The 115343-nt window shown below is 68.5% G+C and carries 90 protein-coding genes, 1 tRNA gene, 3 rRNA genes and 7 pseudogenes (1 of these 101 running past the window's edge); 28 read left to right on the forward strand and 73 right to left on the reverse strand.

Features of this window, described 5'->3' with window-relative positions; all coding sequences use genetic code 11:
* Positions 1-67: 67 nt before the first annotated feature.
* Positions 68-1200: pseudogene (locus JD77_RS30160) on the forward strand (IS701 family transposase).
* Between the two features lie 312 nt (positions 1201-1512).
* Positions 1513-2961 (forward strand): IS4 family transposase, encoded by a 1449-nt coding sequence (locus tag JD77_RS30165; RefSeq protein WP_170286341.1) that lies wholly within the window; start codon positions 1513-1515, stop codon positions 2959-2961.
* A gap of 16 nt (positions 2962-2977) precedes the next feature.
* On the opposite strand, the gene JD77_RS30170 is transcribed toward JD77_RS30165, so the two are convergent.
* The 3 genes from JD77_RS30170 to JD77_RS30180 are packed head-to-tail and all read right to left on the reverse strand — an operon-like array spanning position 2978 to position 4979.
* Positions 2978-3460 (reverse strand): IS5 family transposase, encoded by a 483-nt coding sequence (locus tag JD77_RS30170; protein ID WP_145777190.1) that lies wholly within the window; start codon positions 3458-3460, stop codon positions 2978-2980.
* Entirely contained in the window at positions 3457-3729 is a 273-nt protein-coding gene (locus JD77_RS30175) for a hypothetical protein (protein ID WP_145777191.1), read from the reverse strand. Before JD77_RS30175 ends, JD77_RS30170 begins: the two co-directional genes overlap by 4 nt.
* Positions 3726-4979, reverse strand: a complete 1254-nt coding sequence (locus JD77_RS30180; RefSeq protein ID WP_145776137.1) for an ISL3 family transposase — start codon at positions 4977-4979, stop codon at positions 3726-3728. Before JD77_RS30180 ends, JD77_RS30175 begins: the two co-directional genes overlap by 4 nt.
* Positions 4980-5189: 210 nt before the next feature.
* Between JD77_RS30180 and JD77_RS30185 the strand changes: the two genes are divergently transcribed.
* From JD77_RS30185 to JD77_RS34935, 3 genes are read left to right on the forward strand one after another with little or no spacing between them, the layout of a single operon-like run.
* Positions 5190-5903: a tyrosine-type recombinase/integrase gene (locus JD77_RS30185; RefSeq protein ID WP_211372748.1), complete on the forward strand. Its 714-nt coding sequence runs from the start codon at positions 5190-5192 to the stop codon at positions 5901-5903.
* Positions 5893-6618, forward strand: coding sequence for a tyrosine-type recombinase/integrase (locus JD77_RS30190; protein WP_211372749.1), 726 nt, complete (start codon positions 5893-5895; stop codon positions 6616-6618). The genes JD77_RS30185 and JD77_RS30190 overlap by 11 nt, the downstream gene beginning before the upstream one ends.
* 40 nt (positions 6619-6658) lie before the next feature.
* On the forward strand, positions 6659-6898 hold the full coding sequence (locus tag JD77_RS34935; RefSeq protein ID WP_281292198.1) for a tyrosine-type recombinase/integrase: 240 nt from the start codon (positions 6659-6661) through the stop codon (positions 6896-6898).
* Between the two features lie 14 nt (positions 6899-6912).
* Here JD77_RS34935 and JD77_RS30195 read toward each other — a convergent pair whose 3' ends face one another.
* Positions 6913-7728, reverse strand: coding sequence for a reverse transcriptase domain-containing protein (locus tag JD77_RS30195; RefSeq protein ID WP_145777193.1), 816 nt, complete (start codon positions 7726-7728; stop codon positions 6913-6915).
* Positions 7729-8376: 648 nt separating this feature from the next.
* Positions 8377-8664 (reverse strand): annotated as a pseudogene (locus tag JD77_RS30200) (transposase); the annotation flags it as partial.
* Between the two features lie 24 nt (positions 8665-8688).
* Between JD77_RS30200 and JD77_RS34940 the strand changes: the two are divergent.
* Positions 8689-8799, forward strand: a pseudogene (locus JD77_RS34940) (recombinase family protein); the annotation flags it as partial.
* A gap of 95 nt (positions 8800-8894) precedes the next feature.
* On the opposite strand, the gene JD77_RS30210 reads toward JD77_RS34940, so the two are convergent.
* From JD77_RS30210 to JD77_RS30230, 5 genes are all read right to left on the reverse strand, one after another.
* Positions 8895-9680, reverse strand: coding sequence for an IclR family transcriptional regulator domain-containing protein (locus JD77_RS30210; protein ID WP_145777195.1), 786 nt, complete (start codon positions 9678-9680; stop codon positions 8895-8897).
* 115 nt (positions 9681-9795) lie between these two features.
* Positions 9796-10578: a 3-oxoadipate enol-lactonase gene (pcaD, locus tag JD77_RS30215; protein WP_145777196.1), complete on the reverse strand. Its 783-nt coding sequence runs from the start codon at positions 10576-10578 to the stop codon at positions 9796-9798.
* A 105-nt stretch (positions 10579-10683) separates the two neighbouring features.
* Positions 10684-11844 (reverse strand): thiolase family protein, encoded by a 1161-nt coding sequence (locus JD77_RS30220; RefSeq protein ID WP_145777854.1) that lies wholly within the window; start codon positions 11842-11844, stop codon positions 10684-10686.
* 17 nt (positions 11845-11861) lie between these two features.
* Positions 11862-12632, reverse strand: coding sequence for a CoA-transferase subunit beta (locus JD77_RS30225; protein ID WP_145777197.1), 771 nt, complete (start codon positions 12630-12632; stop codon positions 11862-11864).
* On the reverse strand, positions 12629-13504 hold the full coding sequence (locus JD77_RS30230; RefSeq protein ID WP_246141135.1) for a CoA transferase subunit A: 876 nt from the start codon (positions 13502-13504) through the stop codon (positions 12629-12631). Before JD77_RS30230 ends, JD77_RS30225 begins: the two co-directional genes overlap by 4 nt.
* A 530-nt stretch (positions 13505-14034) precedes the next feature.
* On the opposite strand from JD77_RS30230, the gene JD77_RS30235 reads away from it, so the two are divergent.
* The 13 genes from JD77_RS30235 (at position 14035) to catC (ending at position 27452) form a co-directional block, all read left to right on the forward strand.
* Positions 14035-14811, forward strand: a complete 777-nt coding sequence (locus tag JD77_RS30235; protein WP_145777198.1) for an IclR family transcriptional regulator — start codon at positions 14035-14037, stop codon at positions 14809-14811.
* Positions 14808-15782, forward strand: a complete 975-nt coding sequence (locus JD77_RS30240; protein WP_145777199.1) for an acetamidase/formamidase family protein — start codon at positions 14808-14810, stop codon at positions 15780-15782. Before JD77_RS30235 ends, JD77_RS30240 begins: the two co-directional genes overlap by 4 nt.
* Positions 15769-17025 carry a Rieske 2Fe-2S domain-containing protein gene (locus JD77_RS30245; RefSeq protein ID WP_145777200.1) on the forward strand — a complete coding sequence of 419 codons (1257 nt, stop codon included), beginning with the start codon at positions 15769-15771 and terminating at the stop codon, positions 17023-17025. The genes JD77_RS30240 and JD77_RS30245 overlap by 14 nt, the downstream gene beginning before the upstream one ends.
* The gene (locus tag JD77_RS30250; protein WP_145777201.1) at positions 17022-17645 is read left to right on the forward strand and encodes a nuclear transport factor 2 family protein; all 624 of its coding nucleotides are present in this window, start codon (positions 17022-17024) and stop codon (positions 17643-17645) included. Before JD77_RS30245 ends, JD77_RS30250 begins: the two co-directional genes overlap by 4 nt.
* The gene (locus JD77_RS30255; RefSeq protein ID WP_145777202.1) at positions 17642-18670 is read left to right on the forward strand and encodes an ABC transporter permease; all 1029 of its coding nucleotides are present in this window, start codon (positions 17642-17644) and stop codon (positions 18668-18670) included. Before JD77_RS30250 ends, JD77_RS30255 begins: the two co-directional genes overlap by 4 nt.
* Positions 18671-18804: 134 nt before the next feature.
* Positions 18805-19527 carry an ABC transporter permease gene (locus JD77_RS30260; RefSeq protein WP_145777203.1) on the forward strand — a complete coding sequence of 241 codons (723 nt, stop codon included), beginning with the start codon at positions 18805-18807 and terminating at the stop codon, positions 19525-19527.
* Positions 19524-21440, forward strand: a complete 1917-nt coding sequence (locus tag JD77_RS30265) for a dipeptide ABC transporter ATP-binding protein (protein WP_145777204.1) — start codon at positions 19524-19526, stop codon at positions 21438-21440. Before JD77_RS30260 ends, JD77_RS30265 begins: the two co-directional genes overlap by 4 nt.
* The gene (locus JD77_RS30270) at positions 21433-23052 is read left to right on the forward strand and encodes an ABC transporter substrate-binding protein (RefSeq protein WP_145777205.1); all 1620 of its coding nucleotides are present in this window, start codon (positions 21433-21435) and stop codon (positions 23050-23052) included. The genes JD77_RS30265 and JD77_RS30270 overlap by 8 nt, the downstream gene beginning before the upstream one ends.
* A 62-nt stretch (positions 23053-23114) precedes the next feature.
* Positions 23115-24080, forward strand: coding sequence for a zinc-binding dehydrogenase (locus JD77_RS30275; protein WP_170286607.1), 966 nt, complete (start codon positions 23115-23117; stop codon positions 24078-24080).
* A 31-nt stretch (positions 24081-24111) separates the two neighbouring features.
* Positions 24112-25089: a PDR/VanB family oxidoreductase gene (locus JD77_RS30280; protein WP_211372750.1), complete on the forward strand. Its 978-nt coding sequence runs from the start codon at positions 24112-24114 to the stop codon at positions 25087-25089.
* A gap of 73 nt (positions 25090-25162) precedes the next feature.
* A complete protein-coding gene (locus tag JD77_RS30285) occupies positions 25163-26266 on the forward strand; it encodes a mandelate racemase/muconate lactonizing enzyme family protein (protein WP_145777208.1) in 1104 nt (367 codons plus the stop codon).
* Positions 26267-26289: 23 nt separating this feature from the next.
* On the forward strand, positions 26290-27156 hold the full coding sequence (catA, locus tag JD77_RS30290; protein WP_145777209.1) for a catechol 1,2-dioxygenase: 867 nt from the start codon (positions 26290-26292) through the stop codon (positions 27154-27156).
* The gene (catC, locus tag JD77_RS30295; RefSeq protein WP_246141137.1) at positions 27153-27452 is read left to right on the forward strand and encodes a muconolactone Delta-isomerase; all 300 of its coding nucleotides are present in this window, start codon (positions 27153-27155) and stop codon (positions 27450-27452) included. The genes catA and catC overlap by 4 nt, the downstream gene beginning before the upstream one ends.
* A 620-nt stretch (positions 27453-28072) precedes the next feature.
* Here catC and JD77_RS30300 read toward each other — a convergent pair.
* A pseudogene (locus JD77_RS30300) lies at positions 28073-28348 on the reverse strand (transposase); the annotation flags it as partial.
* Positions 28349-28893: 545 nt separating this feature from the next.
* Between JD77_RS30300 and JD77_RS30305 the strand changes: the two are divergent.
* Positions 28894-29250, forward strand: a complete 357-nt coding sequence (locus tag JD77_RS30305; protein WP_145777211.1) for a hypothetical protein — start codon at positions 28894-28896, stop codon at positions 29248-29250.
* A gap of 319 nt (positions 29251-29569) precedes the next feature.
* Here the strand turns inward: JD77_RS30305 and JD77_RS30310 are convergent, their stop codons facing one another.
* Together JD77_RS30310 and JD77_RS30315 are read right to left on the reverse strand one after the other, a co-directional pair.
* Positions 29570-30913 (reverse strand): IS701 family transposase, encoded by a 1344-nt coding sequence (locus JD77_RS30310; protein ID WP_246141139.1) that lies wholly within the window; start codon positions 30911-30913, stop codon positions 29570-29572.
* Between the two features lie 405 nt (positions 30914-31318).
* A pseudogene (locus JD77_RS30315) lies at positions 31319-31699 on the reverse strand (HAD family hydrolase); the annotation flags it as partial.
* A gap of 205 nt (positions 31700-31904) precedes the next feature.
* Here JD77_RS30315 and JD77_RS30320 point away from each other — a divergent pair.
* Positions 31905-32120: an LPXTG cell wall anchor domain-containing protein gene (locus JD77_RS30320; protein ID WP_145777212.1), complete on the forward strand. Its 216-nt coding sequence runs from the start codon at positions 31905-31907 to the stop codon at positions 32118-32120.
* Positions 32121-32234: 114 nt separating this feature from the next.
* Here the strand turns inward: JD77_RS30320 and JD77_RS30325 are convergent, their stop codons facing one another.
* A complete protein-coding gene (locus JD77_RS30325; RefSeq protein WP_425463603.1) occupies positions 32235-33773 on the reverse strand; it encodes an IS1634 family transposase in 1539 nt (512 codons plus the stop codon).
* Between the two features lie 354 nt (positions 33774-34127).
* Between JD77_RS30325 and JD77_RS30330 the strand changes: the two are divergent.
* Positions 34128-34459 (forward strand): annotated as a pseudogene (locus tag JD77_RS30330) (transposase family protein); the annotation flags it as partial.
* Between the two features lie 737 nt (positions 34460-35196).
* On the opposite strand, the gene JD77_RS30335 reads toward JD77_RS30330, so the two are convergent.
* The 12 genes from JD77_RS30335 to JD77_RS30390 all read right to left on the reverse strand — a co-directional run bounded on the left by JD77_RS30335 (position 35197) and on the right by JD77_RS30390 (position 57844).
* Positions 35197-41598, reverse strand: coding sequence for an RHS repeat-associated core domain-containing protein (locus tag JD77_RS30335; protein ID WP_145777214.1), 6402 nt, complete (start codon positions 41596-41598; stop codon positions 35197-35199).
* A 200-nt stretch (positions 41599-41798) separates the two neighbouring features.
* Positions 41799-44570, reverse strand: a complete 2772-nt coding sequence (locus JD77_RS30340; protein WP_145777215.1) for a LamG domain-containing protein — start codon at positions 44568-44570, stop codon at positions 41799-41801.
* A gap of 182 nt (positions 44571-44752) precedes the next feature.
* The gene (locus JD77_RS30345) at positions 44753-46180 is read right to left on the reverse strand and encodes an IS1380 family transposase (RefSeq protein ID WP_211372751.1); all 1428 of its coding nucleotides are present in this window, start codon (positions 46178-46180) and stop codon (positions 44753-44755) included.
* 88 nt (positions 46181-46268) lie between these two features.
* Entirely contained in the window at positions 46269-46916 is a 648-nt protein-coding gene (locus JD77_RS30350) for a hypothetical protein (RefSeq protein ID WP_246141141.1), read from the reverse strand.
* Between the two features lie 649 nt (positions 46917-47565).
* Positions 47566-47982: a hypothetical protein gene (locus JD77_RS30355; RefSeq protein ID WP_145777217.1), complete on the reverse strand. Its 417-nt coding sequence runs from the start codon at positions 47980-47982 to the stop codon at positions 47566-47568.
* Between the two features lie 228 nt (positions 47983-48210).
* Positions 48211-51261 (reverse strand): AAA family ATPase, encoded by a 3051-nt coding sequence (locus JD77_RS30360; RefSeq protein ID WP_145777218.1) that lies wholly within the window; start codon positions 51259-51261, stop codon positions 48211-48213.
* Positions 51261-52406: an exonuclease SbcCD subunit D gene (locus JD77_RS30365; protein WP_145777219.1), complete on the reverse strand. Its 1146-nt coding sequence runs from the start codon at positions 52404-52406 to the stop codon at positions 51261-51263. Before JD77_RS30365 ends, JD77_RS30360 begins: the two co-directional genes overlap by 1 nt.
* A gap of 188 nt (positions 52407-52594) precedes the next feature.
* Positions 52595-52846 (reverse strand): hypothetical protein, encoded by a 252-nt coding sequence (locus tag JD77_RS30370; RefSeq protein WP_145777220.1) that lies wholly within the window; start codon positions 52844-52846, stop codon positions 52595-52597.
* A gap of 46 nt (positions 52847-52892) precedes the next feature.
* Positions 52893-53846, reverse strand: a complete 954-nt coding sequence (locus JD77_RS30375; protein ID WP_145777221.1) for a tyrosine-type recombinase/integrase — start codon at positions 53844-53846, stop codon at positions 52893-52895.
* Positions 53847-54707: 861 nt separating this feature from the next.
* Positions 54708-55088 carry a hypothetical protein gene (locus JD77_RS34535; RefSeq protein ID WP_246141145.1) on the reverse strand — a complete coding sequence of 127 codons (381 nt, stop codon included), beginning with the start codon at positions 55086-55088 and terminating at the stop codon, positions 54708-54710.
* A 536-nt stretch (positions 55089-55624) separates the two neighbouring features.
* Entirely contained in the window at positions 55625-56374 is a 750-nt protein-coding gene (locus JD77_RS30385) for a hypothetical protein (protein WP_211372752.1), read from the reverse strand.
* A 126-nt stretch (positions 56375-56500) separates the two neighbouring features.
* Positions 56501-57844 (reverse strand): IS701 family transposase, encoded by a 1344-nt coding sequence (locus JD77_RS30390; RefSeq protein ID WP_246140610.1) that lies wholly within the window; start codon positions 57842-57844, stop codon positions 56501-56503.
* A gap of 328 nt (positions 57845-58172) precedes the next feature.
* On the opposite strand from JD77_RS30390, the gene JD77_RS32615 reads away from it, so the two are divergent.
* Both JD77_RS32615 and JD77_RS30395 read left to right on the forward strand, forming a co-directional pair.
* A complete protein-coding gene (locus tag JD77_RS32615) occupies positions 58173-58343 on the forward strand; it encodes a hypothetical protein (RefSeq protein WP_170286610.1) in 171 nt (56 codons plus the stop codon).
* Between the two features lie 632 nt (positions 58344-58975).
* The gene (locus tag JD77_RS30395; protein WP_145777222.1) at positions 58976-59590 is read left to right on the forward strand and encodes a restriction endonuclease; all 615 of its coding nucleotides are present in this window, start codon (positions 58976-58978) and stop codon (positions 59588-59590) included.
* 378 nt (positions 59591-59968) lie between these two features.
* Here the strand turns inward: JD77_RS30395 and JD77_RS30400 are convergent, their stop codons facing one another.
* The 12 genes from JD77_RS30400 to JD77_RS34945 form a co-directional block, all read right to left on the reverse strand.
* Complete coding sequence (locus JD77_RS30400; RefSeq protein ID WP_145777223.1) at positions 59969-60988, reverse strand: tyrosine-type recombinase/integrase; 1020 nt, start codon at positions 60986-60988, stop codon at positions 59969-59971.
* Complete coding sequence (locus JD77_RS30405) at positions 60985-61329, reverse strand: AbrB/MazE/SpoVT family DNA-binding domain-containing protein (protein ID WP_246141147.1); 345 nt, start codon at positions 61327-61329, stop codon at positions 60985-60987. The genes JD77_RS30400 and JD77_RS30405 overlap by 4 nt, the downstream gene beginning before the upstream one ends.
* A gap of 471 nt (positions 61330-61800) precedes the next feature.
* Positions 61801-63144, reverse strand: a complete 1344-nt coding sequence (locus JD77_RS30410; protein WP_246140610.1) for an IS701 family transposase — start codon at positions 63142-63144, stop codon at positions 61801-61803.
* Between the two features lie 201 nt (positions 63145-63345).
* Positions 63346-63672, reverse strand: coding sequence for a hypothetical protein (locus tag JD77_RS30415; protein WP_145777224.1), 327 nt, complete (start codon positions 63670-63672; stop codon positions 63346-63348).
* Positions 63669-65900: an EAL domain-containing protein gene (locus JD77_RS30420; protein WP_246141148.1), complete on the reverse strand. Its 2232-nt coding sequence runs from the start codon at positions 65898-65900 to the stop codon at positions 63669-63671. The genes JD77_RS30415 and JD77_RS30420 overlap by 4 nt, the downstream gene beginning before the upstream one ends.
* A 925-nt stretch (positions 65901-66825) precedes the next feature.
* Positions 66826-67284 (reverse strand): Pycsar system effector family protein, encoded by a 459-nt coding sequence (locus JD77_RS30430; RefSeq protein ID WP_145777225.1) that lies wholly within the window; start codon positions 67282-67284, stop codon positions 66826-66828.
* Entirely contained in the window at positions 67281-67955 is a 675-nt protein-coding gene (locus JD77_RS30435; RefSeq protein ID WP_145777226.1) for a hypothetical protein, read from the reverse strand. The genes JD77_RS30430 and JD77_RS30435 overlap by 4 nt, the downstream gene beginning before the upstream one ends.
* On the reverse strand, positions 67952-69985 hold the full coding sequence (locus JD77_RS30440; RefSeq protein WP_145777227.1) for a hypothetical protein: 2034 nt from the start codon (positions 69983-69985) through the stop codon (positions 67952-67954). Before JD77_RS30440 ends, JD77_RS30435 begins: the two co-directional genes overlap by 4 nt.
* Entirely contained in the window at positions 69982-70761 is a 780-nt protein-coding gene (locus tag JD77_RS30445) for a hypothetical protein (RefSeq protein WP_145777228.1), read from the reverse strand. Before JD77_RS30445 ends, JD77_RS30440 begins: the two co-directional genes overlap by 4 nt.
* A gap of 35 nt (positions 70762-70796) precedes the next feature.
* Entirely contained in the window at positions 70797-71498 is a 702-nt protein-coding gene (locus tag JD77_RS30450) for a Crp/Fnr family transcriptional regulator (RefSeq protein ID WP_145777229.1), read from the reverse strand.
* 572 nt (positions 71499-72070) lie between these two features.
* A complete protein-coding gene (locus JD77_RS30460; protein ID WP_145777230.1) occupies positions 72071-72400 on the reverse strand; it encodes a hypothetical protein in 330 nt (109 codons plus the stop codon).
* A gap of 238 nt (positions 72401-72638) precedes the next feature.
* Positions 72639-72767 carry a hypothetical protein gene (locus JD77_RS34945; RefSeq protein WP_281292154.1) on the reverse strand — a complete coding sequence of 43 codons (129 nt, stop codon included), beginning with the start codon at positions 72765-72767 and terminating at the stop codon, positions 72639-72641.
* On the opposite strand from JD77_RS34945, the gene JD77_RS35830 reads away from it, so the two are divergent.
* On the forward strand, positions 72717-72899 hold the full coding sequence (locus JD77_RS35830) for a hypothetical protein (RefSeq protein ID WP_387228567.1): 183 nt from the start codon (positions 72717-72719) through the stop codon (positions 72897-72899). The genes JD77_RS34945 and JD77_RS35830 overlap by 51 nt on opposite strands.
* Positions 72900-73016: 117 nt before the next feature.
* Here the strand turns inward: JD77_RS35830 and JD77_RS30470 are convergent, their stop codons facing one another.
* The 16 genes and pseudogenes from JD77_RS30470 to ald all read right to left on the reverse strand — a co-directional run bounded on the left by JD77_RS30470 (position 73017) and on the right by ald (position 88166).
* Positions 73017-73631, reverse strand: coding sequence for a PIN domain-containing protein (locus JD77_RS30470; protein ID WP_145777231.1), 615 nt, complete (start codon positions 73629-73631; stop codon positions 73017-73019).
* Positions 73628-74491, reverse strand: a complete 864-nt coding sequence (locus JD77_RS30475) for an ImmA/IrrE family metallo-endopeptidase (protein WP_145777232.1) — start codon at positions 74489-74491, stop codon at positions 73628-73630. The genes JD77_RS30470 and JD77_RS30475 overlap by 4 nt, the downstream gene beginning before the upstream one ends.
* A gap of 15 nt (positions 74492-74506) precedes the next feature.
* Entirely contained in the window at positions 74507-74845 is a 339-nt protein-coding gene (locus JD77_RS30480) for a helix-turn-helix domain-containing protein (RefSeq protein ID WP_145777233.1), read from the reverse strand.
* A 361-nt stretch (positions 74846-75206) separates the two neighbouring features.
* Positions 75207-76247 carry a tyrosine-type recombinase/integrase gene (locus JD77_RS30485; RefSeq protein WP_145777234.1) on the reverse strand — a complete coding sequence of 347 codons (1041 nt, stop codon included), beginning with the start codon at positions 76245-76247 and terminating at the stop codon, positions 75207-75209.
* Positions 76240-76566, reverse strand: a complete 327-nt coding sequence (locus JD77_RS30490) for an AbrB/MazE/SpoVT family DNA-binding domain-containing protein (RefSeq protein WP_145777235.1) — start codon at positions 76564-76566, stop codon at positions 76240-76242. The genes JD77_RS30485 and JD77_RS30490 overlap by 8 nt, the downstream gene beginning before the upstream one ends.
* 473 nt (positions 76567-77039) lie before the next feature.
* The gene (locus tag JD77_RS30495) at positions 77040-78188 is read right to left on the reverse strand and encodes a hypothetical protein (RefSeq protein ID WP_211372754.1); all 1149 of its coding nucleotides are present in this window, start codon (positions 78186-78188) and stop codon (positions 77040-77042) included.
* A gap of 92 nt (positions 78189-78280) precedes the next feature.
* On the reverse strand, positions 78281-79240 hold the full coding sequence (locus tag JD77_RS30500) for a tyrosine-type recombinase/integrase (RefSeq protein ID WP_145777236.1): 960 nt from the start codon (positions 79238-79240) through the stop codon (positions 78281-78283).
* A 113-nt stretch (positions 79241-79353) separates the two neighbouring features.
* A tRNA-Pro gene (locus tag JD77_RS30505) sits at positions 79354-79427 on the reverse strand.
* Between the two features lie 182 nt (positions 79428-79609).
* Positions 79610-81013: a ribosome biogenesis GTPase Der gene (gene der / locus JD77_RS30510; protein ID WP_145777237.1), complete on the reverse strand. Its 1404-nt coding sequence runs from the start codon at positions 81011-81013 to the stop codon at positions 79610-79612.
* 70 nt (positions 81014-81083) lie between these two features.
* Positions 81084-81764, reverse strand: a complete 681-nt coding sequence (cmk, locus tag JD77_RS30515) for a (d)CMP kinase (RefSeq protein WP_145777238.1) — start codon at positions 81762-81764, stop codon at positions 81084-81086.
* Between the two features lie 167 nt (positions 81765-81931).
* Entirely contained in the window at positions 81932-82702 is a 771-nt protein-coding gene (locus tag JD77_RS30520; RefSeq protein ID WP_145777239.1) for a pseudouridine synthase, read from the reverse strand.
* Positions 82689-83749, reverse strand: a pseudogene (scpB, locus tag JD77_RS35835) (SMC-Scp complex subunit ScpB). The gene JD77_RS30520 and the pseudogene scpB overlap by 14 nt, the downstream one beginning before the upstream one ends.
* Positions 83746-84807: a segregation/condensation protein A gene (locus JD77_RS30530; RefSeq protein ID WP_387228556.1), complete on the reverse strand. Its 1062-nt coding sequence runs from the start codon at positions 84805-84807 to the stop codon at positions 83746-83748. Before JD77_RS30530 ends, scpB begins: the two are co-directional and overlap by 4 nt.
* An 86-nt stretch (positions 84808-84893) precedes the next feature.
* Positions 84894-85817, reverse strand: a complete 924-nt coding sequence (locus JD77_RS30535) for a ParA family protein (protein WP_145777240.1) — start codon at positions 85815-85817, stop codon at positions 84894-84896.
* 229 nt (positions 85818-86046) lie between these two features.
* On the reverse strand, positions 86047-87054 hold the full coding sequence (locus tag JD77_RS30540; protein WP_387228570.1) for a site-specific tyrosine recombinase XerD: 1008 nt from the start codon (positions 87052-87054) through the stop codon (positions 86047-86049).
* Positions 87051-88166, reverse strand: a complete 1116-nt coding sequence (gene ald, locus JD77_RS30545) for an alanine dehydrogenase (protein WP_145777242.1) — start codon at positions 88164-88166, stop codon at positions 87051-87053. Before ald ends, JD77_RS30540 begins: the two co-directional genes overlap by 4 nt.
* A 286-nt stretch (positions 88167-88452) precedes the next feature.
* Here ald and JD77_RS30550 point away from each other — a divergent pair, with 286 nt between their 5' ends.
* Positions 88453-88704, forward strand: a complete 252-nt coding sequence (locus JD77_RS30550; RefSeq protein WP_145777243.1) for a TM2 domain-containing protein — start codon at positions 88453-88455, stop codon at positions 88702-88704.
* Between the two features lie 57 nt (positions 88705-88761).
* Here the strand turns inward: JD77_RS30550 and JD77_RS30555 are convergent, their stop codons facing one another.
* The 13 genes from JD77_RS30555 to JD77_RS30615 form a co-directional block, all read right to left on the reverse strand.
* Complete coding sequence (locus JD77_RS30555; RefSeq protein WP_145777244.1) at positions 88762-89367, reverse strand: NUDIX domain-containing protein; 606 nt, start codon at positions 89365-89367, stop codon at positions 88762-88764.
* Positions 89364-91103 (reverse strand): CTP synthase, encoded by a 1740-nt coding sequence (locus JD77_RS30560; RefSeq protein ID WP_145777245.1) that lies wholly within the window; start codon positions 91101-91103, stop codon positions 89364-89366. Before JD77_RS30560 ends, JD77_RS30555 begins: the two co-directional genes overlap by 4 nt.
* A gap of 148 nt (positions 91104-91251) precedes the next feature.
* Positions 91252-93519, reverse strand: a complete 2268-nt coding sequence (locus JD77_RS30565) for a hypothetical protein (RefSeq protein WP_246141154.1) — start codon at positions 93517-93519, stop codon at positions 91252-91254.
* The gene (locus JD77_RS30570; protein ID WP_145777246.1) at positions 93519-94712 is read right to left on the reverse strand and encodes a glycosyltransferase family 4 protein; all 1194 of its coding nucleotides are present in this window, start codon (positions 94710-94712) and stop codon (positions 93519-93521) included. Before JD77_RS30570 ends, JD77_RS30565 begins: the two co-directional genes overlap by 1 nt.
* A 49-nt stretch (positions 94713-94761) precedes the next feature.
* Positions 94762-96453 (reverse strand): murein biosynthesis integral membrane protein MurJ, encoded by a 1692-nt coding sequence (gene murJ, locus JD77_RS30575; protein WP_145777247.1) that lies wholly within the window; start codon positions 96451-96453, stop codon positions 94762-94764.
* A gap of 1 nt (position 96454) precedes the next feature.
* Positions 96455-97321 (reverse strand): hypothetical protein, encoded by an 867-nt coding sequence (locus tag JD77_RS30580; protein WP_145777248.1) that lies wholly within the window; start codon positions 97319-97321, stop codon positions 96455-96457.
* Positions 97322-97388: 67 nt separating this feature from the next.
* On the reverse strand, positions 97389-98327 hold the full coding sequence (locus JD77_RS30585) for a copper transporter (RefSeq protein ID WP_145777249.1): 939 nt from the start codon (positions 98325-98327) through the stop codon (positions 97389-97391).
* Positions 98328-98354: 27 nt separating this feature from the next.
* Entirely contained in the window at positions 98355-99533 is a 1179-nt protein-coding gene (gene steA, locus JD77_RS30590) for a putative cytokinetic ring protein SteA (protein WP_145777250.1), read from the reverse strand.
* A 120-nt stretch (positions 99534-99653) separates the two neighbouring features.
* Positions 99654-101411 (reverse strand): DNA repair protein RecN, encoded by a 1758-nt coding sequence (gene recN, locus JD77_RS30595; RefSeq protein ID WP_145777251.1) that lies wholly within the window; start codon positions 101409-101411, stop codon positions 99654-99656.
* A gap of 172 nt (positions 101412-101583) precedes the next feature.
* Positions 101584-102468 carry an NAD kinase gene (locus JD77_RS30600; protein ID WP_145777252.1) on the reverse strand — a complete coding sequence of 295 codons (885 nt, stop codon included), beginning with the start codon at positions 102466-102468 and terminating at the stop codon, positions 101584-101586.
* Positions 102469-102697: 229 nt separating this feature from the next.
* Positions 102698-103558: a TlyA family RNA methyltransferase gene (locus JD77_RS30605; RefSeq protein ID WP_145777253.1), complete on the reverse strand. Its 861-nt coding sequence runs from the start codon at positions 103556-103558 to the stop codon at positions 102698-102700.
* A 19-nt stretch (positions 103559-103577) separates the two neighbouring features.
* Positions 103578-103823, reverse strand: coding sequence for a hypothetical protein (locus JD77_RS30610; RefSeq protein WP_145777254.1), 246 nt, complete (start codon positions 103821-103823; stop codon positions 103578-103580).
* Positions 103824-103851: 28 nt separating this feature from the next.
* Positions 103852-104496 (reverse strand): histone H1-like repetitive region-containing protein, encoded by a 645-nt coding sequence (locus JD77_RS30615; RefSeq protein WP_145777255.1) that lies wholly within the window; start codon positions 104494-104496, stop codon positions 103852-103854.
* A gap of 110 nt (positions 104497-104606) precedes the next feature.
* Between JD77_RS30615 and JD77_RS30620 the strand changes: the two genes are divergently transcribed.
* Positions 104607-104945, forward strand: coding sequence for an SCP2 sterol-binding domain-containing protein (locus JD77_RS30620; RefSeq protein WP_145777256.1), 339 nt, complete (start codon positions 104607-104609; stop codon positions 104943-104945).
* 81 nt (positions 104946-105026) lie between these two features.
* Here JD77_RS30620 and JD77_RS30625 read toward each other — a convergent pair whose 3' ends face one another.
* Both JD77_RS30625 and JD77_RS30630 read right to left on the reverse strand, forming a co-directional pair.
* Positions 105027-106052, reverse strand: a complete 1026-nt coding sequence (locus tag JD77_RS30625; RefSeq protein ID WP_145777257.1) for an HAD-IIA family hydrolase — start codon at positions 106050-106052, stop codon at positions 105027-105029.
* Positions 106049-107005, reverse strand: coding sequence for a Replicase polyprotein 1ab (locus JD77_RS30630; RefSeq protein WP_246141367.1), 957 nt, complete (start codon positions 107003-107005; stop codon positions 106049-106051). The genes JD77_RS30625 and JD77_RS30630 overlap by 4 nt, the downstream gene beginning before the upstream one ends.
* Between JD77_RS30630 and JD77_RS30635 the strand changes: the two genes are divergently transcribed.
* Positions 106964-108700 (forward strand): hypothetical protein, encoded by a 1737-nt coding sequence (locus tag JD77_RS30635; protein ID WP_145777258.1) that lies wholly within the window; start codon positions 106964-106966, stop codon positions 108698-108700. The two genes, JD77_RS30630 and JD77_RS30635, sit on opposite strands and share 42 nt — an antisense overlap.
* 91 nt (positions 108701-108791) lie before the next feature.
* Here the strand turns inward: JD77_RS30635 and rrf are convergent.
* The 4 genes from rrf to tyrS form a co-directional block, all read right to left on the reverse strand.
* Positions 108792-108908: ribosomal RNA gene (gene rrf / locus JD77_RS30640) — 5S ribosomal RNA — on the reverse strand.
* 85 nt (positions 108909-108993) lie between these two features.
* Positions 108994-112105 (reverse strand): 23S ribosomal RNA (locus JD77_RS30645).
* A gap of 368 nt (positions 112106-112473) precedes the next feature.
* Positions 112474-113989: ribosomal RNA gene (locus tag JD77_RS30650) — 16S ribosomal RNA — on the reverse strand.
* Together the 16S, 23S and 5S rRNA genes form the textbook arrangement of a ribosomal RNA operon.
* A gap of 638 nt (positions 113990-114627) precedes the next feature.
* On the reverse strand, positions 114628-115343 hold the 3' portion of the coding sequence (tyrS, locus tag JD77_RS30655; protein ID WP_145777863.1) for a tyrosine--tRNA ligase. Its footprint extends 571 nt past the window's final position; the window shows 716 of its 1287 coding nt (coding positions 572-1287); its start codon lies beyond the right edge, outside the window; its stop codon occupies positions 114628-114630.

Genomic DNA, 115343 nt, shown 5'->3' on the forward strand with positions numbered 1-115343 from the left:
GTACTGCAACGGCGGGTCGTGGCTTCGGCTGCTGATCGTTCGTTGACTGGTTGTGGTGGATGCGCAGTTGGTCGGGTCGTGGGATGCCGGGTTGGAGGAGTTGTTCTTCCGGTTCTCGCATCGGTTTACTCGAGTGGAGCCGCGGCGGCGGGCGTGGGCGTATGTGCGGGGGTTGCTGGCGCCGTTGGAGCGGCGCAACGGCTGGACCCTCGCGGAGCAGGCTGGGCATGTCTCGCCGGACGGGTTGCAGGGCATGTTGTGCAGCGCGGCGTGGGACCGGGACGCGGTCCGCGATGACGTACGCGACTACGTCGTGGAGCAGATCGGCGATGCGGCCGGGGTGCTCGTCGCCGACGAGACCGGGTTCGTCAAGAAGGGCCGCGCCTCGGCGGGGGTCCAACGGCAGTATTCAGGCACGGCGGGCAAGACGGAGAACTGCCAGATCGGCACGTTCCTGTGCTACGCCACGAGTCGGGGCCGGGCGTTGATCGACCGGGAGTTGTACCTGCCCAAGTCGTGGACCGGCGACCGGGACCGGTGCCGAGCGGCGGCGATCCCGGACGAGGTCGAGTTCGCCACGAAGCCGCAGCAGGCTCGGGCCATGCTGGAGCGGGCGATCACCGCCGGGGTGCCGTTTTCGTGGTTCACCGCCGACGAGGCCTACGGGCAGAACCCCGGCCTGCGGGGCTGGCTGGAGGAGCAGGACATCGCGTATGTGATGGCCACCCGATGCGACGACGAGGTGCCCTCCGGGTTGCATACCACCACCCGCGTCGATGAGCTGATCGCCAGAGTACGTGCGGGCGCGTGGCAGCGGCTGTCGTGCGGCGATGGCGCGCACGGACCACGCCGCTACGACTGGGCCCGGGTGCCGATCCGCCGCACCTTCGCCCACGGCCGCCGCGGCTGGGTCCTGGCCCGACGCTCGATCAGCGACCCTAGCGACATCGCCTACTACGTCTGCTTCGGCCCCGCGGCACCCGACTGCGGGAACTCGTGCGGGTCGCCGGTAGCCGTTGGTCGGTGGAGGAATCGTTCCAGACCGCGAAGAACGAGGTCGGCCTGGACCAGTACCAGGTCCGCCGCTACGACGCCTGGTACGGCCACATCACCCTGGCCATGGCCGCTGCCGCGTTCCTCGTCGTCACCCGCGCCCGCGAAGCCGCAAAGGGGGCACCACCGGCAGCGAGGGCAGCCTGATCCCGCTGAGCAGCAACGAGATCCGCCACCTGTTCGCCCACCTCGTCCTGACCATCCGCCACCACGCCAGCCACATCCTGCACTGGTCCAACTTCCGCCGCCTACGCCAGGAACAAGCCCGAGCCGCCCACTACCGCAAACGACTCGAACCGCCATAAGTCACGACCCGCCGTTGCAGTACTAGGCCCAAGGCCGGGTAGTTAGGCGGCGGGCGTGGCTGTCAAGCCGATGGGCCCGGGGGCGGTAAAAGCAACGGAACTCCGGTAGAACTGGCGGTCGACCAAGATCCACCGTTTCTGCCCGGGAGTTCCGTTGCCGGATCATTCTGCCCTGTCCCGCACTGTGGCCGCCATCACCCGCACTGTCCGGGTCGCGGCGGGAGTGTTCGCCCCGGGCCATCTCGGGGAACTCACCTCGATCGTGCCCTTTGAACTCGTCGATGCGGTGCTGGCCGAGACCGGTACGGTGCAGGCAAGACTACGGAACCTGCCGTCCCGGGTCGGGGTGTACTTCGTGCTGGCGATGTGCCTGTTCCCGGAGGTCGGCTACCGGCGGGTCTGGGCCAAGATGATCGCCGGGCTGGTGGGGCTGGTCGTGGTCGTCCCATCGGGTAAAGGGCTACGTGACCTGCGCCGCCGCGTCGGTCCCGCTCCGGTGAAGGCCCTCTTCGAGGTCCTCGCCGGGCCTCTCGCGCAGCCACACACTCCCGGGGTGCGGTTCGGCCGCTATCGCACGGTGTCCTTCGACGGTTGTACCTCCCAACGCACCGCCGACACCGCCCGCAACCGTGCCTGGCTCGGCAAACGCACCGGAAACGGCTACCCGGCGGTGGAGTTGATGACGCTGGTCGAGACCGGCACCCGCGGCATGCTCGGTGCGGTGTTCGGACCGACCGCCGAGGGCGAGACCAGCTACGCCAGCAAACTGCTGCATCTGCTGGATGCCGGCATGCTCGTGCTGTGGGACAAGGGCTTCGACTCCAACATGTTCCTGACCGCGGTCGCCGGCACCGGCGCCCAATTCCTGGGCCGGCTGCGCGGCAACCGCCGCCTGCCGGTCCTGGCCCGCCTCGACGACGGCTCATACCTGAGCGTCCTCAACCACGTCCCCGTCCGGGTCATCGACGCCACCGTCACCGTCACCTGCGCCGACGCCACCACCTACACCGGCGTCTACCGCCTCGTCACCTCCCTGCGCGACCCCCGCCGGCACCCGGCACACCGCCTGGTCGAGCTCTATCACCAGCGCTGGGAACACGAATCGGCGTACTACGCCCTGCGCCACACCATCCTGCACGGACGAATCCTGCGCTCCGGCGACCCGACCGGCATCCAGCAGGAACTGTGGGCACTGCTGACCGTCTACCAGGCGCTGCGCACCGCGATGGTCCACGCCACCGAAACCCGGCCCGGGACCGACCCCGACCGGGCCAGCTTCACCATCGCCCTGCACACCGCCCGGGAACAACTCACCAACGCCGCCGACGTCCTGCCCGAGAACACCGACCTCACCGGCGCTATCGGCCGCGCCGTCCTCGCTGAACTCCTCCCACCACGCCGAGCACGCACCAGCACCCGCCGCGTCAAATCACCACTGTCCCGCTACGCCAAACACCCACCCGGCAGACCCACCACCAACCAGAAGATCACCAACCTCGCCATCACCATCCACGACGACACCACCGAACCACTCCCACCACCCACACCATCCCCACCCCGCAAACCCCGCAAACCCCGCTTGACAGCAGCCGCAACGCCCTAACTACCCGGCCTTGCGCCTAGGCCGTGTCTCGTCGATCTTGGGCGAGGTCACGTAGCCAGATCTTCATCGTGGCGATGTCGACGGTGGCCCGGTACATGTAGTCGCGCTTGTCGTACCTGGTCGCGACCGCCCGGAACTGCTTGAGCTTGTTGAACGCCCGCTCAGCGGTGTTGCGCTGCTTGTAGCGCTCCCGGTCGAAGTTCGGTGGCCGGCCGCCGCGGGATCCCTTCTTGCGGCGGTTGGCCGCCTGATCGGCCTTGATCGGGATCGTGGCCTTGATGCCGCGGCGGCGTAGGTGAGAACGGATGGCCTTCGAGCTGTACGCCTTGTCAGCCAGGACATGCCCGGGGCGGGTACGCGGCCGGCCGACCCGGCGCGGGATCCGGGTAGCGGCCATGACCTGCGTGAAGCCGGTACAGTCGGCCCGCTGCCCGCACGTGGTGTGCCGGGCGATCGGACGGCAACGCCGGTCAGCGGCCAGGTGCAGCTTGGTGGTCAACCCGCCACGGGACCGGCCGAGGGCTTCCCTTCCGCCCTTTTCGTCCCTTGCGGCTTCCCCCTTTTCGGGTGATCAGCCGCTGAGGCGTGCCGCGCACCCGCCGCGTGCTGGTGCGCCCGGATCGAGGAGGTGTCCACCCCGACCGTCCACTCGTCGCCTTCCTCGGCGTCGCAGTCGATCCGCAACGCCGCGCAGATCCGCGACCAGGTGCCGTCCATCGCCCACCTGCGTTTCCGGGGTCTACTGCCGTTCTCGTGGGTCGGGTTCATGATCGTCCGGGTAGTGGTGGGCAGAGGCCGCCGCGGCGGAGGTTGGCCATGGTGATCAACGCTTTGGCGCTGTGGTAGCCGTAGGCCTGGCGGGTCAGCACGCGCAGGTGGACGTTGTTGGCCTCGATGCGGGCGTTGGACAGTCCGCTGTCGAGCATGTTGTGGATCGCGGGCAGGTGACGGCGGATCGTCTTGGCCAGCTTGACGAACGGGGCCAGCTTCGACCGGCTCGCCCAGCGTAGCCACGCCTGTAGCAGGAGCCTGCCGTCGGCGCCCTTGACCGCGATGATCTCCCGGAACTGTTCCTTGAGTAGGTACGCCCGGTACAGCGGCCGGTTGGTGGCCTGGATCGTGGCCAGGGTCGCCTTCTGCTTGTCGGTCAGGTTCGGCGGGTTCTTCCACAGCGCCCACCGGGCGTCTTTGAGGGTCTTGGACGCCTCGGTGCGGCCGCCTTTGCCGCCACGGGCGGTGTTCCACACCGCCCGGCGTACCTCGTCGAGGGCGTCGGTGACCCAGGCGACCAGGTGATAGGGGTCAAGGCAGCGGACCGCCTGCGGCGCCCGCTCGGCCACCACGTCACCGATCCAGGCGGCGGCGTCGGCCGACACGTGGGTCAGCGCCGCGGCCCGCTGCGCGCCCAGCTCGTCGAAGAACGCGGCGACGGTGGCCTTGTCCCGCCCGTCGGCGGCCCACACCAGGCGGCCGGTGTCGTGATCGACGACCAGGGTCAGGTAGCGCTGGCCCTTGCGGTAGGCGACCTCGTCGATACCGATCCGTTTGAGTCCGGCCAGTCGATCGGTGCCGGCGGCGGCAGCGTCGACGACCCGGCCGACGATGGCGACCACGCTGCGCCAGGCGATGCGTAGCAGCCCGGTCACCGCCGACGCGGACGTGCGCGCGGCCAGCCACGCCGCGGTGTCCTCGAACGCCGTGGTGAACCGGGCACCGTGACGCGCCCACGGCACCGCGATCACCGTCGGCCCGTGCTCGGCACAGTCGACCCGAGGCACGGCGGCCTCGATGACCACCCGCAGCGTGCCGAAGTCCAGGTGCCGCCACCGCCGCCTGCCCCAGCCGCGGTCGTACCACGGCGCGCGAGCCCGGCAGCGCCCGCAGCGACGCGCCGCGCCCTTGCGCGGCCGGGCAGAGATCACCAAGACCTCACCGTCGGTGTCGTCATCGAGGCGCACGCCCTCGACGACGGCCCGTTCCAGCCCTGCCTGTCGATGCAATACCCTGGTCAAACGCACGCCGTTTCCCAATCTTCAGTTTCTGACCTTCGACAAGCCAGAAACCTAGACGGGACACGGCGTGCCCTGTCGATCAGGGCGTCAACCCACCCACGAGAACATCACAAGAGCCGGATTACGGCCGCCCAGCAGCGCGGCGTCACCCCGTCGACCCTGCGGACCCTGGTCGCGCCGGTACGCCAGCTGGCCCGGTGGCTTGGCCGCCGGGGCGTGAACGCCTACGTCCTGCCCGCCGGGGTGCTGCCCAGACCCGCCCGTTACATCCCGCACATCTTCACCGACACCGAACTGGCGGCCCTGTTCACCCAGACCGACCGCTGCCACTACAGCTCGCAGGTCCCGCTGCGGCACCTGGCCATGCCGGTGCTGTTCCGCACGATCTACGCCTGCGGGCTACGCGCCTCCGAAGCCCGACTACTACGGGTCGACGACGTCGACCTCGACTCCGGCGTCCTACGGATCCGCAACGCCAAGGGCGGCAAGGACCGGCAGGTGCCCGTGTCCGCGCCGCTGCATGCCCGGCTCGTCGGCTACCACGCCCACGTCACCGCCCGCTCGGGCGGGGACTGGTTCTTCCCCGGCACGGCCGGAAATCCGCTGACGCTCGGCAACATCGACAAGAACTTCCGCCGGTTCCTATGGCAGGCCCGCATCTCCCACGGCGGTCGAGGCCACGGCCCCCGCGTGCATGACCTCCGCCATACTTTCGTCGTCAACAACCTGCGCTCGTGGTTCGCCCACGGCCACGACGTCAACGCCCTACTACCGGTCCTGCAAACCTACCTGGGGCATTCCTCGCTCGCCGACACCGCCTACTACCTGCGGCTGACGGCCGAGTCCTACCCCCACATCACCGCCCGGATCCAGCACGCCCTCGGCGACGTCGTCCCACCAGCCGCAGCCGGGCCAGGCCATGGCCACTGACTTCGCGGCCTTGCTGCACCGCTTCCTCACCACCCACCTGGCCGGGCTACGCGGCTGCTCACCCCACACCATCGCGTCCTACCGGGACACATTCAAACTCCTGATCGTCTTCTTCCGCGACGACCGATCCATCCCACCGGAGAAGCTCACCCTCAACCACCTCGACGCCACCGCGATCACCGAGTTCCTCAACTGGCTGCAGACCAGCCGGCACAACAGCGCGTCAACCCGCAACCAGCGCCTCGCCGCGATCAGCTCGTTCCACCGCTGGATGCAGACTCAGGACCCCACCCGGATGGCCCGCTGCCAGGACATCCTCGCCATCCCCGCCAAACGGCAGCCACAACCGGCCGTCAACCACCTGACCGTCGAGCAAACCCGCCGCCTGCTCGCCCAACCCGACCGGACCACCCGACCCGGCCGCCGCGACGCGACCCTGCTCGCCACCCTCTACGACACCGCAGCCCGGGTCCAGGAACTCGCCGACCTCACCGTCCGCGACATCCGCCTGCAACCACCCGCCCTGGCCGCCGTGACCGGCAAAGGCGACAAGACCCGCCACGTCCCCCTCACCGACAACACCACCACGCTCCTGCGCGCCTACCTCGCCGAGCACCACCTCGACCAGCCCGGCCGCGACGACCACCCGGTGTTCTTCAACCAGCACCGCAACAAACTCAGCCGCGGCGGGATCACCTGGATCATCCGCAAATAGCCAGACCCAGACCGCCGACCCGGCCCTCACCGACGCCGAGATCAGCCCCCACACCCTGCGCCACAGCAAAGCCATGCACCTCTACGAAGCCGGCGTCCCGCTGCCCTACATCCGCGACATCCTCGGCCACGTCGACCTATCCACCACCGAGATCTACGCCAGAGCCTCCACCGAAGCCAAACGCAAAGCCCTCGAAGCCGCCTACACCGACATCGTCACCGACGACCTACCCGAATGGAACCACGACCCCGGACTGCTCAACTGGCTCACCAACCTTTGACCCGGGCCACCCGGTTATGCGCAGCGCTCGACCCCCGCAACAGCCCTCACCAGGCCAGACGAGTCGACGCTGCGCATAACCCAGCACTGTTCATAGGGGTCGTTATGTTCAGCTGAACATAAGCCACCTTGCGGGGTCCCGGCGTTGGTTTCCCAAAGCTGCCGGTCCTCACCGAGTATCCCGGCCTTCAGGAACGCCTTCACCAGTTCCAGGACGCGCTTATCGGTGATCCGGCCACGCACCCGCCCCATCAGGGCGGCGTGGTCGATCTCGTCGAAGCAGGCCTTGATGTCACCTTCCACGATCCACTCGTAGCGTCGTGGGTTCGTGGCCAGGTAACGGATCTCGGCCACCGCGTCGTGAGCCCGGCGTCCCGGACGGAACCCATAACTACATGGGAGGAAGTCCGCCTCGAAGATCGGCTCCAGCACCAGCTTCACGGCTGCCTGGACCACCCGGTCGGTGATCGTGGCGATCCCCAGCCGGCGCAGCTTGCCGCCCGGCTTCGGGATCATCCGTTCCCGCACCGGCAGCGGCCGGAAACTGCGGTCCTTCAACGAGACCCGCAGCCCGTCGAGAAACTCCTCGACGCCGACTCGCAGCACGATGGACAGCGCCGTTCTGCCGTCCACCCCAGCGGTCTTGGCACCCTTGTTACTCCGCACCCGGTCCCACGCCACCAGCAGGAACGCGGGATCGGTGACAAGATTGAACAGGTCGCTGAACTGGCGATGGGGATCATCACGAGCCCAACGGTGCAGCTTGGTCTGGATCTCCAGTACCCGATCCTCAGCCCGCAAGAGGGCCAACTCCGGATCGTCGGTATTCACCGGCGACAACCCTCCTGGCATTCCAGCATCCGACACTGCGTGACTTACTGGCCACCTTCGCCCTGTGTCCGGCTCTCCCGGACCCCGACGGCGGGTCGTCACACCCGCGACTACTACGAGGCCTCCGCCCCGACCGGTCACCCATCAGCGGCAACACACCTGCCCGGCCCCGCCCTGGACGGACGGGCACCCGGCGGACGCCAGTCGGTTCCCACGTTCACCAACCATCGATCAGCCAGGGAGGCGCCCAGCTATACCCCGACAGCATCGCCACGGCTACGCCGCAGACCTTCACCATGGCCTCCCCACCGCCGGAGCTAAACGGCTTCGGAGTCGACCAACACCAAGATCGTGTTCGGTCGTGCGCTGTTCACCGGCCCATATCCACCAGGTTGGAGCCGGCTTCGCTGTTACGGGGCGTCGAACACTGGTTCACTTCCGTTACACCTTCTGGCCTCGCCTCGACGAGCCCGCACCGTCTGGCAGTCCCGGCACGACGTCGCCTTCGTCAGGGCCGCTTGCCACCCTCCCCACCATTGCGCAGGTCAGGCTGCCCTCAGGCTTCAATCGGGCCGCTGCGACAGCCCGGCGGGAAGGTCTTTCACCCTCCTCGATCAATCAGCGCTACGTGGCGCACAACTCCGCCGCGAAGAAAGACGCCGCGGACTTCAGGATCTGGTTCGCCCGCCGCAGCTCACGCACCTCCCGTTCCAACGCGGCGAGGCGTTCCGCATCGCTGCTGGTGGTGCCCGGCCGCTCACCGGCGTCGGTCTCGGCCTTCTTCACCCACGTGCGCAACGCCTCCGGATGAACCCCGAGCTGACCAGCGATCCGCCGGATCGCCCCGACCGCGGACGCCGGATCCCGGCGGGCCTCGACCGCCAACCGGGTCGCACGCTCACGCAGCTCATCGTTGTACTTCTTCGGTGCGGGCATCGCTGGTGTTCCTCCCAGGTTTCGATGTCTCCATCAAACCCGGTGCGGAACAGCAGCGGCCAACGCTGGATGCTGGCCACCGTCGCGGCGATCCTGGCCAACCCCCGATACACCGGACGCCAGGTCTGGAACCGGCACCGCACCCACCAGGACGACATCGAGCCCGACGGCACCATAACGCCGCACTACGCAGCCCCGACCCGGAGAAGATCGCCACCTACCTGCGCACCCTATGGGTTGGACGCGAGCCGCAGGTCCTCCTCTATGCGCTTGGCCGTCGCCAGCAACGGCGGCAACAGCTCCCGGCGGATCGTATCGGACGACCCACGGCTGGCATGCGCCGAGATGTTCAGTGCCGCGACCACAGTTTGGTTTTCGGCGCGGATCGGAGCGGCCAGCGAGCGGAGCCCCTCCTCCAGTTCCTGGTCGACGAGCGCATACCCCTGACTGGCGGTCTTTGCCAGCAGGACGCGGAGTTTGGCCGGGTCGACGACGGTGCGGCGAGTCATGGGCAGCAGTTCAACCCTAGCCAGGTAGTCGTCCAGCCATTCGGCGGGCTGCGTGGCCAGTAGCACCCGCCCCATGGAGGTGGCGTAGGCGGGGAATCGGCTGCCGACGCTGATTCCAATCGTCATGATCCGTTTGGTGGGCACCCGGGCGACGTAGACCACCTCGTCGTCGTCCAGGACAGACATCGAGCAGGACTCGTGCACCTGCGCGGCCAGCGCTTCCATGTGTGGTTGGGCGACCTCCGGCAGGCTGAGGCTCGACAGGTACGCATAGCCCAGCTCGAGGATGCGCGGTCGCAGCGAGAAGAGCCGTCCGTCGGTGCGCATGTAGCCGATCTCGACCAGTGTGATCAGGAAACGGCGCGCTGCTGCCCGGGTCAGTCCGGTAGCCCGCGCGACCTCGCTGAGGGTAAGCTGTGGGTGTTCGGCGTCGAAGGCTCGGATGACCATGAGTCCGCGTTCCAGCGACTGGACGAATTCAGGCGTCCGCGCTGTCTCTTCGCTCATCCCGCCTCCTGCCGCAGGCTCCGCTAGGCGACCTTGAACGCCTGCTCGACGCCACGATGCCAGCGTAGACGCCCACCGAGGACCGGGACGCGGCGGCCTCCCGCACCGTGAACGCTCACCGACTCGCCGTCGTGTCGTCGAAGTGCTCCTGGAGCAGCCGTGAGACCACCTCGGGCTGTTCGACGTTCGCCAGATGCGCCGCCTGGTCGACCAGGGCAAGCCGCGCCCCGGTGATCCGCTCGACGATTTCCACAGCGTGTTCGACCGGTGTGGCCAGGTCGTCCGCGCCGGCGATGACGAGCGTCGGTGCTGTCACTCTGCCCAGGTCGGCCCGCTGGTCCATGGCGGCGATCGCTGCGCAGCTCGCTGCATAGCCGGCTGCGGGTGTATTCGTGAGCATCGCACGATAGGTCGCGACGAGGTGCGGTTGGGCCGCGGCGAACGATGGGGTGAACCAGCGTCCTACCACCGCATCGGCGATTGCCTCGATGCCTGCCTCGCGCACCGTGGCCGCCCGTTGTCGCCAGCCTTCCGCCGGGCCAAGCGACGCCGAGGTGCACAAGAGCGCCAGCCGGTCGATCCGCTCGGGTGCGCACGTGGCGAGCCACATACCGACCATGCCGCCGAGAGATAGCCCGGCGTAGGACGCGCGCGGCACGCGCATCTGGTCGAGCATGGCCAGCACCTGCCGGCCGAGCAACTCGATGGTGTACGGGCCGGGCGGCACCGCGGAACGGCCATGGCCCAGATGGTCGTACCGGATCACCCGGTAGCGGTTGGTGAGGGCGGTCAGCTGGGGCTCCCACATGGCACCGGTGGTGCCGAGGGAGCTGCCGAGCACCAGCACGGGCGCGCCGGGTGGGCCGTCAATGGTGACGTGCAGGCAAGAGTTCACCATCGCTGCCCCATCCGGTACGTGGTTAGCGCCCGGTCGCCCGATCGTCCCGCGGTGCCGAGCCCGTTGCCGTTGCGGCCGACCGCGTCGTGGGTCACGGTGTTCTCCTCAGGCTTCCAGCACAACGGCGAGTCCCTGGCCGACCCCGACGCAGATCGCGGCGAGTCCCCAACCACCGCCGCGGCGGTGTAGCTGCCAGGCGAGGGAACCGAGAATCCGCGACCCGGACGAGCCCAGCGGGTGTCCGAGGGCAATCGCTCCGCCCTGCGGGTTGACGATCTCGGGGTCGAGTTCCGGCCACTCCGCGAGGCAGGCCAGCGACTGGCTCGCAAAGGCCTCGTTGAGCTCGACGACACTGAGGGCGTCCCAACCGATGCCGGCTCGCCGCAGCGCCTCCCGGGCGGCGGCCACGGGGCCGATGCCGAACAGCTGCGGCTCGATGGCGGTGACTGCACGGGAGACAATCCGGGCCAGTGGGGTCTTGCCGATCTTGTCTGCGCCGGCGGGGTCGGCAATCAACAGCGCGCTTGCCCCGTCATTGAGCGGTGACGAGTTGCCCGCGGTCACGGTGCCGTCTGGTCGGAAAACCGGCTTCAGGCGGGTAAGCGCTTCAAGCGTGGTGGTGGGTCGGATGCTCTCGTCCCGCTCGACATCTGTGCCGGGCACGGGGCTGACCTCGTCGGTGTAGCGGCCGGCTTCCCACGCGCGGGCGGCCAGCTGATGGCTACGGAGCGCGAAGGTGTCCTGCGCCTCGCGGCTGATCCGGTAGCGGTCGACAAGGATCTCCGCGCCCTCGCCCAGCGGCACGGTCCAGTCCTGAGGCATACGGGGGTTGGACATTCGCCAGCCGAGCGTCGTCGAGTGCATGACTTCGTGTCCGCGCGGGAACGGCTGCTCCGGCTTGGCAAGGACCCATGGTGCCCGGCTCATCGACTCCACACCGCCGGCGATGCAAATGGAGGCGTCGCCGAGTGCGATCGCCCGCGCGGCACCGATCACCGCTTCCAGCCCGGAGCCGCAGAGCCGGTTGACCGTGGCGCCGGGCACCGACGGGGGCAGACCGGCCAGCAGGACCGCCATCCGTGCCACGTCGCGGTTGTCCTCGCCGGCCCCGTTTGCGTCGCCGAGCAACACGTCGTCGATCCGAGCCGGGTCGAGCCCGGGACTGCGGCGGACGATCTCCCCCACCACGTGTGCGGCAAGGTCGTCCGGTCGTACGCCGGCCAGTCCGCCGCCATATCGGCCGATCGGGGTGCGTACGGCGTCCATGATGTAGACCTCGCCGCTCAATGAAGCACTCCCTCTTTTGTGGACTCGAGGGCGCGCAGCACTGTGAGTTCCTGCTCGGTCGGCTGAGGGCTCCTCGTCAAACGTTCGGCGACCGCGAGCTCCCAGCCGGTGGCGGCGCGGACCCTGTCGACCGTCACGCCGGGATGCAGGCAGGTCAGCGTCAGTTCGCAGGTGTCCGGGTCAGGCTCCAGCACGCCGAGGTCGGTGATGACCACTCGGGGTCCCCTGCCGTGAAGCCCGAGCCGCTCGCGATGGCCTGGACCACTGCCGTACCCGGCCGAGGTGACGAAGTCGACCCGGTCGGTGAAGGTCCGCAGGTTCTGTCGCACGACCACTATGACCTCGCCACAGGACGCGGCGATCTCGGGTGCGCCGCCGGCGCCGGGCAGCCGCACCGTGGGGTCGCGGTAGTTCTTCCCGATTACTGTGGTGTTGATGTTTCCGTATCGGTCGAGTTGGGCGGCGCCGAGGAATCCGATGCCGATCCGACCCGGCTGCAGCCAGTAGTTGAAGACCTCGGGAACGGAGACGACCGCGTCGGCGGTGTCGGCGAGTACTCCGTCACCGATGGAGAGGGGGAGCCTGTCGGGCTTCGCCCCGAGGCAACCTGACTCGTAGACGAGCACGAGATTTGGCGCGTGGGTGGCCCGGGCAAGGTTCGCCGCCGTGCTGGGCAGACCGATTCCGACGAAGCAGGCGGTGCCGTCTCGGAGTTGGCGGGCCGCTGCGACTGTCATCATCTCGTCAGCTGTCCATCCCTCGCTCATGCCGGTGTCTCCACCTTCAATACGTGCTGCTCCAGCCAGCCTTGGAAGGTGTCGCGATCCCGGCTGATCGTGTCCCAGGCGAGGTAGAAGTCGTTGTCCCGAACTGAGTACCCGTGGGCGTATGACGGGTGTGCGCCGCCGGGCACCTCGGCCACCGCGGTCACGGCCCAGGACGGCAGCACGACCTGGCCTGGCACCGGTTCAAGGTGATCGACGATCTCCTCGACGGTCACCAGCGATTGGCGCGCGGCGAGCACCGCCTCCTTCTGCACTCCCGTGATGCCCCACATCTGTACGTTGCCGGCCCGGTCGGCGCGCTGGGCGTGCACCACCGTCACGTCGGGGCGCAGCGCGGGGACTGCGGTAAGCACCTCCCCGGTGAAGGGGCAGGCGATGGTTCGGATGTTGGTGGTGTGTCGGGGCAGGTCGGTGCCGGTGTAGCCGCGCAGTACCGCGAACGGCAGGCCAGAGGCACCCGCGACGTATCGGTTGGCCATTCCCGCGTGGCTGTGCTCCTCGAGCTCAAGTGGAACCGGCCAGGAGTTCTGCACGGCGTCGCGGAACCGGTGCAGCGACCCGACGCCCGGGTTGCCGCCCCAGGAGAAAATCAGGCGGCGGGCGCAGCCGGCCCCGATGAGTTGGTCGTAGATGACGTCGGGCGTCATCCGTACCAGGGTCAGGTCCTTTCGTCGCTGACGGATGATTTCCTGGCCGGCAGCAAAGGGTATGAGGTGGGTAAAGCCCTCCAGGGCCACCACGTCGCCGTCGCGGAGCAGGTCCGCCACGCCCTGGGCCAGCGAGACGAGCTTTGCCATGAGCCTTCCCGTCTTTTCGGATTGGGTGATGTTCGGTATACGTACGGCCGTACTCATCTCGAACGTAGCTCCCGGCGCGCCGCCCCGTCAACCGCGTCCGGCCTGCGCGGCTCGTCGACCACCTGGGCGCGTCTGCATCATCGCGGCGACCCGTTGACGAGCCACGAGTTACGTGCAAAGTTCTAGATGGGAACGATCGTTCGGCCTGCGAACGCACTCGAAGCGCACAGGCATGCAGGGGCGGCACGCACCCGCAGAGCCGCCGCACGCCGAGGCAAGCCGTCGACCGCGTCCGCCGCCAGCCCCGCAACGCCGGGCCACCCGCGACGCTCCCAGACGCTCACCACCATCCATCGTCACCAAGCGGCCGAAGCTGCCCGAATCGCCAGCCGGCCCTCCCCTGGCGACCGGCTACCCAACCCCAGGCCGGCCCGCCCACCGCACACGACCTCCGACCAGGCATTTCATCGCGGTCTCGATTCGATTCCCCGCACCAAAATCCCAGACCGAAGCCCTTGACAGCTCCTCGTCGACACCGTCAGGATCTGGTATCCGCAAGTCAACTTTCATTATCCGAAAGTCAGGCAATGTCGCGAACACCTCCGATCGTTCAGTCAGCCATCAAGGTTCTCGCTGCCCTCGAGTACCTGTGCCGGGCTCAGCATCCGGTCTCGCTGGAGGAGCTCGCCATGCATCTCGACGCCACGACCGCCACCACGTACCGGGTGGTCAACACGCTCATCGAAACGGGATACGCCCAGCTGAACGGTTACCGTCAGGGCTATACCGCCACACTCAAAGTGATGGGCCTGGGCGCGCAGATGCCCGGAGCATTCGACCTACGCGAGGCCGCGCGCAAGGCATTCCGCCCGGTCGGAATGCGATTCGGTGAGACCATCACGGTTGCCAGACTGGACGGGCTGAGCGCCGTGTTCATCGACAAGATCAGAGCCGGTGACAGCCTGGTCTTCTACTGCGATGTCGGACGTTCGCTCCCCCTGCACATCGGGGCCGCCGCACGGTGCATGATGGCTCACCTCACCGACGAGGAATTCGAGGCCCTCCTCGCCAACGACCTCCCTCGACGCACCAACGCCACGATCAACTCGCCCGAGGCGCTCCGGGCGGCTCGTGCTCAGATCCGTCAGGACGGGTACGCGCTCAGTGTCGACGAAGTCGACGTGGGTGTCAGCGCGATCGCCGTGCCGCTGCTCGGACCGACCAGGAACCTCCTCGGAGCGGTGGCGATCGCGAACACGTCGAGCGCCTGGTCACCCTCGGACCACGCCGACCGGATCGAAGCGATGATCGCCGCATCGAGACGGGTCTTCGGCGCCACGACGCCCGGAGCGGCCGCCGTATGACCCACCCACTCGACGACCTGGTCGCCCTCACCCGCTTCGAGCAGACAACGTTCGCCTACCAGCTGTCTCCCGTGACGCCGACCATCGGCACTGTACGCCCCGGTCATCCGTTCACGCTGATGGCGCAGGATGCCTCAGGCAATCAGCTACGCCGCCACACCACACCGGAGGACATCGACCCACACCGCTTGTTCCCGCTAAGTGGACCGGTACGGGTCGAGGGTGTCCCGGCCGGATCGACCGTGGGAATCGGCATCCTGGACATCCGTTGCGAGCCGACCGGGCACGTCTGGACTCGCCCCGGACTCGGATTCGAAGGTCCGGACCGGCTGGCGGTCCGATCGCTGCGAATCGAGCCACCCAGAATCGTTGACCCGAGCGGACTGGAACTCACCTATCAGCCACACACCGGGGCGCTCGGCGTCCTCCCAGCCAGGGAGGTTGCTGGCCGAACCCTCGGTGAGTACGGCGGCAATCTCGACGTCCCGAACCTCGGTCCAGGCTCGGCGCTATGGGTGACATCGGCAGTGGAAGGCGCCGGCATCTTCGCGGGAGATGTGCATGCAGCCATCGGTGACGCGGAAGTCTGTGGCACCGGTGTGGAAACCCCCAGCGAGATCGACCTCGTCGCGCTCACAGCCAACTGGACCGTCGATCATCCCACCGTCATGACACCGGTGCAGACCTGGCTCATCGGCATCGGCGAGTCGCTCGAAGCCGCGATCGCAGACGTGCTGCCGACCGTCATCGACAGGCTTGCCGCCGACCGGGGCCTTCTCCGGGACCAGGCTTATCTGCTCGCCTCTCTCCTGCTCGACATCAAGATCTGCCAAGTCGTCAATCCGCTCACCAGCGTCGCCGTCTCCCTCCGTCAGGGCCTTGATCGCTGCTTGGTACCTGCCCAGGCGCACACGGACTTCACCACCTTTCGTCACCGCTACATCGAAGGGGCACACAATGCTCACCGCTGAACAGAACGAGTTGCTCACCCGAACCAACGCGGGTACCCCGATGGGCGAGCTGATGCGCCGGTACTGGATTCCGATCACCGTAGGGAACCGTCTGAAGGCCGGTGGCGCGCCGTTGCAGGTCAAGATCCTCGGGGAGTCGCTCGTCGCGTACCGCAGCCCCAACGGCGCAGTAGGTCTCATGGGCGAGTTCTGTCCGCACCGCAACGCCTCGCTCGCACTGGCCCGCAACGAGGATTGCGGCCTGCGTTGCCTCTACCACGCGTGGCTCATCGCCCCGGACGGCCGCGTCCTTGAGACCCCGCCTGAGCCGCCGGAGGTCAACCTCTCCGACAAGTTCCGGCACACCGCCTACCCCAGCCGGGAGGCCGGCGGGATCGTGTGGGCGTACATGGGCCCCGAAGAGGCGATGCCGGAGTTCCCTGAATGGATCTTCAAGCCGTACGACGAGGCCAACATCTACGTCACCAACGCGTTCCAGGAGTGCAACTGGCTGCAGGGGGTGGAGGGCGACCTCGACGCGCAACACGGCCCGTACCTGCACTACACCGACGACGAGGCGCACACCCAGGACGGCCTCCAGAACCGGGCCAACGAGTACATCTACGACCAGCGTCCGAAGGTGGCCGCGGCCAAGAAGCCGTGGGGACTGCAGACCGTGTTCCGTTACCTGCACAAGGACGGGAAGGCGGCGACCTACTGGATCCACCCCTTCGTCATGCCCTTCTTCACCTTTTTCGAAAGCAACCTTCTCGACACCGAGGGTGCTCTCATGCACGCGTGGGTTCCCGCCACCGACGAGTCGCACTGGGTCTGGTCCGTGCTCTTCTGCGAGGAGGCCATGACCGACGACTACATCGAGTTCGTCGACCGGACGCGCGGCTACGGCATGACCGACCCGGAGAACAACTGGCGGGTCACTGCCTTCACCGGCAAGGGCGTCGGCTTCGAGCAGGACCGGGAGGCGATGGCGAGCGGCCGGACCTTCTCCGGGATCGAGGGCATCCTGCAGCAGGACCTGGCCATCCAGTACAGCATGGGACCGATCTCGGACCGGACCCGCGAGCACCTCACCTCTGGCGACATCGCCATCGTGCAGCTTCGCAAGTACCTGCTCGACGCCCTGGCCGCCTTCGACAAGGGCGGCCCGGCCCCGGGCACGGAGCCTGGTTCTCAGGACAGCGTCTACTTCGAGGCGCTGACCTCCACACCCGACCACTCCATGCGTGAACTGGCAAACCGATGAAGGACCCGGCCGCGTCTCTCCGGCAACCCGAGCTCGACCAGATCCTCGCGCGGGTCGACCGGCTCGAGAGTGAGTCAGAGATCCGGAGACTCATGGCGAGCTACCAGCGTGTCAACGACGCCGGATCAGCGAGTGGGGTCATGCCGGCCTGGGGCGATCTGGACGTCCCGGCCGGTGACGGCACAGCCAGGGAGCAGCTGGACACGTTGCGGTCCGAACATGGCTGCACCTGGACGGGCGTCGGTCTCTCGCCGGAGGGCTGGCCCCACCACGACGGTGTCGCCGTCGATCAGGGCGTCCCACGTCCTGACTATATGCCGCGAATGATGCACTTTCTCACCAACGAACGCATCGAGGTACACGACGACCACACCGCGACGGGCAGTTGGTACTGCTGGGAGCCGGCTGTCGTTCAGATCGACGGTGCACCGACGCCGATCCTCATCGTTGGACGTGCGGACCAGCGGTTCGTCCGAGAGCACGGCCGGTGGTTGCTCGCCCACGTCGATTTCGAAGAGGTCTTCTCGACCACCTTCAACGGGCCTGGCTGGGTGGCACAACCGCACGTCGCCTACGGTCCGGCCCAGGCAGACGTCGACCGGCCCCGGGAGACGCGATGAAGACCGCCATCGGTGCTTCACCTCCCGGCCAGGTCGCCAGGGCTCACACTCCACGGCGAGTCCGCTCCCACGGGCTACTTCGGTTCGTTTTCCGCCGCGCCGTCGCTGCGGTCCTCACGCTCTGGGGTCTGTCAATCGCGATCTTCGCGCTCGTCCAACTCCTGCCCGGCGACCTGGGCCGCAGCATCCTCGGTCCGTACGCCAGTGACGCGGAGGTGGCGCGTCTCAATCAGGACCTCGGCGTCGATCGGCCGTTCTGGGCACGCTACGCGGACTGGCTGAGCGGCTTCGTCACGGGCGACTGGGGGCTTTCCCTGCGGCTCGGGGCACCCGCCCGTGACGTCATCCTCGATCGTCTCGCCAACTCACTGATCCTCGCCTTCGCCGCCCTGCTCGTCGTGGTCCCACTTGCGGTTGCCGCCGGCGCCTGGGCGGCTCTCCGCCAGGGCCGTCTGGTCGACCGCGCTGTGTCGATCTGCGGCGTGGCGCTGATGGCGATACCAGAGTTCGTCAGCGGCGTCTTCCTACTCGTCATCTTCGGCGTCTACCTGGACTGGTTTCCGGTCCAATCGACCGTACCCACGCTGAGCCCGGTCGACATCATCCGACAACTGACGCTGCCAGTCATTCCGCTCTGCTTCATCCTCTTCGGCTACATAGCCCGAATGATGCGCGCCTCGACCATCGATGTCCTCGACCGTCCCTATACCCGAACCGCGCGGCTCAAGGGATTGAACATGCGCGAAGTCTTCGTCCGCCACGTCTTCCGTAACGCGGTGCTGCCCACCATTACCGTGATCGCTGGTCAAGCCGGCTATCTCATCGGCGGACTGGTCATCGTCGAGACGCTGTTCACATATCCCGGCATCGGCAACTTCGCCTACGAGTCGGCGCGCTTCAACGACGTCGAGCCGCTGACCACGAGTGTCGTGATCATCGGTGCCGCGGTGCTGGTGCTCAACCTCCTTGGGGACATCGTGGCCGCGCTGCTCAACCCCCGCGCCATCGTCGGAGGGACGAGGTGACCACTGTCGGCAGACCCCCGAGCCTCGCTCGCGTCTCGGGGCGAGGAACGTTCGCCACTCTGATCAGGACTCCCACAGTTGTGATCGGGGGTTGTGTCGTCCTGCTATGGGTCGTCGTCGCGATCGCCTGGCCGATGCTCGTCCTCGTCAGCCCCGATCGCACCGATCCGCTCAGCGTGCTCGCCCCGCCGTCCGGCCAGCACTGGCTGGGTACCGACCACCTCGGCAGGGACGTGTTCTCACGCGTCCTCGCCGGATCGACCAGCGTCCTGGTCATGGCTCCGTTGGCCACGCTCGTCGGACTCGTCCTCGGCACCATCATCGGTGTCACCGCCGGCTACTTTCGGGGCTGGTGGGACATGGTCGTCATGCGGGTGTTGGAGTCGGTGCTCATCGTGCCGGTGATCCTCATCGCGATGACGGTCCTCGCGCTGTTCGGCAGCTCTCGACTGAATGTCATTCTGACGGTGGGCATCCTGTTCACCCCGCACATCGCCCGCACGGTCCGCTCCGCGGTTCTGGTGGAACGGCACCACGAGTACGTCGCGGCCTCCTGGCTGCAGGGGTCGAGCTCGGTATACACGATGTGCGGAGAGATCCTCCGAAACGTCACCGGCCCCATCATCGTCGAGGCCACCGTTCGGCTCGGCTACGCGATCTTCGTCGCCGCCGGCCTCGCGTTCCTGTCGCTGGGCGTGCAGGAACCGTCGCCTGATTGGGGACTCACGATCTCGCTCGGCCGCCCGTACGTGCAAAGCGCCCCCTGGATGGTCCTGGCCCCGGCGGCCGCCCTCACCACGCTCGTCATCGCCGTGAACCTGCTCGCCGACGGAGTGAAGGAAGTGCTTGAACAGTGAACGCATCCAGTCCCGTACTCGCGGTCAGCAACCTGAGCGTGGGTTATCGTCGCCGCAACCAGATCATCCCAGCGGTTCACGATGTCAGTTTCGCCATCGCACCGGGCGGGCGGATGGGTCTGGTCGGGGAGTCAGGTAGTGGCAAGACCACCGTAACCATGGCCGTGCTGCGCTACCTACCCCGCAATGCGGTGGTCACCGGCGGGTCGATCGAACTCGACGGCGAGGACCTTCTGTCGATGGGCGAAGCGCGGCTCGGCCGGCTGCGCGGCAGGAAGATCGCCGCGGTCTACCAGGACCCCGGCTCGAGCCTCAACCCGACGATGACCATCGGCCGCCAGGTCGGTGAGGTGTTCCGTAAGCACTTCGACATGGACCGGCACGAGGCCGATCGCGCCACTGCGGAGGCGCTCGGCCGGGTCCAGCTCCCGTCGCCCGAGCGGATCGCCACCCGGTACCCGCACCAGCTCTCCGGCGGCCAGCAGCAGCGGGTGATGATCGCCATGGCACTCAGCACGAATCCGGCATTGCTGCTGCTGGACGAGCCCACCACAGGGCTCGATGCCACGGTTGAGGCGGCGGTCATCGAGCTCGTCGAGGAACTCGCGAAGGAGCTCGGGACCGCGCTGCTGATGGTCAGCCACAACCTTCCCCTCGTCCGGTACCTGTGCGACGAGACGATCGTGATGAAGAGTGGACGCCTGGTCGAGGCAGGCCCGACCGGACAGCTCCTCAGCACACCCCGACACCCGTACACGCAGGCACTCGTCGCATGTGTCCCCACCCGGGCTCACCGGAAGCTCAGCAACGCACTGCGCGCCGAGGGGCAGCCCGAACGCCCGAACGGCTCGCGCCGGGCGGCTCAGCTCGAACGAGCGCTGGCCGCGAGCGACCCGGTCCTGGAGATCACGGACCTCGTCAAGGACTACGAGACCCCGGACGGCATGGTTCACGCTGTTCGCGGCGTCTCCCTGACGATGCGCAGGGGCGAGGTGCTCGCCGTGGTCGGCGAGTCCGGCAGCGGAAAGTCCACTCTCGCTCGGTGTGTGGTGGGCTTGGAGTCCTTTACCCACGGGTCGGTGGTCATCGACGGCAAGTCGATGCCCGCGAACCACCGTCAGCGCGACCGGTCGGCAGGTACCCAGCGCCCCACTCTGGTTTTCCAGAACCCGGACACGTCGCTCAACCCGACCAAGACCGCGCGTGCGGTGCTGCGCCGTTCGCTCCGCCTGGCCGGCACAAACACGTCCGCCGTCGAGAAGATCGCGAGCGAGACCGAGTTGCGTCCGGAGCACCTGGAAAGCAAGACCCGACGGCTCTCCGGTGGGCTCAAGCAGCGGGTGGCCATCGCACGAGCCTCGGTTGGCGAACCGAGCATCGTCGTCTGCGATGAGCCGGTCTCCGCGCTCGACGTTTCCGTCCAGGCCGCCATCCTGAACCTGCTCGCGCACCGACAGGCCGAAACGGGCGTGTCCTACCTGTTCATCTCGCACGATCTCGACGTCGTTCACTACATCGCCGACTCCGTAGCCGTCATGTACATGGGTGACATCGTCGAGCGGGGCCCGGCGCAGGCCGTGTTCAGCGGGCCGCACCACCCCTACACCGCCGCCCTGATGTCGGCCGCGACCCCGATCGGCGACGAGACCCGACGCGAGCGCATCAAGCTCATGGGCCCCACCCCCAGCGCCTACGAGCACATCGACGGCTGCGTCTTTGCCAGCCGCTGCCCGGTGACCTTGGCCGACGGCCGATGCACACGTCACGTACCGCCGTGGCGAGAAGGTCCCGGCGGCAAGTCCTACAAGTGCCATCGCACCCCCCAGGAACTGCATGACCTTCTCGGCCTTTCCCGGAGCACGCTGACGCCGGCGGCGGCCGAACTCGTCGCAAAGGAGCATCAATATGAATAGGTCATTTCCCTCGCCGTTCGCGGGCGCCGCGATCGACCGCCGCAGGTTCCTCCAGCTCGGCGCGCTGCTCGGTGCCGGCGCGACGATCGCGGCCTGCGCTCCCGGTGGATCGGCCGGCACCAGCGCGGCGTCCGCGCCCACCAAGGCGGTGTCCGGCGGAAAGATGACCGTGGGTTTGCCCACGCCCAGCGGCCCGGTTGATCCGGTAACCATGAACGACATCGGCGCCGTCGACACGGTACTCGTCGCCGCAGAATATCTGACCTTCCCCCGAGCCGACGGAAGCCTGGAGGGACGTCTGGCCACCACATGGACGGCCGACGACGCATCCACCTGGACCTTCACGCTCCGTCAGGGTGTCAAGTTCCACGACGGGAGCGAACTGACCGCCGCCGACGTCGTGGCGACGTTCGACCGGGTCACCGATCCCGACGGCGGGTCGGCGGGACTACAGAGCTTCGCAGGCATTCTTGCCCCCGGCGGGACGACCGCCGTCGACGACCACACGGTGCGGTTCAAGCTGGACCGGCCCTACGCCGACTTCCCCTACCTGGTCTCGGCGTACGCCTACAACACCGCCATTCTGCCCGCGTCCTACCGGACTGGCGACTTCGTCAAGGGCGGGTTCGGCACCGGTCCCTACATCCTCACCAGGTTCATCCCCGGAAGCGGCGCGGTGTTCCGGCGGAACGAGAACTACTGGCTCGATGAGGCCGCCTACCTCGACACCCTGGAGGTGAAGTACTTCGCCGACACCAACGCCCAGGTGCTAGCCGTGCAGAGCGCCTCGGTCGACCTCGTTCCGTCGGTCGAGCCGGCCACGCTGCGCACGCTCAAGCGGTCGACGAACATCGTCCTACAGGAAGCGGCCTCATCGTCGTTTCAGTCACTGCAGATGCGCACCGACGTCGCCCCGTTCAACGACAAGAGGGTACGCCAGGCGCTGGCGCTCTGCCTGGACCGCACCAAGCTCATCGCCGGCCTGATCGACGGCAAAGCGTCCCTCGGGAACGATCATCTCTTCGCACCCACCTTCGAGTCCGCCGAGAGCGTCGCCCAAGCCGTCGAACAGCGCAACCGCGACATCGCCGCAGCCAAGCGGCTGCTCAGTGAGGCCGGCCACCCCAACGGTCTCGACGTCACCCTGACCACGACCCGAATCTTCGAGTGCGTCGACCACGCCACCCTCGTCAAGGACATGGCCGCCGACGCCGGATTCAGGATCACGCTCGACATCATGACGCCCGAGGAGTACTTCGCGTCCGGCGACAACTCGCCATGGCTCACCGTCCCCCTCGGCATCACCAACTGGGGATCACGCGGCTGCGCGTCCCAAGTCCTCGAGGCCACCGTAGCCACCACCGCCCCGTACAACTCCGCGCACTTCTCGAATGCCGAGTTGGACAACCTGATCAAGAAGTACGACGCCGAGCCAGACGCGAAAGCGCGCGCCGGCATCGCCGCCAGCATCGCCGAGCTCCTCCACGAGGAGGTGCCGATCATCGTCTCCTACTTCAAGAGTCAGGTACGAGTCGCCACATCCCGTGTCGGTGGCATGCCCGCGGGTCCGGGCGACTTCCCGGACTTCCAAAAGGTCTTCGTCTCCGCCTAGTCCTGGATTCGCCCGCGCAGCGGTGCGGTCGGGCGTCCATCTCCCGAAAGGTCTCCACGACAGTGAAGTTCATCCAGTTCAACGGCTCCGGCGGCAATGAGATCGTGTCGCTCCAGGAGGCGCCGGATCCCCGTCCAAGCCGGGGTCAGGTGCTGATCGCTGCCCGCTACGCCGGCGTGAACCCCGCGGACGTGTTGCAGCGCAACGGCGGCTACCCCGTACCCGCGGACGCTCCTCAGGACATCCCCGGACTGGAGGTCTCCGGGACGGTCGTCGAGGTTGGCCCAGGCGTACGCAAGTGGAAGATCGGCGACAGCGTGCAGGGCATCGTCGGCGGTGGCGGCCTCGCCAACCGAGTCATCGCCGACGCCGAGCACCTGTGGGCCGCCCCCGACGGAGTCGACGAGCAGTCACGCGCCGCGCTCCCCGAAGCGGTCGTCACCGCCTTCGACGCGCTCAACCGGGCCCGCGCCCAACTGGGCGACGTCGTCCTGATCCGAGGTATCAACGGGGCCGTCGGTCTCGCCGCGCACCAGATCTCGACGGCGCTCGGTGCCACCGCGATCGGAATCGGCCGCTCTCAGGCCGCTCTGGATGCTCTCGCGGCCCAGGGGATCACGGCTGTCACCCAGGGCGACGTCGCCGCCGCCGTGGAACCACTGGGCGGAGCGTCCGTGGTCATCGAACTCGTCGGCGGCGCCTATGTCGCAGAAGATCTGAAGCTCGTCCGGGTGGGCGGACGGATCGTGGTGGTCAGCACCGCCGCGGGTGCGACCCCGGAGGTGCCTCTCAACCTGCTGATGGCCAAGCGTGCCGATCTCAGCGGGACCGTCCTTCGGGGCAGGCCCAATGCCGAGAAGGCCGTGCTCGTCGCCAATCTCGAGCAACGACTCGGCCGCCTCCTCGCGGCGGGAGGCATCACCATACCCATCGACCGGGTGTTTCCGGCGGCAGACGCGACGGCGGCATTCGACCGCCTCAGCACTCCAGGCAAGGTCGGGAAGGTCCTGCTCGACTTCGGCGCCTGACCGGGCCGAGCTGATGAGGAGTGGAGCGAGGATGTCCACCACGAACGGCACCGTTGCGGTGCGGGTACGAAGCGCCACCTGGTTGGCCGACCGGGTCATGGGACTCGACCTGGTGTCCTTGGATGGCACCCCACTCCCCCTGTGGGAGGCCGGGGCACACATCGATCTGATCCTGCCGTCCGGGAAGATCAGACAGTACTCCCTCCACGGTAGCCATGAGGACCGTCGCGTCTATCAGGTCGCCGTACTCCTCGAAGCCGATGGGCGCGGAGGATCGAAAGAGGTTCACGAGACGGCTTTGGTGGGCCGCGAAATCGCCATTCGCGGCCCACGCAACCACTTCGCCCTGGTCGACGCCGCCGATTACCGCTTTGTAGCTGGCGGGATCGGGATCACACCCATCCTGTCCATGATCCGGCAGGTCGCCGGCCAGGGACGACGCTGGTCGCTCATGTATGGCGGCCGCAGCCGCGGCAGCATGGCCTTCCTCGACGAACTGCAAAAGATCCCTGGTGGGGACGTCACGGTCGTGCCCCAGGACGAAGCTGGCCTACTCGACCTGGCGGCGCTGCACGCCGGCGCCACCCCCGAGACAGCCTTCTACTGCTGCGGCCCGGAGGGCCTCCTGCGCGCCCTCACTGCCACCCTCGAAGCCGTCGGGCGGGCAGACTCCCTGCACGTGGAGCGCTTCAGCGCCCCTCCGGCTCCTGCCCCTGCCGGCACCGCTGGTGGGCATGTCAACACCGAGTTCACCGTCGAGCTGGCCGCATCGGGAATCTCCGTGACTGTCCCGCCCGACCGGTCGGTACTTGAAGTCGTCTCCGAAGTTGCTCCCACGGTCCTTTCGTCTTGCGCGGAAGGCTACTGCGGAACCTGCGAAACACGCGTGATATCAGGGATCCCAGACCATCGCGACACGCTGCTAACTCCAGCCGACAAGGCCACCAACGAAACCATGATGATCTGCGTCAGCCGATGTCTCGGATCGAAGCTGGTGCTCGACCTTTGAGCACCGCTGGCCTGCCCGGCTGCTCCGCGACCCGCAAGACCACTCCGTTCAGACTCCCGAACAGAACTCCCAGATGAAAATAACCAAGGTTGAAGCGATCCCCTTCGCCATCCCGTACGTCAAGCCACTGCGATTCGCCAGCGGCGAGGTCCGCGTCGCCGAGCATGTACTCGTGCGCGTGCACACCGAGGACGGCGTCGTCGGCATCGCCGAGGCACCACCGCGACCATTCACCTACGGCGAGACCCAGGCCAGCATCATCGCCGTTGTCAGTCAGATCCTCGCCCCACAAATCATCGGCCTGTCCCTGCTCGAACGCGAGACCGTGATGGCCCGGCTCGCTCGCACCGTCGGCAACCCGACCGCCAAAGCCGCGATCGACATGGCCATCTGGGATGCCCTCGGCCGGACCCTGCGGGTACGGGTCACCGACCTGCTCGGCGGCTACACCGACCGGATGCGGGTCTCCCACATGCTCGGTTTCGACGAGCCGGCGGCAATGGTCGCCGAGGCCGCACGGATACGCGACATCTATGGGATCACGACCTTCAAGGTCAAAGTCGGCCGCCGGCCGGTCACCCTCGACACCGCAGTGGTTCGGGCACTACGCGAGGGCCTCGGGGAGGCGGTCGAATTGTACGTCGACGGCAACCGCGGCTGGACCGCCGCGGAATCTCTCCGCGCGATGAAGGAGATGGCCGACCTTGGCCTCATCTTCGCCGAGGAACTGTGCCCGGCCGATGATGTACTCGGCCGGCGGTGGCTGGTCAGCCACCTGGACGTGCCGTTCATCGCCGACGAGTCCGCCGTGACAGCCGCTGACGTCACCCGCGAGATACTGGGCGGTTCGGCGACGGCGATCAGCATCAAGTGCGCGCGCAACGGTTTCACCAATGCGCAACGGGTTCACCACCTCGCAGAAGGCCTCGGCCTCGCCGCGGTCATCGGCAACCAGATCGACGGTCAACTCGGAACCGCCTGCGCGGTCGCGTTCGGCGCCGCGTACCGGCTCACCACTCAGTTCGCCGGCGAGCTCTCCAACTTCCTCGACATGGACGACGACCTGCTCGCCGAGCCACTCGACATCCACGACGGCGAACTACTGGTTCCCGCCGGCAATGGACTGGGCGTCGAGATCGACCCCGACAAGCTAACCCACTACCGGACCGACCACTAGGACAAGTAGCAGGAGGAGCACGAATGCCCACCACCGAACAGGCGGCCCAGACCACGACGGCCGCCGCCTCGGGAGCCTCCGCAACGGAGCGCTTCCACACCGACAAGTCGCCGTTCGAGGCAGTCAAGGATACCCCCAAGGAGCGGGTCGACCTGCTGGCCCGCGAACTGCTCTACGCCGCGCAGGAGACCATCCGCAAGCACAAGGTCACCTACGACGAGTTCAACGCACTCAAGGCATGGCTGATCCAGGTCGGCAGGGACGGCGAGTGGCCTCTGTTCCTCGACGTCTGGCTCGAGCATGTCGTTGAGGATGTCGCCACCGCGCACCGGGACGGCAGCAAGGGCAGCATCGAGGGTCCGTACTACGTGCCGAACGCCCCCGAGCAGGGTGCCGATGGTGCCGTGCCGATGCGCGCGGACGAGCGCGGCACACCGCTACTCTGGGAAGGCACGGTCACCTCCACCGACGGAACCGCCCTCGTCGGCGCGACTGTCGAATTGTGGCAGGCCGATGCTGACGGCCTCTACTCACAGTTCGCGCCGGGCATCCCCGAGTGGAACCTGCGCGGCACCTTCACCGTCGGCACCGACGGCAGGTTCCGGATTCGCACCATCGAGCCGGCACCGTACCAGATTCCCACGGACGGCTCGTGCGGCAAGCTGATCGCCGCCGCCGGCTGGCACGCCTGGCGCCCGGCCCATCTGCACGTGAAGGTCTCCGCGCCTGGCCACGAGTTGCTCACCACGCAGCTCTACTTTCCCGGCGATCCGCACAACGACGACGACATCGCCAACGCCGTCAAGCCGGAGCTGATGCTTGAGCCGGTCGACCGGGCCGACAGTGGACGCACGGTCGAATACGGTTTCGTTCTCGACCCTGCCAAATGATGCTGTTCCACGTACGGATGGACGTCCGGCTCCCCCACGACCTAGCCCCCGAGGCCCGGGCCGAAATCGTGGCCAGGGAGAAGGCGTACTCCCAAGAGCTGCAGCGAACCGGTAAGTGGGCTCACCTCTGGAGAATCGTCGGCAAACACTCGAACTACTCGATCTTTGACGTGGAAAGCAACGACGAACTCCACACCATCCTGTCCGGGCTTCCCCTCTTCCCATACATGGACATCCACGTCACGCCACTCGCCACCCACCCCTCGTACGTCGCGGCCGCAGACCACGAGAGGTAAGGGCCGGGTCCGGCAGTCCGGGCGCGGTCTACGGAATCGGGCGGCCACCACCGCAAGGTCGCGCCGACATCGGTCGTGACCAGCACCGTCGCGGCGGACGCCAGCACCAACCAGCGCAGCCACTTTCGGCGGCGGCAAAGCGCGGTCAGCGTTGCCGACGTGCGTTCAATGCCGCCAGGTGATGCGCCGTCTGCTGTTCACTACCGGCGGCTGGCTGCCGCCGGACGTTCCGTGAGCACCCGCCCCTGGTCCTGCAGCACTGCCAGCCTCGCACCCTCGCCTGATCTACATGATCAGGCGAGGGTGCGAACGGCGGCGGCAAGGCCGACCCCCGCGCCCCGTGAACGCCGAGATCAGCCGTCCTCGCACTGCACGGCATCGTCGGCGTGCAGCAAACCACCTACGACCTCGGCGCCCCATGCATCGGCGCGTAATTCCACCTGGCCACCGACAAGGCCCGGGGTGCATGGCGACATGCCATAAGCGGGGACGCGGACGCATGGGACACCGGCATGGAATGCGGTCAAGGTCGACGCGCTCGGTGACCCGGGCGGAGTACTCATCCTCGACGACACCGGCGACGTGAAGAAGGGCACGTAATGCCGAGTTCGGCATTACGTGCCCTTCTTCAGGTCGCCGGTCTCGTCGACCACCAGGACCGCGTCCGGGGCGCCGAACCGGTCGGCGACCAGTTGCCGCAGGTCGTCGCGGACGGCGTCGGCGTCCCACACCGCCCGGTACAGCAGCCGCTGCATCGCGTCCGGCCGAGCATGACCGGCATGCTCGGCCAACTGCCAGCACGTCTTGACCTCAAGCTCGGACAACAGCCCCGTCACGAACGCCGCCGCCGCACGACGCGGCTCCACCCGCCCGAACCGGCCAGCGAAGCAGCCCAGCACCCCGGCCAACACACGTTCCCACAGAGCAACGGCTACGCTGTGGCACGCGGCCACCGCAAGATCTGATGTTTTGTCCACAACGCACAGACGATCACGCGGTGGCCGCCTCGTGTCCAGCCCACCTGACCAGCGACATCACAAACGGCGGCTGCCGTACTAGTCGCGCCAGCGGCAGAGGCGGTCGCTTCATCGCGGTACGCGAGTCGCCGCGGATCTTGAGCCCGCCTGATGGAACCACCGCCGGGATCACCGAATCGATCGGCCGGTCTGTCATGACCCACCTCGCCGAACGACGAGGCTGCCACCAACGGCGGTAACAGAGAGTGAAATCAGGTGATCAAGCATGCTTGACCACCTGTACGTCCAACGTCGCACGGTTGCTACGCGGGAGTGTCCGAGGGGGGAGTTGAACTCTCCTACGTAGCACCCGTTATACAAACGGGTGCTCATGCGTTAAGTCTAGCACTTCACGATGCGTAACACTACAGGCGTGAGCTGCCGCGTGGCGCAATTTCAGCAACCAATTCGATCTGCCTGCGCCGGTGAAGCGCACTCGTCGATCCGGCCACAGAGAAGGGCACCTCCAGCAGGCAGAGTCTGCACTGGAGCTCGCGCAGGCGAGGGCACAGGCACACAATTTCAAAGGGGCGCTGGAGCTGTCAGCCCCGTCGGGGGAACGCGCCCTTGAGAACAGCCAGCAGAAGGTTGCGCAGGCAAGATTCTGGACCAATCTCGCCGACCAATCTCGCGTTCGCCGCAACCCATTCTTCCTCGAAGACTATCGGATCGTGCGCGGCAGCCAGGTCAGGGTCGATATTCACCGCATAGAAGGGATTGCCGATCGTGGCCGCAACGTCACCGGGATCCATCCCACGGCTTCGGCCGCCCTCGATAGTTGAGCCTCCTGACGGAACGCAGGTCCAGTCGCGCCGGTTTCGCTCATCCCCAGGCTCGCGACCGGACCCGCCGCTTCGTGCGGGGTCCAGGGACTGCTCCCCCACCCGCCACGAAGCGACAGGTTCATCCGAAACAGTCGATCAACGGCGAATGGTCGTCGGCCAGGCGTGCAAGGTTCCTTCCATCGTGGCGAGTGGGTGTGGTTGGTCGGTCATCGCCGACAGTGCGTCAGCGACGGCGTGTAGGTCGGCCTTGATGTAGGTGGTGGTGGAGGATCCTGGGCTGTCGGTGTGGCCGGCGTAGTACGGCAGCCGCCAGTTGCTAGCTGAACAGGGTGTAGTCCCGGTTCAGCCGTGTGCGTTGGTGGAACCAGCGGGCGCGGGCCTGGTGACGGCGTCGCCAGTTGAGCCAGTGCGTGGCGTGGCCGGGTGGTTTCGGATGCTGGAGGGCGTTGGCGAGTAGTCGTTTGACCTCGGGGACGGTCAGCGGGATCATTCCGGGCTCGGGTGGCGGCGGCTGGTCCGGTGTGCTTGGCGGCGGTGCCTGGGTGTCGGTGCGGTCGGCGAGGTGGGCGGCGGTGACCGCGCAGACCGCGAGGGCGGCCATGACCAGCACGGTGTGCCGCTGGATCGCGGTGTAGAGCCTCGCTTGGCACTGGTCCAGGCCGAAGTGGTCCTTGCTGAACTCGAAATCTTCCTCGACCGGCCAGCGCAGCCCGGCAGCGCGGATCAGCCTCGTCTTGGTCAGGATCTGCCCCTCGGGCACATGGCAGTAGTGGAAGGCCAGTTCACCGCTGCGCAGGTGACGGCGGATGAGCAGATGATGGCGAGGCGAGGCGGTGGCGATCCACGCCCAGGCATACCAGCGCTGTCCCTTCGACCCGGTACCGGCCGAGCGGACCTCCCACCGACGCTTGTCCTTGACCAGCAGCGTGACGGCCTGTGCGCAGGTCAGTTTCGCTTCGGAGGGCAGGTCGATCATGAAGGTGGCAGCGACCCGCAGCACGTACGCCTGCCCGTGCTGCTCGAAGAACTCCCGTAGTTGTGTGCAGTTGCCGTACACCTCGTCGCCGCAGGCGAAGTCGAATACCAGGCCGTCGGCGAACGCATCAGCACAGATATCGATGGCCAGCTGGCCCTTGGTGCGGAACTCCACCTCCGGCGGCAGTCCCATACCGGCCGAGGCCCGGGGGTCGGTGATGTGCTCGGCCGGGATCCACTGACGCGCCCCGATCAACGCGTGCCCCGTCTTCTCCCGAACGTAGGACAGGTGCACCGTGTTGATCCCGTTCGCGACCCGGCCCGCGCACCCCATGTACTGCCGCTTCACCCCGCACGTCGCCTTGCCCTGCTTGGGCTGGCCCGTCTCGTCCAACGCGCCGACGACCAGGCCACGCCGCCGCCGACGGCGCGCCGCCTCGTCCAGACCCGCAGCGGCGAACCGCCGGACCTGGCTCATCGCGGCCGTCGTGTCCCACACCGCCCGGTTCAGCAGCCGCTGCGTGCGGTCCGGCGTGGCGTCCCCGACCTGCTCGGCGATGGTCCACCCGTTGCGCTTCGGCACCTGGCTGACCAGCGCCGATATGTATCTTCCCGCGTGCTGCCACGTCTGCGTTCGGGCGAAGCACGACCGCAGCCGCTGCAACAGCCCGGCCCGTTCCCGCACCGCGCGCCCAGCCGCTACCCTGGCAACCGCAGCCGCCTTCGATCTTGTAGTCCTCACAAACACATGATCGACAGGCGGCTGCGTCCACGTTGCACGCCCCCACCGCGTCCCGCGAGGTCAGACCACCAATGGCGGCTGCCGTACTAGGGAAATATATCGTAGATCCCGACTTTGAGCCAGACATGCAACTTTTTATCGAAGCGCTCGAAATTCTGCGAGACATTCACCGCTTTTGGACGAAGATAGAAATTGATCTCGGCACTTTCGAGACACACGGCGAGGTATCCGTGGACGACGTGACTCCGGGCACAATCCTACTGCTACAGATGTGCATAGATGCGCATGCAGAAGGACTCAAAAATGACAGCGCCGACCAGGACCGCGTTAAAATATTTGCGCTGTGTCTCAGCCGCCAGCACGCTCCATCAGCACGCCAGCTACCTCACCCATGCCCGTAATCACCACATCCGCTCCGGCGGACCGGAATGTCTCTACCTTGGCTGGTCTGTTTGCGTAACCCACCACCCGCACTCCGGCCGCCCGCGCACCGTCTATGTCCGAGAGCGAGTCACCAACCAGCAGGCACCGGGTCGGTGGCTCGCCGACGGCCCGCACGGCTTGCAGGATCGGCTCTGGATTGGGCTTCATCTGGACTGGGTCGGCGTACGCTCGGCCGACCACCGGCGAGACGTACGCGGCGATCCGATGTGCTGTCAGGTAGGCGCTCACTGCGCCGGCCGAGTTGTTGCTGACCACCGCCACCGACATGCCGGCCTGCCAGGCAGCTGCTCGAGCCTGAGGACTACGTCGACAACAAGCCGATGATCCGGGTGCTGGCGCTGTCCGAGGAAAAAGCTCAGGAACCATCATCCAGCTGCGCGCCCAGCACGACACGATTCGGCGGAGCCTGGAGCGCAGCCAGCGCGAACTCAACGAGACCAAACTCAGTCATGTGCGGCACAACGGCACCCAACAGACTGAGATTGCGCGGTTGACCGGTGAGCTCGAGGCCGCGAAACAGAGCCTTGCCGAACTGGGTCGACAGTCGATCATCGCGGTGGTGGTGGCCTGGGTAGGTACGGTACTGATCGGCTTCGGGGTGAACTTGGTGACCGGGGATGATCGGCAGGCGCTTGGGGTGGCGCTGATCGCTATGGGCGCGTTGGTGGGAGCAGCGGCATTCCTCATCCCCCGGCGGAAGCGGTAATCGCGGCCTCTGCGGTACTGGTTGGGAGGCACCGCCCCAGGTCTTGCCTCGCAAAACGGGTCCGCTCGCCTACCTCGCCCAGACACCCGCCACCGGCACCCGAGTTCGGTCAGATTAGTGCGCACCTTGGCGGTGGTGGATGCGGTCCAGGGCGTTGCGGAGGTCGTCGGGTAGGGGGTCGGCGGCGGTGATGGTGTGGGCGCCGGCCTGGATTTCGACGGTGCGGTAGCGGCGGGCGGTGCGGACGAACTTCTTGATCGACCAGCCGGTCCGGTCTTCGATCCAGCGGCTGACCGCGAGGGCGGCGAACACGATCGTCAGGTGGGCCTCGATCGAGTCGCGGGTGTGGTGGTAGATCGGTCGGGCTTGCAGGTCGTGCTTGGACATCCGGAACGACTTCTCGATCTGGAACAGCCGGTGGTAGGCGTCGATGACGAAGCTGGCTGTGACGGGGGTGCCGTCGGGGCAGGCCGCGAGGTTGGTGACATACCCCTTCAGGCCGGCCAGGGCCCGGGCCTTGGCCTCCAGGGTCCGGTTGACCGTTCGGGTGCCGCCGGACAGTTGGACGAACCGGTTGCGCTTGACCGCCGTCTGTCCGGCGATGGCTTTCTCGGCCTTGGCGACCTGCTCGTCGATGCCGCGCAGGGTCCGCCGGGCCCGATCCGCCTTGTACTGGTGGTAGATGACCTGGTCGCGGCGCCGGTCGGCCGGCCCGGCGGGCCACGGCTGGCAGAACACCTGCCCGTCCTCAATCTCCTGGTCGGGGTGGGCGTTACGCCATTCGGCGACGACGTAGGGGACCTCGGGGATCCGGGCGCCGAGGATGAACGACAAGCCCGCGGCCTCGATCGCTTTCTGGTTCGCCGCCGACACCATGCCCGCGTCGGCCACGACCGTCACATCGGGCAACTGGTGGGCGTTCATGAACGCGTGGATCGTCGGCAGCATCGTGGTCGTCTCGGCCTTGTTGCCCTCGAACGCGTTGACCATCAACGGGAACCCAGCCTGGTCGGTCAGCAGACCGATCGTGATCTGCGGTTCCAGGCGCCGTTCCTTGGAGAACCCGGGCTCGCGGTACCCATCTGCGGCGTCGGTCTCGGAGTACAGCGTCGACACGTCGTAGAGCACCAGGCTCGCCGGACCCAACCCCGCATGCGCGGCGCACGCCGCGGCAAGCTGCTGCCGCCACGACTCCTTCGCGAACACCGGCAGGCGTCGTGTGACAGTCCGGTAGGACGGTGCCGACACCCCGACCTCATCGAGAACCCGCAAGGCATCGAGCTTGCTGGTCGGCTCGATGATCCGAGCCAGCACCAACTGCCGGAACACCTCGTCGTCGGCAGCCTGGGCGAACCCGAGCGTGTCGTAGGCATACGACAGGGCATCCCACAGGACCGCCATCCGCGACGCCGTGATCGGCAACAGCCCACCCGCCGACGCCGAACCGGACGTGCCCGCCACACCGAGGTCGAGTTCACCCTGCCCGGCGGCCATCCGCTGCCGAGCGGCCGCTCTCAAAACCTCCAGCTCGGCATCATCGTGCGCCGAACCGATGTGCTCGATGTCCCGCGACCCACGCCGCGAGGAGTACACGATCTGCACCGCTCTGGCACCCGAGGCCGTCTTCACCGTCCGCACGTACGGAGACACCAGCCCACCCTACGGCCCAAAATTAGTGCGCAAATCCGCGAAGCACGGACACCAAACGCCCAGATCAACGCCCCGCCAAACCCGATCACCGCGAAACGTGACCCAAGTCAGGCAGATCGAGGACCTTGCGACGAAACTCGGGCGGATATCTTCTCGGCACGTCTCTCCTCAACGAGCGACGAGCCTGACGAGTCAACCAACCCGACTCCACCGAACCCGGGGAACATCACATCGAAATCTGGGAGGAACACCGGTAACGCCCGCATTGAAAAGTACAACGATGAGCTGGACCGCCACCGCCACCGCTGCCGCCAGCCGTAATGTCGGTCTCCCGAGTAAGGGACGCCTCGTAACCCCAACCGGGCGCTGTTGGTGGCCGCCTACTGGCGTACGACCTGATCATGCGGCAGATCGGCCCGCTGTTTGGGGTGTCGCACTCCGCCGCCCACCGGGTCATCGACACCCTCGACCACCTGCTCACCCTCGCCCCGGTCCGGCGGCGGCCGGTCGACCAGGTCGCGATCGTTGACGGCACCCTGAATTCCGACCCGGGACCATCACCTCGCCGCACGGAGAAGAACTACCGCTATTCCACAAACCTGCAGGTCGCCAGCGACACCAGCACCCGCCTGGCCATCGCCGTCGGCGATCCCCAGCCCGGCAACCACAACGACGCCATCGCCTACCGCACCAGGCGCTTCCACAATCAATCTCCAGCCGCCCCCACCAATTCCTACAGGGTGCCCATTCTCGCGTCAAAGTATTGCACTATATCGTCCATCGACGACTTTGGCTCACGCTTGCCGGAAAGTTCTAGATAAATTAGGTACTGCCCATATCTGGCCCAATAGCCCCACACTTGGCAGTCCTCGAAGTCCTTTCTCTTCGAGTGCCCAACATTTCCGCAGAAATATCTATAAGAGTCAGCATGCAGAGCCTTCAACGGGTCAACGTCAACCAGCAGGTCACCCCCACCCTCCCGCGCAAACCTTGATTCCGGGTTTTCGGACCGGAATTTCCACCACGCATCTAGAGGATCCTCCAGCGCCCACACCTCCTGATGAAAGGAAAGACCTCCGTCCGCATACCAATCAACAATCAGTTCACCCGGCAAGCGAGCACCGGTGCGCTTTCCAGCGAAATCGATACCGTCGACCTGATACTTCGCCTTAAGTTGCCTACCTCCTAGACCAGGAACGGCATCGGGTGAATCAACCGCAATGCGCTCGGGAGAGGCTACGGTACGGGCAGAGGAACTGATACCCAGCACAACAACACCGATCGCAACAGCCGCCGTCACGGCTAGAACTCCTATGGCGGCTTTCCAACGCCTCGCCACAGCCATCTGCCCACCCCCTTAACGAACAGATGCTACAGCATGAGACAGTGGTCCGCCCGTGCACGGTGGGCACGGGCGGACTTTATATCACTTCTGCGGGAGCACTTTCCTCTCCCCTGTCGCCTGAATTGCAGGCAGCGAGTCCATGAGAGCCGCCACGACCAATTCTTGCGTCAACTCCCGCGGCCCGTATTGCTGACGCAAGCGGATCCCAATGTCAACAGCCATGGCATCAGATTGGTCACGTCTCCCAGTAACAGGGTTGGAGGGTAGATTCTGGGCTGCGACTAGCGCCTGCCTATCAATACCGATATGCGTACCAACGTATCCGTAGTGGATGTTTGACCACACGTCGTAATTGACTCGCAACTTGGTTCCAGGAACATCCATCATCAGGGAATCAAGGTCCGCCAGATCCATGCCAAAAAGCTTCTGCAGTTCCGGCTTCTGATCCCACGGACAGTCCTGGCAGACCAAACCGGCCCATTGGGTCATGCCCGCGATCAGGTCTTCCTGGCTTTGCCTCTTGACGCAAACGCCCGCGATCCTGACATGACATCCAGGATTGAGCAGGTACGCCATAGCGGCAGCTTCCTGGCCAAGGCTGTTGTTGTGCATGTAGTTGAGGATCATGTCTGCGGAAGTGCAAAACGCAGATCCGGGTGCGGCATCGCAAGGATTAGACGGCTTCTTTGGCCCACCGTTTCCTCGACTAGGACTTGAGGCACGAGCCCTTTCCCAATCGTCGTCGCCACAGCGCCCACCGCATCCGTCGTTGTCACCCTTGACCGAGACATAGTCGCCGTACAAATCTTCGTAGTCCGCACCAGCGCCGCAGCGGTCATCGGAGCAAGCCTTAAGCCCAGTTGGGTCGGAGAACGTCACTGGTGAGTTGTTGGCGTACGCGTAGGCGTTCCATTGCTGTGGGTCGGCAAGGTCCATGATCGGGTCGACCGAAATGAAGCGGCCAAGCATTTGATCGTATTTTCGGGCGCCGATGTTGACGAGGTTGGTGGGATCGTTGTCGCCGCCGACGAAGCCTTTGTTGTTGACCCAGATGGGGTTCGATCCGCGTGGCGTGCCGTAGGGGGTTTGCCGGCGGATGTCCACCTTTTGGGTGCCGGCGTTGATGGCGATCTGCTGGGTGCCTTGATGGTCGCTGTAGAGCCAGGTCAGGTTGGTGATCGCCGAGCCACCCGTCCGGCTGGCGCAGGTCACTCCGGCGAAGTCGTAGTAGCGGGTGCCGGTATTGACGGTGCCTTCGCGGCGGATCTCCTGCCCGGGCAGGTACAGGGTGGTGCCGGTGGCGTCGCGGCGGACGAGGCGGACGCCGTCGGCGTCGTAGATGTTGGTTTCGATGGTCTTGCCGCCGGAGGTTACGGTGGCGAGTTTGCCTTCGGCGTTCCAGCGGAGGGTTTGGCTGTTGGCACCGGTGGTGCACTCGTTGGCGGTGTTGCCGGCGGGCCGGCAGGTGGTGTTGCCGGTGGCGTCGTAGGCGTAGGTGTTGACGAGGTTGCTCTGACCCGGCGCCTGCGTCGTCATCGCGGTGACGGCGTGTGGGCGTGCGACACCCTGACCGCCGCTGGGCATGGCATACGTGCGGGTCGTCTCCCCACCGGCGGTGTGGCTGGTCTCCGTCTCCCGGGATCCGGTCGTGGTGAACGTCCAGTCCTGCCAGTAGGGCGCCGGGCCGCCGAGATCAACCACGGTCGGGTCGGCTTGGCAGGTCACCCCAGTCTTGGGAGCCCAAGCAGTCTCGAGCCGTCTAAGCTCGTCGTGCCGGAAGCACTGCGTGTCCGCCGAGCCGACCTCCGGGGTTTCCGCTATCGACAGAATGTTTCCGGCGTGATCGTAGGTGTAGTTGCGGTCGGAAACGGTGCCCGTGACAGTTTCCCGGTCGATGGTGGTGCGGGTGATCCTGCGGGTTGCCTCGTCCCGGTCAACGATGTCTCTGGTGAACAGACCGCCGGGCATCTTGTAGATCGACCCGCTGCGCTCTCCATAGGTGGTGTAGCTGGCGGTGGCCATGGTGCCCACCCAGCCAGTCAGGCTGGTGCCGATGCTGGTCGGCATCCCGGTGGCGGCGTCGTAGTCGGTGGTGATCTTCTCGGTGACCAGACCGCCGGCAGCCGGGTAGGAGATCGACACCGGCTGGCCGGTGGCGTCGGAGTACTCGTAGCCGTAGACGTAGGTGGAGTCCAGCCCGGCCTCGACGGCGGGGATCACGTAGTGGAAGCCCTTGGGCTGATAGCGGGCGTCGAAGCTACGGACCTGCCACTTGTAGGCGTTCGCCGATCCGGCCGGCTCGTACCGGATGGCCTGGGTCAGCTGGCCCTTGTATCCGGGTTGGCCGGTGTACAGGGTGTCGTACTTCCATTCCGCGCGTAGCTTGCCGGTTTCGGAGCCGTCCCGCAGCTCTTTCTTCCGGCCGAGGGTGTCGTAGCCGTACCACAGCGCCTCACCGCGGGCGTCCTCGGTCTTGATGAGCTCGTTGGCGTCGTTGTAGGTGTTCGTCGTGGCGCCCTTGTCGGGGTCGGTGGTCCGCCACTGGCGGCCTTTGGCATCGAACTCATACACCCACTCGTTGCCGTCCGAGTCGATGGTCTTGACTGCCTGGCCCTTGCGGTTGAACTCGTACCGGGTTTCCAGATAGGCGCCCGCCACGCCGGCGGGGGTGTTGTGCTGCCGCAGCCCGATGGTGCGGCCTTCGATGTCGGTCACCGTGGTGGTGGGGGTGCCGCCGGCCGGTGGCGTGACCTTGGTCAGGTCACCCTCATACACGGTGACGGTGCGCCACTTCTCCACCAGGTTGATCTCGTCGTCACCGGACAGGAAGACATTCACCGTGGCTCGTGACGCCCGGTCGAACTCGGTCTTGGACACCGCAGGCACTGACCATCCCGGTTCCCCCCATAGGGTGCCGGACGGGGCGCCCGGTTCGGCGTGTGCCGCGTAGCTGGTGGCAGCCCGGCCGAACTCGTCGTAGATCGTGTCGGTGACCATCCGCGAACCGCTACCGCTCATCGACAGGCTCTGGGTCTGCCGTGGCCGCAGCAGGCCGTCGACGATCTGGTAGGAGGTCACATAGTTTCCATCCGCGTTCAGCACCTCGCTGGTCACGTATGGGTAGGCGTCGCGGTTGGGCGCGAACGTGTAGGTGTACTGCGCCGACGGCTTGGTCGGATTGCTCGCATTCGACCAGCCCAGCTTCCACACCTTCGACACGCGGCCCAAGGCGTCGTACTCGACCTCGTCGGTCACCTTGTTGTTCGGGTCGACGGCCTTGGTAGAGGATCCCCAGTACGGGTTGGTCTCCACTGACGAGGTCCAGTTGAACGGTGCCGGGCCCGTCGTGGTCACCTTGGTGACCGGGCCGCCCACGGTCGGGGTGTACGCGGTGGTGGTCACGTTGCCCTTAATGTCGGCGGCAGTCACCACGCGACCAGCGGGGTCGTAGCTGGCCTGCGACACGGTCTGCCACACCGTGCCGGTGCCGGGCGCCCAGTCCTTGAGCTGCTCACTCTTGGTGACGGCACCGAACTTGGGTGCGGTGTCGATGCTGTCCGCGCCGTCGTAGTAGCTCCTGACGTCGGAGATCACGTCGTCGACGCTGGCCGGGCTCGTACCGCAGGCCAACGCCGTGGCCGTGCTCTGCTTGACCACCTCCGTGAGGTTCTTGCTCAGGTTACGGTTGTAGCTGTAGGTGACACACTTCTCGTCGCCGGTCTTCGAGATGTCACCGTCGTCCTGGGACCAGTTCTGCGTGCCGTACGTGTCGTCGAAGCTCGTCGTCTTCCGCGAGGTACGCCAACCCCGCGAGCCGTCCACACCCAGCGCAGTCGAGGTGTAGGTAGTCTGCGTGTCCACGAACCGCGCCTCGACGGTGTCGCCGTTGATCGTGCGGCTGGCAGTCGAATTCGACCGCCACGGCACGTTCACCGTCTTCGACACCGGCTTGGTCTCCACACCGTTGTAGACGACCCGTTCCCGGATTTGGCCCGCGAACTGGTCCTCGTCGTAGACGGTCTCCGAGCCCACCGATGCAGGGACGGTCACCGTACGTGTTCCGCCGGAGGGGCTGGCCTTGTCGCCGTGCATACCCCGCATGAACTTTGTGACCGTCAGGGTCTGGATGGCGGGGTCGGACCCGACTCGAGTGTTGACCTGCGCGTAGCCCCGCCACTGCGACCAGGTCTTACGGTCCGGCTTGGACAGGCCGTCGTCGTCGGCGTAATGCCACGCAGGCGCACCCACATACTCGTACCAGGTGTGCTTGGCATCGGCCTGACGACTGTCAACAAGCTGGACATCGTTCTCAGCGATGTGTTCGACCCGGTACTTGTGCCACCACTCCGTAACCAGCCGTTCCCCGGTCGCGTCATTCGGATCCGGTACCCGCACTGGGTAGCAGCGCTTTGCATTCGAGTGTGGCGCCAGAGACTCGGTGTTTGCCGATGTGCACTCCGGCTCGCTGTAGTCGACGTGGATGATCGCGCCGGTCTCGGTCTTAATGTCGGAAATCCGCAGCCAGTTGTCCGTGGTGCCGTGCTCGGTCAGCACCCGGTTGGCGAGCGTCGTCGCGGTGAACGTCACCGGCGGCAGGGTGCTCGTGCCGCCAACAAGCCCGGCGTGGTCGATCTTGTCAAGCCACAAACCGGTGTGCGTGGAGTCCGCGGTTGCGGTGAACGTGTGTGTCAGGGTCCACGACTCCACGTCCTGCCAGGCCGGGGTCGGCTTGGTGGTGTCCCACACCCTCGTGGTGATCTTCTTCAGCCGCTTCGTCGTCCAGAAGGTCGGTGAGTACTGCTGCGGACACGACGTCGCGGACGCTTTGCACTCCTGATCCCAGGGGGTGTCCTTCCAACTGTCCTTGACTGGGCTCGACTCGGTGCCGCAGTTGGAGACACAGCGCTTGTCGGTTTCGAACACCACCTGCGCGTAGGGGTTGACGTTACGCTCGGTAACCCCGTGCGTAGTCTCCGTCCGATCGTAGGTGCCGTAGTCGATCCGGGTCAGGTAGCCAGCCCGATCGTACGACACATCGTCGGAGTCGGTGGCGTTGCGGGCGTATTTGTTGGTTTCCTTGCCGTACCACAGCGACATGGTGTTGCCCCGGACGTCGACGGCGTAGTCGAGGTTCCACCGCCACGCCTGCATGCAGTCGGAGCTGGTGAAGGCGCTCTGGTGGCAGGGCTCGCCCGAGTGGTTACCAAAAACCGGAACGGTCAACGTCGAGTTCGTCTTGACCGTCTGACCCGGCAGCGAGTGTAAACCGAAGAAGTACTGGGTGCCGTCGGTCGCCGTCACCTTCCAGTACTCTCCGTTGTCGTCGCCGTTGCCCGACGCACCGGCCAGCTTCTCGATCTTCGAGCCGTCCTCAGAGCGCGAGTGCCAGCCCTTACCCGCCTGGAACACGAGCTCGCCACTGCTGCCGCTCAGGCTCATCGTGGCGTTGTCAGATCGCCAGCACAGGTCACCGGTCCGCTGGCTGTTGTTCGCGCCGTTCTTCATGTCCTCCAAACACGGCACATAGCGGCGTTCGATGAACCCAGGCGAGTAGTCGAAGCCCTCACCGATCCACGAGGGCTGGTTGTTGGTCACCTCGGAGCGGCCATCCACCGAAGACGAGGAGTAGGCCAGCGCCACCGACGGCGCAGGGCCGGTAGCCGGTGGCGTGCGCATCGGGTACTCCCAAGAGAAGTCGCCCGAAGAACCCCCCGCCGACCAAGTCGACGACGCAGCCAGACTGGTCGCGGTGAAGTCCCCGTCCTCACCCGATGGGCCGGCAGCCAACACCACCAGCGAACCCACCGACTGCTCGGCTGGAGCATCACCCGACAGCCGTCCGCCGACCGTCGGCGCTGCGGGCGACTGCGCGGAGGCGATCATCATTTCAGCGGTCGCGACACCCGCGGCGAGATCATTGGACGTGCGCAGCGGCACCGACCGGCAGCTCGACTGATCTGGAGTGGTCAGCGCGCACTCGGGCACTTGCCACAACCGCAACCGCGACGCCCACTCACCACCAACCGCGTAGCGGAACGTGCTGTAGTCCACCGAGATCTTCGCGGTGCCGGTCACTGCGTCAGCGGGGGTGGTGACCTTCATGACTACGCCGTCGCGCCAGGACTGCGGTACGACTGCCCGGTCGAACACCTGCACATCCACGGCGGTCAGCCGTTCGCCGGCCTTACCCGCGCCACGGCTCACCCATACCGGCAGACCAGCCGCCTTCGCCCCCCGACTACCGGCGGCGCGGGCGGCAGGGGCGCCGAGTTCCACGCGGGTCGCACCGGCCTTCGGCCATACCGGAGCAGGCGCGGGCGCATACTTCACCCGCTGCTGCGGCCAGCCCTTACCCGCCACCGGCCCGCCGTCGGTGTCCAGCGTCTCGGCCGGCACCTCCCGCGGCTGGGCATCGGGCTTGGCCTGCGCGGGCACAGCGACCAGCAGCGACGCCACCAACGTGGTGGCCACCGATCCCGCCATCGACAGCCGACGCGTTGGCGACCCGAAAACCCGCCTATGCAGCCGGCGGAGGAAAGACCCCGTCAACATGTGTTCCCTTCCCCGGAACCAGGAGCCATCTCGATGAGAAGACTGATGCGACCAGGTGGCGCAGGCCACCGCCACCGAAGATCAACCTTTGAGGGGTGAGGTGGTGCGCGGCACCACCCCACCTCGAAGGGCTAGCTAGCTGCCTGAACCTCATGCATGGCCAGCACTTGGGCGTCTGTCATCGCGCCCTGGTAGATGCCGAGATCGTCGACCGTGCCGTACAGCGGTTGCCAGTTGCCGTTCCGGCCCACGACCAACGGGCCGTTCGCCTGCCATGGCTGCCAGGCTGCCCGGAGCGCCGTCGTGATTTTGAGCTCGCCGTTGACGTACAACCTGAGCTGTCGGCGGCCGACATCCAGGACACCGACGATGTGCTGCCAACTATCGGTGACATCCGGAGCTGGTGCCGTCGCGATGGTGGCCCCGGTGCCGTCGTCGGGTGTGGCGGCCGTGTCGAGCATCTTGAGCTTCCATACGCCACCGTTGTCTGTGCCGTAGTAGAAGTAGAAGCCCTTGCTGCCCACCGCGTTCTGGACCAGCAGCGTCTGGTAGACGTCGGTGCGGTCGAGCCTCGCCCAAACAGAGACAGTGAACGACTGGTCGGTGCGCAGTACCGACGTGTCCTGCCACTGCGCTACCTCGCCCACCGGATCCAGTTTGTAGGCCGAGCGGGCGAACTCGGTCGTCGGTGCGGGCGGGGTGCTCGGGTCAGCGTCGTCATCCAGGCCATCGTCAAGCAGCAGGCCACCGCTGCCGTCCCCGCCTCGGCCGGTGCTGATCTCCGAGCCCTGCGACAGGGCCAGCCATCGATCCCACGCGGTCGTGGTGTCCTTGACCTCGCACGAGTTCACGATTGTCGGGTCCCAGCACGCGCCTTCCGGGTCGGTCTCGAAGTCCCAGCTACCGACCTGGATCGGGGTCAGCATGCCCGGCTCGTCGAACCCGCCAGAGTTCGGGTCGTCCTTGAGCATTCCGGTGAAGTCGTGCTCCACGATGGCCCGGTCGAACACCTGAACGTCGGCGATATCACCGGCCCACCAGTTGCCTGCGGCTCCCCAGAACGAACGCCCGACGGTGAACCGGCCGGTGGCCGCCCACGGCGTCACCGTACGAGCCGCCTCACCGGCCTTCACCCCATTGACAAAGAGACGCATCTGCTTTTCAGCGGCGTCATAGACACCAGCGATGTGCACCCACTTGCCCACGTCCGCGCTACCCAACGTCGGTGCAGCGTTGACCGTTGCGGTGCCGCTGTCCTTATCCAGCGAGTTCCGCATGTGAAACGACCAGTGCGGTCCTTGGGTATCGCGCCGTGCACCCAGGTAGAACCCGCCTGCCATGGTCGCGTCCGCAGTCATCGCAGGGTCCTGACCCAATGCGTTACGGTCAGCCGAAGAATTGATAACCGATGGCCGGACCCACGCTGCCACGGTGAACGACTTGGTGGTGTCCACCACTGGCGCCGATGACACCGCCTGGCTGCTGGAACCATTGAAGGTCGCGGTCTTTCCGTCGACCATGCGCACATCTTCAGTCCATGTGACGTTGGTGGTCGTCAACGGTGTGTTCCCGGCCGCTGCCGGCTGTCCGTCCGCCACGGCTGCTGCCTGGTCGACACCCGGATAGGTTTCCAAGCCCCACTTGGCAACCGCCGGTGACGGGCGGCCCACTGTGAAGGGGAACCCGAATTCGTTGCTTTCGTTCAGCGTCCCGTCGACAGCCTTAGCCTTGAAGACATTCCTGCCATAGCTCGGCGCGGTAGCGTCAACCTCGACATACCTCGGACTGGTGCCCTGCGCCGGCTTGGAGAACTCCCCCGCGCTGCCCCACCCGTAGGTGAACGTCGTCACCGTCGTGTCCGACGACTCGATCCGGAACCTACCCGACTTCCCGGGACCCGACGGCGCGGCCACCATACTCACCGTGACCGGGGGTTTCGTGTTGTCCACCGCGAACTGGCACCACGACGACCACGCCGACTGGCTGTACGTGTCCGTGTTCTTCACGCGGAACGCGTACGTCTTATCCTTCACCAACCCTGACAACGCGGCACTGGTCGCCACCGTGTTCGGGGTGATACCCGTCTTGTCGCCAGGTCCCGACTTCCGCGCCGGAGAGGTGTCAGTCACCGTCCCCATGCCGCCGGCCGGCACCTCGATCCATTCGAAGTGGGCCGTGAGAGAGTCCCATGAATCGGCGTCCGGGAACGTCGCCCGCAGCGTCGGGGTAGATGTTCCGATCATCAACACACCGGTGTTGCAGGCGACCCCGGCCACCTGCAAACCTGTCGGCGCGCCCGGCTTGCTGTCGTAGTCCACGAACAGCTTGGCGTTACCTGGGAAGTACTTCTTCCACCGGCTCTGCGTCGACTCGCCGTCGCCGTTCTTGTCCTCGGCGGCACTGAATCCGAGCGTGAGCGTGGACCAACTATTGCTGGCCACCGCCCGCAGTTGGGTTGTCACCGCCGCCCCCTCGAACTGCACCACCATGTCGTCCTGGATCTCACCACACCCGCCAGTTTCGTTAGCGTGACTGGCCGCATAATCCAACTGGGTGGACAACGCCATCTTCGACCAGGTTGCCCGCATCGTCTTGTCGATCGCCGGCACCAGATACATCCAGTTCCCGGTGTCGGTACACGACCAGGTGTGGTCAACTTTCATCTCCACCCGCGCCGCGGAGATGTACTTCCCCTTGAGCGACACACCGTTGTCCGCAACCGTCGGGAACTCGAAATACGACCGGTAGATCGCCCCAGTATCCGGGTTCAACCCCACCCGAGCCACACTATAGTCGCTGTTCGACGACCCGTTGTTAGTCGAATACGCCCACTTGTTACGCAGATCCGACCAACGCCACTGCGGATCGACAAAAATCGGAAAGTGGGCGTCCGGGGAATCCAACAACGACGTGTCGGGGGTCAGCCTCGATTCGTCAGAGGGCTTTGCTGCCCGCCTGAGCGTCTTGGTTTGACCGTTTTGTCCGTCTGTGGTGGGTGTTGATCAGCCACGTGGCGCTGTGGGCGCGCGGGGTCTCCGGGTCCCGGGGGAATGGCCTTTCTGCTGGTAGAGGCAGGGGCGGGTGGTCAGGTGGCCGGTGGTAGCAGGGTGAGGCGTTGCCAGCAGAGGGCGAACGCTTCGGCCCAGGGCCAGGTGTCGGGGATGGACAGGACGCGGCGGCGGGCGTGGGTGGCCAGTTTCGCGGGTAGGTGCAGCAGCCGGTAGCGCAGGGTGTCGGGTTCGGCGTGGGCGAGGTCGGGTTGGTCGTGTAGGCCGAGTAGCCGGGTCCAGGCGGTCAGGTCGGCGGCGATGTTGGCCGTGAGGACCCATCCGCGGTTGACGGTCCAGGCTTTCGAGGGCAGGTTACGCAGGCCCATGGCCTTGTTCGTGCGTACCCGGTCTTCCACCCCGGCGTGCGCCCGGTGCAGTGCGTCGAGCCATTGCGGCTGGTGGGAGCCGGGCATCCCGGCGATGCGGGTGATGTTGGTGGCGACGATGGCGTAGCGCCAGCCGGTGCGTTTCTCCAGGTCGGTGAGGTTCTTGGTGTGCCGGGCGGAGGGTTTCGTGCGTCGTGCGAGTAGCCGTAGTGTGCCGGTCCAGGCGTGCAGGCGCGGGTTGAGGCCGGTCAGTTCGGCGACGTGCGCGGTGTCGGTGGCGCAGCCGTCCTGGGTGAGGCTGTCAGACCAGGCGCCGGCGGGTAGTTGTTCGATCGCGGTCTCGTCGGCCGCGGTGATGCTCCAGCCGACGGTGAAGCGCACGCTGCGCCACAACCGGTTCATCTGCTGGAGGTGTTCGAGCAGCTCGTGAGTGGCGCCGGCGCCGTCGACGCGGATGAGGATCTTGCGCCGGTAGGCGACCGGCAGTTGGGCGATCGCGTCGCCGAGGACCCGGATGTGGTCGGTGACCGTGTTCGACCCGCTGTTGCCGGGCCTCAGCAGCATGGCCAGGCATTCCGCGGTGTTGGCACACCACGCGCCGAGCGGGTGGAAGCCGAAGCCCTTCTTGAAGGTGGCCGCCGCGCCCTGCTTGGGCGAGTGGGCGGTGATCAGGGTGGCGTCCAGATCGATGACCACCCACCCGGAAAGGAGTTTCCCGGCGACGGTCAGCCACGGGAATCCCTGCGGCCGGCGGGCGAGCAGCGCCCACACGTGGGCGCGGACCTTCGCCCGCGCTTTCCCGATCCGTTTCAGCGCGGTCTCGTCGAGCCCGGCCAGGGCCCGCCGGACGGTCGCCTCCGACGGCGGATCACCGAACACCAGCCCCTGATGAGCGAGCAGCGCGATATCGGACATGCTGGTCGCGCCGAGCACGATCGCCACCGCCAGCGATACCAGGACCGTTCCGCGATCCCACCAGCCCGGGCCCTCGCCGCGGGGCAGAACCTTGTTCAATCCGCCAGTCAGACCGGTCCGGTCCGCGCATTTGCGCAGCAGGACCGCGCCCGCGTGACCGACCAGGCCCTTCCCGCCCGAGCCGACGACCAGCCGCTGATCCCACCCGCTACCCTTGTTCACCAGAAAGGTGCACCCGATTCTGCTGTGGACATGGTCTAGACACCCACATCCTCGCAGGTCAGGCGCACCTTTCGTCTACCGCCCTCGATCAGTCAAATTCCCTCTGAACGGGGGAGGTCAGCAGCAGGTCTCCGCTGCCGGTGACCTGTGCGGCAACCGAAGCCACCTGCGCGGCGTCCCCCGGCGACTCGACGGACGACGTCCCACCATCCGCCGCCGGCGCTCGTCCCATCACCCGAGCTGGCTGCGCCGAAGGGCGCGAATCCCACATCACCGCCGGCTCCGCCGAGGCCACCACCACTCCGCCAGCGACCGCCTTCAACGCTCCGCTCGGGCTGTGCCGCACCTGCGCGTCGCCATCGAGGTCGAACCGGATCTGACGCACTGCGGGATCCGCCGCTGCGGCGGCAGACTTGATGACAAGGACGTGTGCAAAACCGACACGTGTGGCCCGCACCACCAGATCGACATCCGTCATCACATTCGGGAAGGTAGCTGAATCACCATCCACCACCGGCGCCGGCAGACTCCCGCCCGGCCACGACATCGTCATCGTCTTGCCAGCATGCGTCACGGTCACCAGCGGACCGGCCCCGCCGCCGCTGAAGGCGATATCGGCAGCAGACGCCTGCGGCCGCAACAGACCATCGGCACCGGGGAGCAGCTCAAGGTCGATGTCGGTCCACTTGCCGGCCTTACGGGTCCGCTGCGGCACCACCGACGACTCGAACGTCATGCGCCCATCCGGCTGGGCAACCACCTGCGCAAACTCCGACCGAGATGCATCAACCACCACCGCCTGTCCACAGGCGAGAGCCATAGCCGCAGCTGCCGCCTCAGTCAGCGCCTCGCTCGAACACGACGCGGCCGCCGGTGTAGCGACTGCCGGCACAATGACACCGGCGCCCGCCACGACCAAGGCCGCCGGCAATCCCAGGCCCGCCATCAGCCATCTGAGCCTCGACCAGACGAACCCTCGGGCCCGTCGCCCTGTCCGCGAACCAGACTCGGCTCTGACACGACGAAGATGTGCAGCAACCACCGCAAGGCCCCCGTTGATCTCGCTCGATGAACGGTCGAACTGTAGAGAGATTGGTGATCATCCGTAAAGAGGTCGTCACAAACTGCTAGGATCAAACGGGCAGAAGGACATTTATCAGGCAGCAGAGTGACCGAAGGTCACCACGAGAGCGGACGGGAGTATTCCGGTCGGAGGCACACATGGGATCGGGCCGATCACGTAACCCTCCAACCCAGGCCACCTATGATCGTGTGGGTCCGTCGATGTCGCTTGCGACAGATGCGCGTAAGAGCGTCGGTGTGGCTGGGCCGGAGCCGGCATGCCGGCGCGGGTCAGACTGCCGGGGTGGCACTCCCGCCATGCCTCACTCCTCGGCCCACGTCCCGGGGAAGCGGGCCCGCACCAGCTCGATCAGACCCGGGTCGACCTGTCGGATGACCCGAACGACGGGCGGGCCGTCCAACCCGTGGAGCACGTACATGCCGAGCGCGTAGGAGGCCTCAAACGCGTCCGGGCCGGAGTAGCCGAGGAGGTCACGGCAGAACAGGCAGAAGCGCCGGACCAGGTCACGGTCGAGGTCGACCAGGCCGAGGTCCCGGGTCAGCGGACCGACGGCGTGCGTCGCGTATTCGAACTGGTCCACCGGTTGCGGCATCCGGTCGGCGTCGATCGCGCGTTGCAACGCGTCGCAGACCAGGTCTGTGATCTGCTCCCGGGCCTCCGGGAAGTGTTGCCACGCGAGGTCTCCTACCGGGCCGAAAGTCCAGGGCTGAGCCGACATCCATCATCTCCAGGCGAGGCTGTATCCGGCAGGGAAAGGCCTTCCGGCCGTCACCGGTAGAGGCAAGCTTTACCGGTGACGGCCCGAGGCGTTGCTCACTGCTCCGACAAGCATCGACCAACTCCTGTCGACAAGCGGGGCGCAGCGACGTGCCTGCCACCACTCGACCGCCACTGTTGAAACTGGTGGCCGGCCGCGACTGGGTGGAACCGCGTCGCAGCGTTGATCTCAGTCGAGCACCTGAGCCTCGACGACCACGGATGAGCCGGTGGCTGTCTTGCGCACGTGTAGGCGCGAGGGTATGCGCCTGCGCAGTTCCGCGACGTGGCTGACCAGTCCGACGGTCCGGCCGCCGGCGCGCAGGGCGTCGAGCGCGTCGAGCACCTGATCGAGCGCTTCTTGATCGAGACTGCCGAAGCCCTCGTCGACGAACAGGCTACCGAGTTGGGTGCCGCCTGCCTCGGCCAGGACGACATCGCTGAGGCCGAGGGCAAGACACAGCGAGACCAGGAAAGTTTCCCCGCCGGAAAGCGTGGCCGGGCGGCGCTCCTGGCCGGTCCACGCGTCGATGACGGACAGGCCGAGCCCGTTCCGGCCAGCGCGGCGGCCTGTGTCTGACTCGGTGACGTGGCGCAGCAGGTAGCGGTTGTAGGTGACCTGTCCGAGGCGGGTGTTCGCGGCCGTCACGACGTGCCGGAACCGGTGGGTCAGCACATACGTGGAGAGGGTCATCCGGGTGTTGCTGTCGGTGCTCTTGCCCTCGACGAGTTGGGCGAGCCGGTTGGCGATCTCGTACTCCGCGCGGATGGGCTTCCATTGGGCGAGGGCGTTGACCAGGTCGGGGCCCATCTGCTTCAGTCGGTCGTGTTGCTCGACGGCGAGGCCGTGCTGGGCGTGCAGCTCGGTGGCACGTTGTCTCGCGGTTTGGTAGGCCTGTTCGCTGCCCTCGACGTCTGGTGGTGGTTCGTGCGCGGCCGCGAGCAGGGTGGGGTCCTGCACTCGTCCTGCGATCTTGCTGTACTCGCTGTCGAAGGCGTCAATTCGTTCCTGCAGTTCCACCAACTCGGGATCGGCCAGGGCTGCGCTACGCGCTGCCACGGCGTCAGCAAACTCCGACAGGTGCAGGTGGTGGTGCGCCTCACGGTGGGCCTCGGAGAGTTCCTTTGCTGCCTGTCGCCACTCCCCCAGGCTGCTCGCTGCGGCCTTGACCTCAGCGAGTTCCCGATCCAGTCGAGCCACCCGTAGCCGCAGGCTCTTGTCCTCGCCGCGGATGGCGTCGATGGTTTCGGTGAGTTCGGTGATCTGCTCGGTCAGGGCGGCCTGTTGGGTGGTCGCCGCTGCCTCATCGCGGTCGATCTCGGCGGCCTCGCGGTGTTGATCGGCCAGCAGCACGTCGAGGGTTTCCAGTTGGGCGCCGAGATCCTCGGCCAGTTTCGCTGCCTCCGTCGCGGCCCGGACCGACTTGCGTGCCTCAGTGCCCTTCGACGTCGCCTGGGCTGTCGTCAGGTCGCCGACCGCTTCGGTGACTTCCTTGAGTTGGGCATGTATGCGCTCGACGGTGATCTCAGCGCTCCGACGTTCATTGAGCCGCTCGCCCGCCTCAGCCTCGGCGAGTTCCTCGTCAGCGGCAGAGACGCCGTCGGCCGCGGCCCGGGCGGGATCGGGGTGTTCCGGAGAGCCACAGACCCCGCAGGGCTGTCCAGGCCGCAGCTCACCGGCGAGTTCTGCGGCCATGCCGGCCAGTCGGCGCTGCCGCACATCAAGGTGCCGGGCCTCTGCGGCCTGGTGGCGGTCGACGGCGGCACGCCGTTCCTCCTCGGCGGTCGTGAGCTGCCCGGCGAGGTCGTCCCGCCGCTTGCACGCCTTGGTCTGCTTCTGCGCCTCGGCCAGCAATAGTTCGGCGGCTGCCTGGCCAGCGGCCACAGCGAGGGCCTGCTCCTGCCGAGCGGCAACCTCGGCATGCTGGGTAGGCAGCTCAGCGAGGAGGGCGTTGACCTTCTCGCTTCTGCTGGCCAGATCCTCAAGCTTCTTGCTGACCGTCGTCTGCTGACGCAGCAGTTTGGTCCGTCGGGCCTCGCTGTCGATCGCGCCTTCGGCCGCATGAAGTTGTGCGGTACGGGTCTGCTCCGCGCGGGTCAACGCGTCGAGGTCGAGGTTGGCTACGTCGACGGCGTCCCAACCGTTCGGACCAGGCGACGAGGTATGGTCCGGCAGCACCGCTACGTCAGCGGGCAGGGATCCGAGGCGTTCCAACGTCTTCCGGCGGAGCCGGTCAAGGTGATCCTGTCGGCGGTCGACCTGGTCGAGGTACGGCTTCAGCGCCGCTGCAGCGCGGGCGGAGTCGAGCTGGCGTTTCCACTGCTCACGCTCCGGCTTACGCATTGTCAACTCGTCGCGCTGCTGGACCGCCGCACGGTACTCGCGTTGCTGACCGGCGAGTGTTGCGGCTGCCTGCCGGACCTGGTCGAGGCGCTGTTCCTCTGCCGCACCGACAGCAACGCTGTGGGTCAGGGCTTCCACCAGAACACCGACCCGGTCTCGGTGCGAAGCAGCCCACACCTCCAGCTCGACCAGGGCATCGGGCTTGTCGATGTCCGCGGGCACCTCTACCTTGACCACCTCGGCGAAACGCTGCGTCAGCTCGCGGATCGCGCCAAGGGCCGCACGTTCATGCTGGCCGAGTTGCGTACGGTGATCGGCCAACCAACACTCGGCGCGAGTGAAGATATCGATGTCGAAGAGGTGCCGCAGAAGCCCTTGCCGGTCATCGGGAGATGCCTGCAGGAATCTGGCGAACCCGCCTTGGGGCAGCAGGACCACCTGACAGAACTGGTGGACGTCGAGGCCGATCTCGGCCGTGATCAGGTCAGCGGCTTCCCGATGGTCACGGGTGACAAACGACTGAGTCTGATCCGGCAGCTGCTCGATGATCTCGACATGTGCGCCTTCGCGCGTGGTTCCAGTACCGCGCTTACGGGGGCGGGTCCATTCCGGGGTACGAGTGATCAACAGTCGCCTGTTGGTCAGGGTGACGTCCAGTTCGACACTGGGGCCGCGACCAGGGCTGGCGTGGTGGGAGTGCAGCGACTTGGCGTCGTCCCGTGAGCCGGGTACGGCTCCGTACAAGGCGAAGCAGATCCCGTCCAGAATTGTGGTCTTTCCCGCACCGGTGTCACCGTGGATCAGGAACAGGCCGTCAGCCGTGAGCGCCTCGAAGTCGACGCTGACCGTTTGGGGAAACGGTCCGAACGCGGTCATGGTCAGCCGGTGAAGTCGCATCAGCGGGTCGCCTCCAAGCGGCGCAGCTCGTCGAAGGTGCGATGCAGCAGCGCGACCTCGTCGCCGTCGGCGGGTCGCCCGCGTACCTCGGTCACGAAGTCGAGCGCAACCTCGACCGGAGCCAGTCGATCAAGGTCGGCGAGATCCCGGCTTCCCACGTCGGCGGTCAGGCTCGGCACGACGAGCTTCAGCAGATGCGGGAACCGGCGTTTGAGCCGCTCGTGCGGCGACAGCGGTCGTACCTGGTCGGTCAGGGTCGCCTCGACCCAGCACTGCTCGTACGCGCTGTAGGCGGGGCTGTTCAACAGTTCCTCAACGCTGCCGGTGAGCCGGGCCATCCGCCTGGGTATCGGGGCAGGAACCTCTTCGACGCGGCGCAGCCCGTCAGCGTCGAGGTCAACCAGGTAGGACGACTTGACGTGAGCGGCCTCGGAGAAACTGAAAGCCAACGGTGACCCGCTGTATCGCAGCCCGTCAGCCAGACGCTGACGGCCGTGCAGATGGCCGAGCGCCACGTAGTCGACGCCTTCGAAGACCGCACTGGGTACATGCTGCACGCCACCCACGCTGATGTCCCGCTCGGTGTCGCAACCCTGTCCGCCGAAGACGAAGGCGTGCGCCATGACGACAGACCGATGGCCAGGGCAGCCGGCGAGATCCGATCGAACCCGGTCCATCGCGGCACGCAGGGCCGCGGCATGGCTCCGCTCCTCGAGCCCCCAGTCGGCTACCGCCGCGGCTGGTTCGATAAACGGTACCGGGTAGCACGCAACCGCCGTGTGCTCATCCTTTAGGAGCACCGGGGTGCCCACAGCACCTGTGCCCACTCGCACGTGGACGCCGGCTCTCTCCAGCAACCGGGAGCTGACTCCCAAGCGGGCCGGCGAGTCATGGTTGCCGGCGATGACGACCACCTGCGTGCGGGCCTCCAACACGAGCCGGGTCTGTGCCTGGTCCCACAGACCGACTGCATCAGGCGGCGGCACCGCCCGGTCGTAGAGGTCACCGGCGATGAGCACGGCATCGACCTGTTCACCGCGAGCAATCTCGACCAAATGATCGATGAATGCCTGGTGCGCGTCGTGCAGGCTGAGGCCGTGCAGATGGCGACCCAGATGCCAATCCGAGGTGTGAAGGAATCGCACGAACGGTGACGCTAAGACATACGTCGACCGCAGCACATCAACTCAGCCGACCACACTCCCAGCCGAAAATCGGGTGTGTCCCGGCAGCCTAACCGTGAAGCTTCTGGTATCAGGCGGCATGAAAGCCGAAACCGCCAATAGAGAGCCGCGGGGTGCCTGCGGCCCGGAGCTGCTCACGCAAGCGGGTCCTACGATTTGGCTCGGCGTCGGCGTGCCGCCGCCGAGCGCTCGGCCAGTTGCAGCATGTACGCGGTCCTCGCGTGTTTGGCCATGGCGGTTCGGACGTCCTCGGGCAGCGCGCCATCGGGGTCGACCTGGCGCTCGAACCGGCCGAGAAACGCCTTGGTGCCGGAGGACGTGCGGGCAGTACGGTCAGTGGTGTTGGCCCAGGACGCATGTGCGGCGATGCGGGCACGGCGGCGACGCTGCTCCGAGGTCATGCCCGCTTCTCCCCCACGCCTGCCTGTATGCGGCTTCTTCTCGCGGTCAGACACGTTCACCGATCCCCATTCGGGCTTGCACTTCCTGGGCCCGCTCGGCGGCAGCGCTGGCCCCGTAGTGTCGCGGCATGTCGTCGGATGCCCAGCCGAGCACCAGCATCAAATCGCCGGTGTCTCCCCCGGCCAGCTTCCACTCGTGTGCGTAGGTGTGCCGCCAGCGGTGTGCGTGCACGCCATCGACCCCGGCGCGCAGGCCACGCCGTTTGAGCATCAGTTTGATGCCGTTGGAGGTCAGCGGCTGTGCACCGCGTACCGCTAGCCACAGATGGGGTAGCCCGGAGGCTTTGTGCCTGCTTCGGGCGCGTAGGTAGCGGCTGACCGCCCGGGCGGTTTTGGGTCCGAGTCGGACCCGGCGGTCCTTGGCGCCCTTGCCGTGGTAGCGCACCGTGTCCAGCGACAGGTCGATGTCGTCGAGTTGCAGGTTGGCTACCTCGGACAGCCTCGCTCCGGTGTTGGCCAGCATCCGAATAATCGCTAGGTCACGGGTGTGAACGAAGTCCTTGCCCTTGCACGTATCCAGCAGCCTCTTGGTGTCCTCGTCACGGATGATGGGGATGAGTCGCTTTGCTGTCTTGGGCTGGCGTACCCGCAGCATGGGCGACTGGTCGATCTCCTCCTCATCGACCGTGAGCCACTTGAAGAACTGCTGCAGGGCCTTGTGCTTGTTCAGGGCCGTGGCCGGCGACCGGGTCTCGATCATCCATGTCTGGAACGCCTCTACGTGCCGCCGCGTCACGGCGGTCGGAGTGACTGCAGCCTCCCCCGACTCCCCTCGGCTGTCGCCCGCGAGGTACCGACCCAGTTGCGCAGCGGCCAGCAGGTAGTTGTAGCGCGTGGTCGATGGGTAGTTTCCCGACCGCAGCGACCGATCCCAATCAGTGAGGAACCCCGCCCACGCCTGGGGCAGACCCGCCATAAGCTTGGTCAGATCACGGTTCATGGCCACCCACCCCGCGGCGTCAACACCGGGCACCGACGTTGGTGCTGCGTACTGCCTCCTTGACGTTTCCGAATACCGGGTTCCTCGACACGGCCACCCCACGCCCACGCGACCGCATCGACCGTCACCACCGGGCCGGGATCAGCATGAGCCAGCAGCCCGCCGAGCTCGACGGTCAACACCCGATCGCCCCACCCCGCTTGTCCGCCGAGGATACGCACACCAGCGGACAGCACGAATGCAGCGACGCCGCTCGCCACCACAGCGTCTCCACCCGGGTTCCTGCGCCGAACTCTCGCGGGATCTCCCGTACTGCCGCCTTACCGACAAAGCGCGGCCCCGAAGGCATCGACGCCAACGCCCGAGCCGCGATCTGTTCGGGGGTGGGAACCAACGGGAGAGCCCTCTCCCTGCCCGCCGACTCCCCCTGCTCACCGCCACGCCCGCCCAAAGGCGCGCGGGCGGCGAACTGTTCGGGCTGCTCGTCCGATGGACTTTGCACGTCCGCCTCCCCGTAAGGCTTGCCGTACAGCACTGATCGACGTCGACATCGACGCGGCCGGCCCCCGTTACTGTCACGGCCTGGACGCTGCCCCAGACGAAGCAGGCCCCGCAGCGACGACGTATCCACTCCTACGCTGCCGCTCGCGTGCCGGGCTGCCATCTCGCGCACGACGTCCCGATCCGCTACGCTCCAGCCAACTCCAGTTCACTTGAAGACGAACCACAGTTGTTGAAGCAATACGGAGAGCCAAGCACGGTCAACAGAACGGCGTCAACCTCAGTTTGGGTTGCAGCCAACTGTGGTTGGAGTTCGGCAGTTCCATGAAGGACACACGAGCGGACCAGGCCGAGGCCGCCTCACACCTGATCCAAACAAGGCTCCGAACCCTCTTCGAAGCCCGCGCGGAACGTCAGCCGCCCTACACAGAGGCCGAGGTCGCCCGGGAACCACCTCGACCGAGCTGCACCTGCATGGCCCGAGACTACCGGGCCCGAGATGCCATATTCCTCGGACGGACCCGGATGCCAACTCAATCTATGTCTCGTATGGGTCCAGTAGGAGGCGTAGCGCAGCAGTGAGCGGGCCAGGTCGGGGTGGGCCGCCGCCCACCGGGTGTCGAAGAGGAACCACTGGTCGAACCCGAAGAAGCCATCGATATACCGGGCAACCTGCGCGATGTGCGGGTCGAGCCGGATCAGCGACTCGGTGGGCCGCTCCGCGGGCAGCAGTTCCAACATCTCCCGTTAGATCGTGTCATGCGCGGGCGCTCGGTCGAGGCCGGTGGGCGATGGGGCGTATCCGGGCAGCCGGGCGTAGCGCTCCAGCGCCGGGCCGACGTCGTTCTCTCCGGGGGCGACGATGGCCCGCAGCAGCCGGACGTCATGCGGCCAGCGGTGGGCGCCGGGGTCATCAACGCTGCGCAGTTGGGCGGCGAGGTCAGGCCGGGGAAGACGATGGCGCCGGCCAGGTCCAAGTTCCGATAGGTATCGGGCGATGCCCAGCACAGACGGACCGAGAAGACCGACTCCGGCCCGGGCGGGGACAGCCGGACGGTACGGACCGAAACATCGTGGTCGAAAACCGCGCCGGGCGCGGCCGTGCTGGCCGGCAGGGGCCAGGTGTCGTGCAGCAGGAACGCAAGCCGGTCGGGCGACGCGGCGGCGGCCTCGTCGTCGACGAGTAGTAGGCCAGGTCCACCTCGTCGTCATCGGTACGCACTCTCAAGGCGAGTCAGATTTGACAGCCTGCCCAGGTACGTGACTCTGCTCGCTGATCACGATTGCCCCTCGGATTCGATGAGGAGCAATTCCCATTCCTTCTCCAGGGCTTGATTGATTCGATGATCGCGGGCGATGGCTTCCTTGAACCAGGCGATGGTGGCGGGCGCCATGGCGAGAATCTGGTTGTAGTTGAGGGCGGCCGGGTTCATGCCAAACAGCAGCCCGGTCTTGAAGAGCGTGCCTGAGGTGGCGATGGTGTGCCCGAGCAGCAGCATGGAGGTCAGTTTGGCGTGCTCCAGCTTCCGTTGCGTTGCGGTACCGCCGGTGGCGTAGCTCTTGAGAAGCCAGTACCCGCGGATGATCGCGGACACGACGGCAGGAGTAATGCCCATCGTCAAGAAATGGCGCAGGTCGTAGCCGTTCGTATACATGTAGCGGGCGACGTCGGTCCAGGGCACCTTGACACCGGAGGGGACCAATGCGAACGGCGAATTGACCTGGCCGAGTTGAAGCAGGCTGAAGAACGGGGGCTGCAGGCCGGCAGGTGTGTAGACATCTGAGAGCAGATGGCGCACCTGGGTGATGAGGGCGGTGATCAGGCCGACCGGGTCGTGGTCGGTGGCGACCTGGACCAGTTTCCCTGCCTTGTCGATGTAGGTGCCGGTGCCGTGCATGAGATCTGCCACGCCGTAGAGGAATCCCAGGGCCGGATCGTGGCCGAGGCTCTGGAGCCGATGGATAGCCGGCCGCATGCCGCTGACCAGGCCACCGGTGGCCTTCGTGGTGGAGGCGTCATAGGGCACTTTGGCCAGCTTTTCGAAGCCCTTGAGGAATCGGGCGTGGACGTCTTGAGCCCGATCCTTGTCCTTGAGCCATTTGGTGAGCGGCGATCCCGTGTACTTCTTGCCCAGTACGGCAGCCGCCAGTTGCTAGCTGACCAGGGTGTAGTCCCGGTTCAGCCGTGTGCGTTGGTGGAACCAGCGGGCGCGGGCCTGGTGACGGCGTCGCCAGTTGAGCCAGTGCGTGGCGTGGCCGGGTGGTTTCGGATGCTGGAGGGCGTTGGCGAGTAGTCGTTTGACCTCGGGGACGGTCAGCGGGATCATTCCGGGCTCGGGTGGCGGCGGCTGGTCCGGTGTGCTTGGCGGCGGTGCCTGGGTGTCGGTGCGGTCGGCGAGGTGGGCGGCGGTGACCGCGCAGACCGCGAGGGCGGCCATGACCAGCACGGTGTGCCGCTGGATCGCGGTGTAGAGCCTCGCTTGGCACTGGTCCAGGCCGAAGTGGTCCTTGCTGAACTCGAAATCTTCCTCGACCGGCCAGCGCAGCCCGGCAGCGCGGATCAGCCTCGTCTTGGTCAGGATCTGCCCCTCGGGCACATGGCAGTAGTGGAAGGCCAGTTCACCGCTGCGCAGGTGACGGCGGATGAGCAGATGATGGCGAGGCGAGGCGGTGGCGATCCACGCCCAGGCATACCAGCGCTGTCCCTTCGACCCGGTACCGGCCGAGCGGACCTCCCACCGACGCTTGTCCTTGACCAGCAGCGTGACGGCCTGTGCGCAGGTCAGTTTCGCTTCGGAGGGCAGGTCGATCATGAAGGTGGCAGCGACCCGCAGCACGTACGCCTGCCCGTGCTGCTCGAAGAACTCCCGTAGTTGTGTGCAGTTGCCGTACACCTCGTCGCCGCAGGCGAAGTCGAATACCAGGCCGTCGGCGAACGCATCAGCACAGATATCGATGGCCAGCTGGCCCTTGGTGCGGAACTCCACCTCCGGCGGCAGTCCCATACCGGCCGAGGCCCGGGGGTCGGTGATGTGCTCGGCCGGGATCCACTGACGCGCCCCGATCAACGCGTGCCCCGTCTTCTCCCGAACGTAGGACAGGTGCACCGTGTTGATCCCGTTCGCGACCCGGCCCGCGCACCCCATGTACTGCCGCTTCACCCCGCACGTCGCCTTGCCCTGCTTGGGCTGGCCCGTCTCGTCCAACGCGCCGACGACCAGGCCACGCCGCCGCCGACGGCGCGCCGCCTCGTCCAGACCCGCAGCGGCGAACCGCCGGACCTGGCTCATCGCGGCCGTCGTGTCCCACACCGCCCGGTTCAGCAGCCGCTGCGTGCGGTCCGGCGTGGCGTCCCCGACCTGCTCGGCGATGGTCCACCCGTTGCGCTTCGGCACCTGGCTGACCAGCGCCGATATGTATCTTCCCGCGTGCTGCCACGTCTGCGTTCGGGCGAAGCACGACCGCAGCCGCTGCAACAGCCCGGCCCGTTCCCGCACCGCGCGCCCAGCCGCTACCCTGGCAACCGCAGCCGCCTTCGATCTTGTAGTCCTCACAAACACATGATCGACAGGCGGCTGCGTCCACGTTGCACGCCCCCACCGCGTCCCGCGAGGTCAGACCACCAATGGCGGCTGCCGTACTAAGCCCGGATTCGAGCCTGGCCCCGAGCCAGGCCCAACGCCTGATCCTGACCCTGGTACCGGACCCGGGCCTGGCCCTAGTCGTGGGCCGGGGCCCGAGCCAGCACCGAGGCCGAAGGTCGACTACTTCTTCGGGAGCAAGACCCTCGACGCGACGCACTACGGACTAGATTTCAAGAAGCTCATGGATGAGGTGATTCAGCACTTGGCCGCCTCGCCGGGAGTCAACTTAAAGGTCCGCGTCGAGATCGAGGCCGAAGCCGTTCATGGATTCTCGGAGTTTCAAGTCCGCACGATCTCGGAGAACAGCAACGCTCTGAAGTTCGACCAAGCTGGCTTCGAAGAACAGCACTGAGCGACGGGCCTGGCACAGAAGCGTCCGGCTTGCCCAGCCTCGCTCGGCGGCCCGGCAAGGCCTCTGCGCTTACGATGGGTTGGAAGGCAATCAGGGACCGTTACGTCTGCATGTGCACGCCAGCGCAACGAGGCCATCCGCCGCAGGGCAGGCATAATGCGGGCGCCCCCGTCGCACTCCGCCCGTCGACTCCTCCGTCGCCGCTCATGGTGGAGATAAAATGCGCAACTAGGGCTACGGGATTCGTCTGCCGTCACCAAGGAGGAAAGAGACTTAAACAGCGATTCGGCAAACCTGCGCACTTGGCTCTCAGAGGTAGACAGCAGCTGGATTGAAGGCGATGACGAAGGCCGGCAGATCTGGCAATTTCCCAGCGACGAACTGCTAGACGAATACCTGTTGTCGATAAAGAGTCGACCCGAACACGATGTTCGAGCTGTTCTAACCCGACTGCTCATCCCTTCAGTCTCATTAGGGCTCGATCACATGAACTTCGAGCTGTATCTTGGACTGAAGTCTCAGGCAGATCCACAGGCGAAGGAAGCACTCGAAGCCTTCAACAATCAGCACTTCAGCAGAGTTCTCCGTTATTACTCTGGAAAAACCGACCAACCGCCCTGGGAGGGCATCACTTGGGTGATGGATTTACTGCCGCGACACCCCGTGTAGCACTGGAGGTTCTGGAGGCATACTTTAAGGCACATGCGTTACATCTCTCCGATTCGATGATTCACGCACTATCCGATGCAGAAGAAATCATCCGCGCCCGCTACATCGGTTTACCAGACTCAGCCGAGGAGCGACGGCAGCATCTACTCAGTTTATCCTCTCGGCAATTCGAGCAAATTGTCGAACATTTGTTTGATGCGATGGGGTATGACACTGAACTGACCCCGCCTCAGCGCGATGGCGGGCGTGACATCATCGCGACGAGGAGAGACGCGGGTCGGCAAGAGCACATATTCATCGAATGCAAGAGATACGAGGCCAAGATAGGCGTCCGACTCGTTCGGGAACTGGTGGGCGTCGTGTCTTCGTCGCTAGCAAACAAGGGCATCCTGGTAACAACGTCTACTTTCACGGCAGGCGCCCACGCCTTTGCTCAACGCGATCACCGGATCGACTTGCTGCCGGGGGCAGAGCTTGTAACTCTGATTAACGAGCATCTTGGCTGGGACTGGCCGGCGCGGCTCGAGCGTCTAGGAGGACATCGACCGTTCGGAAGGCTCAGAGCCGCCCGCGCCTAATCGCTGACCGTGGAACGGGTTGGGCCGTGATGCATAGGTCGGGTTAACCAGGCGGAGTTAGTGGCAGTCACTACAATCTTTCAACAGGACTCAATATCCAGGCCGAGTAAGTACTCAACCGCTGGCGGCTACTTACCGTCAGGAGTCTGCCGGATGACTCACACCGAATTTAATTGGGCTAGATTGATCCGGGTTCGAGGGTCAGACGTACAAAAAGCCACCTGACCCTGTGGGACTGTGCTAAAGAATGCCGATACCTCCGAGGCCGGCGACGCCAAGGTCTCGATCATCACGGCTAAGGGCTCAAGCCATGCCGGACTCGGAGGTCGGGAACTCCCTCGCGGAGGCAGACCCTCTGCCTCTGCGCCTCTGCGGTAGCTACGCCAGGGGATGGGCTTCGTTGGTGAGGGCTGCGAGCGCCGCGGCGACTTCTTGGAGGCTCGCCCGCACGTAGGTCGTGGTCGTGCCTACGTCGCCGCCGCTGTCCGAGTGACCAGCGTAGGCGCGAGCCACGGCATAGCCGAAGTTCCGCTCCACCCACGTCAGCGTCGTGTGCCGCAACCAGTGCGTGCTGATCTGCTGCACATACACCCACGGCAGGTGCTCACCGATACGAACCCACAGGTGGTCATACCGTCGGTACGTGATCGGCTGCCCGTTCCGGTACCGCAGCAACTGGCCCATTCCTGTGGCGTACCGCTCCTCGGCATGCCGCTGCAGGTATCTCATCAGGGTCGGTGACACCGGCTGCCACCGCACCGTGTCCCCCTTCTCCCGCAGCAGGATCAGGCACTGGTCCGGGTCGAGGTCGACCGGACGCAACGCCAGCGCACCGCCGCGCCGGCACGCCGTCTCGGTATGCAGCCGCAGCAGCAGACTGTCCAACGCCGGATCATCACCGGTGCTGGCGGCCACGGCGTTGATCTCCGCCAGCCGGCTGTCCGCCACCGCACGCCGGGTGCTCGGCAACCGCCGCGGCTTGGCCACCTTCAGCGCGGGATTGTCCGCCGCCGCGATGAACCCGTCGGCGACCGCCCGCTTGTACAGGCACCGCAGCGCCGCGATCAGATGCTCCGCCGCACTGCGCCCGCCACGGGCGTTGCGCCGGGCCACCACGTGCGTCTTGACGTACTCCGCCAACTGCTCGATCTCCGACGGGGTGGGCTCGTCGAGCCGTCGCTGTCCCCAGTGCTCCAGGACCCGATTCCAGTACGAGCCATACGCCCGCCTCGTACCGGCGGTGACCGCCGCGGACACGACCGGAACGTACTCGGCGAACGTCGGCGCCGGTGGGCGCTCCGCCGCCGCCTGAACAAGATCAGCCGGCGAGATACCCATCCGCGCCAGCAACAACCGGGCGGCATCCAACTCCGCTCGCCCCGCCGGGGTGTCGCTCATGCGCGATCACCTCCAAGGGCCGCCGCGTGGGCCTGGGCGATCATCGCATCCAGCGCAGCCGGAGGGTGCACCACGAGCCGGGAGGTGTCCGGCTCGGCCGCCAGGAACACGCGGTCGCCGGCGGTGAGCCCACACCAGTGCCGGACCACGGCCGGCAGCCGCAGGTGCCCCTCCTTGGTCACGGCGAATACGCCCTGCTGATCGGCGGCTACGATGATCAGTCCGCGATGTTCCCGGATGTCGAGTCGCCGGCCGGGAGCCCAGCCGAGGGCCTTCATCGCGGTCCGGTCCGCGACCCGCCCACGGGAATCGAGGGTGACCAGGCCGTAGACGGTGCTCACAGCGCGACGGGAGACGAGTCTCGCCAACGGCAAGGGCGGTCGCTTGATTGCGCCTGCCGATGACTTCCTGCGGCCAGCGCTCAGCTGACCTGGCAGAACCACAGCCGGGATGACAGCGGAGACAGCCTGGTTACTCACTCCGCCCACCACCCCGCATGCGGGGCCGCCATGGGCTTACAGAGAGTGAACGATGGTGGTTGAAGCCGCTCAACCACCGGTCCGCAAAACGTCGCACGGTTGCTACGCGGGAGTGTCCGAGGGGGGAGCTGAACACAAATTTGCAGCACCCATGCTCAGCATGGGTGCTCATGCCGCAATTTTAGCAGTCTGCCGAGAGGAAGTTGCCTCGCCCGAACCGTCTCGCTAACGTCGACGGCGTGATCGTCAAATCGGGACGGGAGACTGGGGACTCCTATGGGCAGACTGTTATCGAGCGGTCAAAGCCCTGACTAGTACGGCAGCCGCCAGTTGCTAGCTGACCAGGGTGTAGTCCCGGTTCAGCCGTGTGCGTTGGTGGAACCAGCGGGCGCGGGCCTGGTGACGGCGTCGCCAGTTGAGCCAGTGCGTGGCGTGGCCGGGTGGTTTCGGATGCTGGAGGGCGTTGGCGAGTAGTCGTTTGACCTCGGGGACGGTCAGCGGGATCATTCCGGGCTCGGGTGGCGGCGGCTGGTCCGGTGTGCTTGGCGGCGGTGCCTGGGTGTCGGTGCGGTCGGCGAGGTGGGCGGCGGTGACCGCGCAGACCGCGAGGGCGGCCATGACCAGCACGGTGTGCCGCTGGATCGCGGTGTAGAGCCTCGCTTGGCACTGGTCCAGGCCGAAGTGGTCCTTGCTGAACTCGAAATCTTCCTCGACCGGCCAGCGCAGCCCGGCAGCGCGGATCAGCCTCGTCTTGGTCAGGATCTGCCCCTCGGGCACATGGCAGTAGTGGAAGGCCAGTTCACCGCTGCGCAGGTGACGGCGGATGAGCAGATGATGGCGGGGCGAGGCGGTGGCGATCCACGCCCAGGCATACCAGCGCTGTCCCTTCGACCCGGTACCGGCCGAGCGGACCTCCCACCGACGCTTGTCCTTGACCAGCAGCGTGACGGCCTGTGCGCAGGTCAGTTTCGCTTCGGAGGGCAGGTCGATCATGAAGGTGGCAGCGACCCGCAGCACGTACGCCTGCCCGTGCTGCTCGAAGAACTCCCGTAGTTGTGTGCAGTTGCCGTACACCTCGTCGCCGCAGGCGAAGTCGAATACCAGGCCGTCGGCGAACGCATCAGCACAGATATCGATGGCCAGCTGGCCCTTGGTGCGGAACTCCACCTCCGGCGGCAGTCCCATACCGGCCGAGGCCCGGGGGTCGGTGATGTGCTCGGCCGGGATCCACTGACGCGCCCCGATCAACGCGTGCCCCGTCTTCTCCCGAACGTAGGACAGGTGCACCGTGTTGATCCCGTTCGCGACCCGGCCCGCGCACCCCATGTACTGCCGCTTCACCCCGCACGTCGCCTTGCCCTGCTTGGGCTGGCCCGTCTCGTCCAACGCGCCGACGACCAGGCCACGCCGCCGCCGACGGCGCGCCGCCTCGTCCAGACCCGCAGCGGCGAACCGCCGGACCTGGCTCATCGCGGCCGTCGTGTCCCACACCGCCCGGTTCAGCAGCCGCTGCGTGCGGTCCGGCGTGGCGTCCCCGACCTGCTCGGCGATGGTCCACCCGTTGCGCTTCGGCACCTGGCTGACCAGCGCCGATATGTATCTTCCCGCGTGCTGCCACGTCTGCGTTCGGGCGAAGCACGACCGCAGCCGCTGCAACAGCCCGGCCCGTTCCCGCACCGCGCGCCCAGCCGCTACCCTGGCAACCGCAGCCGCCTTCGATCTTGTAGTCCTCACAAACACATGATCGACAGGCGGCTGCGTCCACGTTGCACGCCCCCACCGCGTCCCGCGAGGTCAGACCACCAATGGCGGCTGCCGTACTAGCATGTCGCTCGTCAGGGCTTTGCTCTGTCGCATCGACTCTGGGATATGATTTGTCTACCGGCTCTCTTCATCCAGCAATGGTTCAAGTTGCCGAAGCAGGGTCGCTCGGTTGACGTTGGGCGGTAGCTCGATCCGCAGGCTGATGTTCGCTCCCTCGACTGTCAGCACCGCCGGCTTCTGATGGTTGCGAAGGCGCCAGTTGCGTATCGAGGTGACCAACGCCTCCGCCTGTGGCTGCAGCGTGGCCAGGGTGGCGAGGTTCGCCAGCACGGCAATCCCCTCGATCGCCACGGTGATGGCACCGCTGTCGCGAACCCCGTCATAGGGCAGGTCGAGTTCCTCGATCACTTCCGGCGGTAGCAGTAGCTTGACGCTCGTCACTTTTCCCCTCTCACGAGTGATGCGATCCGTTCCTGTACGGCTGGGTCCAGTTCGCGCAGCGTCGTCGAGGCGACCGCACCGCTGAGGTAGCCCTGCACGTGATGGATGCCCAGGCGGAAAATCTCGTACAGACTGACTGGTGCGTCATCGTCGAAGCCCTCGACGATGACCGTCCTCGGCTGCCCGGCCTGTCCCTGGTCGCTGGCGTAGCGAGCGACGCGCGCCACCAACGTGAGTTCCTCCAACGCCATGGGATGGTGCAGGATCGCCCGGTCGACCTTGATCTGGGTGAGCGGCAACTCGGCCATACGTGCCAGCGATGCGTAGCCAACTCCGAAGTCGTCGACCGCGAAGCTGATCCGCAGCTCTCTCGCGAGCGTGGTGAGCCGGTTGTGGAAGTAGACCAGGGGCTCCTGCGGCCATCGCTCGCCCGGCTCCGGTGTGATCGGGTCCTGCTCGGAGATTTCCAGTGTCAGGCTTCGGGGCTGCAACCCTGCCTCGGTGAGCGCCTTGCTCACCTGGTTGAGGTACGCGTCGCTGAGCAGTGAGCGGACCGCCACGTTGACCGACAACGGCTTGGTTCCCTGCCATCCGGAGGCTGCGTCGGCTTCGGCGTAGGAGTGGATTGCTTTGGCTACGAGGATTGCGTCGCGTTCGACGACGAATCGGTCGCCCCAGTCATGGGCCATCCGCAGCGCAGACCAGGGAGCGCGCAGCTCACCGTCGTTGCGGCGGGCCAACGCCTCGAAGCTCTGGACGCTGACACCGGTCGCGCGTTGGTCCAGCTCGACGACCGGCTGGAACACCATGATCATCGACCCGATCAGCTGTTGGTAGAGGCTGAAAGCATCGTCGTACAGCTTGAGTGGGAGTCGGCCGAATGAGGTGCGCAGGGCAGTCAGGACGGTCATCTCCGACTGCAGAGGATCGGCGGCCGGATCGGATTCCCAGACCGCCCGGAGCATGACGGCCAGCGGTTCGCCCATGTCCAGCTGGGCAAGTGCCGGGTCGACCACCACAAGGGTGAGAGTACGGTCGCCAGCGAACGAGAGAGGCACGCAAAGCATCCGGCGGCCGACCCCATGCGAAACAACATATCCCGGCGTCGCCCTGGGATGCTTTACGCCGTCGACGGCCGCGATCTCAAGCATCGGCGACAGCGTGTCCTTGTCGAACCGAGCCGTTCGGTTCACCACACCGAAGCTGCTGCCGACGAACTCCACGACCGCGGCCGATTCCGCATCGAGCGCGTGTCGGATGAGTTCGACGCGTCCGTCTCGTTCGCCCTGATGAGACTGGTGCGCTGAGCGCACGTCGGCGCGGAACATCCGATCCAGCAGCTGCCGGATCGAGCTCGTCTGGTCCTCAAGTGGGTTTAGGCAGGGACGCGAGATGCCTGGGTTCGCCGGGCTGCTGAGCGCTTGGCGATCGTGCCGGGACATGGGCGGGTGGGTCAGCACCGTGGTGGCTCCGTAGACGTGCGCTGTGTGCACCGGCGGCGGATCCATACCCTGCTCGGCGACAAACGTCGCCATCTGCGCAAACGATACCCGTCCCGCCTCGTCGCCTGCCCTGCCCCGCAACGCTCGCAACACATGGTGGGTCAACGTTCCGTGGCCATACTCGGCGCTCTCCCGGGTCACTGATCCACTGGGGCAGGCGAGCAGAGCATTGTGCCGGGGTCGGTCCACCGCCTCCGCGTACGACTGCAGAACCTTGATGTTGCGTCGGTCCGCATCGGTGTAGACACCCGCGTGACAACAGTCGAGCACCAGGAACGAGGCGCCCGCGAAGGCGTCGAAGATATCCCGCTTGAGGAAGGACATCCGTAACCCGCTGTCGGGCTCGCGGGCAAGTACCTCCGGATCAAGGTCAGCCGTGACCAGATAGGCATCGAGTTGATCACTCCATTGCGGGACCAGCGTATGGCCGGCGAAGTAGACAAACAAGACATCCGACGGCGCAGACTGCAGGGCCAGATCACGCAGAAATATCTTGATCTCGCGCCAGGTGGCGTCGGGACCTACGAACATCTTTACCGCGCCGTCGTCGAAGGTGCCGATGTCCTGGTCCAACAACACGTCTCGCAGCGCGAGAACATCACTCTCGGCGTACCGGAGCGGAGGTAACTGGACGTTGCGGCCACACTGGTCGAGTCCGATCAGGACCGCCCAACGTCTGCTCGGCGCCATCAGCCCCCCAAAGGCGATCCGCTGCGGTAACAGCATGAGTTCGATTCGGTGCCGCGAGTGACACTATCGACAACTCGGTGATCGCGCCGCCCTGAGCGGTAAGTCAGATTTCCGTCACGTTGCCGTAGAAACGAGACACGAAGCCATCGATCATGTTTGCCGGACGCTTGGGCACCAAGGACACAATTCGATAGGCGACCGGTCCAAGGGCAGTAGGCAAGATCCAAGAGCGTCTGGCACACAGCGTGGGAACGGGGCCCTCTTCCCAGCAGGCACAGCAGCAGTGGCCGGTCGCTCCCCTGCCTTCGCCGGACCGACATGGCCACATCTTGCCGGCCCGCTACGGCAGACTGGGCCGACCCGGCATAACCGCGAGGTCGGAGCATGGGGACCTGCGATGCTGCCGTCTGTGACACCCATCGTGCTGACGATCGCCCGAATCGTCCTTCGTGGCGTGCTGCCGTATGCCGACTTGCTGCGCCGCGCCCGCGTCCGGCACCGCGCCCGCGACCTCGCTACCCGCACGCCCAGCCGCAGGACGAGACGGCCGCAACCGGGGTGGACTTCGCCCAATTGGCGCTACTGCGGCTGCTCTGGCTGCAGCGCGAAGCTCGCCGTGCGGTACGGAGACGCCAACGGGAGGCCGCGGCGCTATTGGCGCGCAGCTCCTTGGAGACGTGCATCCTCGGTCTCTGGTGCCTACACGATCCCACCGCCGCCAGCAAGCTACGCACCTCGGAGATCAAGACCGCGCCGGCGATGCTGACCTTTCTGTCGAGCACCGGGCTGATCCCCGGCCAGGGCGATCGCCAGCCGGCCTGCACGCCAACGACGACAGCATGCCGACCAGGAGGTAGGCGCCTACGGCTAACCAGATCGTTTGGTTCAGGGTCCGACCGCCTCCGAAGAAGCTGATCAGAGCTACGACGGCAAAATCGATCGCCAGAATTAGGAGGACATGTCAGGTGATGACCACGGCCGCGAGGGCCACGACGCCGACCACGAGGGCGCGGATGGACCAGGTGATTCGGGTGAACTTGCGGTACGCCACCATGTTTGCAGCCCAGATCTGTCCGGCGATCGCCCGCTCGAACGCGTCCTCGTCAGCCGCCGCCGCCACCCAGGCATCGACGAAGGCTTCCCGGTCCTTGCCGTACCGACGGGCGACGTGGTCATAGTAGTGCAGGGACCACGCGGGTGCAGCCTGCCGTCGTGGCGCCAGCGTGTAGAGCGCCAGCAACGCGCTGAGCACGATGCAGATGCCGGCGACGGACAAGACGCCTTTGGCCCAGGATCCGTGAGCCGACGGCAGCTGCCCAGCCAGGACCCCGGCGGCGGCCAGGACGGCGGCAGCCTTCACGTCGGCGAAGCGGATCATCTCGTTTGCCTGTTGCAGGGAGGCTCGTTCCGCTTCCCTCATGAGGCTTCCAGCCGTTCCGCCAGGTCGGGTCGGTCATACGAGGAGAAGAACTGCCCCAGCTGCTCGAGCAGGTATCGGCGTTCACCGTCCTCGAGCCGCCCGAGAAAGTCACCGATCAGCTTGGCGATCACCAGGAACCGGGACTCGCCTACCTCTCCGAACTTCTCGGCGATTTCCTCGAACCTGATGGTGAGTAGCTCTTCCGGCCGGTCAGGGTGGTGGTAGAGCCAGTAGCTGCGGGCGACGTCGGGACGGGAGTAGACGCTCTCCCGCAGGTAACGGATCCGCTCCAACTCGGCCCGCTGCTTCAGGCGTTCGAGGGCGGACTGCCGGTCGATCTCCAAGATGGCTTCTGCAGCGATGCGGGCTTGCGGGCTGACTGCCAGTTGGACGCGGGCACCATAGGGGTTCCGGGTGTTGATCTCGTTCTCGGCGTTGCCGGCCTGGGTGACGCAGTATTGGGCGGTCACCCGGTCGGCCCACTCCGTGACCCTTTGTCGCGTCGTCCAGATGGCAGCCTCGTCGTTCCCCTGCCACCAGAGCTGGAGGGTCGCGTCGAATGCGATGTGTGGGTGGCAGCTGCGCAGCTCGGCGGGAAAGGTGACCGGATGTGCGGGTTCCTCGGGTCTCGCCCAGAGGCGGGACAGGCGGCCACGCCAGTTCTCACTCATGCGGCGCCCAGCGGGTTCGCTCGGTGGAGCCGCTCGTTGAGCCGGTCACGCAGGTCCCTGGCGGCCGGCGCCTGGGCGTCGCGGGCGAGTGGCTGCCAGTCGTACAGCAGGTCGGACATGCGGGCGAAGCGGCTGCTGGCGCCCTGACCGGTCCCGCCGGCACGGACGATCAGGTCGGTGATCAGGTCCTCGTAGACGGGTTCGTCGGCCGCCGCGTCCAGCCAGCGGAAGAGCGCCTCGCGGGATTCGCCCTGGGGCCCTTCGCCGGTGAACAGGAGCGTGAAGGCGTGTACCAGTCGGGTCTGCCGTTCCGCATCGCCAGCCAGTTCGGCGAGAAGGCACCCGGCCCGGTCCGGGGTTTCGGAGATCGCCGCCAGGGCGCGCAGTCCCGCGTCGTGCCGCTGGTCCTGCCCGGCCGCCCAGTCGACGACCTGGCGCAGCGTCGCCTGCCGGTGCAGCGGCCGGCCCCAGAGTGACCGCACGGCCTCCACGACCCCGTCGGTGACGACGTCGATCCCCCGCCCGGCCAGGTTGTTCAGCCGGGTCAGCACCGCCTGCGGATACGCGTCTGCCAGCGCTCCGCCGCAGACTGCGGCGACCGCGCAGAGCAGCGTCATCCTTCTCGACTGGGCGGCCCACTGGTTGAGCCGCCCACGCATCGCCGCTCCGGCCTCGGGGCTCATCGCCACTGCGGTTATCAGGTCGACGACCAGCGGTCGCAGGGTCTGGTAACCCCACCACCGTTCGATCAACGTGCGCACTTCGGGCGCGTCGGCCCCGGGAAGCGCCAGGGTCACGGCGAGCATGGCCGAGGCCACCTGTCCGGCGACGCGGGCGTTGGGGGCGCCGCCGCGGCGTATCGGCAGGTCGGACGCCCAGCTCCAAAGGTTCGTACGGAAGGCCTTGGACTGGTCGCCGTGCACGTAGCGCAGGATCGCGACGTCGTAGGACGGCAGGGTGAAAAAGATCCGATGCTCGTCGTCGATCCGGGCGTTGACGCTTTTGGCGAGCTGACGGATCCCCGGGGCGCCGATGCCGCCGCGCACGTTGGCCGGTTCCTCCAGTATCTTGGCGAGCTTCTCCATGGCGTGCAGGACGTTGGTGGCCTGTCCTCCTTGCAGGAAGGCCAGGGCGATGAGGAAGAGCCGGGTCCGCGGATCGGGGTTCGTCTCGAACCAGGCGACCAGTTCTTCGTCCCAGTTCTGGTAGGCCTGGACCGACTTGCGGGCGATCTCGGCAAGCGGTTCCTGCGGATCACTCGCCGCGGCCCTGATCCGATGGGACAGCCTCGCGATCTGCGCCGGGGTTGCGCCCTCCAGCATCGCTGGCAGCGGCGGCGTCTTGAGCAGCATGTCCACGTCCAGCCGGGCGCACTGGTCTTCCAGGAGCCGGCTCAGCAGTTCCTCCCGTACAGGAGCGGTGACCGTGAGGGCGGTGAAGCCCGGAACGTCCTCGGGCCTTTCGAGGCTCTTCCGGTCGACCAGCACGACGAGGTACGAGTCCCGCTTCTCCACTGCCTCTCGATAAGCGATGAGCAGCTCCCGCAACCGCCCGTTCCGGCTTCCGGGCGGCACCGTGAGCAGGTAGGCGCAGCGGCCGTAAGACGACCACGGCACCTCGTCGATGGGCAGGAGCCGCTGCTCGTCGTCGTCGATCGGGATCTCTCGCCGAGGCGAAGGAACGCCGCCGAGCAGACCGACCGCGGCGGTCCGCCGTCCGGTGCCGGGGTCGGCAACCAGCAGGACGTGACGCCGCTCCCGCAGGATCCCGGCCGCCGCTTCCCTGGACAGCCCGTCCGGGCCGTAGACGCGCTCCACGAAGGCCTCGATCGTCTCCTGCACGAAGGCGTCGGAGAGTTCCCGGGCAGCCTGGTAGCGCCCGAGCCAGTTGTGGACGTTCTGCACCATGTCGCGGCCGACACGCGAGGCGACCTGACCGCTGTTCTCGTCAACGCTGAGGCCATCGTCGATGTCATCGGCGTAGGAATCGTCGATGTCCGGGTCCACGGGCTCGATCGCATCGGTGGTCATCGGTCACCGCCTCGGTGCTGCGTCATGCTCTCGACCGTGGTGGCGACCTGGCCGTCGTTCCGCTTCACCCGCGGCCCGGAGACCTGAGGCCGTGCGGGCTTCTCGGTCATCGGCGGCGGTGGCGCGGCCGGCAACACGCCGAGCAGATTCCCGGAGACCTCCGGGAGGTAGAGCCATGCCTGCTGGCTGAACGCCTTGCCGTCGACCGTCGCCGTGACCGGGAGGCAGCGGTCAGGCTGCATTCCGGCGTACCCGGCGGCGATGACGTCCTCGAAAACGCGCTCGGAGAAGATGCAGGCCACGAACGTCACGCGCGGGCTGGCCGCGGCGAGCACGGCCTTCACCGGCGCGGAATCGAGCAGACGGTGGGTGTCGTTGCGCGAGTCACCGTTGCCGGTCCAGTGGGGATTTTCCGGGTCGGCTGGCAGCGGCCCGACGTGCAGGCTGACCCGCAACTGAAGGCGCGCTCGGGCCTCGCGGTTGTGCTCGGCAAGGCGTTCCTGGAGCAGGCGCGGGAACGGGTCCACCAGGTAGGGCAGGACGCGCGTCGGGAGCCCGACGGCGAAGCCGTCGCCGGTCGGGCCGAGGAACGCCGGACGCTCCCACTCGGCCCGCAGCCCGGCGCCGTTAAGGGCGTCGCCCACAAGATCGAGCAGACTTTTGCTGATCGCCTCGTGGGTGCTGCCCGGTTCGGCGGTGAAACCCTTGGCGTCCACCGCCAGGATCGCCCGGTACGGCGGCAGGTCGATCGAACGTGCGAACGGGATGTGTTCCACAGGAGTCCTTTCTCGAGGACGGGACCCCTTCAGCGTCAGCCGGAACCGCGTGGTTCTCTGCCCAAATCTGGGCGGAGACCGTGTGACCGGCCGCTCAGTGCCACCGGGTCCACGATGATGACCTCGCGCCGCCCGGTGGCGACAATGCCGGCCTCGCGCAGGACCGTCAGCTCGGCGACGACCGCGTTGCGCGAAGCGCCGACCAGTTCGGCGAGTTCCGCCTGGGACAGCCGGATCGCGGGCCGCCCGTCCGCGCGCCGGCTCTCCCGGTCGAGCTGAAACAGCGCCCGGGCCAGCCGCTCCCGGACCGGCAGCACGGCAAGCGCCGTACGTTGGGCGTCCGAGGTACGCAGCCGGCTCACCGTGTAGGAGGCGAAGCCCGTGGCGAACGCAGGCCGGGTCAGGAAGCGCCGGAACTGCGGGCCGGTGAGCAGCCGAGTGACCGTGGTGGTGAGTGCTGTGACCGTGGCCGAGCGCGGTTGCAGGTCGACGGCGGCCAGGTCGCCGACGACATCGCCGGCGGCCCGCAGCGTCAGGATCGCGCGGCTGCCGTCGCTCTCCGACCGTACGATCTTGACGCAGCCGGCCAGGACCACGTGCACGTGCTGGGTGGTGTCACCCTGGCGCAGGAGCACGTCGCGGGGTTCGAAGCGTACGGGGATGCCAGTATCCTGCACCCGGTGCCACTCGTCCTGTGGGAGATGAGCGACGAGTCCGGATCCACCGCGGTCATACATGTACAGAATGTATCGCCGACGCCCACAACGGGTAGCGGCGAACCAGTAGCGTTTCCCGGCGCTTGGCTCGGTTGTCAATGACGTTCGAAATTGTCACGCGCCGTCGACATCGGTCCCGATAACGCAGAGGGCTCCGAGCCGGGGGAACCTCAAGGTTCCCCGGTAGCTCGGAGACGTCCACGTTATCGGGGGGAAGCTCACCCGCACCGTCAAAGCCGTCACCGTCGCCACGCCCGGCGGCATCACCTTCCCGCACGCCCAGCAAGCCGTGCGGATCACCCGCACCCGCATCGTCGCAGACAAGACCAGCCGCGAAACCGCCTACCTCACCGTGTCACTGCCCGCCGGCCAGGCTCTGCCCCGTGACCTGCAGACCTGGATCCGCCGGCACTGGCACATCGAGAACCGCCTCCATCACGTACGCGACGTAACGTTCCGTGAAGACCTCCACCAAGCCCGGACAGGCACCGGACCCGCCGTCATCACAACCCTGCGTAACACCGCGATCGGCTGGCACCGCATCACCGGCGCGACCAACATCGCCCGCGCCACCCGCCAAGCCAACCGCCCGGTCACACGACCTGATCACCGCCGTGACCAGCAGCTACCCCAGAACGCAATGACCCTGCCCAGAACGTGCCTGCGGTGGCGTACTGGGTGCTGGTGCGCCAGTCGTAGCCCGGATGCCGACGGTACAAGCGCAGGAGCCCACGGGTGCCGATCCCGTAGCCCTTGTATGCGCCGTCAACGCTGATCTTCCGCAGGTAACCGCGTCGGCAACGCTCGCACACCTGGTAGTCGACCCGCCCGACCAGCAGGGAACCCAAACGCAGGGACAGCCGCTGGATCCCGGCCTGCGTGCGGGACGGCTGCTGGGTCACGCGGACACGCACGGCGGCCAACCGGCGCAGCCACCATTCGGGAGCCCGTCGCCGAGCGGTGTCCCACCGAAAGGGCCCGGGGTCCGGGAATAACTGCCCGAGGAGCCCGTCGCGAGCTGTGTCGCTGGTGTTGGCACCGGCATCGCGGACCATCAGCAGGGCTCGGTCCAGCAGCTCGGCAGTCTCCCGCCAGCCGTCGTCGTATCCCTCACCGTCGCGGCGCGGTGACACCGCAGCGGCCGCCATCGGCCGGCCCGCGTCAGCCTGCCCCGCCGACGCTGACGCCCTCGCCAAGCTCGCCCACCGCGGCCAGGTCGACAAGGCCGGTGGGCCGTACATCGAGCACCCGCGTGCCGTTGCAAAGATGCTGGCCGAGCACGCCGACCACGCGGTGATGGCAGGGTTGCTGCACGACGTCGTCGACGAGGCGCGATGGCCGGGAATCCGCCCGCCGACTGAAGGGGTAGGGGTCACGGCGGTATGCGGCCTGACGCTTGCCAGGCAGACCTGGCGGTCATGAGGTCTGAATATCAGGCGAAGGCTATACACCTACGTCGCGGCATGGGACAGCGTAGAGGACGCGAGCAGGAGCTAACTTCCGACGGCGGGCCGAGGAAGTATTAAGCCAGGTATCCAGTCATCCCCATTGAGGGGCGGACAAGAGGCTTGTCGAGTCGATCGGCGGTAGGCCGTCGTCGAGGCCGCGAAGCCGTAGGTAGATGTCGCGCATCATGGATCTGTCCGGGATGTGCCCAGTTCCCGCAGCACGGTGCAAGATAGTCAGGGTATTAACCAGCTTGATCGATCCCACAGCGCGGCCTTGGGCGCGTAGCCGTTGCAGTCGGCGGATCTCCGAGGTGGCGATCACCGCTCCCGCCCCATCGTCGATGAGCACGGTTACCGTCTCGCCGGTCTCGGCGGCGACTGCGGCGTGCGCCACCACCATGATCTCGCCCAGGTCCTTGGGGTGCCTCAACCGGTCTCGCATGGATTGTTGAGTGATTCGATGGACGGCTGCGGCCAGTTCGGGTGTCTCGTCGTCGGACAGTACGTGGATCCAGCGCGGTGTCAGCTTGCGCCAGACCGTTGCAGCGGGCCGGAAGCGTGGGTCCTCTCGGGACTTACGCATTACTTCGTCCTGCACCGTCTCTGGGACGCTGAGCGGCCCGAGGACACTGATGAGGAGTCGCTCCTTGTTAATCGAGAGGAAGTTCAGGCTGGGCCCAGCATCGATGATTGGCCGTTGGTTCATCGCGGCGTTGTTCCGCCGGTCGGGTGCTCGGGTTCGTCTGGTGCGCCGAGGTCTGTGTCCAGGGCGGCCCAGTCCATCGGCACGTCCGGCAGGTCGGCGGGGTCGGCCCAGGCGACGGGGTGCTCAACTGGCGCGATGCCCGCCTCCCGCAGCTCCGCTTCCACGGCATCCAGGGTGATGCCACGCAGGGTCGCGATGGCTTGGGCTGACAGCACCCCCTCCACGTATCCCCTTGTCGCGCGGGCGAGCAACTTCTGGGGCGCTCTGCGCTTGTTGGAATCGGCTTGCAGTGCCTGATATTGGTCGATCCAGCCGAAGCGGACAGCCAGCTGGGGGGCGGACAGGGACATCCACTCCCCCTTCGTCGCGGCGTCGATGTACCCGGCCTTGTACAGCGCGATGGCGGCCATAGCGGGTGACACCACGAACCGCTGAACGACCGCGGAAAGGGTCGACTCGGTTATCTGACTCTTGTTGGCGAGGACTTCCCGCAGCCCGTTCAACGGCAGGAGAAGGTGCCTGGCGAAGGCATCGGCGCGGATCTCGGCAGGAGACCGTTCACTCCAGTTGCCCGCGTCGGCATCCGCCCAGTCCCCGAACCGGATGTGGCAGAGCTCGTGAGCGAGAGTGCTGCGTTGCCGCATCGGGTACAGAGTCCGCGCGACACCGACGAACATGGTGTCGCGCTCAGGGTCGCGCATCGTCAGGCCATGCTCGTCCGGGCCGACGTCGAGCACCGCCACATCGATTCCCGTGGTCTGCTCGATGATCGCGATGAGGTCACCCAGAGGCTGCACCCCCAGGCGGTGCTCCTCCCGGAACCGGCCGGCGGCGGCGGCCCCTTCGTCTTCAGCGCTCACAGTCCTCTACCCAGGTCAGATCGTGGCAGGAATCGCCTGTTCATCGAGGTAGTCATCCAGTTCGAGGAAGTGCAGCAGCGCTTGGCGCATGCCGTCCATCCCAGAGCCATTGGTAGCCCGGGCCGCGCACTGCACCCGGTCGGCTACCGCTCGCCCCCCGGTGAGTTGGGCCACGGTGCGCCCGGTCGCCCAGGCGATCGCCACGATTTCCGGCATCTTCGCCGATCGGTCGCCGGAGATTATCCGCGACAATGTCGGCTGAGAAATTCCCGTTTTGTCCGCCAATGCACGCTGGCTAAGGCCAGCCTCCACCCGAGCGCGCTCGATGAGCTCTCCCGTGCCACCCTCGATCATGATCTACACCCCCAGCAGTGAATCATGATTCAGCTATTTGATTCAGACTACATGCCGGCTGCCTCGCTGTCGAGATCTGCGGAGCTTCGCCGACTCCGGCCGATCCGGACGTCCCGCCCGCGAACTCGCCGCTCGGGAGGCAGCGAGCTCGGCGGGATCGGCATGCCGGTGAACGTTCTGGCCGACCGCTCGTACGGCGACCCTGGTCAGCACCATCGGGGTTCTGCCGGGCATAGGGGCCACTCACCGACGCCTTTTGGGTCGCGGGACGCAAGGGCCGTGCAGGTCGTGCACCTGAACAAGGCGGTGGCCGCCACGCTGACCAGACTCGATGAGCGCCCGGAGCGCGACGTGAAGGTAGCTATGACGAGCGCGGCTGTCTCGCTTGTGGATCGTCGATCAGGGCTGCCATTGGATGTGGTTGACCGGTCATAGCCGCCAGGGCAGTGGCGACGGCATGCAGGTCGGCCTTGATGTAGGTGGTGGTGGCTGGGCCGGTGCTGTCGGTGTGGCCGGCGTAGGCGCGGGCTACCCCGTAGCCGAAGTGGCGTTCTACCCAGGTGAGGGTGGTGTGGCGCAGCCAGTGGGTGGAGATGCCCTGGGCGGCGACCCAGGGCAGGCGTTCGCCGATGCGCTTCCATAGGTGGTCGTAGCGGCGGCTGGTGAGCGCACCGCCGTGGCGGAATCGCAGCAGGGCGTCGGTGGGCAGGACCGCGCCGCGGTGTCGGGCGTGGTCGCCGAGGCTTGCTGCCAGGTCCAGGGTGATGGGCTGCCAGCGTAGGGTTCCGCCCTTCTCGGTGAGGCGGATCAAGCCGCGATCCTGGTCGAGATCCATCAGGCGGAGGGCGAGCGCGCCGCCGCGCCGGCAGGCGGTCTCGGTGTGCAGGCGCAGCAGGATGGCGTCGAGGACCACGTCATTGCCGCTGCTGCGAGCCGCCAGGTTGATCTCTTCCAACTCCTCGGGCGTCAACGCGCGTCGAGTACTGGGCAACCGTCGCGGCTTACCCACCCGATGTGCCGGGCTGTCGGACGCCTCCAGCAGGCCGTCGGCGATTGCCCGGTTGTAGATCGCCCGGACCGCGGCGATGACGTGTTCCCCGGCGTGCCGGCCGCCGCGGCCGTTGCGGCGCGGCCGGGCGACCGCGGCGGCCTGACGTTGCAGCGCCTCGATGTCCGTGGCAGCGATGCTGTCCAACCGGCGATCCGCCCAACGGGCGGCGATCCGGTCCCAGTAGCTGCCGTAGGTACGGCGGGCACCGGGACCCGCCGCGGCGATGACGCGAGGCAAATATTCGGCGATGGTCGGCACCCGCGGCCGCTGCGCCTCCCGCAGGTCGGCCACGCTCACGCCGAGTTGGGCCAGCAACCGCTGCGCGTCCGCGATGCGCTGGGCATCAACCATGGTCGCCGCCCGCAAGGCGAATGTGGTGCTCGGTCAGCAGCCGCGCCATGGTGTGGACCGGGTGGACCACCAGAACCTGCTGGGAGGGCGAAGCTGCCAGCAACACTGGTACGCCCGGCAGCAGCCCGCACATCTGCCGGACCGGGGCAGGCAGGCACAGACCGCCCCGGCCGCGCACGACATGCCGACCGGTGGACGCCGAAGCGGCCACCAGCACACCCGCCACGACGCCGATATCGACCCGACTACCGGGCCTCCAGCCCAACACACCGAGCAGCTCACGGGCCGACAGCCGCCCGGACCGGTCCAGGCGGGCCATCCCCAACACCAGAGCGTCCGCGCCGTCGGCCGGCAGACTCAGCCTCGGCAGCACCGGCAACGGCGCCGGAGCCCGGACAGCCGGCCTCATAGTCTTGGGCGGTACCAGGGCAGCAATGAGCTGTTCACCACCGGAGGGCGGCAGCCGAATCGGACTCACGTCCACCATCGTCGGGCTTCCGGCCGGAGGCAAACCGACTTTCCCTAAACATCCGCCACAACCAGGCGGCTACAGGTATAGTGACCGGTCACGCAAAACGTGAATCTTCACCAAAACTGGTGTCCGAGGGGGGGACTTGAACACGCGTTGTCCGTGCTGCTCGTCTCTGCGGCACGAGCAGCATGGGCGCCATCATCCATTTCGTCTCCGCCGCCGCCATCTGGCAGACGAGCGGCTACGGTGCCACGACGGCGACGCCTGGCGTGGCCGCTGGCGCGTGCGTCTGCCGCTCGCGCCCAATGCCTGCCTGCTGCCTATTTGCGGTCTTCAAGATCGAGTCGGTACCGGTCAGCAGCAGCCCGGGCTCGCACTTCGCTACGGAATGCTTCCTCGAACTCGTCGTCCAGTTCGTCGCCGGACACGGTGTCCTCAAGGTCGGTCGAGGAGACGGCGTACTCGCGGTAGAGGAGCCAGCATCCGCGAATGCCGGACAGTAGGTCCTCGAGCATGCCGCGGGCGGGACGCAGCGGGTCCAGAGTGGTCAGCCGAATCGTCGCGATCTCGCCAACCGCTTCGGCTCCACTCGGCCTGACCTGCTCAGCTTCTTCCTCGGCTTCCTCGATCTTCTCTCGCAGCTCATCGATGTCGGGCGCCTCGCCCTCAGCGATCGCCATGGCATCGCAGATCATCCTGGTCACCACGTCTGTCGGCGACAGGCCGATCTCCATCAACTCCAAGACCGCGGTGGGTGTCGCGTGCGGCAGGGCTTCGATGTCGTCGGCCTCTACCAAGACATCGCTTGCGGCACCTTTGGATGCCTCCGCCGCCACGTCGGCGGCCGCCTGCAGCCAGTGCACCGCCGCCACGCATGCCGAGGTCGGATCGAGCTCCAGAAACAACTCTTCTCCGCCAAGCGGATCATTCATCAGAATCCGGTCGGCAGCGGCGACCTGAACCGGCGACGCAGCTTGGCGCGTCAGTTGCACGGCCTGCGCCGAGCGTCCCGACAGATCCCCCAGTTCGGCAGCCTCCACCGCCGCGACCTCTGCCTCAACATCGGCGACCACCGCAGCAGTGAGATCCGCGTCCGCGGCAGCGTGCAGGCAACGGCCCACTCGATGGGCGCGTTCCTCCATCGGGTCGTACGACACCATCAACATGCCGTTGCTGTCGAGCAGGCTCGGCTTCCTGATATGGGCGGCCACGGAAGCGAACTCGTTCCGGGTCTGCTCTCGCCGCCACCCCTCCGTGTTGATCTCCAAGCTATCGGCGGCGCTCGCTGGATGCGTGTAGCAACGCCAGAGCGCCTCGGACAGGCCCGACAACTCGGCCGCCAGCGCCAGCCGCTGTCTCGGCTCGATACTCGCCGCCAGCGACGCGACCCGAATCGCGACACACCCGTAGCCGGTCTCCCAGGTCGCCAACAGCTCACTGCGACTCTCGTCAACTGCGTACCGCGTCATCGCCACCCCTCCCCCGAAAACCGCCGCAGCCTACCGATAATGACGCGATCACGCACGGCCCTCTCCGTGCGTGATCGCGTCGACCAGCCGACCTACACGCGCTCGCCGATACCCAGTCGGGCCTGCGTCTCCTGCGCCCGCTCGGCCGCCGCGCTCGCACCGTAGTGACGGGGCATGTCCTCCGACGTCCAGCCCAGCAGGAGCATCAGGTCTCCGGTGTCTCCGCCGGCGCGCTTCCATTCATGGGCAAAGCTGTGCCGCCACCGGTGCGCGTGCACGTCCGGTACCCCGGCCGCCTTACCCAACCGCTTGAGAAGGATCTTGATGCCGTTAGGATTCAAGGCCGCAGTGCCTCGTTCCGCCAGCCACAGGTTCGGCAGCCCGGCGCCCTTGTGCTTGTCCCTGGCGCGCAAGTAGCGGCTCAGGGCCCGGGCGGTCTTCGGCCCGAAACGTACCCGCCGATCCTTGGCACCCTTGCCGTGGAAGTGCACCGACTCCGTGTTCAGGTCCACGTCGGCAACGAGGAGGTTGCCGACCTCGGACAGCCGAGCACCGGTGTTGCAGTACAGCCGGATCAGCGCCTCGTCGCGCAGGTTGGCGAAGCCCTTGCCCTTGCACGCGTCGAGGAGTTTGCCGGTGTCCTCGTCGCGCATAACGGGGATCAGCTTGCGGGGTGTCTTCGGCTGCCGCACCCGCTCCATCGGCGACCGGTCGATGGCCTGCTCGTCGACGAGCAGCCACTTGAAGAACTGCTGCAACCCCTTGTGCTTGTTCAACGCGGTCGACGCGGACCTGGTGTCGATCATCCACGCCTGGAACGCCTCCACGTGTGCCCGAGTCACCGCGCACGGGTCGTCGGCCGCGTCCTCGGCGTCCGGGTCCGGCGAGTGCTCCCCGAGATAGCGGCCAAGTTGCGCGGCGGCGAGCAGGTAGTTGTAGCGGGTGGTCTGCGGGTAGTTCCCGGCCCGCAGCGACCGGTCCCAGTCGCGGAGGAACCCGGCCCAGGTCCGGGACAGTCCGACGGTGAGCTTCTGAAGATCCAGTAGTGGCATGACAACCTGCCCGAGTCAAGGAGTCCAACAGCGGCGTGCTAGACCGGGCATCCATGCCAAGCAATAAAAGTAGGGCTCCCGCAAGTCGCTGACCTGCGGAAACCCTTTCGCTGTCGGGACGGCCGGATTCGAACCGACGACCCCTTGACCCCCAGTCAAGTGCGCTACCAAGCTGCGCCACGTCCCGATGCTCCCGCGCGGCGTTTACCTCCCCGCGACAGCCGGTACAGCTTAGCGCACGATCTTCCCTCCGTCCGCACGGGCCCCACCCGATCCCCGGCGCGCCGTGTGACCGGCGCCGCAACCGGTAGAGCGTCCTAGGGGGGTGGGTGAGGGCGGGGCTGCGGGGCCCCGCCCTCGGGTGTCGGATCAGCCGTGCGCCTTGCCCCGGCCGCCTGGGCCGAGCTTCTTGCGCGGGCGTACCGAGATCTCCACCGGGCTGCCCTCGAAGCCGAACTCCTCGCGGAGCTTGCGCTCGACGAACCGCTGGTATCCCGCGTCGAGCGGGCCGGTGGTGAACAGCACGAATCGCGGCGGGCAGGTGCCGGCCTGGGTGGCGAAGAGGATGCGCGGCGCCCGCCCGCCCCGCACCGGATGCGGGGTGGCCTGCACCAGGGCGGTCAGCCACTGGTTGAGCTGCGCGGTGGGCACCCGGGTCTCCCAGCTCGCGAGCGCCTTGCGCAGCGCCGGGGCCAGCCTGTCGACGGCCCGGCCGGTCTTGGCCGAGACGTTGACGCGGATCGCCCAGGGGATGCGGCGCAGCTCCCGCTCGACCTCCTTCTCGAGGTAGTACCGGCGGTCGGCGTCGACCAGGTCCCACTTGTTGAAGGCGAGCACGAGGGCCCGGCCGGAGTCGGTGACCATCGACAGGATCCGCTGGTCCTGCTCGCTGATCGGCTCGCTGGCGTCGAGCAGCACCACCGCCACCTCGGCCGCCTCGATGGCGGACGCGGTGCGAAGGCTGGCGTAGTACTCGGTGCCGCTGGCCTTGCCCACCCGCTTACGCAGGCCCGCGGTGTCCACCAGCTGCCAGGTCTCGCCGCCGATCTCGACGAGGCTGTCGACGGGGTCGACGGTGGTGCCGGCGACGGAGTCGACGACCGCCCGTTCCTCGCCCGAGAACCGGTTGAGTAGGCTGGACTTGCCCACGTTCGGCCGCCCGACCAGGGCCACGCGGCGCGGGCCACGCGGGCGGTTCTCCCACACGGGCGGCGCGTCGGGCAGCGCGTCCAGGATTGCGTCCAGCAGGTCGCCGGAGCCCCGGCCGTGCAGCGCGGAGACCGGGTGCGGCTCGCCGAGGCCGAGCGACCAGAGCGAGGTCGCCTCCATCTCGACGGCGCTGTTGTCGGCCTTGTTGGCCACCAGGATGACCGGCTTGGCGCTGCGGCGCAGCATCTTCACCGCCGCCTCGTCCACGTCGGTCGAGCCGACCACGGCGTCGACCACGAAGAGGACCACGTCGGCCGTGGCGACCGCCGCCTCGGCCTGCGCGGCGATGGCCGCCGCCCGGTCCTTCGCGTCCGGCTCCCAGCCGCCGGTGTCCACCACGGTGAACGCGCGGCCGGACCACTGCGCGTCGTACGGGACCCGGTCCCGGGTCACCCCGGGGACGTCCTCGACGACCGCCTGCCGGCGGCCGATGATCCGGTTGACCAGGGTGGACTTGCCCACGTTGGGCCGGCCGACCACGGCCACCACGGGCTGCGGGCCCGCCTGCTCCTCGGTGTCCAGGTCCGGCTCGGCCAGCTCCACCCAGCCCTCTTCGGTGCTCACCGTGCCAGCCTTTCATTCGCGACTGTGGGGCTCGCAAGCTCACTCCTCGCGCTCACGCCACTCCTCGCGCTCACGCCACTCCCCGCTCGGTCAGCAGCGAGCGCAGCCGGTCGACGACCTCGTCGATGCCCAGCTCGGTGGTGTCCAGCACCACCGCGTCGGCGGCCTGCTGCAACGGGTCGGCCTTGCGGGTGGAGTCGAGCCGGTCCCGGCGGGCCAGGTCGGCGGCGGTGGCGGCCACGTCGGTGGCGTCCTCGGCGCTGCGCCGCTGGGCTCGGGCCTCCGCGGAGGCGGTCAGGTAGACCTTCAGGTCGGCGTCCGGCGCCACGACCGGGCCGATGTCGCGGCCCTCGACCACGATCCGGCCGGCCTGCTCGATCAGCTCCCGCTGTCGGGCCACGAGCAGCGCCCGCACCGCCGGTACGGCGGCCACGGCGGAGACCGCCGCGGTCACCTCGGGGCCCCGGATCTCGCGGTCGACGGACACGCCGTCGACGGTCACGCCGTACCCCTGGGGGTCGGTGCCGATGCGCAGGTCGGCCTCGGCGGCGACCTTCGCCACCGACTCGGCGTCGGTCAGGTCGACCCCCGAGCGCAGGACCGCCCAGGTGACGGCCCGGTACATCGCGCCGGTGTCCAGGTAGCGGGCGTCGATGCCGGCGGCGAGCCGCCGGGAGACGGTGGACTTGCCCGAACCGGACGGCCCGTCCACAGCGACCACGCAGCGCCCGGCCCGTACGTTTTCCTCCACCGTGTTCCTCCTCAGCCCGTACCTCGCGGGGCCCGGCGGCCCGCCGCGAGCGGTTGTCGTCGTCGTCAATCATGCCCGCGCCCCTGCCGGGCCGCGCGCGACGCCGCCGTGACGCCCCGTCGCGGGCGTCACGGAAGCCTACCGGTTGTGGTACCCGCGTCCGCGGGTCAGTCACCCACCGCCTTGAACAGGGCGGCGACCTCGGCGTTGGTGAGCCGGCGGGTCCGTCCGGCACGCAGGTCGCCGAGCCGGATCGGCCCGATCGAGGTACGCACCAGCCGCGCCACCGGGTGGCCGACCTCGGCCAGCAGCCGCCGGACGATGTGCTTGCGCCCCTCGTGCAGGGTCAGCTCCACCTGGGCGCTCTTGCCCAGGCTGTCCACCACCTTGAATGAGTCGACCTTCACCGGGCCGTCCTCCAGCTCGACGCCGGCCGCCAGCCGCTTGCCGAGGTTGCGCGGGATCGGCCCGGCGACCTCGCACAGGTACGTCTTCGGCACGCCGTACGACGGGTGCATGAGCCGGTGGGCGAGGGTGCCGTCGTTGGTGAGCAGCAGCAGGCCCTCGCTGTCGGCGTCGAGCCGCCCGACGTGGTAGACCCGCTGCTCGACGCGGTTGCCGAGGAAGTCGGACAGCGCGGCGCGCCCCTTCTCGTCGGCCATGGTGGAGACCACTCCGCGCGGCTTGTTCAGGGCCAGGTAGACCAGGCGGGTGTCGGCCTGCAGGCGCTCGCCGTCGACGTAGATGACGTCGCGGGTCGGGTCGGCCCTGTCCCCGAGCTGGGCCACCCGGCCGTTGACGGTGACCCGGCGGCGGAAGATCAGGTCCTCGCAGGCACGTCGGGAGCCCACGCCGGCGGCGGCGAGCACCTTCTGCAGGCGCTCTGCGCCCTCGTACACGGGGGCGTCGGGCTTCGGGGCACGGTCATCGCGTCGCATCGGCAAGCTCTTCTACGTCGTCGGGGAGGAACGGGGCGAGCGGGGGCAACTCGTCGACGGAGTTCAGCCCCAGCTTCTCCAGGAACATCGTGGTGGTCCGGTAGAGGAACGCCCCGCTGTCCGGTTCGGTGCCGCACTCCTCGACCAGGCCACGGGAGACCAGCGTACGGATCACGCCGTCGCAGTTGACGCCCCGGATGGCCGAGATCCGCGACCGGGTCACGGGCTGCTTGTACGCGACCACGGCGAGGGTCTCCAGCGCCGCCTGCGTCAACCGTACCGACTGCCCGTCCAGCACGAACCGCTCGACGTACGTCGCGTATTCCGGCCGGGTGTAGAGCCGCCAGCCGCCGGCGGCCCGGCGCAGCTCGAAGCCGTGCCCGGCGGCGGTGTAGCCGGCCGCGATGTCGTCGAGCGTCGCCCCGACCCGCTCCGCCGGCTGCTCCAGCACCTGGGCGAGCGTCAGCTCGCTGACGGGCTCGTCCACGACGAGGAGGATCGCCTCGAGCGCCCCGCGCAGCTCCCGGTCGTCGAGCTCGGGCGGCGGCTCGGGCGCGGGGTCGCCCGCCGCCGCCCCGCCGGCTGCTTCCCGGGTACGCCCGCGGCGGTGTCCCGATCCCCCGCCTCGACCTGCCGCTCGCCGGCCTCCGACCGCGCGGCGCCGGGCTGGACGCCCTCGGCAGGGGCGGTCTCCGGCAACACGATCTGGGACGGCGCGGCGTCCGACGCGACTACCGGCCTGGCATCCGGTGCGGCTACCGGCGTGGCTGCCGGTGCGACGTCCGACGCGACTACCGGCCCGGCATCCGGTGCGGCTACCGGCGCGAGATCCGGCGCGGCTGCCGGTGCGACGTCAGACGCGACTACCGGCGCGACGTCCGACGCGTCCGGGTCCGAGCCCGTGGAAGGATCGGGCCCCTCTGGGGGCCGTTCGCTGCCGAGATCTTCCTCGGGTCGACGGGCGGCGGGGGGCCGGGGGCGCTCCCACGGCGGCACCCAGGCGGCCGCCTGGTCGGCCAGCGAGTCCCGGCGCTCCTCGTCACTCATCCCGCTCCTTCCATCGACTCCATGTCGCCGACGTGGTCCGGTCCCGGTGGCCCGGACCCCGCCACATCGCCGATGTTGCGCGGCGGGCTCTCGGCGGCGCCGGCGTACTCGTCGATGTGCAGGTCGGTGCCGCCGTCGGCGGGGCCGGTCCACCGCACGGTCAGCTCCGCCAGGGCCTGCTCCTGGACGAAGGAGACCAGCCCCTCCCGGTACAGCTCGAGCAGCGCCAGGAACCGGGCGACCACCTCGAGGGTCGCCTCGCAGTCGGCGCAGAGCAGCGAGAACGTGGCGATGCCGGCCCGGCGCAGCCGCTCGCTGATGATCGCGGCATGCTCCCGGACGCTGACCCGGACCATGTGCACGTGGGCGATGGAGACCTCGGGCACCGGCTTCGGGGTCATCGCCTTCACGGCGAGCTTCAGCAGCCGTTCCGGGCCGATGCCGAGGACCAGGTCGGGCAGCGCCTCGGCGTACCGGGGCTCCAGGGTGACCGACCGGGGGTAGCGCCGCCCGCCGACCGCCTCCAGCTCGGCGAGGTGCGCCGCCGCCTCCTTGAACGCCTTGTACTGCAGCAGGCGGGCGAACAGCAGGTCCCGCGCCTCCAGCAGCGCCAGGTCCTCCTCGTCCTCGACCTCGGCGGCGGGCAGCAGCCGGGCCGCCTTGAGGTCGAGCAGGGTGGCCGCGATCAGCAGGAACTCGCTGGCCTCGTCGAGGTCCCACTGGTCGCCCATCGCCCGGATGTACGCGATGAACTCGTCGGTGACCTTGTGCAGCGCCACCTCGGTGACGTCGAGCTTGTGCTTGCCGATCAGTTGCAGCAGCAGGTCGAACGGGCCGGTGAAGTTGTCGAGCCGGACCGTGAAGCCAGCCGGCTCCGGGCCGGCCGCGTCGACCGGGCCGGTCGCGTCGACCGAGGCGGTCGCGTCGACCGAGGCGGTCGCGTCGACCGAGGCGGTCGCGTCGACCGAGGCGGTCGCCTCGGCCGAGGCGGGCGCGTCGACCGTCGCGCCGTCGGCGGGCGGTTGCCCGGCGGGCGGGTCGAGGGGCGGCGCGGTCACCGGACGACCGTAGTCCACGCTCCGGGGAGCCCGGCGGGAAGGTGCACCCCGGGCCGGGGGCGCCCGCCGGCCGTACGGCGCACGGCCTACCGTTCCGCCTGGGCGGCGATCACCTCGCGGGCGAGCTGCCGGTAGTTGCGGGCGCCCGACGAGGCCGGATCGAGGGTGGTGATGGGAGCGCCGGCCACCGTCGACTCGGGGAACTTCACCGTCTTGGTGATCACCGTCTGGTAGACCTTGTCGCCGAACGCCTCGACCACCCGCTGGAGCACCTGCCGGCAGTGGGTGGTGCGACTGTCGTACATGGTGGCGAGGATGCCCTCGAGCTCCAGGTCGAAGTTGAGCCGCTCGCGCACCTTGTCGATGGTGTCCAGGAGCAGGGCCACGCCGCGCAGGCTGAAGAACTCGCACTCCAGGGGGATGAGCACCCCGTGGGCGACGGTCAGCGCGTTGATCGCCAGCAGGCCGAGGGAGGGCTGGCAGTCGATGAGGATGTAGTCGTACTCCTTGCGGATCGACCTGAGCACCCGGGCCAGGGCCATCTCCCGGGCCACCTCGTTGACGAGCTGGATCTCGGCCGCGGAGAGGTCGATGTTGGCCGGCAGCAGGTGCAGGCCCGCGACGTCCGTCTTGATCAGGACGTCCTCGGGCGTGACGTCGTCCTGCATGAGCAGGTTGTAGACCGACAGGTCGAGGTTGTGCGGGTTGACCCCGAGCCCGACCGAGAGGGCGCCCTGCGGGTCGAAGTCGACCAGCAGCACGCGGCGGCCGTACTCGGCCAACGCCGCACCCAGGTTGATCGTGGTCGTGGTCTTGCCGACGCCGCCCTTCTGGTTGGCCATCGCGATGATCCGGGCGGGCCCGTGCCGGTCGGTGGGCATCGGCTCCGGGATCGGCTTGCGCATCGTGTACGCCGCCGGGTCCGCCGGGCCGAGGTCCGAACTGAGCGCGGCCTGCTGCTCGCGGAGCTCCGACGTCCAGGTCTCGGCACGGTCACCGTTGCCAGCCATGTCCTCGTTGCCCCCTTCCGACGACCACCCGGCGTCGGAGCCGTCCGACGTCCCTCGCGGCGCCGCTGCGCACCCGGTCCGCCATCGCCCCGCCAGGTCCGCGCCATGCCGACTGTACGCCACCGGCCAGCAGCGCGTTCGGCACCCGTGCGGCGTGTCGGCCGCCTGGCTGGCCGGGGCCGGTGTGCCGGGCCGGACGGGGCGGACCGGCGAGGCGGCGGCGGGTCGGTCAGCCGCGGGCGCGGGGATGAGCGGTGGCGTACACCTCGCGCAGTCGCTCCACGGTGACCAACGTGTACACCTGGGTCGTGGTCACCGAGGCGTGGCCGAGCAGTTCCTGCACCACCCGCACGTCGGCGCCGCCGTCGAGCAGGTGGGTGGCGTACGAGTGGCGCAGCGTGTGCGGGGACACCGCGCCGGGGCCGTCCACCGGCAGCCCCGCCCGCTCGGCGGCCCGGCGCAGGATGGTCCACGCGCCCTGCCGGGTCAGCGCTCCGCCACGGGCGTTGACGAAGACCGCCGGGGTGCCCCGACCGGCGGCGACCAGGGCGGGTCGGCCGCGCACCAGCCAGGCGCGCAGCGCCTCGACGGCGTACCCGCCGACCGGGACGAGGCGGATGCGCCCGCCCTTGCCGCGCAGCAGCGCCGCGCCCTCGTCGGTGTCCAGGTCGTCGACGGCGGCGCCGACCGCCTCGGAGATACGCGCCCCGGTGCCGTACAGGAACTCCAGCAGCGCCCGGTCGCGCAGCGCGAGCGGCGCGGCGTCGCCGGCGGCGGTCAGCGGACCGGCGGTCTCCAGCAGCCGCACCACCTGCTCGACGGCGAGCGCCCGGGGCAGCCGGCGCGGCGGGGCGGGCGGGCGGACGTCGCGGCTGGGGTCGCCGCCGGCCAGGCCCTCGCGGACGGCGAAGCGGTGCAGGCCGCGCACGGCGCTGGCGGCCCGGGCGGCCGAGGAGACCGCGAGCGGCGGGTGGCCGTCGGCGCCGGCGCGCAGCCGGGCCAGGTGCGCCTCGACCTGGGCGGCGTCGACGGCGGCCAGGTCGGCCACGCCTGCGGCGGCGAGGGTGGCCAGGTAGCGCTCCAGGTCCCGCCGGTACGACGCGAGGGTGTTCGCGGACAGGCCACGCTCGACGGTGAGGTGGTCGAGGTAGCCGCGCACGGCACGGCGCAGGGCCGGCGCGGGCTGCCCGCCCACGCCGGCCCCGTCCGGTGCGCCGGTCCGCGTGCTGTCGGTCAGGCCAGCACCTCGGCCAGCGGCAGGTGCGCCATGCCGTGTGCCTCGGCGACCGGCCCGTACACGACGCGGCCGTCGTGGGTGTTCAGGCCCAGCGCCAGGGCGGGGTCGCGGCGCAGCGCCTCGCGCCAGCCGTGGTTGGCCAGCTCGAGGGCGTACGGCACGGTGACGTTGGTCAGCGCGTACGTGCTGGTGTGCGGCACCGCGCCGGGCATGTTCGCCACGCAGTAGAAGATCGACTCGTGCACCTTGTAGGTCGGTTCGGCGTGCGTGGTGGGGCGGGAGTCCTCGAAGCAGCCGCCCTGGTCGATGGAGATGTCCACCAGCACGCTGCCGGGCTTCATCCGGGAGACCAGCTCGTTGGAGATCAGGGTCGGGGCCTTCGCGCCGGGCACCAGCACCGCGCCGATGACCAGGTCCGCGTCGAGCACGGCCCGCTCGATCTCGTACGCGTTGGAGGCGACCGTCTGCAGGTGGCCCCGGTAGATGGCGTCGGCCTGGCGCAGCCGGGCGACGTTCTTGTCCAGCAGCAGCACCTCGGCCTGCAGGCCGAGCGCGATGGCGGCGGCGTTCATGCCGGACACGCCGGCGCCGATGACCACGGTCTTCGCGGCGTAGACGCCGGAGACGCCGCCCATCAGGATGCCGCGCCCGCCGCCCTGCCGCTGCAGGTGGTACGCGCCGACCTGCGGGGCGAGCCGGCCGGCCACCTCGGACATCGGGGCGAGCAGCGGCAGCGACCGGTCGGGCAGCTCGACGGTCTCGTACGCGATGCCGGTGACCCCGCGGTCGAGCAGCGCGTCGGTGCAGGCCTTGGACGCGGCCAGGTGCAGGTAGGTGAAGAGCACCTGCCCCGCGCGCATCCGGTGGTACTCCTCGGCGATCGGCTCCTTGACCTTGAGCACCATCTCCGCGGCGTCCCACACGTCGTCGGCGGTGGCCAGGATCTTGGCGCCGGCCGCGGCGAACTCCTCGTCGGTGATGCTCGACCCGGCGCCGGCGCCGGACTCGACGAAGACCTGGTGGCCGCTGCGGGTGAACTCGTTGACGCCCGCGGGCGTGATCGCCACGCGGTACTCGTGATTCTTGACCTCGCGTGGGATTCCGACCTTCACGTGCAGACCCCTCTCTCCGGGGCCGTCCCACCCCGACTGTCGGTGCGCGCCGGCCCCGTTGCCGCCGCGGTCCACCGGTCCCGCGGCGGCAGTCTAGGCCCGCCGCCTTTCCGGGACAGCCGACACAGTGACATCCGGTGCCCGGCTGGGCTGACGATGTGTCAGGCGTCGGCGGGGCCGGCGGTGGGGAACGCCTCGGCCGTCGGGACATCGTTCGTCCCCTATCGTCCCACCTGGGGGACCCTGCTGCGGACGGGATCGCCCGAGATCACTAGGGTGTCGGCCCATGACCACTCCGTATCAGCAGCACCCCCAGGGCGTCTCCGACAAGAGCAAGGTCGTCGCGGGCGTCCTCGGCATCCTGCTCGGCAGCCTCGGCGTCGGGCGGTTCTACATGGGCCACACCAAGATCGGCGTCCTCCAACTCGTGGTGACATTCGTGACCTGCGGCATCGGCGGCCTGTGGGGCACCATCGACGGCATCCTGATCCTGGTCAACGGCGGCGTCGACGGTCAGGGTCGCCCGCTGCGCGACTGACCCCCGACAGTAACGAGGGGCCGTGCGGTGGCACGGCCCCTCGTCGTCGGCCGCCGGTCAGCGCGGCAGCGGCGCGTCCGGGCGGCGCAGCACCGACCAGCCGGCGTCGCGGGCTCGGGCGGCGGCGAGCAGCCCGGCCACGGCGGCGGCGTTGGTGATCTCGCCGTCCAGCACCATCCGGACGGCCTCGTCCAGGTCGACCCGGACGATCTGGAGGTCGGCCTCCTCCTCGCGGCGCTCGTGCCGCTGCCCGGCCGGCACCTCGGCGAGGTCGCGGGCCAGGAACACCCGGACCACCTCGTCGGAGAAGCCGGGCGAGCTGTGCAGGTCGACCAGCACGTCGATGGAGCCGGCCGTGAGGTCGGCCTCCTCGGCCAGCTCCCGGGCCGCCGCCGCGGCCAGGTCCTCCCCGGAGACGTCCATCAGCCCGGCCGGCAGCTCCCACAGGCGCTTGCCCACGGGATGCCGGTACTGCCGGACGAGGACCACCTGACCGGCGTCGTCGAGCGCCACGACGGCGACCGCGCCGACGTGGCGGACGTAGTCGCGCGCGGAGGTGCCGCCGCCGGGCATGGTGACCTCGTCGGTGACCACAGAGAAGATCTTCCCGGCGTAGCGTTCCCGCCGCCCGGCCACCTCGTAGCGGTGCTCCACGGCGCTCACGAGGCCGCCCCCGCCTTCGCGGTCGCCCCGCCGCCGCTGCGGCCGGGCGCCGCCGCGCCGTCCAGGTCCACGGGGAGCTGGTCGGCCTCCGAGTACGCCACCGCGGCGGCGACGAACGCGGCGAACAGGGGGTGCGGGCGGGTCGGGCGGCTCTTCAGCTCCGGGTGCGCCTGGGTGGCCACGAAGAACGGGTGCAGGTCGCGGTCCAGCTCGACGAACTCGACGAGGCGCCCGTCCGGGGACGTGCCGGAGATGTGCAGCCCGGCCTTGGTGAGCTGGTCGCGGTAGGCGTTGTTCACCTCGTACCGGTGCCGGTGCCGCTCGCTGACCTCGGTGCTGCCGTACGCCTCGGCGACGATCGACCCCGCCGCCAGCTTCGCCGGGTACGCCCCGAGCCGCATGGTGCCGCCCAGGTCGCCCTTGCCGGCGACGATGTCCTCCTGGTCGGCCATGGTGGCGATGACCGGGTGGACGGCCTCCTCGTCGAACTCCAGCGAGTTCGCGCCGTCCAGGCCGGCCAGGTGCCGGGCCACCTCGATGGTCATGCACTGCAGGCCGAGGCACAGGCCGAGCAGCGGTACGGCGTTCTCCCGGGCGTACCGGGCGGTGCCGATCTTGCCCTCGATGCCGCGCACGCCGAACCCGCCGGGAATGACGATGCCGTCCACGCCGGTCAGGGCCGCCGCGGCGCCGGCCGGGGTGACGCAGTCGTCGCTGGGCACCCAGCGCAGCTGCACCCGGGCCCGATGGCCGAAGCCGGCGGCCCGGATCGCCTCGCTGATCGACAGGTACGCGTCGGGCAGGTCGACGTACTTGCCGACCACCGCCACGGTGACGGTGTGGCGCGGCTGGTGCACCCGGTCGAGCAGGTCGTCCCAGCGGCTCCAGTCCACGTCCCGGAAGGACAGGCCGAGCCGGCGCACCACGTACGCGTCCAGGCCCTCGCGGTGCAGCACCTTCGGGATGTCGTAGATGCTCGGGGCGTCCGGGGCGGCGGTGACAGCCTCCCGGTCGACGTCGCAGTAGAGGGACAGCTTCTGCTTGACCTTGTCCGGGATCTCCCGGTCGCAGCGCAGCACCAGGGCGTCCGGCTGGATGCCGATGCTGCGCAGCTGCGCCACCGAGTGCTGGGTCGGCTTCGTCTTCAGCTCGCCGGACGGGGCCAGGTACGGCACGAGCGAGACGTGCAGGTAGAAGCAGTTGTCCCGGCCGAGGTCGTGGCGGACCTGGCGGATCGCCTCCAGGAACGGCAGCGACTCGATGTCGCCGACCGTGCCGCCGACCTCCGTGATCACCACGTCCGGGACCTGGCCGTCCGCGTCCGGGTCGGCCATGCCGAGGATGCGGGACTTGATCTCGTTGGTGATGTGCGGGATCACCTGCACGGTGTCCCCCAGGTACTCCCCGCGCCGCTCCTTGGCGATCACGTCGGAGTAGATCTGGCCGGTGGTCACGTTCGCCTTACCCGAGAGCGCCCGGTCCAGGAAGCGCTCGTAGTGCCCGACGTCCAGGTCGGTCTCGGCGCCGTCCTCTGTGACGAAGACCTCGCCGTGCTGGAACGGGTTCATCGTCCCCGGGTCCACGTTGAGGTAGGGGTCGAGCTTCTGCATGACGACGCGCAACCCGCGCGCGGTCAGCAGATTGCCGAGGCTGGAGGCGGTGAGGCCCTTACCCAGCGAGGAGGCGACGCCCCCGGTGACGAAAATGTGCCTGGTCGTCCGTGCTGTAGGGGCCAAGGCCTGCTCCCGTGTCGTCCGTCGCGGTCGTGCAGACCGCCGTGCCGATCAGCAGAGTGATCACGCGATCCACGGGATTCCACGGTAACACCTCCCCAACCCGGGGCCGCAGGCCGCACCCGAGGTCGCCTGGCCGGCGAGGTGCCGGTCAGGCCCTCGCCACCTCGGTCGACGCGTCGGCGGCCCGCTCCGGCGCGGCGTCGCCGCCGGCCGGCGTGGGGGTGCGGCCCGCCGGGATCACGGGAGCGCCGCACTCGGGTGCGGGCGGGGGCGCGTCGTGCTCCGCGCCGGGCCGGCCGGCGGCGGGACGGCCCTCGCCGGGCCGGGTCCGGTCGGTGGAGTGGTCCAGCACCCGCAGCGCGGCCAGCGCCGCCATCGGCACCACCAGCGCCCCGGCGGCACCGGCCACGTCCAGCGCCGAGCCGCCGAGCACCCCGCCCATCCCGGCCGCCACCGCCGTGCCCGCCATCGCGGCCCGCATCGTCGGGTAGATGCCGAACAGCCGCATCAGCCCGCCCCACGGCTGCAGCAGGGCGAACCAGACCAGCAGCGCGCCGGCCAGCGCCAGCAGGGTGAGCGGGCTGTTCACCAGGGTTTCCAGGTTGGCGGCGCTGGAGCGGTGCACGGTCAGCCCGCCCGTGCCGTCGCCCAGGGCGGCCAGGAAACGGCCGAGGCTGCCCCGCTCGGGGGCGGGCCGGCGCAGATCGACGACCGCGAAGCCGACGGTCACCGCCAGCCCGGCCATGCCCGCCCAGGCCAGCCGGCTGACCGTCAGCCAGCCGCCGGTGGTGATCGCGGCGGCCACGCTCACCCCCGCGGTCAGCGCGATCGCGCCGATCGAGTCCGCCCCCAGGTACGGGCTGCCGACCACGAGCACGGCGGCCCCGCCGACGGCGACCACCACGACGGGGCGCAACTCCCGGCGTACCCGTTGGGCCAGCCAGCCGGCGCTGAGCAGCGCCCCGGCGATGAACACGCCGAGCCCGACGGTGCCCAGGCCCGCGTACCGGCCGCCCTCCAGGGCCGAGTAGCCGACCACGCCGTTGAGCTGCAGCCGGGCGCCGGTGAGCACGTCGGCGGCGACCACGAGGGTGGCCAGGCCGGCGACGGCGCCGAGCGGCCCCAGCGTCGCGCCGTGCCCGGGGGCGAACCGGACGACGGCCGTCGCCCCGACCACCAGCAGCGCCGTCACGCCGGCGAACCACCAGCCCGCGTGGTCGCCGCGCCACCATGGCACGGCGTCGGCCAGCAGGGCCGCCGGCACCGCCAGCGCGGCGCCGATCAGCAGCAGCTCCACCGTCGCCACGACCCGCCGCGGCACCGGCGCGGGACCGACCGGGCCGGCATGCCGGCGGGCCCGGCGCAGCAGCGGCAGCACCGCCACCGCGAGCAGCACCTGCGCCCCGGTGAGCAGGGCGAAGAACCAACCGGCCACCCGCCGCTGGGCACCGGCCTCCCGGTCGGCGTCGGCCGTCGCGGCGATCGCCGCGGGCAGATCCGCTGGCCGGCCGCCAACGGCCACGGCGGGCCGGCCGAGGAACAGCCGCTCGGGCATCGGCCGGCCGAGCGCCGCGAGGGCGGTCGGCGCCAGGTCGACCAGTTGCAGATATCCCTCCCGGCCCGTGCTCGGCGAGGTGAGCCAGCCCCGCTCCCAGCCCGGGCCGTCGGCGATCGCGACGTGCAGCCGGGACGGCAGCTCGGTGTCGGCGACCCCGGCGACCAGCACCAGGGAGTTCGGTGGGCGGGCGGCGAGCACCCGGGCCAGCTCGGCGTCGGCGCGCCGGGCCTGCGCCGCCCGGGCCGCCGGGTCTTCGCCGGTGACGGCGCCGAGGTCGACGATGCTCAGCACGCAGGAGCCGAGCAGCGCGGCCGGGTCCGCGGGCAGCCCCGGAGCGTACCGGTCGACCCGGCCGAACGGACGCGCCGCCGCCACGGCCGCGCCGGGCCCCACCGCCACCGAGCAGCGCACCGACTCCGACAGCGAGCCCGGCACGGCGCCCCAGGGCAGGCGCGCCTGGTTGTGCTGCACCACACTCTCCTGGCCGGGCAGGTTCGCGCCGATGCCGTCCGGCTGCTCCACCGTCACGGGCGCCGCCGGGCAGCCGCCCGCGACGCGGCTGCCGTTCGAGGCGGCGAAGTTGCCGGCCCCCAGGGTCAGCCAGCCGTCCACGGGGCAGGTGGGCCGGTGCGCCGAACGGACCGACAGGGAGCCGATCGAGCCCTGCCGGGCCAGTGCCCACAGGGTCGGGGTGTCCCGCGCGTCGACGTCGTCCCAGCGCAGGCCGGCGACCCCGGCCAGGACCACGAAGTCGGCGGTGCGGCGCGGCGCGGCCGTGTCGGGGCGGGCGGCGAGGGCCGTGATGCCGAACGCCACGACCAGGAGGGTCAGCAGGAGCGGCGTCAGTCGGCGCAGCATCAGCGGCGTCCCGTCGAGGGGGCATCGGCGTCGGGCTCGCCGAGGTCGGGGCTTGCGGTGCGGGGGGCGGCCGGCCCGGCGTGGGGCGCCAGTTCCGCGTACAGCGCGGCGAGCTGCGCGACCGTGTCGGCCTCGGTCGGCCAGGTCGCCGCCCGCTCGGCGCCGCGCCGGGCCAGCTCGGCGCGGCGGGTCTCGTCGTCGAGCAGCTCGCGCACGGCCGCGTCGACGGCGTCGACGTCGCCCGGCGGCACCAGCACGGCGGCGTCGCCGACGAGCTCCGGCAGCCCGCCGACGGCGGTCGCCACCAGCGGCACGCCGGCGCGCAGCGCCTCCTGGGCGAACAGCTGGCGGGCCTCCCAGTCGCTGGTCACCACGGCCAGGTCCGCGCCCGCGAGCAGGTCGGCCACGTCGGTGCGGTGGCCGAGCAGGGCCACCGGGGCCCGGGCGGCGGAGATCCGGGCGGCCAGCGCCAGGTACGCCGGCCCACTGCCGGCGATCACCACGACCGGCGGCGGCGTACGGCGGCGCCACCGGGCGGCGGCGTCCACCAGCACGTCGTACCGCTTCTGCGGGTGCAGCCGGCCCACCGACAGGACCAGGGGCTGATCAGCCGCCGCCCCGAACTCGGCCCGGACGGCGGCGCGGCGCCGGCGCGGCGCGGGCAGGGCCGGCGCGGCGACCGGGGCGAGCCGGGCGTCGGCGGCGCCGAGCGCGGCGACCCGCTGCACGAGGTCGGCGGAGGCGCCCAGGGCGACCCGGACGCCCCGGACGACGACACGTTCGGCTAGCCGGGACAGCCCGCCGCGCAGGCCGCGGGCGAGGACCGCGTTGTGCCAGGTGACCACCAGCGGGGCGGCCGGCCGGGCGAGGACGGCCACCAGCCCGGCGCGCAGCCCGTGGGCGTGCACCACGGCGACCGGCTCCTCGGCCAGCGCGCGCCGCAGCGCGGCGACGGCCCGGGCGTCGGTGGGGGCGGGGCTGGCCGGGATCTCGACGGGCCGGAACCGGGCGCCCGCGCCGGTGAAGTCGAACTGCTGCTGGGTGGCGGCGGGCCCGCAGACCAGCACGGAGGCGCCCGCGTCGGTGAGCCCACGGGCCAGGTAGCGAACGTGCTGGCCGACGCCGCCGGTGCTGGAGGCGAGCACCAGCGCCACCGTGCCGGGCCAGCGGACGGCCGGAGTGGCGTCGGTCACCGCGCCCACCCCCGGTGCGCCGCTGTCGGTCGGTCGGTCGTCGTCGCGCTCACCCCGACACCGTCTCCTTCCCGTCGCCCCGCTCCCCGGGGACCATGTCCTCCCGCCGCGGCCCGTCGCCCGGCCCGGCCCTCCGGCCCGCCCGGGTGAGGCGGCGGCGCACGGCGGCGAGCAGCGGTCGCACGTCCCGGCGGTCCGCCAGGTACGCCACGGCGAGGAACGCCACGCCGACCGCGGCTGTCGACAGCATGCCCTGCACGACCGCCGCGGGTCTCGTCGGGGTGCCGGCCCCGGCGAGCCAGCCGGCGGTGGCCGAACCGGCGAGAGCGGCGAGCGCCCCGGCGAACAGCCCGGCCGCCCCGACGCGGGCCGCGCCGGCCAGCGCCGCCGGCCCGGCCGCCCGGCGCACCGCGAGAACGAGCAGGGCGCCGAGCAGCAGCATCCCCACCGAGTTGGCGAGGGCGACCGCGAGCACCCGGTCGGCGCGGGGCAGCAGCCCCGCCAGGGGCACGACGGCCACCGGGACCGCGAGCCAGCCGACGGTGATCGCCAGGGTGGCCGGCCGGGTGTCGCCGCGGGCGTACAGGGCGCGGGAGAGCACGGCGAACAGTCCGTAGCCGAGCAGCCCCGGGGCGAAGCCGGCGATCGCGGCGGCCACCGGGGCGGGGTCGTCGGCGTAGAAGAACGCGGCGACCGGTGCGGCGGTGCCGGCCAGCGCCGCCGCGCCGAGGCAGCTGAACAGGAACACGCCCCGCGCGGTCGAGGCCAGCGTACGCCCGTACGCGGCCTCGTCGCCGGCCGCCGACGCGGCGGCGAGCGCCGGGTACGCGGCGACCGCGAGCGGCACGGCCAGCACCGCCCAGGGCAGCAGATACATGGTCTGGGCCACGTTGAACACCTGCGGCGACCCGGTGGGCCCGCCCGAGACGCTCTTGATGATCACGGCCAGGGCGATCTGCTGGGCGGTGACCGTGACCGCCCCGGCCACGGCCAGGCCGCCGACGCGGGCGCGGGCGTCGGCGGGGAAGCCGTACCCGGGGCGCAGCCGCAGGCCCAGCCCGCGCAGCGGGATCAGCAGGGACAGCGACAGCACCACCACGCCGAGGGTGGTGCCCGCGGAGAGGATCAGCTCGCCGCCCCGGCTCACCTCGGCGACCGTGGCCCCGCGCCCCTCGACGCCGCCGAAGGCCAGGTACACGGCGATGACGGTGACGCTGGACAGCAGCGGCGCGATGACCGGCCAGGCGAACCGGCGGTGCGCCTGGAGCACCCCGGTGAGCACGATTCCCACCCCGTACAGCGGCAACTGGGGGGCGAAGACGCGCAGCATCCGGGCGCCGGCCGCCAGCTCCGCCGGGCTCCGGCCGGAGCTGATCGCCTCGACGATTGGGCCGGCCAGCAGCGTGACCGCCACCGCCAGCGGCACCAGCAGGGTCAGCGTCCACGTCAGCAGCGCCCCGGTGGTGGCGCCCACCGCCCGCCGGTCGCCCGCCGCGACCGGTCCGGCCAGCAGCGGTACGACGAGACTCGCCAGCGCCCCACCGGCCACGATCTCGAAGATGATGTTGGGCACGGTGTTCGCGATCACGTACATGCCGCCGAGGTCGCTGCGCTCCACCACCCAGGTGAACACGACGGTGCGCCCGAAGCCGGCGAGCCGGCTGAGCACGGTGAGCACGGCGATGAGCGCGGCGGCGCCGGCGACGCGGCCGGCGCCGGCGAGGGGTGCCGGTTTCTTCACGTCAGTCGGTTCGCCGGCCCAGCTCGTCGAGCTCCCGCAGCCCCGGGGTGGCCTGGATGACCTGGGTGAAGCTGACCTTCTCGCTGGCGGCGGTGAGCCCGGCCAGCACGGCGAGCACGGCGGCCCGGCCGAGCGGGCCGGTGCGGGCGGCCAGCGCCACGCCGAGCACCGCCCCGAGCCCGTTGGCCCCGCTGTCGCCGACCATCACCTGCTCGTCGAGGTCGTCGGGAAGCAGCCCGGCGGCGGCGCCCACCGCGCCCGCGGCAATCCCGCCGTGCGGGCCCCTGGTCAGCGGCGTCCCGAGCAGCAGGCCGGACTTCAGCGCCCGCCCCGGGCGCAGGTCCAGCAGGTTGACCAGGTTGGCGGTGCCGGCGACGATCCCGGCGCCGAGCAGCACGTCCACGGTGCGGCCCAGGGCGCGCTGGCGCCGCCGGCGGGGATGGGCGGCCACCGTGGGGTCGGCGGCGAGCAGCGCGGCGGCGCCGAGACCGGCCGCCCCCACCCCGACGATCTTGACGAGGCCGGCGGTGACCCGCCCCTCGCGCAGCGCGGCGAGGTGCCCGGCGAAGCCCTTGGCCGCCTTCTGCTCGGGCCGGGCGCCGACCACGTCGTCGTAGAGCCCGACCGCTCCCCCACCGAGCCCGGCGACGAGCGCGGCCGCGCGGGCGGCCGGCCCGGACGCGCCGAGCGCCCCGGCCGTGGCGGCGCCGGCGGCCAGCGCCGGCCCGGCGGCCAGGGTGACGGTGCGGCCCCGGAAGTTGGTGCGCTCCAGCGCCGGGGCGGGCGGGGCGGTGCGCACCTGGCGCAGGGCGTACCGGGCGGCGGCGGCGCCGGCTCCGGCGATCAGCAGGCGGCCCAACAGGCTCATCGGTTCACCCCGTTCGGCACGCCCCAGGGGCGGGGGTCAAGGTCGGACATCCGGGTAGGTTGTTCGCTCACTGGGGCAGTTTAGGCAGCAGACTGGCGGCGTTGTCGCCCACGCCGTACTGGCCGGCCTTCTTCTCGGTCAACTGCTGCACCAGGGCCAGGCTGGTGACCAACTGGCCCTGCACCGTGTTGGCGTCGTCGACGGTGGAGATGGTCTGCGACAGCACCGGGTCGCCCCGGACGACCGCGACGACGTTTCCGCCGGTCGAGCCGATGCCGGCGACGACGATCGCGCCGCTGCGGTCGAACTGCTCGGCGACCTTGACCACCGACTGGTCCTTCTTGTCGGAGTCCTTGTCCACGTACGGCTGGCCGCTGACCAGCACCACCGCCTCGGCCGGCCCGGTCACCTTGTCGTCGGTCGTGACGTACCCCGCGTTGCTGTACGAGGCCAGCACCGCCCCGCGGTCGGCCTCGGTGGCCGGCTCGACGCCGGGGGCCCGGTCCAGCAGGACGCTGGCGAGCATGGCGCTGGAGGTCTCCACCCCGTGCCCGTTGCCCGGCAGCCCGGACGCGGGGGCGGTCGGCCGGGCGGCAGTGACGGCCAGTTCCATCAGGTCGCCGTTGTTCTCGGGGTTGATGAACTTGTCCTGCAGGTCGACGCGCCCGGTGACGGTGGCGCCGGCGGTCTGGAGCATCTTGAGCACGCCCTCGGTGTGCTCCCGGCCGCTGGGCAGGGTCAGCACCACCACCCGGCGGCCGGTGAGCTTGTTCGGCAGGACGACCTGCGCCATCTCCGCCGCGAACTGCTCCTCCATGTCCAGTTCTTTCTGCATGTTGCTGACCTGCTGGCGCATGAGCTGGTTGTCCTTGCTCAGCCCGTCGACCCGCCCCTTGAGCGAGTCGGCCACCGGCCCGTTGAGGGCGGCCGTGCCGACCACCAGGCCGATGGCCAACGCCAGGAAGACCGCGGTCAGGGACACCACGTGGTAGCGGAAATTGATCACGCTTGCAGCCTCTTGATCGGTCGGGAGCTAGAAGAGCTGGCCGAGCTGGAACACGAAATTGTTCCACCACTCGCTGACCACGCCCAGGTACGCCTTGCCGACGGTGGAGACCGCCACGGCGGAGGCCATCGCGGCCACCGCGGAGAGGACCAGCAGCAGCAGTGAGGAGCCGGAGATGCTCTGCCGGTAGAGGCGGCTCACGCCCTTGGCGTCCACCAGCTTCCCGCCGACCTTGAGCCTGGTCAGGAACGTGGAGGCCATTCCGCCCCGGCCCTTGTCGAGGAACTCGACCAGGGTGGCGTGCGTGCCGACCGCCACCAGCAGGGAGGCGCCCTTCTCGTCGGCGAGCAGCATGGCCAGGTCCTCGCTGGTCGCCGCCGCCGGGAAGGTGATCGCGGACACGCCCAGCGCGGTCACCCGGGCCAGCCCGGGCGCCCGCCCGTCCGGGTACGCGTGCACGACCACCTCCGCGCCGCAGCGCAGCACGTCGTCGGTCACCGAGTCCATGTCCCCGATGATCATGTCGGGTGTGTAGCCCGCCTCGACCAGCGCGTCGGCGCCGCCGTCGACGCCGATCAGCACCGGCTTGAACTCCCGGATGTACGGGCGCAGCACGTCCAGGTCGGCCTTGTAGTCGTAGCCCCGGACCACGATCAGGCAGTGCCGCCCCTGCACCTGGGTGCGGATGTCCGGCACCCCGACGCCGTCGAGGAGCAGGTCGCGCTCCTGCTTGAGGTAGTCCATGGTGTTGGCGGCGAACGCCTCCAACTGCACCGACAGCCCCTCGCGGGCGTCGGCCATGGCCTTGGCCACCGTCTCGGCGTCCTGGAGCACGCCGTGCGCCACCGGCTCGTCGCCGACGAGGACGGTGTTGCCCTCGATCCGGACGACGTCGCCCTCCCGGACCCGGTCGAAGATGCCCTCACCCAGGTCGTCCAGGAGCGGGATACCGGCCCCGATCAGGACCTCCGGCCCCAGATTGGGGTAACGGCCGGAGACCGACGGTTTCGCGTTGAGCACCGCGGCGACGCCGACCGCCACCAGCGAGTCGGCCGCCACCCGGTCCAGGTCGACGTGGTCGATGATCGCGATGTCGCCCGGGCGCAGCCGGCCGACCAGGCGCTTCGTCCGGCGGTCGAGGCGCGCGGTGCCGGAGATTGTGTCCGGTTCCGCGTTCCGGTTCCGGCGCAACGTGGGTAGACGCATCGTGACCATCCTGGCATGTGAGGCAGGCTTTTCTGTCGCGACATGCCTGAGCAGGGCCGCCTACCCAGGGAAGCACACCCGGACGCGCACCGGTGTGCTTGCGCTCACAATCGCCCGCGGTCAGGGCCGCCGCTCCCGAGCCGCCACGGCCAGTAGCTCCTCCGCGTGGGCGATACCCAGATCCGAGTCCGGCAAACCCGCCAGCATCCGGGCCAGCTCACGGGCCCGCTCGGTGTCCTCCACCACCCGCACCCCGCTCGTGGTCACCGCGCCGCCCGTGTCCTTCGCCACCACGAGGTGCCGGTCGGCGAACGCGGCCACCTGCGGCAGGTGGGTGACCACCAGCACCTGGTGGCTACGGGCCAGCCGGGCCAGCCGGCGGCCGATCTCCACCGCCGCCTGGCCGCCGACCCCCGCGTCGACCTCGTCGAAGACCAGGGTGGGCGGGCCGCCCGACCCGGCGAACACCACCTCGATGGCGAGCATCACCCGGGACAGCTCACCGCCGGAGGCGCCCCGCTGCAGCGGCAGCGCCGGGGCGCCCGGGTGGGCCAGCAGCCGCAGCTCCACCTCGTCGCCGCCGTCCGGGCCCACGCCGACCTCGACGCCGTTGACCGGCAGGCTCGGCTCGGCCCGGCCCGCCGGCCGGGGCAGCACCGCCACCTCCACCCGGGCGTGCGGCATGGCCAGCCCCGCCAGCTCGACGGTGACCTGCTCGGCGAACCGGGTCGCCGCCTCCTGCCGGGACACCGACACCCGCCCGGCCAGCTCGGCCACCTCGGCGGCCAGCCGGGACGCCTCCCGGTCCAGCTCGTCGAGCAGGTCGTCGGACGTGTCCAGGTCGGACAGTCGGGTGCGCGCCCGCTCCGCCCAGGCGATCACCCCGTCGACGTCGTCGGCGTACTTGCGGGTCAACGCCCGCAGTGCCGCCCGTCGCTCGTAGATCGCCTGCAGCCGCGCCGGATCCGCGTCGAGGGCGTCCAGATACGTCGACAGCTCCGCGGAGACGTCGGCGACCAGGGTCGCCGCCTCCTCCAGCCGGGCCGCGAGGTCGCCCAGGGACGCGTCGGTGCCGGCCTGCGCCTCCAGGGTGCGTCGAGCCAGCCCGAGCAGCGAGGTCGCGTCCGGCGTCTCGTCGGTCGGCTCCGCGCCGCCGGCCACGCACTGGTACGCCGTCTGTGCGGCCGTGCGCAGCCCCTCGGCGTGCTCCAGGCGCTGCGCCTCCGCCCGCAGCTCGTCGTCCTCCCCCGGCTGCGGGTCGACCCGGCTGATCTCGTCCAGCCCCAGCCGGAGCAGGTCGGCCTCCTGGTTGCGCTGCCGGGCGTTGCGCCGCCGGTCGGCCAGGTCGTCGACCACCGTCCGCCACCGCGTGTGCGCCTCCCGCAGCGCCTCGAGCAGCTTCTCGTGCTCCGGGCCGGCGAACCGGTCCAGCGCGGCCCGCTGCTCCGCCGGGCGCAGCAGGCGCAGCTGGTCGGACTGGCCGTGCACCGCCACCACCTGCTCGCCGACCTCGCCGAGCATGGCCACCGGCATGCTGCGCCCGCCGACGTGCGCCCGGGACCGCCCCTCCACCGTCACCGTGCGACTCAGCAGCAGCGAGCCGTCCTCGTCGGGCTCACCGCCGGCGTCCGTCACCCGGGCGTGCACCGCGGCGGCCACCCGGCCGTCGAGCCGCAACCGCCCCTCGACCACCGCCCGGCCCGGCTCCGCCCGGACCCGGCCCGCGTCGGCCCGGCCGCCGAAGAGCAGGCCGAGACCGGTGACCACCATGGTCTTGCCGGCGCCGGTCTCGCCGGTGATCACGTTCATCCCGCCGGCCAACGGGAGAGTCGTGTCCTCGATGACGCCCAGTCCGGTGATGCGCAGCTCCTCCAGCACAGCACCCGACACTAGACGCGGGCCCCGACAGTTGACCAGCCGGCGCGGCCGGGGCGCGGTGACGTCCGTGCCGACCGGCCCGGCCCGCGTCCGGCGCGGACCCGACCGTCAGCGCCGCCCCGCCGCCGGGGAGAAGCCACCAACCTGCGGCCGGCCGGCGGAAGAGCCCCGCTCACCTGCGGCCGCCCCGCCAGCCGTGGACCGGCAGCCCGAACTTCGCCACCAGCCGGTCGGTGAACGGCCGCGCCCGCAGCCGGACCACCCGCACCGGCAGCGCGCCCCGGCGCACCGTCACCCGGGCCCCGGGCGGCAGGTCGTAGACGCGCCGCCCGTCGCACGAGAGCACGGCGAGGGTGGTGAACGGGTCGACCGTGATGGAGAACGTCGAGGTGGGCGCGGTGACCAGCGGTCGGCTGAACAGCGCGTGCGCGCTGATCGGCACCAGCAGCAGCGCCTCCACCTCCGGCCACACCACCGGCCCGCCGCCAGAGAACGCGTACGCGGTGGAGCCCGTCGGGGTGGCGCAGACCACGCCGTCGCAGCCGTACCGGGACAGCGGCCGGCCGTCGACGTCCACGAGCAGCTCCAGCATCTGGGCCCGCTCGCCCTTCTCGACGCTGATCTCGTTGAGCGCCCAGGACTCGATCGTCGGGCCGCCCTCGAACTCCGCGGTCACGTCGAGGGTCAGCCGCTCGTCCACGGTGTAGTTGCGCCCGACCACGTCGCGCACCGCCACGTCCAGATCGTCGATCTCCGCCTCGGCGAGGAAGCCGACCTTGCCCAGGTTGATGCCGAGCAGCGGAGCCTTGGCGGGACGCGCCAGCTCCGCCGCCCGCAGGAACGTGCCGTCCCCGCCCAGCGCGAAGACGATCTCCGCCCCCTCGGCGGCCTCCAGACCCGTCACCGGCACCACACCGGGCAGGTCCAGGTCCTCCGCCTCCTCGGCCACCACCCGCACCTCGAACCCGGCGGCGATGAGGTCCGCCGCGACCGCCCGGGCGTGCTCGGTGCTGCGGCGCCGGCCGGTGTGCGTCACCAGCAGCGCGGTACGGCTCACCGGGCCCGCCCGCCGTTCGCGACCGCAGCGCCCGCCAGCCTCGCGAGCTCACTCCTCGCACTCACCGATGCCGCCTTCCGTTCGTGACTGCGGGGCTCGCAAGCTCACTCCTCGCACTCACCGATGCCGCCTTCCGTTCGTGACTGCGGGGCTCGCAAGCTCACTCCTCGCACTCACCGATGCCGCCTTCCGTTCGTGACTGCGGGGCTCGCAAGCTCACTCCTCGCACTCACCCTGCCACCTCCTCCGTGGCCGCGTCCGACACGTCTCCGGACGGGATCGGACCCTGCGGGCCGGCCGCCACGACGGCCCGCACCCGCTCCGGGTCGGCCGCCGCCGCGCCCCGGCGTAACCATACGAAGAACTCCACGTTCCCGCTCGGCCCCGGCAGCGGGCTCGCCGTCACGTCGGCGAGGCCCAGACCCAGGTCGGTCGCCGCGGCGGCCACGTCGAGCACCGCCTCGGCGCGCAGCGCCGGGTCCCGCACCACGCCGCCCGCGCCGACCCGCTCCCTGCCCACCTCGAACTGGGGCTTCACCATCAGCGCCAGGTCGCCGTCGGCGCTGGTGCAGGCCGCCAGGGCCGGCAGCACCAGCCGCAGCGAGATGAACGACAGGTCGGCGACCGTCAGGTCCACCTGCCCGCCGATCACCTCCGGGGTCAGCGTGCGGACGTTGGTGCGCTCGAGAACGCGTACCCGCTCGTCGTTGCGCAGCGACCAGGCGAGCTGCCCGTAGCCAACGTCGACGGCGACCACCTCGGCGGCGTCGGCGCGCAGCAGCACGTCGGTGAACCCGCCGGTCGAGGCGCCGGCGTCCAGGCAGCGCCGGCCGGCCACCCGCAGCCCGCCCGGGGCGAACGCGGCCAGCGCCCCGGCCAGCTTGTGCCCGCCCCGGGAGACGTACTCGGAGGTGGGGTCGGCGCCGGTGACCAGCAGCGGGTCGGCGGGATCGACCAGCGCGGCGGCCTTGCGGGCCTGGACCCCACGCAGCTGGACCCGGCCGGCCTCGACCAGCGCGGCGGCCTGCTCCCGGGATCGGGCCAGGCCGCGGCGGACGAGTTCGGCGTCGAGCCGGTTGCGACGTGCCATGGGGTGGTTCTCCGGTGGGTCAGGACTGGTCGATGGTGGCGAGGGTCTCCCGCAGCGTCTGGTACGCCGCCTCGTACTGCGGGATCTGGTCGGCCGGGGAGAGCGCCTCCGCGTTGGCCATCGCCCGCACGGCGGCGTCGACCGCCGGGTGACGGGCGTCCTCGACGTCGCCGACGGCGGCCGGCCGCGGCGGCGCGGGCCGGGGACCGGGCGGCGGCACGGGCCGCGCGCCCGGCGGCGGCCCCGGCCGGAACGGGGCGCTCACCGCCCCCCTCCGAGCACCGCGGGCGCGCTCACGCCGCGCCGCCCGGCTGCTGCCTGCGGCCCGGCGCCTTCTTCGCCGGCCGGGTCGGCTCCGCGCCGGGCGCTCCGTCCTCGGTACGGCTTATCGTGGCGGGCGGCCTCCGGGCGATCGCCTTCTTGGCCACGGTCTTCTTGGCCACCGCCTTCTTGGCCACGGTCTTCTTGGCCACCGCCTTCTTGGCCACGGTCTTCTTCGCCACCGCCTTCTTGGCCACGGTCTTCTTCGCCACGGTCTTCTTCGCCACCGTCGCGGACCCGGGCGGCGTCGCCGGCTCGGCGGTTCCCGTCGCGGGCCCGCCGGAGGGCGCTCCCCCGCTCGCGGCGGGCGGGCCGGCCTTGGCCTCCCGGAGCTGGCGCTCCAGCTCGCGCACCCGGCGGGTCAGCTCGGCCACCTCGTCGGCCGTGGCCAGCCCCACGACGCCGAGCGCACGGTCCACCTCGAAGCGGACCAGCTTGGTCAGCGCCTCCCGGTTGGCCAGGCCGGTGGACAGCAGTTCCTCGGCGAGCGCCTGGATCTGGGCGGCCGTCGCCCCGCCGGACCCGACCGCCCGGCGGACCACCTCCCGGGCCTTCTTCCGGGGCGCCTCCGTCAGGCCCATGGCCAGTCCGAGGTAGGCGCGCCACGCGTCCTGCATGCCTGAGTCCTTCCACGGGTGGGATCTGCAGGTGCCACGCTACCGGGCCCCCCGCGCCGCCCATTGCGGTACGGTGCCGGGAACGGGCGTGGCGTGCGTGAGGAGACGATGTGGCCAGCGTGGACGAGTGCCGGCAGGCGTTGCAGGAACTGGCCGGCCGGCTGGAGCGCAACGCCGAGACCGTACGGGAGCACGTCGACCTGGACCGGACCCTGGCCTGCCGGATCACCGACCTGGACACCGCGTTCCACGGCCGCCTCGCCGACGGGTGCCTGGTCGACCTGGCCGACGGCGACGACCCGAAGGCGAAGATCGCCCTGAGCACCAGCAGCGACGACCTGCTGGCCCTCGTCCGTGGCGAGCTGGACATCACGCGCGCGGTCGCGTCCAGGCGGGTCTCGATCAAGGCGAACCCGTTCGACCTGATGAAGCTCCGCAAGCTGCTCTGAACACGGCCGCGACGGTGCGGTCGAATCTGGACCCGGCCGCGACGGTGCGGTCGAATCTGGACCCGCCCGCGACGGTGCGGTCTAGGCGTCAGCCGGCCAGGCCGAGGGCGGCCAGGGCCGCGCCGGCCCCGGCGAGGCGGGCCGCACCCGCGGACCAGCCCCGGCGGCCCAGCCGACGGCGCAGAGCGCCGCGAGGGCGTCCAGGGTCCGGCCCGCCCCGGCCAGCTCCAGCCCGCCGTCGCGCACCGTCACGGACCAGCCGCCCGTCTCCGCCGCGCCGGGCACCCGCACCGCGGCCGCCGGGTCGAACAGCCCGGCCAGGTCGCAGGACACGTACGTCGGGCGGCGCTGCGGCGGGGCGGCGAGCAGCTCGGGCACGTCGCTGACGCCGGTCAGCACCAGCAGGCTGTCGAGGCCGGCGCGGCGCGCCCCCTCGATGTCGGTGTCCAGCCGGTCGCCCACCACCAGGGCGCGTCCCTGTCCCGCCCGCCGGGCGGCGGTGCCGAACAGCGCCGGCTCGGGCTTGCCGACCACCACGTCGGGCTCCCGGTCCAGGGCGGTCCGCAGCACGGCCACCAGGGACCCGTTGCCCGGTAGCGGGCCCCGCCCACTGGGCAGCGTCCGGTCGGTGTTCGTGGCGATCCACAGCGCGCCGGCCCGCACCGCCAGGGACGCCTCGGCCAGCTCCGCCCAGCCGACCTGCGGACCGTACCCCTGCACCACCGCGGCCGGGGACTCGTCGGCGCGCGACACGGGTCGCAGCCCCACGGCGGCGATCTCGGCGCGCAGCGCGTCCGCCCCCACGACCAGGACCGCGGCCCCGGCGGGCAGCCGGTCCCGCAGCAGCTCGGCGGAGGCGGCCGCGGACGTCAGCACCTCCTCCGGGCGGGCGGGCACACCCATCCCGGTGAGCAGGTCGGCGACCTCACTGGAACGGCGCGAGGCGTTGTTCGTGGCATAGACGACCGCCCGCCCCTCCGCATGCAGCCGGCCGACCGCCTCCACGGCGCCGGGAATCGGCCGGTCGATCAGGTAGATCACCCCGTCCAGGTCGAAGACGACCAACGAGTACCCGTCAACCAGCCGACCCCCGGCGTCCCGCGTCACCGCTGGTCCGCGCCCGAGGAGCGGGAGTCGGCGGGCCGCTCCGAGTCAGTCGTTTCCGACTCCGCGCCCGCCGGCTCCGCAGCCTCCGCACGGGTGGCGGCCGCGTCGTCGGTCAGCTCGTCGGCGGCCAGGTCGTCGGCGTACCCGCCGTCCCGGTCACCGTCCTCCTCGCCGCCAGCCGCCGCCGGCCCGTCGACGTCGTCCCGGCCCCGCTCGTCGGGGTGCGCCTCGTCCTCGGTCGCCGGCCGGTCGGCTAGGCCCGTGAGGTCGGCGTCCGGCTCGGCCGGCACCGCGCCCGGGGTGCCCGGCCCGGCGGCGATCTCCTCCGGCTCCTCGTCCTCGTCGCCCTCGATCAGCACCCCGTCGAGCTCCAGCAGCCGCTCGGCGGCGTCCGTCTCGCCCTCGGCGTCGACTTCGGCAGCCCGGGAGAACCACTCCCGGGCCTCCTCGCGCCGGCCCACGGCGAGCAGCGCGTCGGCGTACGCGTACCGGAGCCGACCGGCCCACGGCTCGGTCGCCTCGTTGGTCAGCTCGCGGACCTGGAGCATCGCCACGGCGGCGTCCTTCTGGCCCAGGTCACCGCGCGCCCCGGCGGACACGATCAGCAGCTCGATGGCCACGGACTTGTCCAGCTTCTCCCGGTCGGCACCCCGGAACAGGTCGATCGCCCGCTCCGGGCGCCCCAGCGCCCGCTCGCAGTCCGCCAGGACGGCCAGGTGGCTCTGCAGCCCGGTCATCCGGTGGTACGTCCGCAGCTCGGCGATCGCCGTCTGCCACTCCCCCGCGTGGTACGCGGCCAGCCCCACCGCCTCGCGGACGGCGGAGATCCGGGACGCGAGCCGACGGGCGGCCAGCGCGTGCGCCAGCGCCTCCGCCGGGTCCTCGTCGATCAGCTGACCGGTCGCGACCAGGTGCCGGGCGACGGTCTCCGCCACCGGCTTGGCCAGCGACAGCAGTTCGGCGCGGACGGTCGAGTCCAGGTCGGTCGCGACGATCTCGTCGGGCAACGCCGGAGCGTCCGGCCCACGGTCAGCCCCGGCCGTCTCGGCCCGTTCCCGGCGGTCCTGCGGAGCGCCCTCGCGGCGCCGCTCGTCGAAGCCCCGGCGCTCACCCTGACCGGGCCGCTCACCGCGGAACCCACCCTCACGGCGCTCACCGCCCCGGAAACCGCCCTCGCGGCGCTCACCGCCACGGGAACCGCCGTCACGGCGCTCACCGCCGAACCCGCCCTCACGCCGGTCGCCACCGCGGAAACCGCCGCCTTCGCGGTCGCCACCACGGAAACCGCCCTCACGGCGCTCACCGCCGCGGAACCCACCGTCGCGGTCCCCGCCACGGAAACCGCCCTCACGGCGCTCACCGCCACGGAAACCGCCGCCTTCGCGGTCGCCACCACGGAAACCGCCCTCACGGCGCTCACCACCACGGAACCCACCGTCACGGTCACCGCCACGGAACCCACCCTCGCGGTCACCACCGCGGAAGCCGCCCTCACGGCGCTCACCGCCACGGAAACCACCGTCACGGTCGCCACCGCGGAACCCGCCCTCACGGCGCTCACCGCCACGGAACCCACCATCCCGGTCGCCACCGCGGAACCCGCCCTGGCGGCCCTCACCATCCCGGCGGTAGCCGCCCTCGCGACGCTCACGGAAGCCACCGTCACGCGGGCCATCACCCTCGCGGCGGAAACCGCCCTCACGCGAACCCGAGCGGAAGCCGCCCTCACGGCGCTCGCCGCCGAACCCGCCCTCACGCCGGTCGCCACCGCGGAAACCGCCGCCTTCGCGGTCGCCACCGCGGAACCCGCCCTCACGGCGGTCACCGCCACGGAATCCACCGTCACGGTCACCGCCACGGAAACCGCCCTCACGGCGCTCACCGCCACGGAAACCGCCGCCTTCGCGGTCGCCACCACGGAAACCGCCCTCACGGCGCTCACCACCACGGAAACCGCCCTCACGGCGCTCACCGCCACGGAAACCACCATCCCGGTCACCGCCCCGGAACCCGCCCTGGCGGCCCTCACCATCCCGGCGGTAGCCGCCCTCGCGACGCTCACGGAAGCCACCGTCACGCGGGCCATCACCCTCGCGGCGGAAACCGCCCTCACGCGAACCCGAGCGGAAGCCGCCCTCACGGCGCTCGCCGCCACGGGAGCCACCCTCACGGTCACCACCGCGGAAGCCGCCCTCACGGCGCTCGCCGCCACGGGAGCCACCCTCACGGTCACCACCGCGGAAGCCGCCCTCACGGCGCTCGCCGCCACGGGAGCCACCCTCACGGTCACCACCGCGGAAGCCGCCCTCACGGCGCTCGCCGCCGCGGAAGCCACCCTCACGGTCACCACCGCGGAAGCCGCCCTCGCGGCGGTCGCCGCCGCGGAAGCCACCCTCACGGGTGTCACCGTCACGCCGGAAGCCACCACCGGCAGGCCGGGCGTCGTCCCGGGAGCGGAAGCCGCCCTCGCGGCGGTCACCGCCGCGGTAGCCGCCATCCCGGCCACCGCCGTAACCGCCGCGCTGATCGCGCGACCGGTCGTCGCGGTCGCCACGGTACGGCTGGCGGTCGTCGCGACGTGGCGCGCCGCCGCTCCGCTCGGTTCGGTCTTCGTAACGACGGGGACGGTCTCCGTCCCGCGGTCCTGAACTCACAGGTACATCCTTCCTGATTGCACCGCGACCGGCGCTACGCAGTCGAGGGCCGACCCTGCTGGGGCGGCCCTCGACTGGAAAGAATGTCCGGCGGTGTCCTACTCTCCCACACCCTCCCGAGTGCAGTACCATCGGCGCTGGAGGGCTTAGCTTCCGGGTTCGGAATGTAACCGGGCGTTTCCCCTCCGCCATGACCGCCGTAACACTATCGACATATCAAACAACACCAAAAACATGGTCTGCTGTTCGCTTGTCGGGAATCACACAGTGGACGCGTAGCACCTTTGATAATCAAGTCCTCGGCCTATTAGTACCGGTCAACTCAACCCGTTACCGAGCTTACATCTCCGGCCTATCAACCCAGTCGTCTAGCTGGGGGCCTTACCCCCTCAAAGAGGGGTGGGATACCTCATCTTGAAGCAGGCTTCCCGCTTAGATGCTTTCAGCGGTTATCCCTTCCGAACGTAGCCAACCAGCCGTGCCCCTGGCGGGACAACTGGCACACCAGAGGTTCGTCCGTCCCGGTCCTCTCGTACTAGGGACAGCCCTTCTCAAGTATCCTACGCGCACGGCGGATAGGGACCGAACTGTCTCACGACGTTCTAAACCCAGCTCGCGTACCGCTTTAATGGGCGAACAGCCCAACCCTTGGGACCTGCTACAGCCCCAGGATGCGACGAGCCGACATCGAGGTGCCAAACCATCCCGTCGATATGGACTCTTGGGGAAGATCAGCCTGTTATCCCCGGGGTACCTTTTATCCGTTGAGCGACACCGCTTCCACATGCCAGTGCCGGATCACTAGTCCCGACTTTCGTCCCTGCTCGACCCGTCAGTCTCACAGTCAAGCTCCCTTGTGCACTTGCACTCAACACCTGATTGCCAACCAGGCTGAGGGAACCTTTGGGCGCCTCCGTTACCCTTTAGGAGGCAACCGCCCCAGTTAAACTACCCACCAGACACTGTCCCTGAACCGGATAACGGTCCGAAGTTAGATACCCAAATCAACCAGAGTGGTATTTCAACAATGCCTCCACCCATACTGGCGTATGGACTTCACCGGCTCCCACCTATCCTACACAAGCTAATTCAGATACCAATGTCAAGCTATAGTAAAGGTCCCGGGGTCTTTCCGTCCTGCCGCGCGTAACGAGCATCTTTACTCGTAATGCAATTTCGCCGGGCCTGTGGTTGAGACAGTGGGGAAGTCGTTACGCCATTCGTGCAGGTCGGAACTTACCCGACAAGGAATTTCGCTACCTTAGGATGGTTATAGTTACCACCGCCGTTTACTGGCGCTTAAGTTCTCCGCTTCGCCCCCAAAGGAGCTAACAGGTCCCCTTAACGTTCCAGCACCGGGCAGGCGTCAGTCCATATACATCGAATTACTTCTTCGCATGGACCTGTGTTTTTAGTAAACAGTCGCTTCCCCCTGCTCTCTGCGGCCATACAACGCTCCACCCGCAAGGGGCTTCACGTCTCCGGCCCCCCTTCTCCCTAAGTTACGGGGGCAATTTGCCGAGTTCCTTAACCACAGTTCGCCCGATCGCCTCGGTATTCTCTACCTGACCACCTGTGTCGGTTTGGGGTACGGGCCGCTCAGAACTCGCTAGAGGCTTTTCTCGGCAGCATAGGATCACTGACTTCACCTGAATCGGCTCGGCATCACGTCTCAGCCCACATGTGCTGCGGATTTGCCTACAGCACGGCCTACACGCTTACCCCGGCACAACCACCGGCCGGGCTCAGCTACCTTCCTGCGTCACCCCATCGCTTGACTACTACCCACCAGGATCCCACGCTCCCCACCCTCAACCCGAAGGTCTTGGATGGCTTGGGTGGTTAGCACAGCAAGGTTCATCAGGGACGCTCTTTCGCGGGTACGGGAATATCAACCCGTTGTCCATCGACTACGCCTCTCGGCCTCGCCTTAGGTCCCGACTCACCCAGGGCGGATTAGCCTGGCCCTGGAACCCTTGGTCATCCGGCGGAAGGGTTTCTCACCCTTCATTCGCTACTCATGCCTGCATTCTCACTCGTGCCGCGTCCACGACTAGGTCACCCCGTCGCTTCACCCCCGGCACGACGCTCCCCTACCCATCCACACACCTGCACCAGATATCAAGACCTGGCGAAGTAAAAATGTGAATGCCACAGCTTCGGCGGTGTGCTTGAGCCCCGCTACATTGTCGGCGCGGAACCACTTGACCAGTGAGCTATTACGCACTCTTTAAAGGGTGGCTGCTTCTAAGCCAACCTCCTGGTTGTCTATGCGACCCCACATCCTTTTCCACTTAGCACACGCTTAGGGGCCTTAGCTGGTGATCTGGGCTGTTTCCCTCTCGACTACGAAGCTTATCCCCCGCAGTCTCACTGCCGCGCTCTCACTTACCGGCATTCGGAGTTTGGCTGATTTCGGTAAGCTTGTGGGCCCCCTAGACCATCCAGTGCTCTACCTCCGGCAAGAAACACACGACGCTGCACCTAAATGCATTTCGGGGAGAACCAGCTATCACGGAGTTTGATTGGCCTTTCACCCCTAACCACAGGTCATCCCCCAACTTTTCAACGTTGGTGGGTTCGGCCCTCCACGCGGTCTTACCCGCGCTTCAGCCTGCCCATGGCTAGATCACTCCGCTTCGGGTCTAGAGCATGCGACTCAAACGCCCTATTCAGACTCGCTTTCGCTACGGCTCCCCCACACGGGTTAACCTCGCCACATGCCACTAACTCGCAGGCTCATTCTTCAAAAGGCACGCCGTCACCCCGCAAGGCTCCGACGGATTGTAGGCGAACGGTTTCAGGTACTATTTCACTCCCCTCCCGGGGTACTTTTCACCATTCCCTCACGGTACTCGTCCGCTATCGGTCACCAGGAAGTATTTAGGCTTACCAGGTGGTCCTGGCAGATTCACGGCAGATTACAGGAGTCCGCCGCTACTCGGGAACACCCACAGAAGACCAGCCACTTTCACCTACCGGACTCTCACCGCCTACGGTCAGCCTTCCCAGACTGTTCGGCTAGCAACTGGCTTTGTAACTCCTCAGGTGGTTGTCAGCCCACCTCGCAGGGTCCCACAACCCCGACCACGCAACCCCTGACAGGTATCACACGCAACCGGTTTAGCCTACATCCGCTTTCGCTCGCCACTACTCACGGAATCACATGTTGTTTTCTCTTCCTACGGGTACTGAGATGTTTCACTTCCCCGCGTTCCCCCCATACACCCTATGTGTTCAGGTGCAGGTGACATCACATGACTGATGCCAGGTTTCCCCATTCGGACACCCTGGGATCACAGCTCGGTTGACAGCTCCCCCAGGCCTATCGCGGCCTCCCACGTCCTTCATCGGCTCCTGGTGCCAAGGCATCCACCGTTCGCCCTTGACAACTTGACCACAAAGATGCTCGCGTCCACTGTGCAATTCTCAACAAACGACCAACCCACAACCCACAGCCCCACACCAGCCCGACACACGTCGACGGTATGCGAGACCAGGCCATGCCTGGCAGCCCCCAGAACTCACGTCCTGGCCAAGGCTCCGAAAGAAACAACCCACGGTTGTTCCTTCAGGACCCAACAGGGTGCTATCCATCCTCCCCAGCCGCACCACAACCAACCGTTCCACACCACCGAAGTGGCCGTACCAGGCGTCGTAGCCGTTGCCAGGATCGAACTCACCAGTGTCTCCGCCATCGAGCACCCCGACCCGACATTCGCAGGTCGCGGGCTCCATACCGTCCTTCGACGGATGGTGCTCCTTAGAAAGGAGGTGATCCAGCCGCACCTTCCGGTACGGCTACCTTGTTACGACTTCGTCCCAATCGCCAGCCCCACCTTCGACGGCTCCCTCCCTTACGGGTTGGGCCACCGGCTTCGGGTGTTGCCGACTTTCGTGACGTGACGGGCGGTGTGTACAAGGCCCGGGAACGTATTCACCGCAGCGTTGCTGATCTGCGATTACTAGCGACTCCGACTTCACGGGGTCGAGTTGCAGACCCCGATCCGAACTGAGACCGGCTTTTTGGGATTCGCTCCACCTCACGGTATCGCAGCCCATTGTACCGGCCATTGTAGCATGCGTGAAGCCCTGGACATAAGGGGCATGATGACTTGACGTCATCCCCACCTTCCTCCGAGTTGACCCCGGCAGTCTTCGATGAGTCCCCGCCATAACGCGCTGGCAACATCGAACGAGGGTTGCGCTCGTTGCGGGACTTAACCCAACATCTCACGACACGAGCTGACGACAGCCATGCACCACCTGTCACCGGCCCCGAAGGACCCCCCATCTCTGGAGGATTTCCGGCGATGTCAAACCCAGGTAAGGTTCTTCGCGTTGCATCGAATTAATCCGCATGCTCCGCCGCTTGTGCGGGCCCCCGTCAATTCCTTTGAGTTTTAGCCTTGCGGCCGTACTCCCCAGGCGGGGCGCTTAATGCGTTAGCTGCGGCACAGGGAACCGGAGAGGCCCCCCACACCTAGCGCCCAACGTTTACAGCGTGGACTACCAGGGTATCTAATCCTGTTCGCTCCCCACGCTTTCGCTCCTCAGCGTCAGTATCGGCCCAGAGACCCGCCTTCGCCACCGGTGTTCCTCCTGATATCTGCGCATTTCACCGCTACACCAGGAATTCCAGTCTCCCCTACCGAACTCTAGCCTGCCCGTATCGACTGCAGGCCCGCAGTTGAGCCGCGGGTTTTCACAGTCGACGCGACAAGCCGCCTACGAGCTCTTTACGCCCAATAAATCCGGACAACGCTCGCGCCCTACGTCTTACCGCGGCTGCTGGCACGTAGTTGGCCGGCGCTTCTTCTGCAGGTACCGTCACTTGCGCTTCGTCCCTGCTGAAAGAGGTTTACAACCCGAAGGCCGTCATCCCTCACGCGGCGTCGCTGCATCAGGCTTCCGCCCATTGTGCAATATTCCCCACTGCTGCCTCCCGTAGGAGTCTGGGCCGTGTCTCAGTCCCAGTGTGGCCGGTCGCCCTCTCAGGCCGGCTACCCGTCGTCGCCTTGGTAGGCCATCACCCCACCAACAAGCTGATAGGCCGCGAGCCCATCCCAGGCCGAAAAACTTTCCACCACCAGCCATGCGGCCAGCAGTAATATTCGGTATTAGCCCCCGTTTCCGAGGGTTATCCCAAAGCCTAGGGCAGGTTGCTCACGTGTTACTCACCCGTTCGCCGCTCGAGTACCCCGAAGGGCCTTTCCGCTCGACTTGCATGTGTTAAGCACGCCGCCAGCGTTCGTCCTGAGCCAGGATCAAACTCTCCAACAAAAACTTGGAAAATCATCCTGACAACAAAAATGTTGCCAAAGGAATCCACACCAGCCGAACCAAAGCTCGACCAGCGCGGGGGTAAATCATAATTGGCACTGGCTTATCAAGCACCCTGTTGAGTTCTCAAAGAACAACCACACACCAACCAACAACCCCCCATCAGGAGGACCACCAGCCGGGGCATCTCGTCCCGCACCCGCCGCTCCCGCGCCGGGCACTTTTACTACGTTACCCGCCGGTTTCCGCCCTGTCAAACCGGAACCTCCCGATCTGACCCGCTTCCACCCGAATCACGGGCGCCATGGACACGAAACGGCTGCCGCCGTATTTGCTCCATGACTTCCGGCAGGCCGGCCGCCGCGGTAACCCGCAAGGCCGCCCGGTTCCCCACCGGCGATGAACCATACCCGGTCGGCTCCGCCCCGCCAAATCCACCCTCCGGTGGATCCGGGGCCCCGCCCGGCCGGGTCCGCGAGGTGCAACCCCGCGACCCGGAAGCCCATTCCCGCGCCCGGCCTCCCAGGGCTTTCGCCCCGTTTCGTCCGTTCCGCGCTGGCAGTAGAAAAGTTACGCCCCCGCCGGATTGATCGTCAAATCCGGCGGGGGCGTCCCGCGTCACACGTCGCCGTACGGCCCTATCCGCGCAGCTCCACCCCGGCGAACGACTTCTTGCCGCGGCGCAGCACCAGGTACCGGCCGTGCAGCAGGTCCTCCGGGCCCACCGTCGCGTCGACCTCGGCGATCCTGCGGTTGTTCACGTACGCGCCGCCCTCGGCGATGACCCGCCGGGCCTCCTTCGTGCTCGGGACCAGGCCCGACTCCTTCAGCAGGCCGGCCACGTCGGGCAGTTGGGCGACGTGGACCAGGCCGGCCTCGGTGAGCGCGGCCCGCAGCGTCTCCGGGGCGAGGTCGTCCAGCGAGCCGCGGCCGAAGAGCGCCTGGCTGGCCACCACGGCCTGGGCCATCTCGCGCTCGCCGTGCACGAGCGAGGTCAACTCCTCGGCGAGGGCCCGCTGGGCGAGCCGGGCCTGGGGACGCTCGGCCGTCTCCTTCTCCAGGTCCTCGATCTCCTCCCGCGAGCGGAAGCTGAAGTAGCGCAGGTAGCGGGTCACGTCCCGGTCGTCGGCGTTGAGCCAGAACTGGTAGAACGCGTACGGGCTGGTCAGCTCCGGGTCGAGCCAGACCGCGCCGCCCTCGGTCTTGCCGAACTTGGTGCCGTCGGCCTTGGTCACCAGCGGGGTGACGAACGCCTGCACCGGGCCGGCGCCGCGGCGGCGGACGAAGTCCACGCCGGCGGTGATGTTGCCCCACTGGTCGGAGCCGCCGAACTGGAGCTGGCAGCCGTGCCGGC

This window comes from Micromonospora olivasterospora (assembly GCF_007830265.1).
GTDB lineage: Bacteria > Actinomycetota > Actinomycetes > Mycobacteriales > Micromonosporaceae > Micromonospora > Micromonospora olivasterospora.

Bases quoted from the DNA above. Each gene is read 5' to 3' on its own strand.
- JD77_RS30175 (WP_145777191.1), bottom strand. From the start codon at position 3,729: ATGAACCCGACCCACGAGAACGGCAGTAGACCCCGGAAACGCAGGTGG.
- JD77_RS30190 (WP_211372749.1), top strand. From the start codon at position 5,893: ATGGCCACTGACTTCGCGGCCTTGCTGCACCGCTTCCTCACCACCCAC.
- JD77_RS30210 (WP_145777195.1), bottom strand. From the start codon at position 9,680: ATGAGCGAAGAGACAGCGCGGACGCCTGAATTCGTCCAGTCGCTGGAA.
- pcaD (WP_145777196.1), bottom strand. From the start codon at position 10,578: ATGGTGAACTCTTGCCTGCACGTCACCATTGACGGCCCACCCGGCGCG.
- JD77_RS30220 (WP_145777854.1), bottom strand. From the start codon at position 11,844: ATGGACGCCGTACGCACCCCGATCGGCCGATATGGCGGCGGACTGGCC.
- JD77_RS30225 (WP_145777197.1), bottom strand. From the start codon at position 12,632: ATGAGCGAGGGATGGACAGCTGACGAGATGATGACAGTCGCAGCGGCC.
- JD77_RS30230 (WP_246141135.1), bottom strand. From the start codon at position 13,504: ATGAGTACGGCCGTACGTATACCGAACATCACCCAATCCGAAAAGACG.
- JD77_RS30235 (WP_145777198.1), top strand. From the start codon at position 14,035: ATGTCGCGAACACCTCCGATCGTTCAGTCAGCCATCAAGGTTCTCGCT.
- JD77_RS30240 (WP_145777199.1), top strand. From the start codon at position 14,808: ATGACCCACCCACTCGACGACCTGGTCGCCCTCACCCGCTTCGAGCAG.
- JD77_RS30245 (WP_145777200.1), top strand. From the start codon at position 15,769: ATGCTCACCGCTGAACAGAACGAGTTGCTCACCCGAACCAACGCGGGT.
- JD77_RS30250 (WP_145777201.1), top strand. From the start codon at position 17,022: ATGAAGGACCCGGCCGCGTCTCTCCGGCAACCCGAGCTCGACCAGATC.
- JD77_RS30255 (WP_145777202.1), top strand. From the start codon at position 17,642: ATGAAGACCGCCATCGGTGCTTCACCTCCCGGCCAGGTCGCCAGGGCT.
- JD77_RS30260 (WP_145777203.1), top strand. From the start codon at position 18,805: ATGCTCGTCCTCGTCAGCCCCGATCGCACCGATCCGCTCAGCGTGCTC.
- JD77_RS30270 (WP_145777205.1), top strand. From the start codon at position 21,433: ATGAATAGGTCATTTCCCTCGCCGTTCGCGGGCGCCGCGATCGACCGC.
- JD77_RS30280 (WP_211372750.1), top strand. From the start codon at position 24,112: ATGTCCACCACGAACGGCACCGTTGCGGTGCGGGTACGAAGCGCCACC.
- JD77_RS30285 (WP_145777208.1), top strand. From the start codon at position 25,163: ATGAAAATAACCAAGGTTGAAGCGATCCCCTTCGCCATCCCGTACGTC.
- catA (WP_145777209.1), top strand. From the start codon at position 26,290: ATGCCCACCACCGAACAGGCGGCCCAGACCACGACGGCCGCCGCCTCG.
- catC (WP_246141137.1), top strand. From the start codon at position 27,153: ATGATGCTGTTCCACGTACGGATGGACGTCCGGCTCCCCCACGACCTA.
- JD77_RS30335 (WP_145777214.1), bottom strand. From the start codon at position 41,598: ATGGCGGGATCGGTGGCCACCACGTTGGTGGCGTCGCTGCTGGTCGCT.
- JD77_RS30350 (WP_246141141.1), bottom strand. From the start codon at position 46,916: ATGACGTTCGAGTCGTCGGTGGTGCCGCAGCGGACCCGTAAGGCCGGC.
- JD77_RS30355 (WP_145777217.1), bottom strand. From the start codon at position 47,982: ATGTCGGCTCAGCCCTGGACTTTCGGCCCGGTAGGAGACCTCGCGTGG.
- JD77_RS30360 (WP_145777218.1), bottom strand. From the start codon at position 51,261: ATGCGACTTCACCGGCTGACCATGACCGCGTTCGGACCGTTTCCCCAA.
- JD77_RS30370 (WP_145777220.1), bottom strand. From the start codon at position 52,846: ATGACCTCGGAGCAGCGTCGCCGCCGTGCCCGCATCGCCGCACATGCG.
- JD77_RS30375 (WP_145777221.1), bottom strand. From the start codon at position 53,846: ATGAACCGTGATCTGACCAAGCTTATGGCGGGTCTGCCCCAGGCGTGG.
- JD77_RS34535 (WP_246141145.1), bottom strand. From the start codon at position 55,088: ATGTTGGAACTGCTGCCCGCGGAGCGGCCCACCGAGTCGCTGATCCGG.
- JD77_RS32615 (WP_170286610.1), top strand. From the start codon at position 58,173: ATGGATGAGGTGATTCAGCACTTGGCCGCCTCGCCGGGAGTCAACTTA.
- JD77_RS30400 (WP_145777223.1), bottom strand. From the start codon at position 60,988: ATGAGCGACACCCCGGCGGGGCGAGCGGAGTTGGATGCCGCCCGGTTG.
- JD77_RS30420 (WP_246141148.1), bottom strand. From the start codon at position 65,900: ATGCTGTTACCGCAGCGGATCGCCTTTGGGGGGCTGATGGCGCCGAGC.
- JD77_RS30430 (WP_145777225.1), bottom strand. From the start codon at position 67,284: ATGAGGGAAGCGGAACGAGCCTCCCTGCAACAGGCAAACGAGATGATC.
- JD77_RS30435 (WP_145777226.1), bottom strand. From the start codon at position 67,955: ATGAGTGAGAACTGGCGTGGCCGCCTGTCCCGCCTCTGGGCGAGACCC.
- JD77_RS30440 (WP_145777227.1), bottom strand. From the start codon at position 69,985: ATGACCACCGATGCGATCGAGCCCGTGGACCCGGACATCGACGATTCC.
- JD77_RS30450 (WP_145777229.1), bottom strand. From the start codon at position 71,498: ATGTATGACCGCGGTGGATCCGGACTCGTCGCTCATCTCCCACAGGAC.
- JD77_RS30470 (WP_145777231.1), bottom strand. From the start codon at position 73,631: ATGAACCAACGGCCAATCATCGATGCTGGGCCCAGCCTGAACTTCCTC.
- JD77_RS30480 (WP_145777233.1), bottom strand. From the start codon at position 74,845: ATGATCGAGGGTGGCACGGGAGAGCTCATCGAGCGCGCTCGGGTGGAG.
- JD77_RS30485 (WP_145777234.1), bottom strand. From the start codon at position 76,247: ATGGTTGATGCCCAGCGCATCGCGGACGCGCAGCGGTTGCTGGCCCAA.
- JD77_RS30490 (WP_145777235.1), bottom strand. From the start codon at position 76,566: ATGGCCCGCCTGGACCGGTCCGGGCGGCTGTCGGCCCGTGAGCTGCTC.
- JD77_RS30495 (WP_211372754.1), bottom strand. From the start codon at position 78,188: ATGACGCGGTACGCAGTTGACGAGAGTCGCAGTGAGCTGTTGGCGACC.
- JD77_RS30500 (WP_145777236.1), bottom strand. From the start codon at position 79,240: ATGCCACTACTGGATCTTCAGAAGCTCACCGTCGGACTGTCCCGGACC.
- JD77_RS30520 (WP_145777239.1), bottom strand. From the start codon at position 82,702: ATGCGACGCGATGACCGTGCCCCGAAGCCCGACGCCCCCGTGTACGAG.
- JD77_RS30535 (WP_145777240.1), bottom strand. From the start codon at position 85,817: ATGGCTGGCAACGGTGACCGTGCCGAGACCTGGACGTCGGAGCTCCGC.
- JD77_RS30550 (WP_145777243.1), top strand. From the start codon at position 88,453: ATGACCACTCCGTATCAGCAGCACCCCCAGGGCGTCTCCGACAAGAGC.
- JD77_RS30565 (WP_246141154.1), bottom strand. From the start codon at position 93,519: ATGCTGCGCCGACTGACGCCGCTCCTGCTGACCCTCCTGGTCGTGGCG.
- JD77_RS30580 (WP_145777248.1), bottom strand. From the start codon at position 97,321: ATGAGCCTGTTGGGCCGCCTGCTGATCGCCGGAGCCGGCGCCGCCGCC.
- steA (WP_145777250.1), bottom strand. From the start codon at position 99,533: ATGCGTCTACCCACGTTGCGCCGGAACCGGAACGCGGAACCGGACACA.
- JD77_RS30605 (WP_145777253.1), bottom strand. From the start codon at position 103,558: ATGGCACGTCGCAACCGGCTCGACGCCGAACTCGTCCGCCGCGGCCTG.
- JD77_RS30615 (WP_145777255.1), bottom strand. From the start codon at position 104,496: ATGCAGGACGCGTGGCGCGCCTACCTCGGACTGGCCATGGGCCTGACG.